Source organism: Actinorectispora metalli, from assembly GCF_056323685.1.
Window position 1 is genome coordinate 3,587,500 of record NZ_JBREYE010000001.1, and the last position, 112,712, is coordinate 3,700,211.

109 protein-coding genes (1 of these 109 running past the window's edge) are annotated in these 112,712 nt (G+C 69.3%); 59 read left to right on the top strand and 50 right to left on the bottom strand.

Annotated elements, in window-relative coordinates; translation table 11 throughout:
* Positions 1–39 precede the first annotated feature (39 nt).
* The gene (locus ACU6XJ_RS16810; protein ID WP_476312162.1) at positions 40–969 is read right to left on the bottom strand and encodes a MerR family DNA-binding transcriptional regulator; all 930 of its coding nucleotides are present in this window, start codon (positions 967–969) and stop codon (positions 40–42) included.
* A gap of 51 nt (positions 970–1,020) precedes the next feature.
* On the opposite strand from ACU6XJ_RS16810, the gene ACU6XJ_RS16815 reads away from it, so the two are divergent.
* The 4 genes from ACU6XJ_RS16815 to ACU6XJ_RS16830 all read left to right on the top strand — a co-directional run bounded on the left by ACU6XJ_RS16815 (position 1,021) and on the right by ACU6XJ_RS16830 (position 3,940).
* Positions 1,021–1,392: a DUF3817 domain-containing protein gene (locus ACU6XJ_RS16815; RefSeq protein ID WP_476312164.1), complete on the top strand. Its 372-nt coding sequence runs from the start codon at positions 1,021–1,023 to the stop codon at positions 1,390–1,392.
* Between the two features lie 180 nt (positions 1,393–1,572).
* The gene (locus ACU6XJ_RS16820) at positions 1,573–1,968 is read left to right on the top strand and encodes a helix-turn-helix domain-containing protein (protein ID WP_476312166.1); all 396 of its coding nucleotides are present in this window, start codon (positions 1,573–1,575) and stop codon (positions 1,966–1,968) included.
* A gap of 60 nt (positions 1,969–2,028) precedes the next feature.
* Positions 2,029–2,547, top strand: coding sequence for a hypothetical protein (locus tag ACU6XJ_RS16825; protein ID WP_476312168.1), 519 nt, complete (start codon positions 2,029–2,031; stop codon positions 2,545–2,547).
* Positions 2,548–2,647: 100 nt separating this feature from the next.
* Positions 2,648–3,940, top strand: a complete 1,293-nt coding sequence (locus tag ACU6XJ_RS16830; RefSeq protein ID WP_476312170.1) for a hypothetical protein — start codon at positions 2,648–2,650, stop codon at positions 3,938–3,940.
* Here the strand turns inward: ACU6XJ_RS16830 and ACU6XJ_RS16835 are convergent.
* From ACU6XJ_RS16835 to ACU6XJ_RS16845, 3 genes are read right to left on the bottom strand one after another with little or no spacing between them, the layout of a single operon-like run.
* On the bottom strand, positions 3,897–4,346 hold the full coding sequence (locus tag ACU6XJ_RS16835) for a hypothetical protein (protein WP_476312173.1): 450 nt from the start codon (positions 4,344–4,346) through the stop codon (positions 3,897–3,899). The genes ACU6XJ_RS16830 and ACU6XJ_RS16835 overlap by 44 nt on opposite strands.
* 19 nt (positions 4,347–4,365) lie before the next feature.
* Positions 4,366–4,872, bottom strand: coding sequence for a MarR family winged helix-turn-helix transcriptional regulator (locus ACU6XJ_RS16840; RefSeq protein WP_476312175.1), 507 nt, complete (start codon positions 4,870–4,872; stop codon positions 4,366–4,368).
* A 22-nt stretch (positions 4,873–4,894) separates the two neighbouring features.
* The gene (locus ACU6XJ_RS16845) at positions 4,895–6,217 is read right to left on the bottom strand and encodes an acyltransferase family protein (protein ID WP_476312177.1); all 1,323 of its coding nucleotides are present in this window, start codon (positions 6,215–6,217) and stop codon (positions 4,895–4,897) included.
* A gap of 65 nt (positions 6,218–6,282) precedes the next feature.
* Here ACU6XJ_RS16845 and ACU6XJ_RS16850 point away from each other — a divergent pair, with 65 nt between their 5' ends.
* The 3 genes from ACU6XJ_RS16850 (at position 6,283) to ACU6XJ_RS16860 (ending at position 9,836) form a co-directional block, all read left to right on the top strand.
* The gene (locus tag ACU6XJ_RS16850) at positions 6,283–6,594 is read left to right on the top strand and encodes an MTH1187 family thiamine-binding protein (protein ID WP_476312180.1); all 312 of its coding nucleotides are present in this window, start codon (positions 6,283–6,285) and stop codon (positions 6,592–6,594) included.
* Positions 6,595–6,713: 119 nt separating this feature from the next.
* Positions 6,714–8,444 carry an acyl-CoA mutase large subunit family protein gene (locus tag ACU6XJ_RS16855; protein WP_476312182.1) on the top strand — a complete coding sequence of 577 codons (1,731 nt, stop codon included), beginning with the start codon at positions 6,714–6,716 and terminating at the stop codon, positions 8,442–8,444.
* A 414-nt stretch (positions 8,445–8,858) separates the two neighbouring features.
* Positions 8,859–9,836, top strand: coding sequence for a tetratricopeptide repeat protein (locus tag ACU6XJ_RS16860; RefSeq protein ID WP_476312185.1), 978 nt, complete (start codon positions 8,859–8,861; stop codon positions 9,834–9,836).
* Between the two features lie 5 nt (positions 9,837–9,841).
* Here the strand turns inward: ACU6XJ_RS16860 and ACU6XJ_RS16865 are convergent, their stop codons facing one another.
* Positions 9,842–11,251 (bottom strand): neutral zinc metallopeptidase, encoded by a 1,410-nt coding sequence (locus ACU6XJ_RS16865; RefSeq protein WP_476312188.1) that lies wholly within the window; start codon positions 11,249–11,251, stop codon positions 9,842–9,844.
* Between the two features lie 137 nt (positions 11,252–11,388).
* Between ACU6XJ_RS16865 and ACU6XJ_RS16870 the strand changes: the two genes are divergently transcribed.
* The 3 genes from ACU6XJ_RS16870 to ACU6XJ_RS16880 are packed head-to-tail and all read left to right on the top strand — an operon-like array spanning position 11,389 to position 12,757.
* Entirely contained in the window at positions 11,389–11,958 is a 570-nt protein-coding gene (locus ACU6XJ_RS16870) for a DUF6230 family protein (RefSeq protein ID WP_476312191.1), read from the top strand.
* Positions 11,955–12,308 carry a DUF6114 domain-containing protein gene (locus tag ACU6XJ_RS16875; RefSeq protein ID WP_476312194.1) on the top strand — a complete coding sequence of 118 codons (354 nt, stop codon included), beginning with the start codon at positions 11,955–11,957 and terminating at the stop codon, positions 12,306–12,308. Before ACU6XJ_RS16870 ends, ACU6XJ_RS16875 begins: the two co-directional genes overlap by 4 nt.
* Positions 12,308–12,757 (top strand): hypothetical protein, encoded by a 450-nt coding sequence (locus tag ACU6XJ_RS16880; RefSeq protein ID WP_476312197.1) that lies wholly within the window; start codon positions 12,308–12,310, stop codon positions 12,755–12,757. Before ACU6XJ_RS16875 ends, ACU6XJ_RS16880 begins: the two co-directional genes overlap by 1 nt.
* A gap of 5 nt (positions 12,758–12,762) precedes the next feature.
* Here ACU6XJ_RS16880 and ACU6XJ_RS16885 read toward each other — a convergent pair whose 3' ends face one another.
* The 7 genes from ACU6XJ_RS16885 to ACU6XJ_RS16915 form a co-directional block, all read right to left on the bottom strand.
* Entirely contained in the window at positions 12,763–14,085 is a 1,323-nt protein-coding gene (locus ACU6XJ_RS16885) for a neutral zinc metallopeptidase (protein ID WP_476312200.1), read from the bottom strand.
* Positions 14,086–14,104: 19 nt separating this feature from the next.
* The gene (gene glgB, locus ACU6XJ_RS16890; RefSeq protein ID WP_476312203.1) at positions 14,105–16,300 is read right to left on the bottom strand and encodes a 1,4-alpha-glucan branching protein GlgB; all 2,196 of its coding nucleotides are present in this window, start codon (positions 16,298–16,300) and stop codon (positions 14,105–14,107) included.
* 3 nt (positions 16,301–16,303) lie between these two features.
* Positions 16,304–17,680: a maltokinase N-terminal cap-like domain-containing protein gene (locus tag ACU6XJ_RS16895; protein WP_476312204.1), complete on the bottom strand. Its 1,377-nt coding sequence runs from the start codon at positions 17,678–17,680 to the stop codon at positions 16,304–16,306.
* Positions 17,667–19,406 (bottom strand): maltose alpha-D-glucosyltransferase, encoded by a 1,740-nt coding sequence (gene treS / locus ACU6XJ_RS16900; protein ID WP_476312207.1) that lies wholly within the window; start codon positions 19,404–19,406, stop codon positions 17,667–17,669. The genes ACU6XJ_RS16895 and treS overlap by 14 nt, the downstream gene beginning before the upstream one ends.
* A 159-nt stretch (positions 19,407–19,565) precedes the next feature.
* Positions 19,566–21,536 (bottom strand): alpha-1,4-glucan--maltose-1-phosphate maltosyltransferase, encoded by a 1,971-nt coding sequence (locus ACU6XJ_RS16905; protein WP_476312210.1) that lies wholly within the window; start codon positions 21,534–21,536, stop codon positions 19,566–19,568.
* A gap of 260 nt (positions 21,537–21,796) precedes the next feature.
* Positions 21,797–22,969, bottom strand: coding sequence for an alpha/beta hydrolase (locus ACU6XJ_RS16910; protein WP_476312212.1), 1,173 nt, complete (start codon positions 22,967–22,969; stop codon positions 21,797–21,799).
* Between the two features lie 49 nt (positions 22,970–23,018).
* Positions 23,019–24,029, bottom strand: coding sequence for an LLM class flavin-dependent oxidoreductase (locus tag ACU6XJ_RS16915; protein ID WP_476312215.1), 1,011 nt, complete (start codon positions 24,027–24,029; stop codon positions 23,019–23,021).
* 121 nt (positions 24,030–24,150) lie between these two features.
* On the opposite strand from ACU6XJ_RS16915, the gene ACU6XJ_RS16920 reads away from it, so the two are divergent.
* Together ACU6XJ_RS16920 and ACU6XJ_RS16925 are read left to right on the top strand one after the other, a co-directional pair.
* The gene (locus ACU6XJ_RS16920) at positions 24,151–24,990 is read left to right on the top strand and encodes a hypothetical protein (protein ID WP_476312217.1); all 840 of its coding nucleotides are present in this window, start codon (positions 24,151–24,153) and stop codon (positions 24,988–24,990) included.
* 16 nt (positions 24,991–25,006) lie between these two features.
* Entirely contained in the window at positions 25,007–25,729 is a 723-nt protein-coding gene (locus tag ACU6XJ_RS16925; protein WP_476312220.1) for a hypothetical protein, read from the top strand.
* Here the strand turns inward: ACU6XJ_RS16925 and ACU6XJ_RS16930 are convergent.
* From ACU6XJ_RS16930 to ACU6XJ_RS16955, 6 genes are all read right to left on the bottom strand, one after another.
* Positions 25,726–26,316: a TetR/AcrR family transcriptional regulator gene (locus ACU6XJ_RS16930; RefSeq protein ID WP_476312223.1), complete on the bottom strand. Its 591-nt coding sequence runs from the start codon at positions 26,314–26,316 to the stop codon at positions 25,726–25,728. The genes ACU6XJ_RS16925 and ACU6XJ_RS16930 overlap by 4 nt on opposite strands.
* Positions 26,317–26,395: 79 nt before the next feature.
* On the bottom strand, positions 26,396–27,709 hold the full coding sequence (locus tag ACU6XJ_RS16935) for a helix-turn-helix domain-containing protein (RefSeq protein WP_476312225.1): 1,314 nt from the start codon (positions 27,707–27,709) through the stop codon (positions 26,396–26,398).
* Between the two features lie 96 nt (positions 27,710–27,805).
* On the bottom strand, positions 27,806–28,600 hold the full coding sequence (locus ACU6XJ_RS16940) for an ESX secretion-associated protein EspG (RefSeq protein ID WP_476312227.1): 795 nt from the start codon (positions 28,598–28,600) through the stop codon (positions 27,806–27,808).
* A 7-nt stretch (positions 28,601–28,607) separates the two neighbouring features.
* Complete coding sequence (locus ACU6XJ_RS16945) at positions 28,608–29,816, bottom strand: hypothetical protein (RefSeq protein WP_476312230.1); 1,209 nt, start codon at positions 29,814–29,816, stop codon at positions 28,608–28,610.
* 13 nt (positions 29,817–29,829) lie between these two features.
* Positions 29,830–30,429, bottom strand: coding sequence for a DUF3558 domain-containing protein (locus ACU6XJ_RS16950; RefSeq protein WP_476312232.1), 600 nt, complete (start codon positions 30,427–30,429; stop codon positions 29,830–29,832).
* Entirely contained in the window at positions 30,422–30,751 is a 330-nt protein-coding gene (locus tag ACU6XJ_RS16955; RefSeq protein WP_476312234.1) for a hypothetical protein, read from the bottom strand. Before ACU6XJ_RS16955 ends, ACU6XJ_RS16950 begins: the two co-directional genes overlap by 8 nt.
* Before the next feature lie 299 nt (positions 30,752–31,050).
* Here ACU6XJ_RS16955 and glgP point away from each other — a divergent pair, with 299 nt between their 5' ends.
* A complete protein-coding gene (glgP, locus tag ACU6XJ_RS16960) occupies positions 31,051–33,621 on the top strand; it encodes an alpha-glucan family phosphorylase (RefSeq protein WP_476312236.1) in 2,571 nt (856 codons plus the stop codon).
* 62 nt (positions 33,622–33,683) lie between these two features.
* Here glgP and ACU6XJ_RS16965 read toward each other — a convergent pair whose 3' ends face one another.
* Complete coding sequence (locus ACU6XJ_RS16965) at positions 33,684–34,196, bottom strand: TspO/MBR family protein (protein WP_476312239.1); 513 nt, start codon at positions 34,194–34,196, stop codon at positions 33,684–33,686.
* A gap of 165 nt (positions 34,197–34,361) precedes the next feature.
* Between ACU6XJ_RS16965 and ACU6XJ_RS16970 the strand changes: the two genes are divergently transcribed.
* Positions 34,362–35,261: a C40 family peptidase gene (locus ACU6XJ_RS16970; RefSeq protein ID WP_476312242.1), complete on the top strand. Its 900-nt coding sequence runs from the start codon at positions 34,362–34,364 to the stop codon at positions 35,259–35,261.
* A gap of 78 nt (positions 35,262–35,339) precedes the next feature.
* Here ACU6XJ_RS16970 and ACU6XJ_RS16975 read toward each other — a convergent pair whose 3' ends face one another.
* A complete protein-coding gene (locus ACU6XJ_RS16975) occupies positions 35,340–36,467 on the bottom strand; it encodes a hypothetical protein (RefSeq protein WP_476312245.1) in 1,128 nt (375 codons plus the stop codon).
* A gap of 368 nt (positions 36,468–36,835) precedes the next feature.
* On the opposite strand from ACU6XJ_RS16975, the gene ACU6XJ_RS16980 reads away from it, so the two are divergent.
* On the top strand, positions 36,836–38,380 hold the full coding sequence (locus ACU6XJ_RS16980) for a S8 family peptidase (protein ID WP_476312247.1): 1,545 nt from the start codon (positions 36,836–36,838) through the stop codon (positions 38,378–38,380).
* Positions 38,381–38,472: 92 nt separating this feature from the next.
* Here ACU6XJ_RS16980 and ACU6XJ_RS16985 read toward each other — a convergent pair whose 3' ends face one another.
* From ACU6XJ_RS16985 to glgX, 4 genes are all read right to left on the bottom strand, one after another.
* Positions 38,473–38,763, bottom strand: coding sequence for a hypothetical protein (locus ACU6XJ_RS16985; RefSeq protein ID WP_476312249.1), 291 nt, complete (start codon positions 38,761–38,763; stop codon positions 38,473–38,475).
* Between the two features lie 159 nt (positions 38,764–38,922).
* The gene (locus tag ACU6XJ_RS16990) at positions 38,923–39,318 is read right to left on the bottom strand and encodes a rhodanese-like domain-containing protein (RefSeq protein ID WP_476312252.1); all 396 of its coding nucleotides are present in this window, start codon (positions 39,316–39,318) and stop codon (positions 38,923–38,925) included.
* A complete protein-coding gene (locus tag ACU6XJ_RS16995; RefSeq protein ID WP_476314069.1) occupies positions 39,318–39,806 on the bottom strand; it encodes a cysteine dioxygenase in 489 nt (162 codons plus the stop codon). Before ACU6XJ_RS16995 ends, ACU6XJ_RS16990 begins: the two co-directional genes overlap by 1 nt.
* A gap of 362 nt (positions 39,807–40,168) precedes the next feature.
* Positions 40,169–42,217, bottom strand: coding sequence for a glycogen debranching protein GlgX (gene glgX, locus ACU6XJ_RS17000; protein WP_476312253.1), 2,049 nt, complete (start codon positions 42,215–42,217; stop codon positions 40,169–40,171).
* 153 nt (positions 42,218–42,370) lie between these two features.
* Here glgX and ACU6XJ_RS17005 point away from each other — a divergent pair, with 153 nt between their 5' ends.
* The 5 genes from ACU6XJ_RS17005 (at position 42,371) to ACU6XJ_RS17025 (ending at position 47,457) form a co-directional block, all read left to right on the top strand.
* Entirely contained in the window at positions 42,371–43,135 is a 765-nt protein-coding gene (locus tag ACU6XJ_RS17005) for an ABC transporter ATP-binding protein (RefSeq protein WP_476314070.1), read from the top strand.
* A gap of 90 nt (positions 43,136–43,225) precedes the next feature.
* Complete coding sequence (locus ACU6XJ_RS17010) at positions 43,226–44,005, top strand: enoyl-CoA hydratase/isomerase family protein (protein ID WP_476312256.1); 780 nt, start codon at positions 43,226–43,228, stop codon at positions 44,003–44,005.
* Entirely contained in the window at positions 44,002–44,958 is a 957-nt protein-coding gene (locus tag ACU6XJ_RS17015; RefSeq protein ID WP_476312258.1) for a class I SAM-dependent methyltransferase, read from the top strand. The genes ACU6XJ_RS17010 and ACU6XJ_RS17015 overlap by 4 nt, the downstream gene beginning before the upstream one ends.
* A 48-nt stretch (positions 44,959–45,006) precedes the next feature.
* Positions 45,007–46,173, top strand: a complete 1,167-nt coding sequence (locus tag ACU6XJ_RS17020) for a THUMP-like domain-containing protein (protein WP_476312260.1) — start codon at positions 45,007–45,009, stop codon at positions 46,171–46,173.
* Between the two features lie 111 nt (positions 46,174–46,284).
* Positions 46,285–47,457, top strand: coding sequence for a glycoside hydrolase family 5 protein (locus ACU6XJ_RS17025; RefSeq protein ID WP_476312263.1), 1,173 nt, complete (start codon positions 46,285–46,287; stop codon positions 47,455–47,457).
* On the opposite strand, the gene ACU6XJ_RS17030 is transcribed toward ACU6XJ_RS17025, so the two are convergent.
* Positions 47,450–48,406 carry a nucleoside hydrolase gene (locus ACU6XJ_RS17030; RefSeq protein WP_476312266.1) on the bottom strand — a complete coding sequence of 319 codons (957 nt, stop codon included), beginning with the start codon at positions 48,404–48,406 and terminating at the stop codon, positions 47,450–47,452. The genes ACU6XJ_RS17025 and ACU6XJ_RS17030 overlap by 8 nt on opposite strands.
* Before the next feature lie 129 nt (positions 48,407–48,535).
* On the opposite strand from ACU6XJ_RS17030, the gene ACU6XJ_RS17035 reads away from it, so the two are divergent.
* A complete protein-coding gene (locus tag ACU6XJ_RS17035; protein ID WP_476312268.1) occupies positions 48,536–49,231 on the top strand; it encodes an acyltransferase in 696 nt (231 codons plus the stop codon).
* Between the two features lie 118 nt (positions 49,232–49,349).
* Here the strand turns inward: ACU6XJ_RS17035 and ACU6XJ_RS17040 are convergent, their stop codons facing one another.
* The 8 genes from ACU6XJ_RS17040 to ACU6XJ_RS17075 all read right to left on the bottom strand — a co-directional run bounded on the left by ACU6XJ_RS17040 (position 49,350) and on the right by ACU6XJ_RS17075 (position 57,551).
* Complete coding sequence (locus tag ACU6XJ_RS17040; protein WP_476312271.1) at positions 49,350–50,606, bottom strand: glycosyltransferase family 4 protein; 1,257 nt, start codon at positions 50,604–50,606, stop codon at positions 49,350–49,352.
* A 60-nt stretch (positions 50,607–50,666) separates the two neighbouring features.
* A complete protein-coding gene (locus tag ACU6XJ_RS17045) occupies positions 50,667–51,287 on the bottom strand; it encodes a response regulator (protein ID WP_476312274.1) in 621 nt (206 codons plus the stop codon).
* On the bottom strand, positions 51,284–52,477 hold the full coding sequence (locus ACU6XJ_RS17050) for a sensor histidine kinase (RefSeq protein ID WP_476314072.1): 1,194 nt from the start codon (positions 52,475–52,477) through the stop codon (positions 51,284–51,286). The genes ACU6XJ_RS17045 and ACU6XJ_RS17050 overlap by 4 nt, the downstream gene beginning before the upstream one ends.
* 42 nt (positions 52,478–52,519) lie before the next feature.
* Positions 52,520–53,302, bottom strand: coding sequence for an ABC transporter permease (locus tag ACU6XJ_RS17055; RefSeq protein WP_476312276.1), 783 nt, complete (start codon positions 53,300–53,302; stop codon positions 52,520–52,522).
* On the bottom strand, positions 53,299–54,213 hold the full coding sequence (locus tag ACU6XJ_RS17060; RefSeq protein ID WP_476314074.1) for an ABC transporter ATP-binding protein: 915 nt from the start codon (positions 54,211–54,213) through the stop codon (positions 53,299–53,301). The genes ACU6XJ_RS17055 and ACU6XJ_RS17060 overlap by 4 nt, the downstream gene beginning before the upstream one ends.
* A 209-nt stretch (positions 54,214–54,422) precedes the next feature.
* Positions 54,423–55,952 (bottom strand): 1,4-alpha-glucan branching protein domain-containing protein, encoded by a 1,530-nt coding sequence (locus tag ACU6XJ_RS17065; RefSeq protein WP_476312278.1) that lies wholly within the window; start codon positions 55,950–55,952, stop codon positions 54,423–54,425.
* Positions 55,945–56,685 carry a class I SAM-dependent methyltransferase gene (locus tag ACU6XJ_RS17070; protein WP_476312280.1) on the bottom strand — a complete coding sequence of 247 codons (741 nt, stop codon included), beginning with the start codon at positions 56,683–56,685 and terminating at the stop codon, positions 55,945–55,947. The genes ACU6XJ_RS17065 and ACU6XJ_RS17070 overlap by 8 nt, the downstream gene beginning before the upstream one ends.
* Positions 56,686–56,708: 23 nt before the next feature.
* On the bottom strand, positions 56,709–57,551 hold the full coding sequence (locus ACU6XJ_RS17075; protein WP_476312283.1) for a DegV family protein: 843 nt from the start codon (positions 57,549–57,551) through the stop codon (positions 56,709–56,711).
* Positions 57,552–57,793: 242 nt separating this feature from the next.
* Between ACU6XJ_RS17075 and ACU6XJ_RS17080 the strand changes: the two genes are divergently transcribed.
* Together ACU6XJ_RS17080 and ACU6XJ_RS17085 are read left to right on the top strand one after the other, a co-directional pair.
* The gene (locus ACU6XJ_RS17080; RefSeq protein WP_476312286.1) at positions 57,794–58,576 is read left to right on the top strand and encodes an electron transfer flavoprotein subunit beta/FixA family protein; all 783 of its coding nucleotides are present in this window, start codon (positions 57,794–57,796) and stop codon (positions 58,574–58,576) included.
* Positions 58,577–58,603: 27 nt separating this feature from the next.
* Entirely contained in the window at positions 58,604–59,563 is a 960-nt protein-coding gene (locus ACU6XJ_RS17085) for an electron transfer flavoprotein subunit alpha/FixB family protein (RefSeq protein WP_476312289.1), read from the top strand.
* Positions 59,564–59,626: 63 nt separating this feature from the next.
* Here ACU6XJ_RS17085 and ACU6XJ_RS17090 read toward each other — a convergent pair whose 3' ends face one another.
* Entirely contained in the window at positions 59,627–59,764 is a 138-nt protein-coding gene (locus tag ACU6XJ_RS17090) for a DUF397 domain-containing protein (RefSeq protein ID WP_476312292.1), read from the bottom strand.
* A gap of 24 nt (positions 59,765–59,788) precedes the next feature.
* Here ACU6XJ_RS17090 and ACU6XJ_RS17095 point away from each other — a divergent pair, with 24 nt between their 5' ends.
* The 8 genes from ACU6XJ_RS17095 to ACU6XJ_RS17130 all read left to right on the top strand — a co-directional run bounded on the left by ACU6XJ_RS17095 (position 59,789) and on the right by ACU6XJ_RS17130 (position 67,437).
* On the top strand, positions 59,789–60,091 hold the full coding sequence (locus ACU6XJ_RS17095) for a hypothetical protein (RefSeq protein WP_476312294.1): 303 nt from the start codon (positions 59,789–59,791) through the stop codon (positions 60,089–60,091).
* A 40-nt stretch (positions 60,092–60,131) separates the two neighbouring features.
* Complete coding sequence (locus tag ACU6XJ_RS17100; RefSeq protein ID WP_476312297.1) at positions 60,132–60,905, top strand: ESX secretion-associated protein EspG; 774 nt, start codon at positions 60,132–60,134, stop codon at positions 60,903–60,905.
* A 311-nt stretch (positions 60,906–61,216) separates the two neighbouring features.
* Positions 61,217–61,999 carry a GNAT family N-acetyltransferase gene (locus ACU6XJ_RS17105; protein ID WP_476312300.1) on the top strand — a complete coding sequence of 261 codons (783 nt, stop codon included), beginning with the start codon at positions 61,217–61,219 and terminating at the stop codon, positions 61,997–61,999.
* Between the two features lie 35 nt (positions 62,000–62,034).
* A complete protein-coding gene (locus ACU6XJ_RS17110; RefSeq protein ID WP_476312302.1) occupies positions 62,035–62,886 on the top strand; it encodes a lysophospholipid acyltransferase family protein in 852 nt (283 codons plus the stop codon).
* Entirely contained in the window at positions 62,868–64,148 is a 1,281-nt protein-coding gene (locus ACU6XJ_RS17115; protein WP_476312305.1) for a cytochrome P450, read from the top strand. The genes ACU6XJ_RS17110 and ACU6XJ_RS17115 overlap by 19 nt, the downstream gene beginning before the upstream one ends.
* Before the next feature lie 80 nt (positions 64,149–64,228).
* On the top strand, positions 64,229–65,428 hold the full coding sequence (locus ACU6XJ_RS17120; protein WP_476312308.1) for a cysteine desulfurase family protein: 1,200 nt from the start codon (positions 64,229–64,231) through the stop codon (positions 65,426–65,428).
* Positions 65,429–65,432: 4 nt separating this feature from the next.
* Positions 65,433–66,515, top strand: coding sequence for a tRNA 2-thiouridine(34) synthase MnmA (gene mnmA / locus ACU6XJ_RS17125; protein ID WP_476312310.1), 1,083 nt, complete (start codon positions 65,433–65,435; stop codon positions 66,513–66,515).
* A 133-nt stretch (positions 66,516–66,648) separates the two neighbouring features.
* Positions 66,649–67,437, top strand: a complete 789-nt coding sequence (locus tag ACU6XJ_RS17130; protein WP_476312312.1) for a formyltransferase family protein — start codon at positions 66,649–66,651, stop codon at positions 67,435–67,437.
* Positions 67,438–67,444: 7 nt separating this feature from the next.
* Here ACU6XJ_RS17130 and ACU6XJ_RS17135 read toward each other — a convergent pair whose 3' ends face one another.
* From ACU6XJ_RS17135 to ACU6XJ_RS17145, 3 genes are all read right to left on the bottom strand, one after another.
* Entirely contained in the window at positions 67,445–68,362 is a 918-nt protein-coding gene (locus ACU6XJ_RS17135; RefSeq protein ID WP_476312314.1) for a serine/threonine dehydratase, read from the bottom strand.
* 61 nt (positions 68,363–68,423) lie between these two features.
* On the bottom strand, positions 68,424–68,648 hold the full coding sequence (locus ACU6XJ_RS17140) for a DUF3618 domain-containing protein (RefSeq protein ID WP_476312316.1): 225 nt from the start codon (positions 68,646–68,648) through the stop codon (positions 68,424–68,426).
* The gene (locus ACU6XJ_RS17145; RefSeq protein WP_476312319.1) at positions 68,645–69,070 is read right to left on the bottom strand and encodes a phage holin family protein; all 426 of its coding nucleotides are present in this window, start codon (positions 69,068–69,070) and stop codon (positions 68,645–68,647) included. The genes ACU6XJ_RS17140 and ACU6XJ_RS17145 overlap by 4 nt, the downstream gene beginning before the upstream one ends.
* Before the next feature lie 127 nt (positions 69,071–69,197).
* On the opposite strand from ACU6XJ_RS17145, the gene ACU6XJ_RS17150 reads away from it, so the two are divergent.
* Positions 69,198–69,602: a hypothetical protein gene (locus tag ACU6XJ_RS17150; protein ID WP_476312321.1), complete on the top strand. Its 405-nt coding sequence runs from the start codon at positions 69,198–69,200 to the stop codon at positions 69,600–69,602.
* A gap of 43 nt (positions 69,603–69,645) precedes the next feature.
* Here the strand turns inward: ACU6XJ_RS17150 and ACU6XJ_RS17155 are convergent, their stop codons facing one another.
* Entirely contained in the window at positions 69,646–70,977 is a 1,332-nt protein-coding gene (locus ACU6XJ_RS17155; protein ID WP_476312324.1) for a glycoside hydrolase family 18 protein, read from the bottom strand.
* A 132-nt stretch (positions 70,978–71,109) separates the two neighbouring features.
* Here ACU6XJ_RS17155 and ACU6XJ_RS17160 point away from each other — a divergent pair, with 132 nt between their 5' ends.
* The 5 genes from ACU6XJ_RS17160 to ACU6XJ_RS17180 all read left to right on the top strand — a co-directional run bounded on the left by ACU6XJ_RS17160 (position 71,110) and on the right by ACU6XJ_RS17180 (position 76,238).
* The gene (locus ACU6XJ_RS17160; RefSeq protein ID WP_476312327.1) at positions 71,110–72,129 is read left to right on the top strand and encodes a methionine synthase; all 1,020 of its coding nucleotides are present in this window, start codon (positions 71,110–71,112) and stop codon (positions 72,127–72,129) included.
* A gap of 97 nt (positions 72,130–72,226) precedes the next feature.
* A complete protein-coding gene (locus ACU6XJ_RS17165; RefSeq protein WP_476312329.1) occupies positions 72,227–72,931 on the top strand; it encodes a hypothetical protein in 705 nt (234 codons plus the stop codon).
* Positions 72,932–72,940: 9 nt separating this feature from the next.
* The gene (gene ligA, locus ACU6XJ_RS17170) at positions 72,941–75,019 is read left to right on the top strand and encodes an NAD-dependent DNA ligase LigA (RefSeq protein ID WP_476312331.1); all 2,079 of its coding nucleotides are present in this window, start codon (positions 72,941–72,943) and stop codon (positions 75,017–75,019) included.
* Positions 75,016–75,513, top strand: coding sequence for a GNAT family N-acetyltransferase (locus tag ACU6XJ_RS17175; protein ID WP_476312333.1), 498 nt, complete (start codon positions 75,016–75,018; stop codon positions 75,511–75,513). The genes ligA and ACU6XJ_RS17175 overlap by 4 nt, the downstream gene beginning before the upstream one ends.
* 2 nt (positions 75,514–75,515) lie before the next feature.
* Positions 75,516–76,238 carry a 3-keto-5-aminohexanoate cleavage protein gene (locus ACU6XJ_RS17180; RefSeq protein ID WP_476312336.1) on the top strand — a complete coding sequence of 241 codons (723 nt, stop codon included), beginning with the start codon at positions 75,516–75,518 and terminating at the stop codon, positions 76,236–76,238.
* Between the two features lie 46 nt (positions 76,239–76,284).
* Here ACU6XJ_RS17180 and ACU6XJ_RS17185 read toward each other — a convergent pair whose 3' ends face one another.
* Entirely contained in the window at positions 76,285–76,554 is a 270-nt protein-coding gene (locus tag ACU6XJ_RS17185; RefSeq protein WP_476312337.1) for a hypothetical protein, read from the bottom strand.
* A gap of 230 nt (positions 76,555–76,784) precedes the next feature.
* On the opposite strand from ACU6XJ_RS17185, the gene ACU6XJ_RS17190 reads away from it, so the two are divergent.
* Positions 76,785–77,240 (top strand): nuclear transport factor 2 family protein, encoded by a 456-nt coding sequence (locus ACU6XJ_RS17190; protein ID WP_476312339.1) that lies wholly within the window; start codon positions 76,785–76,787, stop codon positions 77,238–77,240.
* On the opposite strand, the gene ACU6XJ_RS17195 is transcribed toward ACU6XJ_RS17190, so the two are convergent.
* Complete coding sequence (locus ACU6XJ_RS17195; RefSeq protein WP_476312341.1) at positions 77,237–77,893, bottom strand: ACT domain-containing protein; 657 nt, start codon at positions 77,891–77,893, stop codon at positions 77,237–77,239. The genes ACU6XJ_RS17190 and ACU6XJ_RS17195 overlap by 4 nt on opposite strands.
* A gap of 184 nt (positions 77,894–78,077) precedes the next feature.
* On the opposite strand from ACU6XJ_RS17195, the gene gatC reads away from it, so the two are divergent.
* The 7 genes from gatC to ACU6XJ_RS17230 all read left to right on the top strand — a co-directional run bounded on the left by gatC (position 78,078) and on the right by ACU6XJ_RS17230 (position 84,152).
* Entirely contained in the window at positions 78,078–78,377 is a 300-nt protein-coding gene (gene gatC / locus ACU6XJ_RS17200) for an Asp-tRNA(Asn)/Glu-tRNA(Gln) amidotransferase subunit GatC (RefSeq protein ID WP_476312344.1), read from the top strand.
* A gap of 29 nt (positions 78,378–78,406) precedes the next feature.
* Entirely contained in the window at positions 78,407–79,912 is a 1,506-nt protein-coding gene (gatA, locus tag ACU6XJ_RS17205; RefSeq protein ID WP_476314076.1) for an Asp-tRNA(Asn)/Glu-tRNA(Gln) amidotransferase subunit GatA, read from the top strand.
* Positions 79,913–79,934: 22 nt separating this feature from the next.
* Positions 79,935–80,135, top strand: a complete 201-nt coding sequence (locus ACU6XJ_RS17210) for a hypothetical protein (protein ID WP_476312347.1) — start codon at positions 79,935–79,937, stop codon at positions 80,133–80,135.
* A complete protein-coding gene (gatB, locus tag ACU6XJ_RS17215) occupies positions 80,132–81,634 on the top strand; it encodes an Asp-tRNA(Asn)/Glu-tRNA(Gln) amidotransferase subunit GatB (RefSeq protein ID WP_476312349.1) in 1,503 nt (500 codons plus the stop codon). Before ACU6XJ_RS17210 ends, gatB begins: the two co-directional genes overlap by 4 nt.
* 481 nt (positions 81,635–82,115) lie before the next feature.
* Positions 82,116–82,841, top strand: coding sequence for a hypothetical protein (locus tag ACU6XJ_RS17220; protein ID WP_476312351.1), 726 nt, complete (start codon positions 82,116–82,118; stop codon positions 82,839–82,841).
* Positions 82,842–83,145: 304 nt separating this feature from the next.
* The gene (locus ACU6XJ_RS17225) at positions 83,146–83,430 is read left to right on the top strand and encodes a hypothetical protein (RefSeq protein WP_476312354.1); all 285 of its coding nucleotides are present in this window, start codon (positions 83,146–83,148) and stop codon (positions 83,428–83,430) included.
* Positions 83,431–83,837: 407 nt separating this feature from the next.
* Complete coding sequence (locus ACU6XJ_RS17230; protein WP_476312357.1) at positions 83,838–84,152, top strand: hypothetical protein; 315 nt, start codon at positions 83,838–83,840, stop codon at positions 84,150–84,152.
* An 821-nt stretch (positions 84,153–84,973) separates the two neighbouring features.
* On the opposite strand, the gene ACU6XJ_RS17235 is transcribed toward ACU6XJ_RS17230, so the two are convergent.
* A complete protein-coding gene (locus tag ACU6XJ_RS17235) occupies positions 84,974–86,344 on the bottom strand; it encodes a putative glycoside hydrolase (protein ID WP_476312360.1) in 1,371 nt (456 codons plus the stop codon).
* A gap of 360 nt (positions 86,345–86,704) precedes the next feature.
* Between ACU6XJ_RS17235 and ACU6XJ_RS17240 the strand changes: the two genes are divergently transcribed.
* Both ACU6XJ_RS17240 and ACU6XJ_RS17245 read left to right on the top strand, forming a co-directional pair.
* Positions 86,705–87,733 carry a polysaccharide deacetylase family protein gene (locus ACU6XJ_RS17240; protein WP_476312363.1) on the top strand — a complete coding sequence of 343 codons (1,029 nt, stop codon included), beginning with the start codon at positions 86,705–86,707 and terminating at the stop codon, positions 87,731–87,733.
* A gap of 37 nt (positions 87,734–87,770) precedes the next feature.
* Complete coding sequence (locus ACU6XJ_RS17245) at positions 87,771–88,262, top strand: hypothetical protein (protein ID WP_476312366.1); 492 nt, start codon at positions 87,771–87,773, stop codon at positions 88,260–88,262.
* A 3-nt stretch (positions 88,263–88,265) separates the two neighbouring features.
* Here the strand turns inward: ACU6XJ_RS17245 and ACU6XJ_RS17250 are convergent, their stop codons facing one another.
* Together ACU6XJ_RS17250 and ACU6XJ_RS17255 are read right to left on the bottom strand one after the other, a co-directional pair.
* The gene (locus tag ACU6XJ_RS17250) at positions 88,266–89,399 is read right to left on the bottom strand and encodes a PQQ-dependent sugar dehydrogenase (RefSeq protein WP_476312367.1); all 1,134 of its coding nucleotides are present in this window, start codon (positions 89,397–89,399) and stop codon (positions 88,266–88,268) included.
* Positions 89,400–89,409: 10 nt separating this feature from the next.
* Positions 89,410–90,345, bottom strand: a complete 936-nt coding sequence (locus ACU6XJ_RS17255) for an alpha/beta fold hydrolase (RefSeq protein WP_476312370.1) — start codon at positions 90,343–90,345, stop codon at positions 89,410–89,412.
* Between ACU6XJ_RS17255 and ACU6XJ_RS17260 the strand changes: the two genes are divergently transcribed.
* Both ACU6XJ_RS17260 and ACU6XJ_RS17265 read left to right on the top strand, forming a co-directional pair.
* The gene (locus ACU6XJ_RS17260; protein ID WP_476312373.1) at positions 90,344–91,312 is read left to right on the top strand and encodes an NAD(P)-dependent oxidoreductase; all 969 of its coding nucleotides are present in this window, start codon (positions 90,344–90,346) and stop codon (positions 91,310–91,312) included. The two genes, ACU6XJ_RS17255 and ACU6XJ_RS17260, sit on opposite strands and share 2 nt — an antisense overlap.
* A 57-nt stretch (positions 91,313–91,369) precedes the next feature.
* Positions 91,370–92,086, top strand: a complete 717-nt coding sequence (locus ACU6XJ_RS17265; protein ID WP_476312376.1) for a DoxX family protein — start codon at positions 91,370–91,372, stop codon at positions 92,084–92,086.
* 39 nt (positions 92,087–92,125) lie between these two features.
* On the opposite strand, the gene ilvD is transcribed toward ACU6XJ_RS17265, so the two are convergent.
* From ilvD to ACU6XJ_RS17280, 3 genes are all read right to left on the bottom strand, one after another.
* The gene (ilvD, locus tag ACU6XJ_RS17270; RefSeq protein WP_476312379.1) at positions 92,126–93,970 is read right to left on the bottom strand and encodes a dihydroxy-acid dehydratase; all 1,845 of its coding nucleotides are present in this window, start codon (positions 93,968–93,970) and stop codon (positions 92,126–92,128) included.
* Positions 93,971–94,072: 102 nt separating this feature from the next.
* Positions 94,073–94,486 carry a PH domain-containing protein gene (locus ACU6XJ_RS17275; protein WP_476312381.1) on the bottom strand — a complete coding sequence of 138 codons (414 nt, stop codon included), beginning with the start codon at positions 94,484–94,486 and terminating at the stop codon, positions 94,073–94,075.
* Positions 94,487–94,608: 122 nt separating this feature from the next.
* A complete protein-coding gene (locus ACU6XJ_RS17280) occupies positions 94,609–95,091 on the bottom strand; it encodes a MarR family winged helix-turn-helix transcriptional regulator (protein WP_476312384.1) in 483 nt (160 codons plus the stop codon).
* A gap of 541 nt (positions 95,092–95,632) precedes the next feature.
* Here ACU6XJ_RS17280 and ACU6XJ_RS17285 point away from each other — a divergent pair.
* The 4 genes from ACU6XJ_RS17285 to ACU6XJ_RS17300 all read left to right on the top strand — a co-directional run bounded on the left by ACU6XJ_RS17285 (position 95,633) and on the right by ACU6XJ_RS17300 (position 99,517).
* Positions 95,633–97,489, top strand: a complete 1,857-nt coding sequence (locus tag ACU6XJ_RS17285) for an acetolactate synthase large subunit (RefSeq protein ID WP_476312387.1) — start codon at positions 95,633–95,635, stop codon at positions 97,487–97,489.
* Complete coding sequence (gene ilvN, locus ACU6XJ_RS17290; RefSeq protein ID WP_476312390.1) at positions 97,486–97,992, top strand: acetolactate synthase small subunit; 507 nt, start codon at positions 97,486–97,488, stop codon at positions 97,990–97,992. Before ACU6XJ_RS17285 ends, ilvN begins: the two co-directional genes overlap by 4 nt.
* A gap of 22 nt (positions 97,993–98,014) precedes the next feature.
* Positions 98,015–99,028: a ketol-acid reductoisomerase gene (gene ilvC / locus ACU6XJ_RS17295; RefSeq protein ID WP_476312393.1), complete on the top strand. Its 1,014-nt coding sequence runs from the start codon at positions 98,015–98,017 to the stop codon at positions 99,026–99,028.
* 168 nt (positions 99,029–99,196) lie between these two features.
* A complete protein-coding gene (locus ACU6XJ_RS17300) occupies positions 99,197–99,517 on the top strand; it encodes a DUF397 domain-containing protein (protein ID WP_476312395.1) in 321 nt (106 codons plus the stop codon).
* Positions 99,518–99,562: 45 nt separating this feature from the next.
* Here the strand turns inward: ACU6XJ_RS17300 and ACU6XJ_RS17305 are convergent, their stop codons facing one another.
* Together ACU6XJ_RS17305 and ACU6XJ_RS17310 are read right to left on the bottom strand one after the other, a co-directional pair.
* Entirely contained in the window at positions 99,563–100,060 is a 498-nt protein-coding gene (locus ACU6XJ_RS17305) for a DUF6817 domain-containing protein (protein WP_476312398.1), read from the bottom strand.
* Positions 100,057–100,641, bottom strand: coding sequence for a hypothetical protein (locus ACU6XJ_RS17310; protein WP_476312401.1), 585 nt, complete (start codon positions 100,639–100,641; stop codon positions 100,057–100,059). Before ACU6XJ_RS17310 ends, ACU6XJ_RS17305 begins: the two co-directional genes overlap by 4 nt.
* A gap of 436 nt (positions 100,642–101,077) precedes the next feature.
* Between ACU6XJ_RS17310 and serA the strand changes: the two genes are divergently transcribed.
* From serA to ACU6XJ_RS17325, 3 genes are all read left to right on the top strand, one after another.
* Complete coding sequence (gene serA / locus ACU6XJ_RS17315; RefSeq protein WP_476312404.1) at positions 101,078–102,673, top strand: phosphoglycerate dehydrogenase; 1,596 nt, start codon at positions 101,078–101,080, stop codon at positions 102,671–102,673.
* Positions 102,674–102,952: 279 nt separating this feature from the next.
* The gene (locus tag ACU6XJ_RS17320) at positions 102,953–106,333 is read left to right on the top strand and encodes a S8 family serine peptidase (RefSeq protein ID WP_476312407.1); all 3,381 of its coding nucleotides are present in this window, start codon (positions 102,953–102,955) and stop codon (positions 106,331–106,333) included.
* 388 nt (positions 106,334–106,721) lie between these two features.
* On the top strand, positions 106,722–107,786 hold the full coding sequence (locus ACU6XJ_RS17325) for a 3-isopropylmalate dehydrogenase (RefSeq protein WP_476312409.1): 1,065 nt from the start codon (positions 106,722–106,724) through the stop codon (positions 107,784–107,786).
* A gap of 54 nt (positions 107,787–107,840) precedes the next feature.
* Here ACU6XJ_RS17325 and ACU6XJ_RS17330 read toward each other — a convergent pair whose 3' ends face one another.
* Positions 107,841–108,509 (bottom strand): hypothetical protein, encoded by a 669-nt coding sequence (locus ACU6XJ_RS17330; protein ID WP_476312412.1) that lies wholly within the window; start codon positions 108,507–108,509, stop codon positions 107,841–107,843.
* A 524-nt stretch (positions 108,510–109,033) separates the two neighbouring features.
* Here ACU6XJ_RS17330 and cimA point away from each other — a divergent pair.
* The 3 genes from cimA to ACU6XJ_RS17345 all read left to right on the top strand — a co-directional run bounded on the left by cimA (position 109,034) and on the right by ACU6XJ_RS17345 (position 112,360).
* Positions 109,034–110,635, top strand: a complete 1,602-nt coding sequence (gene cimA / locus ACU6XJ_RS17335) for a citramalate synthase (protein ID WP_476312415.1) — start codon at positions 109,034–109,036, stop codon at positions 110,633–110,635.
* Positions 110,636–110,703: 68 nt separating this feature from the next.
* Positions 110,704–111,336 carry a lipoprotein gene (locus tag ACU6XJ_RS17340; RefSeq protein WP_476312417.1) on the top strand — a complete coding sequence of 211 codons (633 nt, stop codon included), beginning with the start codon at positions 110,704–110,706 and terminating at the stop codon, positions 111,334–111,336.
* A 241-nt stretch (positions 111,337–111,577) separates the two neighbouring features.
* A complete protein-coding gene (locus ACU6XJ_RS17345; RefSeq protein WP_476312420.1) occupies positions 111,578–112,360 on the top strand; it encodes a fumarylacetoacetate hydrolase family protein in 783 nt (260 codons plus the stop codon).
* Here ACU6XJ_RS17345 and ACU6XJ_RS17350 read toward each other — a convergent pair.
* On the bottom strand, positions 112,357–112,712 hold the end of the coding sequence (locus tag ACU6XJ_RS17350; RefSeq protein WP_476314078.1) for an FAD-dependent oxidoreductase. The gene runs 895 nt beyond the window's last position; 356 of the gene's 1,251 nt are visible here — the last part of the coding sequence; its start codon lies beyond the right edge, outside the window; its stop codon occupies positions 112,357–112,359. The genes ACU6XJ_RS17345 and ACU6XJ_RS17350 overlap by 4 nt on opposite strands.

Below are 112,712 nucleotides of genomic sequence, written 5' to 3' on the forward strand. Positions count from 1 at the left end.
GGCGGCAACCGGATGCCGGTTGCCGCCCACAGCGGTTCATCAGCTGACGTGAGCCCTGACCGCGGCGATGTACCAGTACCACGCCCCCGACGGGTCGTGCGGCATCGGCGGCCAGTTGTTGATGATGGCCAGCAGCTCCCAGTACCGGGCGTTGCGCGGGTCGGCGCCCGCCTCGAACTGGGCCAGCAGCTCACGGCGCAGCTCCGGGCCGTCCTCGACGCCGCGGGCGGCGGCGAAGGCGGCGAACAGCTCGTCCACAATGGCCCCGGCCTCGGGCGAGGCAGGGTCCAGACCCGCCTTGTCGGCGGCGCCGGCCTTCTCTTGGACCAGCCCGAACAGGCGCTGCTGGGTGGCGTCGTCCACCGGCATCGGGCCGTCGGCGAAGGACTTCTTGCCCATCCGGCGCAGCGTGTCGCGGAAGTCCTCGTCGGCGACGAGTTCGGCCAACTCGACCCACGCCTCGACCTGCTCCGGCGTCGGGTCGTCCGGCAGGTCCGGTTTCGCCGAGCGGAACCTGGCCTCGAACTCCTTCGACACCGGGATGTCCCGGAAGATGGTGTCCAGGAACTCGTCGATGATGCGACGGCGTTCCTCGGTGGTGGCCCTGGCGATGTCCTGCATGCGAGTCAACTCCTCGGTTGTCGGATTCCGCTTGGCGACGGCCCGCAGGATCGAGCGGTGCAGCCGCAGGGTGCGGATCTGTGCGTCCAGCGCATCGGCCTGCGCCGCGGCCACCTCGGCCAGCGTCGCCTGGTGCTCCAGCACCTGACGCACGGTGGCGAGGTCCAGCCCCAGCTCACGCAGGGTGCGGACGAGGTCAAGGCGCAGCACCGAACCGGAGTCGTACTGCCGGTACCCCGAGGCCGTCCGCGCCGTCTCCGGCACCAGGCCGATGTCGGAGTAGTAGCGGACGGTTTTGACCGACAGGCCGGTCAGTTCGGCAAGCTCGCCGATGGTCAAGCTGGACATACGAGGAATCGTGGACCTTCCAGTAACGGGAGACTCAACCCCGATCCTGGCGTGAGCCGCCTCACGCTGCACACTCGAGGTCTGGACAACTACTGGGAGGTACGTGTGCTGTCCACACCTGCGAGCCGGTTCAGGGCCATCGCGATCGCCGAGGCGGTGTCCTGGGCGGGGCTGTTGCTGGGCATGTTCTTCAAGTACGTGGTCGTGCAGAACGAGATCGGGGTGAAGGTCTTCGGCCCCGTGCACGGCGTGCTGTTCCTGGCCTACCTCGGCATCACGCTGATGGTCCGCGACCCGCTGGGCTGGAACGCTCGGACGACGGTGCTGGGCCTGCTGGCCGGTATACCGCCGTTCGGGTCGGTGATTTTCGAGCGGTGGGTTTCACGGAAGAACCGTCGTGAGGTGCTCGAACCGGCGAGCTGAGGACGCGATCCGGCGAATTTACCGCACAGGATCGATAATTCGCCGAATCGGCTCTTGAACTGCTCTACCCTGTGAAATAGTTTCGTTATAAAGCTGGGTCTCGCGGGGGCGGGCGATAAGGGGTGTTGGATGCCTGGGGACAAGCCGGCGCTTCGCACGTTGGCGGACAAACTGAATCATTTGTTCGACAAGGTCCGCCCCGCGGGGCGCGGCGCCTACAGCAATGAGGACGTCGCCAACGCGCTGGCCGACGCGGGCGGCCCGTCGATCTCGGCGGGCTACATCTGGCTGCTTCGCAAGGGCCAGCGGGACAACCCCACCATGAAGCACCTCGAGGCGCTCGCCCGCTTCTTCGGGGTGCCGCCCGCGTACTTCTTCGACGACAAAGCCACCGAAGATGTGGCCGCGGAGCTTGCGTTGTTGAACGCGATGCGCAACGTTGGAGTCGAGAAGGTCGCGCTGCGAGCGGCAGGGCTCTCCGAGCGCAGTCTCGACTCGATCATCGACATGATCGAGCGGGTCCGTGAGCTGGAGGGCTTGGCCAGGGATCCCTCTCCCCGGGCAACCGGGCAGTGAGCCGATGGGTTCCCTATGATCGTGCAGACGTGGCGACAAGCAGGGCAGGGGCTTGAGAGCATGAGCCTGAGACAGGTACGGCGTCGCTGCGACGCGCGGGTGGCCGGGTTGACCATCCCGACCCCGTTCGACGTCCGTGAGCTGTGCCGTTCCCTCGAACCGGGTCGCGGCCGACCCATTCGGCTGATGCCGGTGCCGATGCCGTCCGGCAGCCCGGTGGGCATGTGGATCTCCACCGCGGGCGCGGACTATATCTTCTACGAGGAGCGCACCAGCCCGCTGCACCAGGAGCACATCATCCTGCACGAGATCGGGCACCTGCTCTGCGAGCACGAGGCCACCCCGGTCATCGGCGAGGAGACCACCCAGCTTCTGCTGCCCAACCTGAATCCGGCGATGGTGCAGCGGGTGCTCGGTCGCACCCACTACACCGCGGTGGAGGAGCAGGAGGCTGAGATGATCGCCTCGATGATCCTGGAGCGCGCCAGCCGCGACCCGCTGGAGGACAGCTGGGAGGCACCCGCGGAGGCCGCGGGTGTACTGGCCCGCATCGAGGGCTCACTGCGCACCTCGGGATAAACAGAATCGGCTCCATACTGTGGACAATTTCCGTGCGTCGACAAGTTTTTATCACCGAGGTCCGGAAAATGCCTGAATCGAACATTGTTATCTTCCTGACGTGACCGACGAGAAAACACCACTGTGGCCCGCCGGGTTGGCGTTGGGCGCCGCGGTGGTGATCAGCTGGGTGGCCGCCGCGGCCAGGGTCGCGATACCGCTCAGCGATGTCGTCCTCCCACTGGCCGTCCTCGCGCTGTTGGTCGCGGTCTGGTTCGGGGCGGGTCGTTCCCGGGTGCCGATGCCGGTTGTGGTCGGTGCCGCGATCGCCTCCGCCGCCTGGTTCCTGGTGTGGCCCATCGAGGCCAACGTGCTCGCCACCCGGTGGTCGACGGCGGCGCTGGTCGGCGGCGCGGTCGCGGCCTGCGCGGTGCTGCTGTTCCGATGGCCGCGCCTGGCGCTCCCGGCGGGCGTGCTGACGACCGTCGCGGCGGGCGGCCTGGTGATCCTCGCCGGGCAGCCGGTGATCGACGTGTGGATCATCCTGCGGGACAGCGCCTGGGGCCTGTCCGCGGGCGGCAACCCCTATGAACTGACGTTCCTGGACGTGCCGCCGGGCCAGACCTGGAACTGCTTCAACTACCTGCCGGTGACGTTTCTGGCCACCTCGCCCGCGCAATGGCTGCTCGGCGACGTGCGCTGGGCCGGTGTCGCCGGTCTCGCGGGCACCGCGGGCCTGCTCGCCTGGCACGCCGGGCAGCGGCGGACCGGGATGGCGCTCGCGTTGCTGGTGGCCGCCGTGCCGGGCGCGATGTTCCTCGTCCAGCAGGCCTGGACCGAGTTGCTGTTCCTGCCTGCGCTGGTCGGCGCCGCGGTGCTGATGGAACGCAACCGCTGGGCGTGGGCCGCGGTGCCGCTGGGGCTGGCGCTGGCCACCAAGCAACACGTGGTGCTCCTGCTGCCGCTGCTGTTGTTCTGGCCCAAGTTCGGCTGGCGCAAGGTGGTGGGCACCGGGCTGGTCGCGCTGGGGGTGTCGCTGCCGTGGCTGGCCGCCGACCCCGGCCGGTTCACCACCTGCACGGTGGACTTCTTCCTGGGCGCCGTGCCGCCGCCGCTGTCGCAATCGCTGTGGCTGGACCTGCCGCTGCCGCTGCGCGCCCCGGTGCTCGCGCTGGCCACCGTCGCCGCGTTCGCGCTGCTGGTCTACCGCTGCCCGCGCACCGGATCGGGCTTCCTGCTGGCGTCCGGCACCCTGCTGATGGTGTTCACGCTGTTCAACAAGCAGTCGTTCCCGAACCAGTGGTGGCTCAACGCCGCGTTGATCGTCGCCGCGTTCGCGTTGTCCGAGTCACGCAAACCCGCCGACGAGGTCAGCCCAGCACCCCGTCACCGGTCTGACGCCACGGTTTCGTGATGAACACCGACACCAGCGCCATCGCGGCGGTGCAGGCCAGGCAGATCTCCAGGGTCGCCGCGGTGGAGGTCGCGCTGCCGCGCAGCACCAGGTAGGTCGCGCCGAAGGTGATGCCCGCGTCCAGCACCTCCATGGCCAGCAGCGACTGCGTGTGCCGCCGCTGTAGGTACACGGTGAGCGCGGGCTTGGCGATCAGCGCGGGCGGAATCCGCAGCAGCACGATCATCGCGGCCCAGCCCGCCGCCGCGCCCCAGGAGTGCGCGGTGAACGCAGCGGGCAGCAGGGAGCCGAGCGCGCCGAGCACGGCGAACACGGTCAGGAACGTGAGCGTTTCGGCGGCCAGGGTAAGCACCAGCACCCAGCCGATGGCGATCAGCCTGCCGCCGCGATCGGTGGTCGAGTCCACACCCTGGGGTTTAACAGGATCAGGTGTCGAAGTCACCGCTGGCCCGGCGAACCTTGGCCAACAGCTCGGTGAGCTGTTGGGTCTCGGCGGTGTCCAGTCCACGCAGCCCGAAGTCGATGTCCACGATGGCCTCGGTGGCCACCTCGCGCAGCTCACGACCCGCTTCGGTGATCTCCACCAGCGTGGTGCGCCGGTCGGTGGGGTGCGGGATGCGCTTGACCAGGTGCTCGGCTTCCAGGCGGTCCACGATGTTGGTCACGCTGGTGGGGTGCAGCTGGAGCCGCTCGCCCATGACCCGCATCGGGAGGCTGCCGCGGCGAGAGAAGTACAACAGCACCAGCGCCTCGTAGCGGGCGAAGGTCAGCCCGTGCGGCTTCAGCGCGGCGTCCACAGCGGACTGCACGATCTGCTGGACGCGCATCACGCTCGTGACCGCCGCCATCCGGTCGGAGGGTCCGATGCGTTCCGACCACAGGCTCGCGGCGCGGTCGATCGGGTCGAACGGCAGCGGACGCGACGGGGTCATGGCCAGCGACGCTACCAGCGCGTCACCTGCTCGGGCGCACACCTACCCCGCCGAGGCGAACCTTCGGCGCGAGTCTCAGCACGAGGATGCCAACCGCCAGCAGCATCGCCGCGAAGATCCCGCTGATCTCGAAGCCCACCACCTTTTCTGTGGCGCCGGTGGTCAGTCCGTCGAAGCCGACCTGGGACACCGCGTACAGGCCCGCCGCGGCAAGCAACAGCCCCGCCACCGCGGCCACCGTGTTCGCCCACCCGGTGTTGCCCTCCGCGGCTGGGGATTTGACCTGCTCGAAGCGGCGGAACAGGACCACCAGCACCAGCGCGCACATGGTGCAGGCGAGCCACCACAGCGGCACGATCGCCCACCACCCCGCCGACGCGGGGGCGGGTGGGCGCAGACCGGTGAGCATGCGCAGACCCTCGGCGGCGAAGGCGGCGGTGAGGTGCCAGCAGAAGATCGTCATGATCACGCTGTTGCCCAGCACCACCAGCCGCCACACCGCGGGTCGCCGCAGCCACCGGTTGGCGGCGTCGCGCACCAGCAGCGCCAGCCCTGTCAGCCACACCCCGTGCACCAGCAGCGCGAACGTCGGCGGCGCCATGTTCGACGTCGGCGCCTCCGGCAGGCCCACCATCAGCACCGGGTAGGTGTCGGTGACGACCGTCAGCACGATCACCGTCGCCAGCCCGCCGACGGCCATCGCGGCGGACACCCCGCGGCGGGTCAGCGTGCCGTCGGCGTAGAGGTAGCCAAGTTGGTGGATGGCGGGCCAGACGATCACCAGGTTGAGCACGTCCACCCGCGGGTCGCCGAGGGCGTCCACCAGGATCGCGGCCAAACCCAGCCACACCACCACGATCGCGCCGAAGCGGCGGTGCGCGCGGTAGGCGAGCGGCGCCAGCAGCACCACGAGCAGGTACACGCCGAGGAACCACAGCGGAGTCGTCACCCGGTCCGCGGCCGTCGCCACCGGCCCGGTCTCCAGCCCGGTGAACTGGAGGACGGCGGCGATCACCGCCCAGATCAGCAGGAATCCCAGCGCGGGCGGCAGCAGCCGGTTGGTGCGCGCGTGCAGGAACGTGGCCAGGCTCTGGTGGTGCCGCAGCGCGCGGGCGTGGGAGAAGCCGCCGATCAGGAAGAACAGCGGCATCACCTGCCACAGCCAGGTGGACAGCTGAAACGGCAGCCGGGTCGTGATCCCGCCGGTTCCGTGCACGATGAGCAGCGTCATCAGCCAGTGGCCGTAGGCCACGGCGAGGATCGAGCCGAGCCGCAGCGCGTCGGCGAAGCGGTCCCGGTCCTGCGGCGTGCGGTCCTCGATCGCCGCCGCGTCAAACCCGCGCATGTGCGCAAGTCTGTCATTGGCGGTTTGCCCGATTGCGCACCACCACCGTGAGGCACCCTGGAGGCATGCTTGTTGCCTTCAGCATCGCCCCGTCCGGGGGCGAGTCCGACAGCGTCAGCGCCGCCGTCGCCGAAGCCGTCCGCATCGTCCGCGAGTCCGGCCTGCCGAACGAGACGAACGCGATGTTCACGAACATCGAGGGCGAGTGGGACGAGGTGATGGCCGTGGTCAAACAGGCCGTGGACGTCCTCGCCGCCCGCTTCCCGCGCGTCAGCCTGGTCCTCAAGGCCGACATCCGCCCCGGTCACACCGGTCAGCTTCAGGCGAAGGTCGACCGCGTCGAGCAGCACCTGGCGGAGGGTTCAACCGGTCTTTGAGCGGTACCCACACCTAGAGGCACTAGACAGAGGTGACCGGGGCCACGGTGGTCCGAATTAGTTGGACGTCCTACTATTGGAAATAGTTGTGCGACGAGGCCAACGTGGAGGCTTGCAGCATGTCCCAGGGTTATGACGAGCGCTTTGCCGACATCGAGGCCGGGCGTGAGCGCTGGCAGCAGCGGTACGCCGCGGCCGAAGCCAAGGGCCAGGTTCGTGACGCGGACTTCACCACGCTCTCGGGCGTCGAGGTCGACCCCGTGTACGGCCCACGTCCCGGTGAGACGGTGGAGGGCTTCGAACGCATCGGCTGGCCTGGTGAGTACCCCTACACCCGCGGCCTGTACCCGACCGGCTACCGCGGCAGGCAGTGGACGATCCGCCAGTTCGCGGGCTTCGGCAACGCCCAGCAGACCAACGAGCGGTACAAGATGATCCTGGCGCGCGGCGGCGGTGGCCTCTCGGTGGCCTTCGACATGCCGACGCTGATGGGCCGCGACTCCGACGAGCCCCGCTCCATCGGCGAGGTCGGCCACTGCGGCGTCGCCATCGACTCCGCGGCCGATATGGACATCCTGTTCAGCGACATCCCGCTGGAGCAGGTCACCACGTCCATGACGATCTCCGGTCCGGCCGTGCCCGCCTTCTGCATGTACCTGGTGGCCGCCGAGCGGCAGGGTGCGGACATCACCAAGCTCAACGGCACGCTGCAGACCGACATCTTCAAGGAGTACATCGCCCAGAAGGAGTGGCTGTTCGCTCCCGAGCCGCACCTGCGGCTGATCGGCGACCTGATGGAGTACTGCGCGCAGAACATCCCCGCGTACAAGCCGCTGTCGGTGTCCGGCTACCACATCCGCGAGGCCGGGGCGACCGCCGCGCAGGAGTTGGCGTTCACCCTCGCCGACGGCTTCGGCTACGTCGAGCTTGGCCTGTCCCGCGGCTTGGACATCAACACCTTCGCGCCGGGCTTGAGCTTCTTCTTCGACGCGCACATCGACTTCTTCGAGGAGATCGCCAAGTTCCGCGCCGCCCGCCGTATCTGGGCCCGCTGGCTGCGCGACGTTTACGGCGCCACCAGCGAGAAGGCCCAGTGGCTGCGCTTCCACACCCAGACCGCGGGCGTCTCCCTGACCGCGCAGCAGCCGGACAACAACATCGTCCGCACCGCCGTCGAGGCGATGGCCGCCGTGCTCGGCGGCACGAACTCCCTGCACACCAACGCCCTGGACGAGGTGCTCGCCCTGCCAAGCGAGCGGGCCGCCCAGATCGCGCTGCGCACCCAGCAGGTGATCATGGAGGAGACCGGCGTCACCAACGTCGCCGACCCGCTGGGCGGCTCCTGGTACGTGGAGGCCCTCACCGACAAGATCGAGGCCGAGGCCGAGCGCATCTTCGACCGCATCAAGGACATGGCCCGCGTCGCCCACCCCGACGGCAACCACCCCATCGGCGAGATGACCTCCGGCATCCTGCGCGGCATCGAGGACGGCTGGTTCACCGGCGAGTCCGCCGACTCCGCCTTCGCCTACCAAGTGGCCCTGGAGAAGGGCGACAAGAAGATGGTGGGTGTCAACTGCCACACCGACTCGCTGTCGGAGGACCTGGAGATCCTGCGCATCAGCCACGAGGTCGAGCGCGAGCAGAACCGGGTGCTGGCCCAGCGCCGCGCCGCCCGCGACCAGTCCGCCGTCGACAAGACCATCGCCGACATGGTGGAAGCCTCCCGCAACGGCGCCAACATGATCGAGCCGATGCTGGCCGCCTGCCGCGCCGAGGCGACCATGGGCGAGATCTGCAACGCCCTGCGCGACGAGTGGGGCGTCTACACCGAACCCGCCCGCTTCTGACAGCTCGGCGAGGAGCCGCACCCGGCCCCTCGCCGACGGGGACAGTCGGACTGAAGCCCGCGCTGGTCATCGGTCGGGCTGAATCCCTCGCGCACTGGGCGGCGGTCGGCCTCAAAGCCCTCGCCCGAGGGCACGGCGGCGCCTGAAGCCCGTCCGTGTCGAACCCGGGAACAGCCCACCCGGAAGCCTAGGCTGAACAGTGGGGGTGCCTCCGTCCGGAAACGCCCTGCGTCGACACCATGATCGCGCAGGTCATCATCATGACGACGCAGGGCGACATCATGCGCTTTCCGGGGATTCCCGCCCCGTACAGGCGGGGCGCGGTGGTGTGACGTTCGCGCCAATGCGGGGATGTGGCCGGGGTGTGGGCGAGCTTCTGTGCGAGCTGGGTGCCGCTCATGCCAGGATGGAACCGTGACGAGGCCAGATCCACGTAAGACCGCTGCTCTCTCCGCCGCGCTCGCCGGAGCTGTCGACCTGTCCGGGCTGAAGGCGCGGGCCGACGCGGCCGCTCGCCAGCCCGTCGCCGGTGCGGGTACCGCTGCCAACGGGGCGGGCGCCCCGACGTCGGGCGGCAAGTACGTCATCGACGTGACCGAGGAGACCTTCGAGACCGAGGTCGTCGCGAAGTCGCTGCAGGTGCCGGTCATCGTGGACCTGTGGGCCACCTGGTGCGGCCCGTGCAAGCAGCTTTCCCCGGTGCTGGAGCGGCTGGCCGAGGCCGCGAACGGCGCCTGGGTGCTGGCCAAGATCGACGTGGACGCCAATCCGCGCATCGCGCAGGTCTTCGGGGTGCAGTCGGTGCCGACCGTGGTGGCCATCGCGGGCGGACGGCCGGTGGACGCCTTCGCGGGCGCGCTGCCCGAGCCGCAGATCCGTGAGTGGATCAACGGCCTGCTGGACGCCCTCCGCGACAAGCTGCCCGGCATCGCCGCCGCCGAGGCCGGTGCGGGCGGGGTCGTCGCCGAGCCGGAAGAGGTCAACGACCCCCGGTTCACCGCCGCCGAGGACGCGTTCGAGCGGGGCGACTACGCCGCCGCCGAGACCGCCTACCAGCAGATCCTGGACGCCGAGCCGAACAACGAGGAAGCCAAGGCCGCGATCGCGCAGGTCCGCTTCGCCGCCCGCGCCGAGTCCACCGATCCCTCCGTGGTCGCCGCCGCGGACGCCAACCCGGACGACCTGGACGCCCAACTCGCCGCGGCCGACGCCCAGCTTGCCGAGCAGGACGTGGACGGCGCCTTCAACCGCCTCATCGCCACCGTGCGCCGCACCGCAGGTGACGAGCGCGACAAGGCCCGCGCCCACCTGATCAGCCTGTTCGACCTGTTCCCCGTTGACGACGAGCGCGTCGCCAAGGCCCGCCGCAACCTCGCCAGCGCGTTGTTCTGACCTGTTCAGTCCTTGAACTTCGTCAGGCAGGGCTGCTTGCCGTCGAGGAAACCGATCCGGAACGACTCGACTCGGGCGAAGCCGGACGGAACGGTGCGACCGTCCACGTCGGCGGCGATCAGGCTGCGTTTGGACAGCAACTCGGCGATGGCCTCGTCCAGGTCGCCCGCGGCCAGCCTCAGGTCGCCGATGGGGTTGCGCTTGCCCCACGGGTGCTCCAGCAGCAGGCCGCTCCAGGCGCCGACCAGGCACGCGGTGCGCAGCGCGGCGATCTCGCCGGTCAGCGACATGCCCGCCTGCTGCTGAACGGACAACACGTAGCGCGAGGCGATCTCGGCGAACGCGGCGAAGTCGCCGAGACCCGAGGACACCGCGCTGCCGCGGCGCAGCGGGGCGCCGATGCGGGCCAGCCGTTCCAGGTCCAGCGGCACCAGGTTCTCCTTGGGGCAGAACGCGGCGGGCGTGGTCCTGGCCTGGCACGCCCCGGCCAATGCCAGCCGCGGCGGGGTGAAGCCGCCGCCCTCGAAGGCGAGGTCGAGGTGGCGGCCGATGGTGGCAACGCTCTGTTGGTCGATGCGCAGTTCGCCGCCGCTGATTTGCTCCTGGGCGCTCTGGAAGCCAAAGGCGGTGATCCGGTTCCGCACCTCGGCCAGGTCGATCGCCCGGCACCGCGCCGGTCCCTCGGCGAAGCCGAGTTGAAAGCCGAGTACCCGGTCGAAGGCGTTGCCGTGCGCGCCCTGCCGGGTGAACGCCGACCCCGCCTGATCGCGGATGAAGAACACCGCCGACAGCACGGCGTTCAGGCCGTCCCCGGTGGACATCTGGAAATGCGGCGCCTTGCCCTCGGCGACGTGGCGGAAGAACGCGCCCGCGTAGCAGTCGGCCTGCTGCTCCAGCACGATCGTCGGCGTTGCCTGGCTGATGTCGCCCAGCTTGTGCTGGATCAGGTGCCCCGTCTCGTGCGCCAGCACGGTGACCACGGCCAGCGGCCCGAAGTTCTCCGCGAGCAGCGGCAGAAGCTGTCCGCGGTCCCAGGCGATGGTGTCTTCGCGCGGACAGTAGAACGCGTTGATCTGGCCTGCGGTGCTGGTGCGGCAGACCACCTGCGGCGCGCCCGCCGAGTCGTAGGAGACCATCCGCGACACCGGCTGGAACGGTTGGCGGAACTCCGCCTGGAACCGCTCATCCCAGAAGCCCTGCACATCCGCCATCGCATTGGTGGCCAGCCGGTCCATCTCGCCGCCGTCGGCGCCTACCGCGGTGACCGGGACGTCCGCCGCGCCGGGTTTGGGGCCGCTCGGGCCGTTGCTCACCGGAAGCCCGGCCACGGTGCCAACCTCGATGCCGCCCACCGGCCGCGCGGTGCCCGCGATGGGCTGCGAGCAGGCGGCCGGTAAGACCGCTGCGAGCACCATCACAAGGGCGCTTGCCCGTTTCCACCCACTGCGCACGGTTTCCCCTTGCCCCACTTCCGCACTGGCCATTGCACCCTACTGGTGGCGGGTGTGTAAGGTTCAGTAACTGTTACTTCGAGTAACACCCAGGAGTGGTAATGGCCAGGATTCGCTGGAGACGCTTCGCCGCCGTCATGGCGGCAGGCCTGGTCGGAACGGCGCTGATCGGAGCCGGGCTCGCCGAGGGCGCGCTGGCCGCGTCCTTCACGGTGGCGGGTACCAGTTTCCGCGGCTCCGCCGACGGATTGAGCGGCACCGGCTTCGTCCAGTACGGCACGGTGGTCCGCAGCGAGCACGATGCACACGGCGTCGTGCAGACCACCTTCCGCACCGCGACGATGGACAACCTGTGCATGTCCATGCACAGCCCGAACCTCCCCGGTTTCGGCCCGCTCACCATGAAGGTGGCCTCCGGCGGCGGCAAGCCGGTCACCTCCGACAACCTCGCCGTCGCGCTCACCTCGCTGACCGGCGACCTGGTCGCCAACAACGTGGAGATGGGCGTGGACGCGGGCCCGCTCGGCGGCACCCCGGGCGAGTTCGGGCTGAGCGCCCCCACCGTCTCCGTGCGTGACCTGCGCATGGAGGGCCGGTCGGTGACCGCGGGGACACTGCGCTTCAACGACCTGCACCTCACCGTGAGCCCAGGCGCCAAGGGCTGCTGGTGAACCGCGCCTGGCGGCAGCGGCGCCCGTTGCCCGCAGGCGTGTTCGTCGCGCTGGCGGGCTTGGCGATCCTCGTCCCGCCGTTCACCACCCTGCGCCTGGGGGACATGGTGATCTCGATCAGCGCCATCGGCGGCGCCTCCGCGCTGCTCATCGGCACCCTGCTGCTGGTGGCGGCAGGCTCGCTGGTGTTCCGTCCGGAGTTCCGGGTGGCCGCGGGCACGGCGGCGTTCCTGTTGTCGCTGCTATCGCTGGTCACCACCAACCTCGGCGGCTTCCTGCTCGGACTGGTCTTCGGCCTGGTCGGCGCCGCTCTGGCGCTCGCCTGGACCCCGCAAGAGACGGCCGCCTGATGCGCAGGCTCGTGGCGCTGGCCGCCGTCGCCGCCCTGGGCATGGCGCTGCCCGCGGCGGCCAAGCCCACGAGCGAGCCCTGGACGGTCACTGCCGAGGAGCTGGAACTGTCCGGCGTGGACTACCGCGGCATCACGAACTTGGGCACCGGCCGGGTGCTGGAGTTCCACGCCCGCCGCCTCACCGCCCGCGACCTGGCCATGAGCACCACCGGCAAAGTCCCCACCCGCATCACCAACAACGGACACACCGCCATCATCACCGGCTCACCGGTCCGTATGTACGTGAAACGCCTACGCGGCACCGTGATCGGCGTCCCGGTGGACTTCACCCCCGAACACCCACCACCGGTGGCCCCGCCATGGCTGCGCCTGCGCCACGCCCGCGTCGACGCCGTGGCAATCTTCGCCACCTCGCTGCAACTGCCGGGCGCAAAAGTATCCACTTAGCGAGCTCACCGCTCCAGGCAGGAAGAGACGCCGCCGTCCACGCCCGCGCGGAACTCGGCCACCCGGTCGAAGCCCGAACCCGAACTCCGCCCGTTCACATCGCGGCCCGCGTAGTCGCTGGCCAGCAGTAACTGCACGGCCTCGTCCAGATCACCAGGGGACAGGCCCCGCTGCGCCATGAGACCGCCGGTGAACGCCCCCGCCAGGCACACCGCGTCCCGCCCGGCCGCGCCGCCCTCGATCGGACGATCCAGCGCACTGACAGCGGCGAGCGCGTACCGCCCGGCCAGCAGCAGCACCGTGGCGAAGTCGCCCGCCTTGCCGCGCAACGAGTCCAGCTCCGCCCGCGAGGTCACCGCCACCGAGCCGTCCCGACACAGGCTGACCGGCCCCTGCGGCGCCCCGCAGTCGGCCTTCGCCGACACCGCGGGCGGCGTCCACGCCTTCCCCCGCGCCCGCACCGCCGCGCCGAAGAACGCCGCCGCCTGCCCGGCCACCGTCTCCACGGTGAGATCCCGCTGCGCCTGCCCGTCCGCATCGGGGAACTGACGCAACGCGAAGCTCCGGTTGTCCACGCTGAGCTTCGAGCACAGCACGGGTCCGTCGCGGAACCCGTCCTGGAGCGCCGAAACCCGGTCGAACGCGCTGCCATGCGCCGTCGCATCACCCTGCGCCGTGCCCACCGGATCGCGGAACACCACCAGCGCCCGCAACGCCGAGTCCAGCTGCGCCCCGTCTATCCGCAGATGCGGCGCCTTCCCGTCGGACACCCATCGCACGAACGCCCCCGCGTAGCAATCCGCCATCGACTCGATGAGGATCGTCGGATACCGCGCGGGCTCCTTGCGCCGCTCCTCCGCGCCGATCCCCGCCCGCTCGTGCACCGCATGCCCCATCTCATGCGCCAGCACCAGCATCACCGCCGCGTTGCCGTACCGGTCCTGCAACAGCGGCAGCAGCGCGCTGCGGTCCCAGGAGATCGCGTCCACCGTCGGGCAGTACAGCGCGTTGCCCTGCAACTCGCCCGCCCGGGACGTGCACGGCGGCGGCTTGCCCGCATCGCGGGAGGTGTCCACCGAGTAGTACCCGCCGTGCAGTTCGTCCCACCGCGCGCCGAATGTCGCCGGATACGTCCGCCCCCAGAAGGCGCGCAGGTCCGTCACGGTGGCCGCGGCCAGCTGGTCGATTTCCGCTCCGTCGGTGCCCTTGATGAACGAGGTGTCCACCCCGCCCTTGGTCACCGCGTCGCCAGGAACCGCCGTGCCAGGCACAGCGCTGGTGCAGCCAACGCAGAGCAGCGCCACGAGTCCAAGCACCAGACGCCACATGGGCGTCATTGTCGCCGTACTACTCCGGTGCCAGCCAGACGACCCCGGCGGGCGGGACCTGCAACACCGCCGAGGCGGGCCGCCCATGCCAGGACACCTCGTCCGCGGTGACCGCGCCCAGGTTGCCGACCCCGGAGCCGCCGTAGTGCTCGGCGTCGGTGTTCACGATCTCTCGCCACACACCCGCGTGCGGCAGGCCCAGGCGGTAGTCGTGGTGGGGGACACCGGCGAAGTTGGCCACGCACGCCAGCACCGAACCGTCCGCGCCGTAGCGCAGGAACGACAGCACGTTGTTGGCCGCGTCGTTGCCGTCGATCCAGGAGAAGCCCTGCCAGCTGGTGTCCTGCGAGTACAGTGCCGGAGTCTCCTTGTACACCGCGTTGAGGTCGGTGACGAGCTTGCTGATGCCCGAGTGCAGCGGGTAGTCCAGCAGGTGCCATTCCAGCGACCCGTCGGCGTTCCACTCCGCGGGCTGCCCCAGCTCGCCGCCCATGAACAGCAGCTGCTTGCCGGGGTGCGCCCACATGAACGCCAGCAGCGCCCGCACACCCGCCGCCTTGTTCCACTCGTCGCCGGGCATCCGCGACCACAGCGAACCCTTGCCGTGCACCACCTCGTCATGCGACAGCGGCAGGATGTAGTTCTCGCTCCACGCGTACACCAGCGAGAACGTCATCTCGTTGTGGTGGAACGTGCGGTGCACCGGGTCCTTCTTCAGGTAGCCCAGCGAATCGTGCATCCAGCCCATGTTCCACTTGAACCCGAAACCAAGCCCGCCCAGATGCGTCGGCCGGGTCACCCCCGGCCACGCGGTGGACTCCTCGGCGATCATCATGGTGCCGGGGTGTCGCTTGTAGACGGTCGCGTTGAGTTCCTGGAGGAACTGCACCGCCTCCAGGTTCTCCCGCCCGCCGTGGGCGTTGGGCGACCACTGGCCCTGCTCGCGGGAGTAGTCCAGGTACAGCATCGACGCCACCGCGTCCACCCGCAGACCGTCGATGTGGAACTCGTCGATCCAGTACAGGGCGTTGGCCACCAGGAAGTTGCGCACCTCGTTGCGGCCGAAGTCGAAGATCAGCGTGCCCCAGTCGGGGTGCTCGCCGCGGTGCGGGTCGGCGTGCTCGTACAGCGGCTTGCCCTCGAACCGCGCCAGCGCCCAGTCGTCGCGGGGGAAGTGCGCGGGCACCCAGTCCATGATCACGCCGATGCCGCGCTGGTGCAGCGCGTCCACGAAGTGCCGGAACTCATCCGGCGAGCCGAACCGCGAGGTCGGCGCGTAGTACGAGGTGACCTGGTACCCCCACGACCCGCCGAACGGGTGCTCCGCCACCGGCAGCAACTCGATGTGCGTGAAGCCCAGCGAGGACACGTACTCGCTCAGCTGCTCGGCGAGTTCGAGGTAGTTCAGGCCGGGCCGCCACGAGCCGAGGTGCACCTCGTACACGCTGACCGGTGCGCGGGAGATGTCGGTGGCCTCGCGCCGCGACACCCATTCCGCGTCGCCCCAGTCGTATCGGCTGCTCCCGCCGTGCACGATGGACGCCGTCGCGGGCGGCACCTCGGTGCGAAACGCCATCGGGTCGGACTTCTCCACCCAGCGCCCGTCGGCGCCGAGGATGCGGAACTTGTACCGGGCGCCGGGTTCCAGTCCGGGGATGAAGATCTCCCACACCCCGGAGCCGCCCAGCGAGCGCATGGGATTGCCCTGGCCGTTCCAGCCGTCGAAGTCGCCGCAGACGCGAACGCCGCGGGCCGAGGGCGCCCACACCGCGAAGGAGGTCCCCCGGACCGTCCCGTGCGGGGTGTCATACGAGCGGGGATGCGCGCCGAGCGCCTCCCAGAGCCGCTCGTGGCGGCCCTCGGCGATCAGGTGCAGATCGAGTTCGCCCACCGTGGGCAGCCAGCGGTACGGGTCGTCGCAGACCTGCCGCTGGTCCCCGTAGCGGACCTCCAGCCGGTAGTCGCCGGGCGGTGCCGCGACCACACCGGAGTAGAGCGGACCCTCCACGCGTTGCAACGGGAAACGCCGGTCCCCGATGAGCACGTCCACCCCGTCGGAATGGGGTTTGAGCGCCCGGACGACGCTGCCGTCGGGATGCGGATGCGAGCCGAGCACCCCATGCGGATCATGGTGGTCGCCGGACAACAGGGCGCCGACCACCTCCGCGGGCGGCGCGCACACCGCGTCGACGCTTGACAGTGGCCGGGCAGCCATTGATCACTCCCTCTGAGCAATTCGTGCAAGAGACGCCAGTGGTATGGGTAGCCAGTCGGGCCGGTTGTCATGCTCGTAGCCGACCTCGTACAGCGCCTTGTCGGCCTCCAGCGCCCGCAGCAGCGCCTTCTGCTCACCGGGGTCGCGCCCGCACTTCTTGGCGTACCCCTCGCAGAACGCGGTCCGGTTGCGCTGCGCCCACTCCAGCGCCCGCTGGTGCAGTTGGTAGTGGTCGTTGCCGACGAGCAGATGCTGTGCCGCGTAGTCGAACGACCGCAGCATCCCCGCCACATCCCGCAGCGGCGACCGCATCTTGTGCCGCTCCGACAGCGGCGTCGCGGGCTCGCCCTCGAAGTCGATCAGCACCCACCCATGCACCGTGCGCAGCACCTGACCGAGATGCAGATCACCGTGCACGCGCTGCACCCGCACCGGCTCGCCGGGATGGCGGGCCTCCTCGAAGATCTGCCGCAGCCGCGAGGAGTACTGCTCCAGTTCGGGCACCAGCGGCAGTAACGCGTCCAGCCGGGCGTGCATCTGGTCGGCGGTGTAGGAGGTCTGCTCGGCGTTCTCCTCGGCGTGGCCGAACGCCCGCTCCAGGTCGGCGTGCACCGCCGCGACCGCCTTGCCGAGTCGGTAGGCCTCGCCCGCGAAGTCGCCGCCGACCTCCTCGGCCCGCAGGTCCGCCTCGGCCAGCAGGTCGCGGACGCTGGCGGTGGCCATCGCCCAGCCCTCCGCGGCGTCGGCGAGGAACTGCTGCACCATCGCGAAGGTGTAGGGCACGCCGTCGGCCTCGCCGCCGATGGAGCCCAGCGGCGCGGCGATGTACTCACACCCCACGGTGTGCAGCGCGCGGGTCACCAGCAGATCCTGGTTCTCGCCGGGCACCAGCTTGCGGAACAGCTTGAGGATGAAGCGGTTGCCGAACACCAGCGAGGTGTTGGACTGCTCGACGCCGAGGATGCGGCCGCGCAGTTCGGCGTCCAGGTTGGCGCCGGGCTCGATCTCGAACCGCAGCGCGCCCACCTCGGCCTTGTGCCGGATGAGCTCCACCAGGTGCGTGGTCAGGCCCTGATCGTAGATCGCGTCGTAGAAGTAAAGGCCGTGGTGCTCGGTGATCTTGCCCCACTCCAGGTGCTCCGGCAGGTCGCGCCGGACCCCGAGCAGGAGTTGGTAGCGCTCCCGCAGGCCGCCCTGTTCGACCTCGATCACCGCGTGGACCAGCAGCGGGTCGCCGTCGTTCAGAGCGGTGGCGCTCACCGGGGAGACGGCGTCGATACACCGTCCCTTCCCGGCGAACCACCGCTGCGTCGGCAGCCACTGCGCCAGCGGGCCGGATAGCTCGCCGAGCGTCGCGGTGGGATTCTCAATCAGAGTCATCGAGTTTCGTCCTGACGATCTGGAACCAGTAGAACCCGTGGCCGGGCACGGTGAGCAGGTACGGCAGCTCGCCGATCTTGGGGAAGCTGACCTTGCCGGTCAGCTCCACCGGGGTCGCACCGGCGTGCTGGGAGAGGTCCAGTTCCACCGGCTGCGGGAACCTGGACAGGTTGTTCACGCACATCACCAGGTCTTCCGTGCCGTCATCGGCGATGAAGCGCCGAAGGTAGGCCAGCACGGTCGGGTTGGAGGCACCCAACTCGGTGTAGGTGCCCAGCCCGAAGGCGGCGTGTTCCTTGCGCACGGCAATCATCCGCCGCGTCCAGTGCAGCAGCGAGGAGCTGTTGTTCTGCTGCGCCTCCACATTCACCGCCTGGTACCCGTAGATCGGGTCGGCGATCTGCGGCAGGTACAGCCTGCCGGGATTCGAGGTGGAGAAGCCCGCGTTGCGGTCCGGGGTCCACTGCATCGGGGTGCGCACCGCATCGCGATCGCCGAGCCAGATGTTGTCGCCCATGCCGATCTCGTCGCCGTAGTAGAGCACCGGCGAGCCTGGCAGCGACAGCAGCAAAGCCGTAAAAAGTTCCTGCTGGTTGCGGTCGTTCTCCAGCAGCGGCGCCAGCCTGCGGCGGATGCCGATGTTGGCCTTCATCCGCGGGTCCTTGGCGTACTCCGCGTACATGTAGTCGCGTTCCTCGTCGGTGACCATCTCCAGCGTCAACTCGTCGTGGTTGCGCAGGAAGATGCCCCACTGGCAGCCCGCCGGGATCGGCGGGGTCTGCGCGAGGATCTCCGAGATGGGGAACCGCGATTCCCGTCGCACCGCCATGAAGATGCGCGGCATCAGCGGGAAGTGGAACGCCATCTGGCACTCGTCGCCGCCGACCTCGGGGTCGCCGAAGTAGTCCACCACGTCGGCGGGCCACTGGTTGGCCTCGGCCAGCAGCACCCGGCCCGGGTACTCGTCGTCCACGATCTTGCGGCACAGCTTGAGGAACTCGTGTGTGCGCGGCAGGTTCTCGCAGTTGGTGCCCTCCTCCTCGAAGAGGTAGGGCACTGCGTCGAGCCGGAAGCCGTCGATGCCGATGTCCAGCCAGAACCGCAGCACGTCCAGCATGGCCTGCTGCACTTCGGGGTTCTCGTAGTTGAGGTCAGGCTGGTGGCTGAAGAACCGGTGCCAGTAGAACTGCCCGCGCACCGGGTCGTAGGTCCAGTTCGACGTCTCGGTGTCCACGAAGATGATCCGCGCGTCCGGGTATCTGTCGTCGGTGTCGGACCAGACGTAGAAGTCGCCGTAGGGGCCCTGCGGGTCGCGCCGCGACTCCTGGAACCAGGGGTGGGCGTCCGAGGTGTGGTTGAGCACCAGGTCGGTGATCACGCGGATACCGCGGGAGTGGGACTCGTTCAGCAGGTGGACGAAGTCCTCGACCGTGCCGAACTCCGGCAGCACCGCACGGAAGTCCGCGATGTCGTAACCACCGTCACGCAGCGGCGAGGCGTAGAACGGCGGCAGCCACAGGCAGTCGATGCCCAGCCAGGCCAGGTAGTCCATCTTGGACGCCAGACCGCGGAGGTCGCCGGTGCCGTCGCCGTTGGAGTCGGTGAAGGCGCGGACGAGGACCTCGTAGAACACCGCGCGCTTGTACCAATCGGGCTCGCGCGGCGCCATTCTGGCCTGTCGGAAATCCTCGGACTGGGGTTCGACCAGGTGACCGTCGGGCGTCATGCCCTCACCGGTGTGCGGAATCCCCTCCAGATCCGAATCTTGCGTTCGTGGCTCGGTGAGCATGCTGTTCCCTCGTGACGTCGGTGCTGGTCCGGGTACTGCCCCCTTATTCATTTGTCCTGCTCAGAGCTCGTGACGTGATCGGTGCGTTCACGAGGCCTACCCACGGCGCAGCGTGAGGATGTGCGCCACCGCGACGTGGGGTTCAAGCCGGACGTAGTTGGCCTGACCCCAGTCGAAGTCCGCGCCGGTGATCTCGTCGTGCACGGTGAACCGGTCGCCCCAGTCCAGGCCGAGCGTCGGGAGGTCGAGCCAGACGGTGCCCTCCGCCATGTACTGCGGATCGAGGTTGACCACGGCGATCACCGTGTCCCCGGTGGCAGGGTCGGTCTTGGAGTAGGCCAGCAACGCATCGTTGTCGACGTGGTGGAAGTGCAGCGTGCGTAGCTGTTGCAGGGCAGGGTGTGCCCTGCGGATCTCGTTCAGCTTGGTCAGCAGCGGCTCGAGTGACGCGCCGCGGCGCAGTGCCCCGGCGAAGTCACGCGGACGCAGTTCGTACTTCTCGGAGTTCAGGTACTCCTCGCTGCCCTCGCGCACCGGCTGGTGCTCGAACAGCTCGTATCCGGAGTAGACGCCCCAGGACGGCGAGAACGTCGCGGCAAGCACGGCCCGCAGCGCGAACATCGCCGGACCGCCCTTTTGCAGGCTCTCGTGCAGGATGTCGGGCGTGTTCACGAACAGGTTCGGCCGGGCCTCGATGGATCGCGCCGCGATCTCGCCGCCGAAGTCGATCAGCTCCTGCTTGTGGGTGCGCCAGGTGAAGTACGTGTAGGACTGGGTGAAGCCCAGTCGGCCGAGGCCGTAGAGCCGCGCGGGCCGGGTGAAGGCCTCGGACAGGAACAGCACGTCCGGGTAGTCGTCCTTGATCTTCCAGATGAGCCAGTGCCAGAAGTCCGGCGGCTTGGTGTGCGGGTTGTCCACCCGGAAGATCCGCACCCCGTGCTCGACCCAGTGCTTGACCACCCGCAGGCACTCGGCGTAGAGGCCGCGCGGGTCGTTGTCGAAGTTCAGCGGGTAGATGTCCTGGTACTTCTTGGGCGGGTTCTCGGCGTAGGCGATGGTGCCGTCGGGCCGAGTGGTGAACCACTCCGGGTGCTCCTGCACCCACGGGTGGTCGGGCGCGCACTGGAGCGCGAAGTCCAGCGCGACCTCCATGCCCAGTTCGTTCGCGCGGTCCACGAAGGCCTTGAACTCGGTCATGCTGCCCAGCGCGGGGTGGATCGCGTCGTGCCCGCCGTCCTTTGAGCCGATGGCCCACGGCGACCCGACGTCATCGGGCGCGGCGACCAGCGAGTTGTTGCGCCCCTTGCGGTTGACCTCGCCGATCGGGTGGATCGGCGGCAGGTACACCACGTCGAAGCCCATGCCCGCGATGCGGCCAAGCTCCTTGGTCGCGGTCTCGAAGTCGCCGTGGACGGGGTTGCCCTCGGAGTCCCAGCCGCCGGTGGAGCGCGGGAAGATCTCATACCAACTGCTGTACAGGGCGCGCTGCCGGTCCACGAAAACCTTGTGCGTCTTGCCCTTGGTGAGCAGTTCGCGCACCGGGTACTCGTGCATGGTCTGCTGTACGGCCTCGGCCAGTGCGGGCGCGACCCGCTCCACGACCGAGCGCTGGGGATCACGCAGGGCCGCGGCGGCGTTCAGCAACGCCTCGCGATCCTTGCGGCGGTCCGGGCGGCGGCCGACGCGTTCCAGCAGGCGGGCGCCCAGTTCGAGGTCGTTGGCGAGGTCCTCCGCGCCCTGTCCGGCGGCGAGTTTGACCTCCACCGTGTGGCGCCAGGTGCTCCAGGGATCACTCCACGCGTCGATCCGGAACGACCAGCAGCCCTCACCGTCCGCAACGAAGGGGGCACTCCATCGATCGAGGCCCGCCCCGATGGGGTGCATTCGCACCTGTCGAGGCTTGCGGTCCCGCGGTCCGCGGTAAACCAGGGTGGCGGCGACGGCATCGTGACCCTCGCGCCAGACGGTGGCTTCGATCGGCACATGCTCGCCCACCACGGCTTTTGCCGGATAACGACCGTAGGAGATCACCGGGGATACGTCGTCGATGCCGAGCCGACCGCTCACGGCCCACGCCCTTCCGTTCCGAGGTGCTTCGGCTGTCAATAAGTCTGCCTGACTCGATTAAGCTCACCCGAACCGGGGACATGATCACACGCACGGTGATTGATCTGTCCCGATATCCGGACTACCCAGGGTCACGCTGCGCCAAACGATTTCGTGCCCGTCCCGCCGCCTCCGCGGAAGGCAACAGCGTAGGCAAAGACCTGCGGTATCGGTCCAGAGGTAAGGGCCTAGATTCAACGATAAGGACGAAGGTCAACCCGTCAGCCAGGTGCGGGAAACTGCTTGCCCGCGAACGTCAACAGATACGGCAGCGAGGCCCGAGCCGTGCGCCACGTGTGGTTGAGGTTCGGTTCGATACGGAGAGCAACCGGCTGGCCCTTGGCCCGGAACGCGCTCGCCATCCGCCGGGCGGTCCCCACATCGGTCGGCGCCCGCTCACCCGCGGTGATCATCACCGCCAGCCGTTGGGTGAAGGTCATGGTCGGCAGGTAGTCCCGAGGGGTGTTGGCGTGGACGCGTGCGGGGTCGTTGCCCAGCAGTCTGATCGCATCGCCCGCGGTGTCGTAGGGCAGCGTCAGCAGCAGCGTGCCGAACCTGTCGACGTGGTGCAGGCCGGCGTTCAACGCGCAGAACGCGCCGCCGGACATCCCGCCCAGCGCGCGGTGCCGCCGGTCGGCGAGCGTGCGGTAGCGGCCGTCGACGGCGGCGACCGCGGTGGTGGTCAGATAGCTCTCCAACTGCGGCCCGCCGGGCACGTCCAGGCACTCCCAGTCGGTCTTGTCGCCCGCGGTGAGGTCGGCCATCACCACGATCATCGGCGGCACCAGACTGTTCGCGAGCAGCTGTTTCATGGTGGCGATGGCGTCGCCGCCGATGAACCAGTCGTCGGAGCCGCCCGCCGGGTAGCCGTGCACCAGGTACACCACGGGGTACCGCCTGCTCGCGTTCTCCGGCGCGTCATAGCCGGGCGGCAGCAGCACATTGGTCTGCCCGCTGGGGATCTTCCGGCTCGGATCGGGCAGGTTGAACCGGTCGATGCGCAGGTCGCCCGTGGGCGCGGTGCGGGCCTGGCTGAGCTCGCGGCGTTCCTCGACGGTCTCGTCATCCGACGGGTCGCGCAGCGCCCGCCCCACCACGCCGAGCCAGCCGCCCTGGGCCTGCGCTTTCAACGCCAGGTCCTGCGGGGTGCGGATGTAGCCGACGTAGCTGTTGAGCCAGGTCACCCCGGACAGCGACAGCAGCAGCGCGACGATCATGACCCGGCTGGTGCGGGTGAGCCTGCCGCGCCGCGTCCGGAACAGCACGAACGCCGCCACGATCGCGGCGAGCAGCAGGGAACGGTGGATCCACGGCGACTCCAGCAGACCCTCGGTGACGGCGTGCCGCGCTACCGCGTCCGGGATGCTCGGACCCGGATCGAACTCCGTTCTCACATCGGGTTAGACGCCCTGAACAGCTTTCATGTTGCGGCGGGGACGAACCTCACAGCGAATTCTCAGCGGGCACCAAGCTCGCGAACAGCTCCGCCAGCATCTCGTAGGACCGCAGCCGCGCCTGGTAGTCGGCGATCAGGGTGGACACCATCAGCTCCTGGGCGCCGGTCGCGGCGAGGAACTCCGCGAGCTTCCCGCGGACGGTGTCCGGCGAGCCGATGAACTGCGAGTCCAGCCGGTGTTCGATCACCGACCGCTCCACCGGCGAGTACTCGTAGGCCGCGGCTTCCTCGGCGGAGGGGAACAGCCCTGGCTTGCCCTGCCGCAGCCGCAGGAACGCCAGCCCACCCGGCTGCGCCAGTCGCCGCGCCTCGGCGTCGGTGTCCGCGACGATCACCGACACGCACACCATGGCGTAGGGCTCGCTGAGCGTCCCGGGCTGGAACCGCTCCCGGTAGGCGTTGAGCGCAGGCATCAGGTTCTCCGCGCTGAAGTGGTGCGCGAAGGAGAACGGCAGCCCGAGCAGGCCCGCGACCTGGGCGCTGTAGTCGCTGGAGCCCAGCAGCCAGATCGGCGGCTTGTTGCCCGCCGCGGGCACCGCCGTGATGCCGGGTCGGCGGGACTCCCCGTCGAAGTAGCCGATCAACTCGGTGAGCTGCTGCGGGAACTCCCGCGCGTCGAGGGCGTTGGCGCTGCGCCGCAGGGCGGCGGCGGTCGCCGGGTCGGTGCCGGGGGCGCGGCCGATGCCGAGGTCGATGCGCCCGGGGTGCAGCGCCTCCAACATGCCGAACTGCTCGGCCACCACCAGCGGCGGGTGGTTGGGCAGCATCACCCCGCCCGACCCGACGCGCAGCCGCTCGGTGGCGCCTGCCAGGTGCCCGACGAGCACCGGCGGCGATGAGCTGCCGATGCCGGGCATGTTGTGGTGCTCGGCCACCCAGTAGCGGTGGTAGCCGAGACGGTCGGTGAGCTGGGCGAGTTCGACGCTGTATCGCAGCGCTTGGGTCGCGCTGGTGCCGCGCACGATCGGCGCGAGGTCGAGTACGGAGAGCGGGATCATCGCCTTGGGCAACGTGGGGCGGCGCGTGGTTGTTCCGCGCGGGAAATACGTATTCCGCCCCCGTCACGGCCTGCCATGCGGTATCTGTGTGGGGTAGTGGTCGGGATCACTGGGGGACTGGATGAGCGGGATTCGGCGCGTCGCCGAGCAACTCGTGCTGGCGCTGATGGCCGGTCTCGGCATCTTCGTGCTGGTCAGCGAGCCATTGGGGTTGCTGGAGTCGGGCACGTTCAAAGAGTTCATCCCTAAGATCACCCTGATCATCCTCAGCACGGTCACGGTGTTCCTGCTGCTGGAGGTCGGCCGGTTCCAAACCCTGGACACGATCGAGAAGCGGCTGGCCAAGATCGACGTCGACGAGCTTGCCCGCAAGGCCAAGAACAGTCACTACTCGGGGGTGACCCGGGTGCATGAGCGGTTTTCCGAAGCGGCGTTCACTGAGTACGTCTGCGGCGCCCGCCAGGAGATCGCGATCCTCAACACCTGGATTCCCAATCTGCACCGGTTCGAGGACGACCTGGGCGAGGCGATCCTGCGCCGCCGCACGACGGTGCGCATCCTGCTGTTGTTCCCGTTCTCGCCGGTCGCCAACGCGCGCAACGAGGCTCTGCGGACGGTGCGCGACCCCGAGTTGAGCGAGAACGTCCAGGAGGGTGTCGAGCGGTGCCTGAGCATCCTGCACTCCATTCACCGCCGGATAGGCGAGGAAAATGCGCAGTACCTTCGAGTGAGGCTCTACAACTCACTGCCGTCGATTTCGATCTTCCGAGCCGATGCGCACTATTTCGTCAGCATGTTCCTGCACGGACAGCTGGCGATCGACTCACCGCAGTTCGAGGTCGACGGCTCGGACACCACGATGGGCCGCCAAGCTCAGCGCGAGCTGGACACCCTGTGGGAGATCGGCAAGGACGTCGAGTTCCCGGACTGGCGGCTTTCCCTGAACAGCATCAAGTTCTGACGAGGATGATTGTGTCATGCACGAACTGGACGAATTCGAGGACAAGCTCATCGAGGAGTTCACCCGGCACCCGGTGCTGATGGGTGTCGAGGAGCTGCCCGAGGAGGCGTTCGCCGCGATCCTGTTGCAGCGCAGGTTCGTTTCGCTCGCCTTCACGCCCGCCTACGACCTGGCGATCGACCTGCTCCAGGACGATGCGGGGCTGCGGATCGCGCGGGTCATCCTGCGCGAGGAGTACCCGGGCAGCCACGGCAACACCAAGTCGCACCGCGAGGACATGTGCGACGACATGCGGGCCCTCGGCGTGCCCCATGAGCTGATCGTGGACACCGACCCGACCGAGGCGACGGTCGAGAGCATCCACCAGACCATGAAGCTGATCGCGAAGGCCGGTCGGGGACCGGGCGCCGACGCCCGGCTGCTCACGGTGCTGCGGTTCTGGGGCGAGGTGCTGGTGTCGGTGGAGTACGGCCAGCTGTGGCGCCGGATGTCCCGGCGGTTGGTCCGCGATGGGAAGAACGTGTCCAGGTTCTACTACCCGCACCACGTGCACGACGCGAAGGAGCGGTCGCTGGCGGAAACGTCGTCGTTGGCGTCGACGCACTCGGACCGTTTGGGATTGCGCCTGACGCAGTTGCTGGACGGAGAGCAGGGTAAGGCGGACTTCATGGCCGTCGAGAAGGAGATCCTGGCGCTGAAGATGAGGTTCTACGACCAGTTCACGGCGCTGGTGGCCTAGATCATCAGCCGGAGCAGGGTGAGCATCGCGGTTCGGGTGACCCCGGCGTCCAGGTGCGCTTCGTCAAGGGCGTGGTGTAGCTCGGAGGACAGCATGCCGAGGAGAAGGTGGGCGGAGGCCTCGGCGTGCAGGTCGGGTCGGGCCTCGGTGAGCAGGGCCGCGATGTGCCGGTGCCAGTGCCGGTAGGAGGGGAGCCGGTAACGGGCGCCCGTGGCGGCGGTTTCGGAGAGGCGCACCAGGTCCAGGTTGGTGGTGAGGAAGCGCAGGTAGGCGTCGAAGAACGCGATGAGACGGTCGGCCGCGTGCGCGCCGGGGCCGAGTGGTGGGGGACCGGTGGTGATGCGGTGCTGGAGTTGTTCCTCCTGGGCGGCGAGGAGCGCGGCGGCCAGCCCGGCTTTGCTGCCGAAGCGGCGGAAGAGGGTGCCCTTGCCGACGCCTGCGGAGGCGGCGATGGCCTCCAGGGTGACGCCGGCGGTGCCAAGCTCGGCGAAGAGCCGCTCGGCGGCGCTCAGGATCTTCACGCGGTTCCTGGCGGCGTCGACGCGTTCCGCGGGAGGATCGGGGGCATCCTCGGTGAAAGCGCTCATAACGGTGTAAAAGCATGGCAGCGAAACGGCCTCACGCGCTGCGGCCAGAGCGGTCATTGATCTGCGAGATCGTGTGACGTCAGACGAACCGCCGGGTCTGAATCACACGAGCGAGATCGGTCGCCTCACTGGCGTCGATACCGCTTGCCTGGGCGCCCAAAGGCTGGAGGCGGTCCCAGACGTGCGTCGAGTCAAGCTCGGCGGCTTTGGTCACCACCGCCTCTGCGAGGCGTAGGCCGTGGTCGGGGTTGCCTGCCTGAAGGTGGAGGGTGGCGAGTCCGCTCAGATTCAGGACATGGCCATGGTCCATCCCGGCTTGGCGGTCATTGACCGCGGCTCGCATCGAGTCCAGTGCGGGAGCGAGGTATTTCGGCTGCTGCTTGCCCAGGGCCGAAAGCACATTGCCCCGCAGCGAATCGGTGCCCCCCGCATGGAAATAGCGCAGCCAGCCCGGCCCCTGGTCCTCGCTGTGCGCGTCGTGGACCGTCTGCGCGCGGTCCACCGCGCTCATCGCCCGATCTGCGTTGCCCATCCGGCCGTAGGACGCCGCCTGATAGGCAGAGGTCATGTAATGCACCATCTTGAAGGGCGACTTCTGGGCCGGGATCTCGGCGAGTTGGAAGAGCTTGAGCGCATCCTCCGGTGCGTCGTGGAACAGGTAGGCGTGGCCCATGCTGCACAGCAGGTAGGTCGCGAGCGCCGGGCTCTCGGCCTCCCGGCTGTGATCCAGGCCCGCACCGAGATGGAAGCGCATCTGGTCCAGCAGCCCGGCATCAAAGGAGGACCAGCCCGCCAAGGCGTGGATGTCCGCCAGTGCCAAGTGCAGCGCGGTCTTGGTCGCGCTCTTTGCCGAGGCATCCAGCATCCGGGTCGCCCGCCGTGCATGTGCGGTCGCCAATTCCCGGCAGCTTCCGCCACCGTGGCGGTAATGGAGCTTGCGAAGCTCGGCCGTGATCGTGTTCAACCGATCGACATCCGGCATCCCGATGTGCCGGAACGCGGGAGTGAGCGCGTAGGGGTCGACTTCCCTTGCCGCCTCGCCGAAAACCGCCTCGCCGACCACCACCGCCGCTGCCTTCGCCAGAAAGCTGCGGCGCTTCACGGCTTCGTCCTCGTCGGTCGCCCCATGCGATCCACGGTACGTCGAGTCGTAGGCCAGTCCTAGGTATCCGCGAGGGATTTTCATGCCCTCCGCGATGCGCTCGAGCACGCAATAGGCCTGCACCGTGCGGCCCTGCATGATCGCCCATACCTCGGTCTGGCTCTGGCCCACTCGATCGGCGATCTGCCGTTGCGAGATGCCTTCCTCTTTGAGCAGCCGGTAGACCTGCGCGATGTCGTGCTCAGCCAGCGCCTTCCGCATGGGCGGCTTGTCCCAGGTGTCGAAATCCACGGCTCACAAGTCTGCTCCCATTGCCGGGTCCGATCACGCTGTGGCGACAAACGGTCATCCTGCGTAGCCGAGCGGTCGAAATCCGAACAGCTCATTTCAGCGGTCGTCGTCGACCTCGTTCAGCAGTTCCTGCACGCAGAAGGCGAGCCTGCGGTTATCCGCAGGCGTGATGGTGCTCCAGTTGCGGCCGTCCGTACTGGGCCGCACCAAGTGCAGGTACCGGCCACTGGGAGTGTCGTGGAAGGCCACGACCCGGCTCGCGCGCACCGGCCGGTTGCTGCCGGGCGTCGAGTACTCCGCCCCGAACTGGCCCCGCACCGTCATGCCCTTGCACATCGCCGCGAGCGTGTGCGCGTCCTCGCTGTTCACCCCATACCCGCTCAACGCGCGCCCGAGCAGATCCGCATCACCCTGACTCTGCCGATCCGCCGCGTGCAGATCCTCCTGCGTGACGCTGACCGACCGCCCAGGCCCCGCCACCGCATCCCCGGCAACCGACACCGCGAACTGGGGCAACGCGGTCCCGCGAATCGCACCGATCCACACGTTCCCGCTGTCGATCACCGCCAGCACCCCGGAATCACCCGAGCCCGCCGCCAACGCCCGGATCGGACGGTCCGCCCAGATCCGCACGTCGATCGTCCGGCGCGGAGCGGCGAGCAGGTTCAGCAGATCCAACACCTCAGGCTCGATCCGCGTCCCGTGAGCCAACCCACGCTCCCGCAACCCAAGCCAGGTCTGCGCCACCAGATGCGCCCGCTCCGAGTCGGTGATCCCCGGACTCGGCACATCCAGCACCACATGGCGCCTGCCGAACTGCTCGCTCTCCCACACCACGTCGAACTCAAGGGCCGACAGCGTCACACCCTCGGTCTCGATTGCCTGAGTCACGCGCTCACTACTCGCCCTGTTGCTGCTGCTGACCGATCACCGGACCGGCGACCTGCCTACCGTCGTCAAACGCCTCGGAGCCGTCGATCTCAACCTTGCGCTCGTGCTCCTTGTCCTCTTCGCGCTTGCCGCCGCGACCAGCCGCCCCGGCACCCGCACCGGCGCCCGCCGCACCACCGCGACCCTGCGCGTTGGGACCATCCGGATCGACCAGACCACCCGGCCCGACCACCCCGGCAGGCCCAGGTTTGCCCGCACCGGCACCCGCGGTCCCGAAAGCAGGCGACGGTACGCCCTTACCGCCCTTGAGCAGCGCCCCGCCAACCACACCAGCCACCGCCGCACCACCCAGCCCAAGCCCAAGGCCCAGCCCCAGGTTGTTCCCGCCATCAGCGGCGGGCAGCGCCAAGTCATCGTTGCCCTGACCGGGCAGCCCACCCGACTCACCGGGTCCACCAGGCTGACCGCCACCGGGCCCACCAGGGTGCCCACCGGTCCCAGGCGGCGTGACGTCATGCCCGCCACCACTGCCACCACCAGGCTGGTAGCCACCTCCGCCACCACCGGTACCCCCGGTGCTGCCACGGAAGTCACCGGCCCCGGTGTCCCGAACCCCCGAGATCCCCGAGGTACCGGTCCCCGAAGTCCCAGCAGGCACCACCGCAACCGGCGGCGGCTCAGGCAACGGAGTGAACTTATCCAGGTTGCTCTGGCTGTTGTCGCGGTACTTGTTCATCTCGTCGACGGTCTGCTGCCGAGCCGCCTGCTGCGCCTTGACCTGCTTGTCGCGGTCGCTCTCATAGCCGAAGAGCCCGCCTGCTTTCTCGAAGATGTTCTCCGAGGCAGTGACGTTGAGCGAGTTGGGATCAGGCAGCTTGTGCTTGGTGTGCGTGTGGTCCTGTCCCTGCTGGCCGACAGCCTGCGCGGAGGTGTCCAAATCGCCCTGCGCGGACGAAGCCCAGTCCGCCACGTCGTCCATCAGCGCACGGGCCATCCCGGCAGCTTGGCCTTCCCACGCCACGCCGAGCTTGCCGAGGTCGTCCCGGATGCCGTTGTCCATCTCGACAAGGGCCTTCGAGTAATTGATCAGACCTTCGGCGGCTTGGGCGAGCGCCTTCTCCCCAGGCCCGGTTCGAACGTCCTGGATGAGCTTCTTCAGATCCTCATCCGTTCGGCCCTCGAAGCGGTGATCACCGATATTCGGTCCGCTGGTCATATCGATTCTCCCCTTACTTGACCAGAGTCTGAAGCGTGCTCAGGGCCAGTTCGGACGCGGCTTTGGCGTCCTGGCACAAGGTGTCCATGGGCGGAGCCTGCTCGTTGAGCGAATCCGGGACGCTTGCACCTATGACCACGTGCTGACCATCGGCGACATCCAGCGCCACATTGCAGCCGATCGTGCCGATGCCCTTCGAGAAGTAGAAGACCACGGCGGGAAAACCCCCAACCGTTGTCTCCACAGCTTTCGCGTCGGGGTCGTTCAGGATCTTGCTCGCTCCCGAAGTGGTAATCACTCCGGCTGCGTATCCGTGGCCCGTGCTCTTCTTGGAAGAGAAGCCACACACCTCGGTATCGAGGAAGGAGTTGTGCGCTTTCCGCGGAGCGCTCGACCCCTGGAGCTGAGTCCGCTGCTGCTCGGTGAACAACGCGCAGGGATCGACTCCGTCGACCTTGATGGTCTTCGGCCTGGGCTGGTTGAACGATTTGCTGGAAGTGGTGGTTGCGGCAGGGTCGCTGTTCGGGGGCTTGTCGTCCCCTCCCGAGCAACCGGCGACGGCAACTGCGGCGAGCAACACCGCTGGAACGATCTTCAGCAAACGGTCAGCCATTGCCCCTCATCGTGCCCGTGTTGGTGTCCTCGGTGATGCCGTACTGCTTGGCCGTCTGCGTCAGCTTGTCGCTGAGCTCACGGAGGGCTTTCACATAGGCATGCATGCGCTCGAAGTGCGAGTCCGGGGCAAGAAACAGGCGGTGGTTCCAGGCGTTTGTGGCGTCCACGCTGACCGGGTCATTGGCGTACTGAGGGATTTTGGTCATCAATCCCATCAGACGGATCTTCTCGTCGAATTCTTCGATTCGGTTCTGCAATGAATTGCGAACCGCGAGGACGTTGTCCTTGTTGACCCGCAGGCTTAGTCCCGGTCCGGACATTGGCCACCTACCCCCTGCGCGCAGTGCTCGTGTCGTGTCAAGTCTGCTGGTACCACTCGGAGACTAGCAGCGACCATCACCCGTTCGGGCGGGAACGGGCGAACTTACCCGTTCGGGTTTGATCATGACCAAACCCTCCCCGCGAGCGGGTGTCACGCCTCCGGGGCAACAGCCTTGCTGAGCTGCGAAGTGCCCTGGTCCAGGGTGTCCGCTCGCTACCTTCCAGCCAGCGGATGATCCCTGGGCGTAACAGCCCTGCGGCTTCGGCTCACGGGGTGCGACGCCCTAGGCTGAGTTTCGTGAGAGCTGTCCGCCGCTTCACCGTCCGGGCTCACCTCCCTGAGCCGCTGTCCGCCCTGGCCATCCTGGCGACGAACCTGCGCTGGGCTTGGCATCCGCCGACGCTGGACCTGTTCGCCGCGGTAGACCCCGAGGTCTGGCAGCAGGTCAACGGGGACCCGATCCGGCTGCTGGCCGAGGTACCCGCGCACCGCCTCGACCAACTGGCCGTCGACGAGAACTTCCTCGCGCGCACCAGGGCCATCGCCGACGACCTGCGCCGCTATACGACCGCGCCGCGCTGGTACCAGCGCCGCCAAGACGAACTGGCCGATGCGGGCGACGCGGGCAGGCTGCCCCACTCCATCGGCTACTTCTCCATGGAGTTCGGCGTCAACGAGGCGCTGCCCAACTACTCCGGCGGCCTCGGCGTGTTGGCGGGCGACCACCTCAAGGCGGCCTCCGACCTCGGCGTCCCGCTGATCGGCGTCGGCCTGCTCTACCGCTCCGGCTACTTCCGCCAGTCCCTGTCCCTGGACGGCTGGCAGGTCGAGCACTACCCGATCCTGGACCCGCGCGCCCAGCCGTTGGAGCTGATCTCCGACCCGTCCGGCGCCCCGATCCTGGTGCACGTCGCCATGCCCGGCGGCAGGCTGCTCCGCGCCCGCATCTGGAAGGCACAGGTCGGCCGCGTTCCGCTGCTGCTGCTCGACTCCGACGTCGAGGAAAACGACGACGACCTGCGCAGCGTCACCGACCGCCTCTACGGCGGCGATCAAGACCACCGCATCAAGCAGGAAATCCTGGCCGGCGTCGGCGGCGTGCGCGCCGTGCGCACCTACTGCGACCAGACCGGCATCGCCCAACCCGAGGTCTTCCACACCAACGAGGGCCACGCGGGCTTCCTCGGCCTGGAACGCATCCGCGAACTGATCGCCGCCGACGGCCTCGACTTCGACCAGGCACTCACCGCCGTCCGCGCCGGGACCGTCTTCACCACCCACACCCCGGTCCCAGCGGGCATCGACCGCTTCCCGGCCGAACTGGTGCGCCACTACTTCGACGACGGCCACGGCGAAGGCCTGCTGCCCGGCGTCCCCGTCACCCGCGTCCTCGAACTCGGCGCCGAGGAGGCACCCGCCAAGTTCAACATGGCCCACATGGGCCTGCGGCTCGGTCAGCGCGCCAACGGAGTGTCCAAACTGCACGGTCGCGTCAGCCGCGACATGTTCCGGGGCCTCTGGCCCGGTTTCGACACCGACGAGGTGCCGATCGGCTCCGTCACCAACGGTGTGCACGGCCCAACCTGGGCCGCGCCCGAGATCAGCAAGCTCCTCGGCGAGTCCGAAATGGACAGTGGCGTCGGGCTGCGCGGCTTCGAGCCCGTCACCGACTCCCTGCTGTGGGAACTCCGCTGCTCGCTGCGTGAGCGGCTTGTCCAGGAGGTCCGCCGCCGGGTCCGCGTCGCCTGGCTCCAGCGCGGCGCGTCCGCCCTGGAACTCGGCTGGACCGGCCAGGTCTTCGACCCCGAGGTACTGACCGTCGGCTTCGCCCGCCGCGTCCCCACCTACAAGCGCCTCACCCTCATGCTGCGCGACCCCGAGCGGCTGCGTTCCCTGCTGCTCGACCCCGACCGCCCCGTCCAGTTGGTGGTGGCGGGCAAGTCGCACCCGGCCGACGAGGGCGGCAAGGCCCTGATCCAGCAGATCGTCCGCTTCGCCGACGACCCCCGCGTGCGTCACCGCGTGGTCTTCCTGCCCGACTACGACATGTCGATGGCCCGCTACCTCTACTGGGGCTGCGACGTCTGGCTGAACAACCCCCTCCGCCCGCTGGAAGCCTGCGGCACCTCCGGCATGAAGGCGGCGCTGAACGGCGGCCTCAACCTCTCCATCCGCGACGGCTGGTGGGACGAGTTCTACGACGGCTCCAACGGCTGGGCCATCCCCACCGCCGACGGCGTCAGCGACCACAACCGCCGCGACGACCTGGAAGCCGACGCCCTCTACGAACTGCTGGGCTCCCAGGTGGCGCCGCTGTACTACGACCGCGGCGAGGACGGCGTCCCCACCCGGTGGATGGCCATGGTCCGCCACACCCTGGCCTCACTCGGCCCGCAGGTGCAGGCCTCCCGCATGGTCCGCGAGTACGTCGACAACTACTACGCCCCCGCGGCCCGCTCGGCCGCGGCCGTCTGCGGCACCGACTTCCGCGGCGCCAAGGAACTGGCCGCCTACCGCGCCCGCATCGAAGCCGCCTGGCCCCAGGTCAAGGTCGTCGACAGCGAGATGACCGTCGAAGGCGAAACCGCCCCACCCCTGGGCGCCCCCGCCGAGATCACCGCCACCGTCGACCTGGGCGGCCTCGAGGCCTCCGACGTCGACATCCAGGCGGTCGTTGGCAAGGTCGACGACTCCGACGACCTCCACGACGTGATCACCGTGTCCATGCGAGAGGTCGAACCCGGCCGCTACCAGGTCCAACTGCCCCTCCCGCATCCCGGCTCGGTCGGCTACACCGTCCGAGTCCTACCCCGCCACTCACTCCTCGGCTCCGCCCCCGAACTCGGCCGCGTGGTCCTGGCAACCTGACACCCACGTTCAGCGACCTGAGCCCACGATCACGGGTTCAGGTCGCTGAATGCGAAATGGGTTCAGGCCAGCCAGGCGAAGGCGCCGGTCAGCGCGGTGGCGAAGAGGATCCAGGCGAGGTAGGGGATGAGCAGCAGGGCGGCGGGGCGGGAGACGCGCCAGAAGTAGAGCATCGTGGTCGCGACGAGGACGTCCAGCACGATGATGATCAACAGTGAGATCTGGAGCCACTGGAGCGCGAAGAACGCAGGCGTCCAGAGCAGGTTGACCATGAGTTGGATCCACCAGAGGGTCAGGCCGTCCTTGGCGGCCGCCGCGTTGCGCTGGCGGTTGCGCCACACCAGCCAGGCCGACACCGCCATCAGGCCGTAGAGGACGAGCCACACGGGGCTGAAAACCCAGTCCGGTGGGGTGAAGCTGGGACGCTCGGCGTCGCGGTACCAGCCTTGGACGCCGACCGAACTGGCGAGCCCGCCGATGAAGGCCACGCCGTAGGCGGCGATCGCGAAGCCGATGAGAGCACCGATGGCGGGAGTCGAGGGCGGGGTTGTCTGCGCGACTCGATACGTGGGCACGACTTCAAGGGCAGCGCAGGCACGCGTGCGCCGCAACTTGATCAGGCGCGTGACTGATCGGACACAGTCCACGAAGGACTGAATCCTGGCGTTCACCGGTTTGGTCTATTGCTCTCCGCGTGTACTCCGAATGCACAGCTGATCGGCATTCGGGGAGGGATGGGCATGCGCAGGTATTTCGCGTTTCTCGCACTGGTGATCGCGGCGCCTTTCTTGTCGCCCACACCGGTATATGCCGAGAACAACCCCGAACCAGTGGTGGAGGCACACGCCCCACCCGGTTCCAGCGGGGCCACCGTGCACACCGGTGGCGCCACCCCACTCGCCCTGCGTGAACAGCCCACCGCCGACAGCGCGAAGCTCGGCGGCATCGGCTCCGGCACGCGGATCACCATCGAATGCCAACTGGCCGGGCAGAGCGTCAGCGGCGCGGTCAGCCGCACCCACGTCTGGGACCGCGTCAGCCACGGCGGGCGCGCAGGCTACGTCTCCCACGCCTACGTGAAGGCCGACCGCGGCAATATCCTCGACTGCATCGGGCAGCACCCCGCCGCCGACGACTGCTCGGCGGGCCACGGCCGCATCAACGGGCCCGCGGGCAACAGCCACGGCTCCGACCAGGAGCGCATTTCCCGAGTTCTCGACGTCGCTCGCTATTACGTCGGGAAAGGCCTTTCTTACTCGTGGGGCGCGGGCGGCAAGGGCGGCGCCTCGTGCGGCATCCCGACGCCCAGCCCGGCCGGATACCCCGATCACAAACGCTTCGGCATGGACTGCTCCGGCTACACCCTGCACGCCTTCTGGCGCGGGGCGGGCATAGACATCGGCGCCAACTCCAACGAGCAGTACCGCAAGGGCCGCCCGGTGGCCTACCACGAACTGCGCGCCGGTGACCTGGTGTTCCTGCACGACGGCCGCGACACCAACCGCACGGTGCACGTCGCGATCTACGTCGGCGACGGCCGCATCCTGGAGGCCTCCGCACCGCGCGGCGGCACCAGCATCCACCTCGGCTGGCTCTGGGGCTCCAACAAGATGGCCCACGCCATCCGCTTCATCGGCTGAACCCCGGTTTAGCGCCCTGAACCCGGCGGGGGACGCCCCGAAACAGGGTTCAGGGCGCTAAACAAATTGAGAGGCCCCCTAATTCACGTTGAGACGCGCTCGGAGCCGGGTCACGCGGGGCCACCAGGTCGACAGGAGCTCGGCCTCGGCCAGGGTGTGGCGGGCGGCGTTGTTGTCGCCCGCCGCCATCTGAGCGGAGGCGAGGGTGGCGAGATCGTCGGCCCGGCTGAGCGGGTGGTCGCTTTCGGCCGCGGCCGACTTCGCCAGGCGGGCGGCCTCCGCCGTGTCGCCGCCCAGCAGGGCGAGCAGGGCCTTGGCGCCGTTGAGCTTGAACGCCGGGTATCCCAGCTCCTTCGCGTCGGCCGCGGCCCGCTCGGCCATCGGCAGTCCCAACTCGGCGTCGAGCTGGCCCGCCTCCACGGCTGACGCGGCCAGCCCGGCGAGGCCCGCCAAGGTGAGCGCGAGATCGCGGGGCTGGGCGCCGGGCAGTTGGAGCAACTCCATGGTCTGCTGCACGCCCTCGGCGTAGCGGCCGTGGGCCTCGAGCACCGCGATCCGGGTCGCGCGGCTGGCCCGCAGTTCCGGGTGAGCGGTCACCAACTCGGTGGATACCCGGTCGGCGGTGGCCAGATCGCCCGCGTTCACCGCGTCCAAGGCGGCGTCCACCAGCGGCGCCGCCTCCAGTTCCGCGATCCGCACCGCGGGCAGCCTGGGCAACGTGAACAGCAGCCAGCCGGTGGAGGTGTTGGCGGCGTCGTGGCGCGGCAGCACCGCATGCAGCAGGGTCGCCGCCGCCCCGACCGCCAGTCCGGTCAACAGCGGCGTGTCCGCGGCGAAACCGAGCAGCACCGCCACCACGATCGCCACCAGCGCCGAGGTCACGCCCGCACACCACATGCGCAGCCGTACGGGTTTGCGCCGCGGGCCGACGGAGATCGACAGCAGCAGGGGAACGGCGCGCAGGACGATCACCAGCCGTCCCGGGCGCCACTCGCGCAGCCGAGGGCCGATACCGATCACGAAGCGGTGCAGGCGAAGGCCCCACACCAGCGTGCCCGCCAGCAGCCCCAATTGCAGCGCCGCCATCATCACCGGCACGCCGAGCACCGCGCCGACAGCGCCTGCCAGCCCGCCCGGCACCGACGGCAGCAGCACGACGAGCACGACGGCCACGGCGATCGTTATCAGCAGGCTCGGCCTGCGCATCCACCCCACGAAGCTTGAGACGGTACTCAGGAGCCCCGGGTTCCACCGCGGCGGCCGTTGCCAATGAGGCCTCGGGTTGGTAACAATTGAAAGGAACGCGTCATCGTGAAAAGCATAACGCTGGCAATATGCCGCGATGCTATACGCCGATTATAGGCAATGCGATCGACCATTTAAAGACTGTTTTAACGCAGCACACGGGCTTATTTTTCTGACACTTCGTACGAAGTCCTCCGACTGCCCAGGGTCACACCCTGTTTCCCCTGGTAGTCGGAGAAACGGTGTCGGTCGCAGCCTCCGTGGCGGTCGGCGCCGACCCCTGCACAGGAGGAACAAAAGTGGCGCGTATTTCGCATGTCCGGAGAGCCATGGCAGCGGCTCTCGGGATCACCGCGTTCGCCGCGGTGGGAGCAATTTCCACCGGCGCGGCAGCCGCGAACGAGGGCAGCATTCTGGCCGTCAATGGCGGCGAACAGGTCGCAGGCCGCTACATCGTGGTGCTCAAGGACGGGGCATCGGCCCGCTCCGAGTCGCCCGCCGCGGCCCGTGACCTCTCCGCCCGCTACGGCGGCAAAGTCCGCAGCGCGTGGACCTCGGCACTCAACGGGTTCTCGCTGGAGATCAGCGAGGACAAGGCCCGCACCCTGGCCGCCGACTCCAGGGTCGCCTACGTGCAACCGGTGGTCCGCTTCAAGATGCTCGACACCCAGAACAACCCCACCTGGGGCCTGGACCGCATCGACCAGCGCGACCTGCCGCTGAGCAGCACCTACACCTACGACACCACGGCGAGCAACGTCACCGCCTACATCATGGACACCGGCATCAACTACTCGCACAGCGACTTCGGTGGCCGGGCGAGCGCCGGTTTCGACGCGTTTAACGACGGCCGCAACGGCAGCGACTGCCAGGGCCACGGCACGCACGTCGCGGGCACCGTTGCCGGTAGCGCCTACGGTGTCGCCAAGGCGGCGAAGCTGGTGTCGATCCGGGTGCTCGACTGCCAGGGCTTCGGCTCCAACGAAGGCATCATCGACGGCATCAACTGGGTCAGCCAGAACGCCCGCAAGCCCGCCGTCGCGAACATGAGCCTGGGCGGTGGCGCCGACACCGCCATCGACAACGCTGTGAAGAACTCGATCGCCGCGGGCATCACCTACGCACTCGCCGCGGGCAACGAGGGCCAGAACGCCTGCAACGTCTCGCCCGCCCGCACGCCCGAGGCGATCACGGTGGCCGCCACCAACCGCAGCGACGGCCGGGTCTCCAACTCGATCTGGACGTCCAACTACGGAAGCTGCGTCGACCTGTTCGCCCCCGGCGACGGCATCGTCTCCGCCAGCCACACCAGCAACACCGGCACCGCCACCAAGAGCGGTACCTCGATGGCCACCCCGCACGTCGCGGGTGCCGCCGCGCTCTACCTGGCGGCCAACCCGAACGCCACGCCGCAGCAGGTCCGCGACGCGATCGTGAACAACACGACGACGGGCAAGGTCACCAACCTGGGCACCGGTTCGCCCAACAAGCTGCTCTACTCCCGCTTCGGCGGCACCAACCCGACCACCACGCCGCCCACCAGCACCACCCTGCCGCCCGGCGGGGGCACCTGCGCCGAGGAGACCTTCACCGGCTCCCTGAACAGCGGCGGCACGGCCTACCAGCCCAACGGCCGCTACTACCAGAGCACCGCGTCCGGCACCCACCGCGGCTGCCTGACCGGCCCGTCCGGCACCGACTTCGACCTGTACCTGCAGAAGTGGAACGGCTCCGCCTGGACCACCGTCGCGCAGGGCACCACCGAAGCCGCCAACGAGACGGTCACCTACAACGGCACGGCTGGTTATTACCGCTGGCTGGTCCACGCCTACAGCGGCTCCGGCTCCTACACCCTGAAGACCGACAACCCGTAAGAGCCTCGACCGAGTGTCCAGAGTCGGACTTGGTGTCCTAAGTCCGCTCAGGAGCCCCCTGATTCCCGGACTTAGGACCCTAAGTCCGGGAATCAGCGGTCGGTGATCCAGTTCGCGAGGCCGAAGGTGCCACGGACCGGTTCGTAGACGCGGGGGATGACCTCGGTTTGGGCCTCCATGGGTGGGCGGGGGCCGGGAAGGAAGCGGCGGATCGGGGGTTCGGGGGCCTGCGGGCCGAAGATGCCCGGTGGGATGGACAGCACGCCGTCGGGGCCCTCGGCGCTCGTGGCAGTGCGCGGCGCCTCGGCGGTGGCCGAGCCACCGGCGCCCAGCGTCACGCTGGCCGCCAGCACCGCGGTGGGTATCACCCAGACATTGCGCATCCCGCTGTACTCCGTGATCTGGTGCCTGGTCAGGGGCGGTTCCGGACGGTAACCAACGAAATACCCGCTGACGAGACACCCGAATGGCTCTCACCCTTCCGATACGCATTGCCGCCCGACCAGGCGACCTTTGTGCCTTGACGCACAAGCACAAAACGGTCAGGGCACCGCCGGTGTGCCTCCCGGCACCGTCGGCAGGCCCGCGGACTTCCACGCGCGGTAACCGCCAATCAGGTCCGTCGCCTTGGGCAGGCCGAGGCGCTGGGCATCGCGGGCGGCCAGGCTGGAGGCGTAGCCCTCGTTGCACAGCACGACCACCGTGGTGTCCTCGGTGAGGCCGCGCAGCCGGTGCTCGCCGTGCGGGTCCAGCCGCCACTCCAGCACGATCCGCTCGACCGGCACCGCGTCCGGGATCTCGCCCTCGGCGGCCCGGTTGGCATGCGGGCGGATGTCCACCAGCAGTGCCTCCCCAGCTCGCAGCAGCCGCTCCACCTGCTCCGGTGTCAACCGCTCCAGCGTGGAGCGGGCCTGGTCGAGCAGTTCATTGGCACCCATCACAAGCTCCGTTCCAAAACCTGCCTGCGGCCGGGCGCCAGCCCATAGTCGGCGAGGCTCGCATACTCGCGGACCGGCGTCAGCGGCGGCGAATAGGCGTGCACGGTGGCCGCGTCCACCACACCGGTGTTGCGCACCTGGTGCGCGCGGCCTGCCCCGAAGGCGACGGAGTCGCCGACCTTGTGCCGGTTGGTCCGGATCGGGCCGCCGGGGTAGCGGTAGTCCTCGCGGACCCCGCCCAGCAGCACGGTGAACGAGCCGGACGCGCCACCGTGGTCGTGCGGCTCGGTGCCCTGGCCCGGTGTCCAGGTGAGCAGCCACAACTCGACACCGGCGGTCAGCGCCAGCCGCGTCCACCAGCGCTGGGCGTCGTCGAAGCGCACCAGCGCCAGCAGTTCGTCGGTGAGCTCGCTCGCCACGTCCCTGGTGAGGTCGCGCAGCTCGCGAGGAGTCCACAGGGGACGATTGGGGTGAATCAGGTCGTGCATCAGCCGCAGGTCCACCTGCGGTGCGAGGTCGGTGGTACCCAGCGGCAGCGGGGTCACGTCGGCGGGGTCCGGCAGGTCTCCGACTGGCTGAGTGCGCAGCGCGGTCGTCATGAATTGCTCCAGAAGGTCCAGTGGGATGGCATGGATGAACCGGCTGGACGACGCGACACGTGGATCAGCGGACGCCGAGAAACCGCCTGTGCAAAGAAAGGACGTCGAACGCTGTCAGATCACGCGTCGCGTCCGCGGACACGCACAGCTCGCGACGCGCAGGTAGTCGACTGCGCGATCGCTGGTGAGCAGCGTTCCGGACATGCCTTGCATGTTACAGACGGGTCACACGCGGGCGGATGTGATCCGGCTCATTCCCGCGCCCGCATCAACCGCAGGGTGCGCCCCGGCAACTCCATCTCCTCGCCCGCCGCGAACGCGGCGCCCCGCGGGTCGCCGACCGGCGAGTCGGTGTCCAGCACGACCTCGTACCGCCGCCCGTACTCGGCTGGCGGCAGCGTGATTGTGGTCGGCTCCGCACCCGCGTGCAGCACCAGCAACCAGGCGTGCCCGCACGACGAGGCGTCGATCCACATGCCGAGCGTCCGCCGGTCCTCGTCGAACCAGTCGATCTCCGACATCTCCTCGCCGTCGCCGCGGAACCAGATCAGGTCCGGTTCATCCGGATACGCGTCGTGGCCTTGGAAGAACTCCGGCTGCCGCAGCGCGGAACAGTCCGCGCGGACCCGCAGCAGCCTGCGGGTGAACTCCAACAGATCCGGCTGCTCGGTCCGCCAGTGCACCCAGGAGACCTCGTTGTCCTGGCAGTAGGCGTTGTTGTTGCCGCCCTGCGTGCGCCACAACTCGTCCCCGCCGAGCAGCATCGGCGTCCCGGTGGACAGCAGCAGCGTGGCCAGCAGGTTGCGCGCCTGCCTTACCCGAAGCGGCGTCAACTCCGGATCGTCGCCCTCCACACCGAGGTTGTAGGAGCGGTTGTCGTTGGTGCCGTCCCGGTTCTCCTCGCCGTTGGCCTCGTTGTGCTTGTCGTTGTAGGACACCAGGTCGCGCAGCGTGAAACCGTCGTGCGCGGTCACGAAGTTCACCGACTGCCACGGTCGGCGGCCGTCGTCGGCGTAGAGGTCCGAGGAGCCGGTGAGGCGGTAGGCAAGGTCGCGTACGCCGGTCGCGCCGCGCCAGATGTCCCGCACGGTGTCCCGGTACCGGCCGTTCCACTCCGCCCACTGCACCGCGAAATTGCCGACCTGATACCCCTCGCCGGTGGCGTCCCACGGTTCGGCGATCAGCTTGACCTGCGTCAGCAGCGGATCGCAGGTGATCGCGGTGAGCAGCTTGGCGTGCCGGTCGAAGTCCAACGCGCCGGGCCGTCCCAGCACGCTGGCGAGGTCGAAGCGGAAGCCGTCCACGCCCAACTCGCTCACCCAGTACCGCAACGAGTCCAGCACCAGCCGCACCACTGTGGGCGAACCGGCGTCCAGGGTGTTGCCGCAGCCGGTGACGTCCCGGCAGGCCCCGCCGGGGCCGTGCGCGTAGTAGGCGGGCGCGTCGAAACCGCGGAAGCACAGCGTGCTGCCGTCGAAGCCGCCTTCGCAGGTGTGGTTGAACACCACGTCCAGCACGACCTCGATGCCCGCGGCGTGCAGCGCCGAGACCATGGCGCGGAACTCGGCGATCTCCGCGCCGGGTTGGCTGGCGAAGCCCGGGTGCGGCGCGAAGAAGCCCAGCGACGAGTAGCCCCAGTAGTTGCGCCTGCCCGCCCGCATCAGCGGCGGCTCGGTGACGAACGCGTGCACCGGCAGCAGCTCCACCGTGGTCACGCCGAGACCGCGCAGGTGCTCGATCACCGCGGGATGGGCCAGTCCGAGGTAGGTGCCGCGCAGGTGCTCGGGCACCTCGGGGTGGAGTTTGGTGAACCCCCGCACGTGCACCTCGTAGACCACGGTGTCCGGCCACGGCACCATCGGCCTGCTCACCACGTCCACCGTGCCCGGCTGGGTCACCACCGACAACGGCACCGAGCCGAGCGAGTCCACCACCGAGGGCGGCCCGGTCATCGGATCACCCTCGAAGCCCTGTGCCGCAGCCAGATCCGTCAGATGCCCGGTGATCTGGCGGGCGTAGGGGTCGACCAGCAGCTTCTCCGGGTTGCACCGGGCGCCCCAGGACGGGTCGTAGGGGCCGTGCACGCGGAAGCCGTACCGCTGGCCGGGGCCGACGTCCGGCACGATGCCGTGCCACACGCCGTAGGTGCGTTCGGGCAGCTCAACCCGTCTTTCGGTGCCGTCCGCGCCGATCAGGCAGACCTCGACGGCATCGGCGATCGAGGACGCCACCGCGAAGCGCACACCCCCATCGGTGGGGTGGGCGCCGAGTGGGAACGGTTGGCCGGGTGGGACGGACACGCCTTCGATCTTCGCCGATGATCGGGGTCCAGCGCGAGAGGTGAGGTACTCCCGGCCGAATGCCGCCGTGGTGCTGTCGGCAACAATGGGGGTGTGACCGAGCGCGACACCCAGCAGGACGATCTTGTCGACGTCACGGACCTCGTGGTGCGGATGGACTCCGTCAGCGTGCGACGGGGCAAGACGCACCTGGTCAAGGGCATCAACTGGCAGGTGGAACTCGACGAACGCTGGGTGATCCTCGGCCCCAACGGCGCGGGCAAGACCACGCTGCTGCGGCTGGCCGCCGCGCAGCTTCACCCCACGACCGGCAAGGTGCACCTGCTCGGCGAGCGGCTCGGCCGCGTCGACATCCGCGAGCTTCAGCCCCGCATCGGCTTCTGCTCCGCGGCCTTCGGCACCCGCGTTCCCGCCGAGGAGAAGGTCCGCGACCTCGTGGTCAGCGCCGGTTACGCCGTGGTCGGCCGGTGGCGCGAGGAGTACGACCAGTTCGACCTCGACCGCGCGCAGGCACTGCTCAAGCGCCTGGGCATGGGCGAGTTGGCCGACCGCGAGTTCGGCACGCTGTCCGAGGGGGAGCGCAAGCGCACCCTCATCGCGCGGGCGCTGATGACCGACCCCGAGGTGCTGCTCATGGACGAGCCCGCCGCCGGGCTCGACCTGGGTGGCCGCGAGGACCTCGTCGCGCTGCTCACCGAACTCGCCGCCGACCCGGACGCGCCCGCCCAGGTGCTGGTCACCCACCACGTCGAGGAGATCCCGCCCGGCTTCACCCACGCCATGCTGCTGCGCCAAGGCGGGGTGGTCGCGCAGGGCCTGCTGGACGAGGTGATCACCGAGCCGAACCTGGCCGCCGCCTTCGACCAAGACCTGCGGCTGGACCGCACCGACGGGCGGTACTTCGCGCGCCGCCGGTGAAATGTGACCGGTTTTACGCGGGAGTGCCCTGGAGCGAACCGGGCGGTAACCTCCGCTTCAGTTGCTGTGAGGCTGCTAGGAGGCAGACGCGTGGGCGAGTTCGTCAGGCTTGAGGTTGACGGCGGCATCGGCACCATCCGGCTGGAGCGACCGCCGATGAACGCGCTGAACAAGCAGGTCCAGGAGGAAATCCGGGCCGCCGCCCACGAGGCAACCGACCGCGCCGACGTCCGCGCCGTGATCGTCTACGGCGGCGAGAAGGTCTTCGCCGCGGGCGCCGACATCAAGGAGATGGCCGACATGTCCTACGCGGACATGGCCGAGCGCGCGGGCAAGCTGTCCTCCGCCTTCACCGCCGTCGCGGACATCCCCAAGCCCACCGTCGCCGCCATCACCGGCTACGCCCTCGGCGGCGGCTTCGAACTCGCGCTGTGCTGCGACCGCCGCATCGCGGGCGACAACGCCAAGGTCGGCCAGCCCGAGATCCTGCTGGGCATCATCCCCGGCGCGGGCGGCACCCAGCGGCTGGCCCGCCTCGTCGGCCCCGCCAAAGCCAAGGACCTCGTCTACACCGGCCGCTTCGTGCCCGCCAACGAGGCACTGGACCTGGGCATGGTGGACGAGGTCGTGCCCGCCGACGAGGTCTACAACGCCGCCCGCACCTGGGCCGGGCAGTTCACCGGCGGTCCCGCCCGCGCACTGGCCGCCGCCAAGGCCGCCATCGACGGCGGCCTGGACACCGACCTCGGCAACGGCCTGAAGCTGGAGACGCACCTGTTCGCCGCGTTGTTCGCCACCGAGGACCAGAAGCAGGGCATGGCCTCCTTCGTGGAGAACGGCCCCGGCAAGGCGAAGTTCGTGGGCCGATGAGCCCCGACCCCACCCCGAACCCGCACGCCAGCGCCGCCGAGATCGAGGCGGCCTGGCGGGACCCCAAGCTCGCCAACGTGCTCTACCACGACTGGGAGGCGGGCACCTACGACGAGAAGTGGTCGATCTCCTACGACGAGCGCTGCATCGACTACGCCGTCGGCCGCTTCAAGGCCATCGCGGGTGAGCGCGACTGGCCCTACGGCCGCGCCCTGGAGATCGGCTGCGGCACCGGGTTCTTCCTGCTCAACCTCATGCAGGGCGGCGTGATCGGCAAAGGCTCGGTCACCGACCTCTCACCCGGCATGGTCGAGGTGGCGCTGCGCAACGCCAAGGGCCTCGGTCTCGACGTGGACGGTCGGGTCGCCGACGCCGAGCGCATCCCGTACGAGGACAACACCTTCGACCTCGTGATCGGGCACGCGGTGCTGCACCACATCCCGGACATCCCCGCCGCGATGCGCGAGGTGCTGCGCGTGCTCAAACCCGGCGGCCGCTTCGTCTTCGCGGGCGACCCGACGCGCGTCGGCGACTTCTACGCCCGCAGGCTGGGCCGGGTCACCTGGTGGTTGACCACCAACCTCACCCGCCTGCCCCCGTTGCAGGGCTGGCGCCGCCCGCAGACCGAACTGGACGAGTCGTCGCGGGCGGCGGCCCTGGAGGCCGTGGTCGACCTGCACACCTTCGACCCCGCCGAACTGGAGCGGACCGCCCGCGAGGCCGGTGCCCGCGAGGTGCACGCCGTGACCGAGGAGTTCTCGGCGGCCCTGTTCGGCTGGCCGGTGCGCACCTTCGAGGCCGCCGTGCCCAAGCAACGCCTCGGCATGGGCTGGGCGAACTTCGCCTACCGCACCTGGCAGCGGTTGACCTGGCTGGACGAGAACGTCTTCGCCAGGGTGCTGCCGCGCGAGGTGTTCTACAACGTGCTGGTGACCGGCCGGAAGGGACCGTGAGTGGATAATCGGGTGCCCACCCGACTCCACACCCGCGAGCCCTGACCTGTGGCCTTCACCTTCACCGCCGCCGACGTCGGCTACCTCCGCTCGCCCGAGGGCGAGGCAGCGCTGCGCGTCGCCGCCGACCTCCCGCTGACACCCGCCTCCCGGCTGCCCGACCTGGCCACCCTGCGGGCAGTCGCGGGCGAGTACGCCGCGGCGGTGCTGGAGACCGCGGTCTTGCGCCGCCGGGCGCTGTCCAAACTGGACGGTGCCGAACGGTGGCTGTTCACCGACGAGGCGTTGCAGCAGGCGACTGCGTCGCCGGTGGCCCGACACCGCGCCCGGCGGCTGCGCGGCCGGGCCGTGCACGACGTGACCTGCTCGATCGGCGCCGAACTCGCCGAACTGGCGGGTGTTGCGGACCGCTGCGTCGGGTCCGACCTGGACCCGGTGCGGCTGGCGATGGCCGAGCACAACCTGGCCGGGCGGGTACCGCTGCTGCGGGCTGACGCGCTGCGGCCGATCACCACCGGCGCCGTGGTGCTCGCCGACCCCGCGCGGCGGGACGACTCCGGCAGGCGCCGGTGGAACCCGGCCGACCTCAGCCCGCCGCTGGACACCCTCGCCGAGGTCTACCAGGGCCGCGACCTGGTCGTGAAGTGCGCGCCTGGCCTGGACTTCGAGGCGGTGCCGTGGGCGGCCGAGATCGAGATCGTGTCGCTCGCGGGCTCCGTGCGCGAGGCGGTGCTGTGGAGCGCTGGGCTCGCCGAACCCGGCGTCCGGCGCCGCGCCAGCGTGCTCGGACCGGACGGTCCGCTGTGGACGGTCACCGACGCCGAACCCGACGACTGCCCGGTGCGGGCGGTCGGCGAGTGGATAGTGGACCCCGACGGCGCCGTGGTGCGGTCCGGACTGGTGCGCCACTACGCGGCCCGCCACGGCCTTGGCCAGTTGGACCCGCGCATCGCCTACCTCACCGGCGACACCCCGCCGCAGGGCACGCGGGCCTTCCAAGTGTTCGACTCGGGCAGGTTCACCGAGAAGACGCTGCGCACGATGCTGCGCAAGCACGACATCGGCAGGCTGGAGATCCTGGTCCGCGGGCTGCCCGTCGACCCTGACGCGCTGCGGCGCAGGCTCAAGCTCACCGGAAGCGCCGAGGCCAGCGTGGTGCTGACCCGGATCGGGGACACCCCGACGGCGTTTTTGTGCCGTGCGGCACGCTGCTGAGCGGAGAATTTTCGTCAAACGGGCCTAACGAGACCGATTCGGTATTGCCATCCCGAAAAAAGATGAATAAGTTCCATGTTCGTCGGGGTGGTTGGCGCAGGGGAGCGAACGATGCGGGCAGCCGTGACAGTCATCGTGTTGATGCTGCTGACGAGCCTGACTCCGGCGGCCGCGGAACAGGGGCCGCATGCCGCCGGCGTTCTGCGCCAACTCACCACCGACGCAGGCCAACCGATCCGCCTGCGCGGCCTGAACAACGGCCACAGCGCCAAGGTCTCCGCCGACGCCATGCCGTGGACGCAGGCCCGGCACATCGACGCCGAGGCGGCCAAGCTGCGCTCCAACGGAGTACGCCTGCTGATCTTCTGGGCCAAGGTCGAACCCGCTCCCGGCCGCTACGACGAGTCCTATCTGGACGCCGTCGCCGAGCGAATCCGCTGGTACCACAACGCGGGCATGCAGGTCGTCCTGGACATGCACCAAGACCTGTGGGGCCCGGCCTTCGACCGCGCGGTCGGCGACCCGGTCGGCAACAACGGCGCCCCCGAATGGGCCACCCACTTCGACGGCCTCCCCGTCACCAAACGCGAGCCGTGGGCGCTGGCCTACCTCGAGCCCGGCGTGACCAGGGCGTTCGACCACTTCTGGGGCACCACCGGCCAACACCCCGAACTGCGCGAGCACTTCATCGCCGCCTGGCGGCACGTGGCGAAGCGGTTCGCGGCCACGCCCGGCGTGATCGGCTACGACCTGTTCAACGAGCCCTGGGGTGGCAGCGTGCCGTACCCGGTCTTCGAGCGGACCCTGCTCGCCCCGCTGTACCAGCGCACCATCGACGCCATCCGCGAGGTGGACTCCAACCGGTGGATTCTGTTGGAACCACAGGCTTTCGGCGTCAACTGGGGACTACCTTCCGCTCTGCCGCGGCTCGCCGATCCCCGACCCGGTGAGCCGCGGCTCGCTTACGCCCCGCACCTGTACCCGCCGCTGCTGGACACCGGCCAGAACTACACCGGCCTGACCAAGCTGCTGACCAAGGCCGAGGTCGAACTGTGGCGGGTCGCGTCGGTCGAGACCGCCCGCCGGATGAACGCCCCGCTGGTGATCGGCGAATTCGGCCTGGACGCCACGAAACCGGGCGCACTGGACTACGTCGACGACATCACCGCACTGGCCGAGCAGGTCGGCGCGAGTTGGCTGTACTGGTCCAACGACCCCGGAGGCTGGGGACCGTACCGCCCCGACGGCGGCTGGGCGCCGCTGGCCGACCATCTCGCTAGGTGACGGGTGCGAGCCCGGCGAGACGGCGGAGCAGGAACTGCTTGAGCGCCACCAGGTCGGCGTCCAACGCGATGTCGATCTCGCGGCCGCGGGAGAGCGTGTTCAACGGCCGCTGATCCACGATCGTGGTGCCGCGCGCCGGACCCATCCCGCAGGCCACCTCCACCGGGTAGCGCCTACAGGACAGGATGCCCGGCTGGATCGCCTCGGCGAGCGCGACCGCGTCGTGCAGCACCAGCATGTCGTGCCCCATCGCGCGGGAGTAGAAGGACCGGTAGACCTCGCTCAGCGCGATCAGCGCGTCGCCGACCGGACCCGACGACCCCAGTTCGCCAAGCCAGTCGGTGCCCACCGCACACCGGTAAGTCAGGTCCAGTGGGATTAGCGTGATCGGGATGTCCTCCTCGACCAGCACCCGGCGGGCGGCCTCCGGATCGGCCCAGATGTTGAATTCGGCCGTCGGGGTCACGTTGCCCATGCCCATGGAACCGCCCATCACCACCAGCCTGCCGATGCGGCCCGCCAGATCGGGGTGGGCGGCCAGCAGCGCCGCGACGTTGGTGAGCGGACCGATCGCGGCGAGCGTCACCGGCACCTCGGAGTTGCCGAGCACCTCGGCCATCAACTCGACCGCCCGCAGCTTGCTGACCGGCGCGGGCGCGGGCAGCCGTGGCGCCATCCCGCCGAGCCCGTCGGCACCATGCACATTGATCTCGCGGTCGGCCATCGGGTAGATCAGCGGGCGCTCGGCGCCGGGCGCGACAGGCACGTCCTGGCGACCGCACAGAGCCAGGATGCGCAGCGCGTTCTCGGTGGTCGTCCCCAGACTGACGTTGCCGAAGACCGTGGTCACTGCACGCAGGTCGACCTCGGGGCTGGCCGCGGCCAGCGCGAGGGCGTACGCGTCGTCCACACCGGGGTCGGTGTCGATGATCAGCGGTATCCGTGGCATGTTGTTCACCCTAAACGGTGTAGTTGACGGATGAATGGCTTTACGGATGGGTGGCCGAGTCGTTATCTGGTTGATGGTGATGTTGCCGCTTTCCGGTAATGCCGACCTGCCCGGTAAGGTGCATTGCTCGTGACGATTCCCAGCGCCCGATTTCTCACCTTCGCCTCGCTCCGGTGGGTGCTGCGGCATCGCGCCTACACCCCCTGGTACCTGGTCCGATACTGGCGCCTGCTGCGCCTGCGGCTGCTCTATCCGAACATTCGGATGCACGGCCTGGTTTTCCTCGGCAGGGGCGTCCGCATCTCCTGCCGCCGCGGCTATGCCCGAATGGAGATCGGCCGCTGGGTGCACATTGGAGACGGCACGGCCATTAGGTGCCACGAGGGCTCGGTGCGTATCGGCGACAAGGCTGTCTTCGGCAACAACGTCACCGTGAACTGCTATCTGGACGTGGAAATCGGCGCCTCCACGCTGCTCGCCGACGACGTCTACATCAACGACTTCGACCACCGCATGGACCGCCTCGACCTGCCCATCAAGGACCAGGGCATCGTCAAAACCCCGGTCCGCATCGGCCCCGACTGCTGGCTGGGCACCAAGGTCGCCGTGCTCCGCGGCTGCCGCATCGGCCGAGGCAGCGTGCTCGGCGCCCACGCCGTCGCCCGCGGCGAGATCCCGCCGTACTCGATCGCGGTCGGCATCCCGGCCCGTGTGGTCCGCAACCGCAAGGCCGACTTCGAGGCCTCCGTAGTCGAACGCCGCGCCCGCGAGGCCGCGATCGCCGACATGGCCCGCAAAGCCGACCGCGCCGTTCGGCACACCTGATACTCGGTGGCCCGCCGACGGCGCGCTGTGAGGATTGCAGGCATGCACCAGTCTCATTCCTGTCGCATTCAAAATGCTGCACAGAAGATGCAGTCGGGCTCGACGCCGGTCTGACGTCCTACGTCTGGGTGAAGGCGTTGCCCGAGGCGATCTTCGGGCGGGGGAGCGGAGAGTGGGCGCGGCGCTCGGTCACCGCGTAGCGGGCCGCGGTGTCGCGGGCGATATGCGTCCAGTTGAAATCCGTCGCCAGACGGGCCTTGGCGGCCTTGGCGCGGTGGGCGGCAGCCTTGGGGTCGTTGAGGACCCGGCGGACGGCGTCGGCGATCCTGGGGATGTCACCGGGCGGGAAGGACAGGCCGGTTTCGCCGTCGCGGACGATCTCGCCGAGGCCGCCCGCGGTGGAGGTGACCAAAGGGGTGCCCGCGGCCGCCGCCTCAAGGGCGACGATGCCGAAGGGCTCGTAGCGGCTGGGCAGCGTGATGGCGTCGGCGCAGGCCACCAGCGCCGTCAAGGTGCGGTCGGGGAGGTGGCCGACGAAGGTCACGGCGCGCTTGACGCGGTGTTTGCGGGCCTGGTCCTGCAACAGCTGAAGCTGGCGGCCGCGGCCCGCGACGACCAGGCGGGTGCGGGGATGGGTGCGGCGGATGCGGGGCAGCGCGGCCAGCAGGTCCTGCACGCCCTTCTCCCACTCCAGGCGCCCGAAGTAGAGCAGTAGCTGCTCGTCCTCGGCGGCGAACTCCGCGCGGACCTTGGCGACCTCGGCGGGCCGGACCCGCCAGCTTCGCGGCTCGATGCCGTTGTGCAGCACGGTGATCAACGAGGGGTCCACCTCGAACAGGTGCGTGACCTCCTCGCGCATGGCCGAGGAGCAGGTGATCACCGCGTCGGAGCGGTTGGCCAGCCACCACTCCACCGAGTGGACCTGCTGGTTCAGCGGGTGGGACAGCCAGCCGCTGTGGCGGCCCGCCTCGGTGGCGTGCACGGTCGACACCAGCGGCACGCCCGCGGCCTCGGCCAGCGCGATGGCCGGATGGGCCACCAGCCAGTCGTGGGCGTGCACCACCTCGGGGCGCCAGTCGGCGAGCAGGGTGTACCCGGCCCGGGTCATCGCGTGGCCCATCGCGAGCGTCCAGCCCACCAGGTCATGCTCGAAGCTCAGATGCGCGGGGTCCTCGGCCACCCGGATCAGCCGCACGCCCTCGGCGACGGTGTCAGTGGTGGGGTGGGTGCCCGCGTCGCTGCCGGTCGGCTGCCTGCACAGCACGACCACCTCATGGCCCTGCTTGGCCAGTTCCACCGCGAGGGCGTGCACGTGCCTGCCCAGTCCGCCCACCACGACGGGCGGGTATTCCCAGGAGAGCATCAGGACGCGCATACGACTCCATTCTCCTGGCGGACACCATATGTTACCCGCCGGTAGTAAGAGTGCTCAGAGCTAGCCAAGCAGACCCCGTTTGTACGCCTCGCTGACGGCGGCGGCCCGGTCCCGGACGCCCAGCTTCTCGTAGACGTGCAGGAGGTGGGTCTTGATGGTGGCCTCGCTGATGAACAGGGCGGCGGCGGCCTCGCGGTTCGTGCTGCCCGCGGCGACCAGCCGCAGGACTTCCAGCTCACGAGCGCTCAGCACCTCGGGCGCCGGGCGCCGCACCTGGCCCATCAGCTTCCCGGCCACCGACGGGGACAGCACTGCCTCGCCGCGGAACGCCGCGAGGATGGCGCGGATCAGGTCGTCGCGCGGGGCGTCCTTGAGCAGGTAGCCGGTCGCGCCCGCCTCGATCGCGGGCAGCACGTCGGCGTCGGTGTCATACGTGGTCAACACCAGCACCCGCGCGGGCAGGCCGAGCTCGGCCATCCGCCGGATCGCGCTGACCCCGTCCAACTCGGGCATCCGCAGGTCCATCAGCACCACGTCCGGCGCCAGCGACTGTGCCATCGCCACCGCCTGAGCGCCGTTGGCGGCCTCCCCGAGCACCTCGAACTGCGGGTCGCTGGAGAGCACTCCGCGCAGGCCGTCTCGCACGATCGGATGGTCGTCGGCGATGAGCAGGCGGATCACAGGGCCGCGCCGATCGCGGGCACGGTCGCGTTGACCGTGGTGCCCTCGCCGGGAGTGCTTTCGATCTCCAGCCTGCCCGCCACCCGCTCCAGCCGCTGCCGCATCGCCGACAGCCCGAAGCCCACGCCGCCCGGCACGAACCCGACGCCATCGTCGCGGACGTCGAGCAGCACCACGTCCTCCAGGTAGGACAGGGTGAGGCCGACCCTGCTCGCGCGGGCGTGTTTGGCCACGTTGGTCAGTGCCTCCTGCGCCACCCTGAACAGGGTGACGTCGATGTCGGTGGTCAGCCTGCGGACCTCGCCGTTGGTCTCCACCCGCACCGGGACGCCCGCGGTCGACGTCCAGCCGCGGGCGAGGTCGGCGATGGCCTCGGGCAGGTGGGCCTCCTGCAGCGACTGCGGGCTCAGCGCCGCCACCGAGCGCCGGGCCTCGGTGAGGTTGTCCCTGGCGAGGGTCTGCGCGGTGCTGACGTGCCGCTGCCAGTGCGCCGGGTCGAGCTCGGCGGCCTCCAGTTGCCGGACGATGCCGGTCAGGCCTTGCGCCAGCGTGTCGTGGATCTCCGCGGCCAGCCGCTGCCGCTCGTCCAGCACGCCCGCCTCCCGCGCCTGCACCACGAGCTGGTTGTGCAGGCCCGCGTTTTCCGCCAGCGTCGCCTCCAGCTTCGCGTTGGCCTGCGCGAGCTCGTCCACCATCCGGCGGCGCTGCTCGCTCTCCAGCTCCACCGCCCGTCCGATCAGTCCCATGATCGTGGCCGGGATGGCGTTCAGCGCGATGGTGCCCGCGAAGGCCGCCACGGGGCCGCTCCTGGCCTCGGGAAGGGTGCCGCCCCACTGCGACAGCGCCGACAACACCGCCACCGAGATCATGCCCGCGATGACCCAGCGACCGGGGAACAACGCGATGGCGTACAGGTAGCCGGACCAGGCGAACGCGCCGTACCACCCGCTGCGGGTGACCAGCAGCAGGGTGAGCGCCAGGAAACCGGCGAAGAACACGATCGAGCGGACCCGGCGCTGCTCCCACTCCACGCGCAGCGTCGCGGTGAGGAGCAGCCAACTGCCCGCCAGCACCGCAAGGCCGATCGTGGTCAGCCGTTGTGACCAGTCCGGGGTGCCGGTGTGCTCCTCGACGGCCAGTGCCAGCACCGTCGAGGCGACGAGCATGAACCCGGAGATGGCGCCAGGCACTCGCAACTGACGCCAGCCATCTTCTCCGAAGAGCGTCACCATCTAGTCCCAGCGGAACGACTTGGCGGCCACCGCTCCCGCCCCCAGTGTTATCGCAGCCATTATGACCAGCGGCAACGCCGCGGGGGTAGTGCCGGTCCACGCGTCTTGGATGGGTTGCACGCTGGGCGGGACGTAGTCGCCGATGCGCAACAGAAGCTCCGGCAGCAGGAACCGCGGCAGGTACACGCCGCCGAAGAACATCGAGACGAAGAAGATCGGCAGCGCGATCGCCGTGGCGGCTCTGGCGCTCGGGGCGATGGCCGCCGCCATCAGGCCGAGCGCGAACAACGCCGTGGTGCCGAGCAGGCAGGCCAGCAAAAACCCGCCCGGGTTGCGTGGCAACGCCACCCCGAAGGCGAGGTTGCCGACGAGCACCAGCAGCACCGCTCCCAGCACCGCGACCGCCAAGTGGATCACCAACTGCGCGACGAGCAGCTTCGCCGGGTTCACCGGGGTGGTGGACAGCCTGCGCAGGATGCCTTGCTCGCGGTAGGCGGCTAGTCGTTGGGGCAGCAGGTTCACGCTCATCAGCGCGATGCTGACCACGATCAGCGAGGGCATGAAGAACTCCACGAAGGACACCCCGCCGAACTTCTCGTCGGCCTTGCGCAACCCCGGGATGAGACCCATCACGACGAGGATCAGGGTGGGAAGGGCGAGGGAGAAGAACGCCATCGACCGCTCCCGCAGGAACAGCTTGGCCTCCAGCGCCGTGATGCCGACCAGGGTGCCTGCCGAACCGCCCTTCTTCGAGGAACGCTGCGTCACGGACGGAGTGCTCATTTCTCCCCCTCCAGGGTCCGCCCGGTGAGGGCTACGAATGCGTCGTCCAGGTTCGCCTGCTCCAGGCGCAGGTCGGTCGCCACGATCTGGTTGCGCGCCAGCAGCGTGACCACCGCGGGCAGCACATCCTGGTCGCCGGTCACGATGATCTGCGAGCCGCTGCGGCTCGCGTCGGCCACCGCGGGCAGGTCGGTGAGCAGCTTCAGGTCCAGCGGCGCCGACGGGCGGAACCGCAGCCGCTGTTCGGAGACCACCCGGTTGACCATCCCCACCGGGCTGTCCACCGCCACCACCCGGCCGTTGTCGATGATCGCCAGCCGATCGCAGAGCCGCTCGGCCTCCTCCATGAAGTGGCTGACCAGCAGGATGGTCACGCCGCGGTCGCGGATCTTCTCGATCAGCTCCCAGGTGTCCCGCCGCGCCTGCGGGTCCAGCCCGGTCGTGAGCTCGTCCAGCACCGCGATCTCCGGATTGCCGATCAAGGCCAAGGCGATCGACAGCCGCTGCTTCTGGCCGCCGGAGAGCTTCTTGAACGCGGTGTTCCGCTTCTCGATGAGCCCCAACTCGGCCAGCAGGCGGTCCGGGTCGGCGGGCTGGGCGTAGAACGAGGCGTACAACTCGACCGCCTCGCCCACCCGAATCAGGTCCGGCAGCCTGCTCTCCTGCAACTGCACACCCACCCGTTGCCGCAGCTCGTCCCGGTCCCGCCGCGGGTCCAGCCCCAGCACCGACACCGTCCCGCCATCGGGCCTGCGCAGCCCGGTCACGCACTCCACCGTGGTGGTCTTCCCAGCCCCGTTGGGCCCCAGGATCCCGAAGATCTCGCCCCGCCCCACGCTGAACGAGACGTCCGCGACCGCCACCTTCTCCCCGTAGCTCTTGCGCAGCTCGCGTACCTCTATCGCGGGCATCCGCATCCCCCATCCGTTGACGTGTGCCTGGTCAGCGCTCCTGGCTGTGCGGTCTCCTCCGAACGCGACCGCGCACTCACGACCCTGCCCAGGCCTGTTGAGGGAAGCCTGCCTCCAGCCACCTCAGCGCGGATCGACCTGACGGGTCGGGGTGCGGTGGATTCGGGATCCACCGATCAGTTGATGCTGGACGCAGGCCGCTGGGGGCCTCAGCTGATGGAGGGCGCCAACCGTCGGGCGTCGAGGTGGCCGAAGGGCCCGTCCGTCGCCCGCTGTTCGGCTGCCAGTGCTCTCGCGGCGGGACTGCCGCGTTCGAGCAGCGCGGCGAGTTCGAAGAAGCGGGCGGTGTGCGCGTGGGCCCGGTCGCGGGCGTAACCGGCCGCGGAGTCCTTGGTGACCATGAACGCCCAGTCGCTGGACAGCGCGAGCAGCGCCTCCCGCACCAGCTGGTCCCGCGCCGGATCGCGCAGGTCGCCGCGCTGCCAGGACGCGGCCAGCTTCAGCAGGTGCTGCTGCACCTCGGCGTTGGTGTCCACCAGGTCGGCGACCTGCTCGCCGTCCCACACCCGCCAGTCCTTGCCGGAGCCCCACGACGAGGCGGGCAGTTCCACGGGCGGTCCGACGTGACCGGCTTCCAGCGCGCCCCGCAGCGTGGTCACCCGCACCCCGGCCGCAGGCAGTTCGGTGAGCACTGTCTCCAGCCACGCGGGCCCCTCATGCCACCAGTGCCCGTACAGCTCGGTGTCGTAGGCGGCCACCACCAGCCCCGGCCTGCCGCCGCGGGCCGCCAACTCGTCCAACCGGTCGCTGACCACCTGCACGAAGTCCGTGGCGTGCCGCCGCACCGCCGCGGCGGCCAGGTCGGGGTCGTAGGGCTCCTTGCGCTCCGGGTCGACCTTCCGTCCGGTCACCCGCGCGGGCTTGAGGCCGCTGGGGTGGTCATAGGTGTGGAAGTCCCGGTACGCGGGGTCGCCCGGGTAGCCGACCTTGGGCGACCACACCCGGTAGGACACCTCGAGGTCGCGGCCGAAGCACATCACGTCGCTCGACCCGACCGGTCGCGCCGCGGCGGTGTCGCCACGCAGCGCGGGCCCGTCCACCAGGAACCGCCGCACGCCTGCCGCGGCGTAGCCCGCCTCCATGCCGGGTGCGTAGCCGCACTCGGGCGCCCAGATGCCTTCCGGTGCGCGGCCCAACCGAAGCCGGGTGTCGGCCAGGCCCGCGTCCAGCGCGAAGGCCCGCAGCCGCTCGTCCAGCAGCGGCTGGAACGGGTGGGTGGCGGGACCGCCGAGCAGCTCGATCACCTCACCGTCCACAAGGGAACGGAGCAGTGGTGAGAACCCGTGCCGCCAGCGGCTTTCGAATTGCGCCAGCGCCTGCTCGGCCTGGCGGTGGGTGGCGGCGGCCAGATCGCGCAGCGCGGGTGCGGCCTTCCACCGGCCGCCCCAGCGGCTCGCGGCGTAGTCCGCGCGCAGCCGCCAGTTGCCCAACCAGTGGTGGAAGCCGTCGAGCGAGTACGGGTCGTCCAGTTGCGCGGCCAGCACCGGGGTGATGCCGAGCGTCAGCACCTGCCGCATGCCCCGCTCGCCGAGGCGCCGCAGCAGGTCCACCACGGGCAGGTAGGAGTTGGCCCACGCCTGGTACAGCCACTCCTCGCCGACCGGCCAGCCGCCGTGGTGCGCCAGCCACGGCAGGTGGCTGTGCAGCACCAGGCAGAACGATCCCTTCGGCTCAGCCAACGCGGCCCACCGCGATCAGGTCCAGGCTCGCGTCCAGGTTCTCGGTGGAGACCTTGAAGTCCGCGATCCCCACCGAGGTCACATCGGAGCGCAGCTCGGCGGGCCACGGCGTGCCGTCGGCCAGGGCGAGTTGCGCGTCGATGATCGAGCCGCCGTGTTTGGCGTCCAACGAGCGCAGCCGCGGCCCGTGGTGCAGCCCGGCGAACAGCTCAACCCGGAAGCCGGTGTCACGCAACAGTTCATCCAGTTCGGACGGTGCGAATTCCTTGGTGTGGAAGGGGTTCACCGGTGTATCGCTGTCTGGGGTGAAGGTCAGCCGGTTGGGGGTGGTGATCAGCAACTGTCCGCCGGGGCGCAGCACCCGCGCGCATTCGCGCAGGAACCCCGGCTGGTCCCAGAGGTGTTCGATCACCTGCAAGTTGGCCACCACGTCGATGGAGCCGTCCCGCAGCGGCAGCACCGCCAGGTTGCCGCGCACCGCGCCCAGCCGGGGGTAGGCGCGGCCGACGTGGGCGATGGTGAGCTCGTCGTAGTCCAGGGCCACCACCTGCCGCGCCACGTCGCTGATCAGCTGGGCGCCGTAGCCCTCGCCGCAGCCCGCCTCCAGCACGACGGCGTCCGCGCACCGCGGCAGCAGCAGGTGGTAGGCGGCCTCATGCCGGGCGAACCAGTACGTCTCCTCGGCGATGCCGGGAACCGTCCGCTCGCCGGTCAGCGGCAGCGATGAACTCATGGCGGCACCCTACCGCCGGGTAACTAGCAGGGGGCGACCGCGACGCCGAGTGAACCCGGTCCGGTGTGCGCGCCGATCACGCAGCTTCCCTCGGTGGTGATGAACTCCCGGATGTTCGGCACGGCCTTGCGCAGCGCGTGCGACAGGGCGATCGCCCGCTCGGGGGCGTCGAAGTGCTCGACGGCGATGTCCACCCAGCGCCCCGCGGCCTTCTCCACCGCCGTCGACACCAGGTGCTTCATCGCCTTGCGCTCGCCGCGGGCCTTTGCCAGCGGCGCGATCTGGCCCTCGCTGATGTGCAGCAGCGGCTTGATGGACAGCGCGGTGCCGATCCAGGCCTGTGCGGCGCCGATCCGGCCGCCGCGCCGCAGGTACTCCAGGGTGTCGACGTACACCAGTTGGGTGCTGCCGTGCAGCCGCTGGCCCACCTCGCGCAGGACCTGGTCGGCGGTGGCGCCCTGCCAGGCCGCGCGGGCCGCGCTGATCACCGCGTAGCCCAGGCTCATGCCGCTGGTCTGCGAGTCCACCACGTGCACAGGTACGCCGACCTCGGCGGCGGCCTGCTGGGCCGCGACGCAGGTCTGCGATTGGCGGGCGGAGATGTGCATGGAGATCACCGCGGAGGCGCCGCGCGAGGCGGCCTCCTGGTAGGCCCAGAAGAAGGCGGCGGGTTCCGGCGGCGAGGTGGACACCGGGACCTCCGCGCGCATGGCCTTGGCCACCTCGGGAGAGGGAATTCTCCGCTCGTCGTTCCAGGAGTCGCCGACGCGAAGCTGCAACTGGACGACGTTGATCCCCAGTTCCTCGCTCACCGACAGGGGGAGCGAGGCGGTGGAATCGGTGACGATGGCTACTCTGCCAACCATGGGAGCCGAGGCTATCGGTTGTTCTCACCCATTCGTGAGGCCAATCGGACTATTGGCCTCAGACCGTGAGTACCCTCACGCTTTGTTGATCGCTGTGACAACTTGCGGTGAAGTTACTGACGAGTAGCATTGCAAAGCCCACACCTGCTGTTGTCTTACGGCAGGCTGATGGCAGGGTCTGACCCACCACGCAGGCCCACGTCCGGTTGTGCGGAAGGTTCTCTGGAGGTCGAAGAAGGCCCATGAATATCGTCGTTCTGATCAAGCAGGTGCCGGACACCTGGTCCGAGCGCAAGCTCACCGACGGTGACTTCACCCTGGATCGCGAAGCCGCCGATGCCGTGCTCGACGAAATCAACGAGCGCGCCGTCGAGGAGGCCCTGCGCATCAAAGAGGCGGGCGAGGCCGAGGTCACCGTGGTGAGCATGGGACCGGACCGGGCCACCGAAGCCATCCGCAAGGCGCTGTCGATGGGAGCCGACAAGGCGGTGCACCTCTCCGATGAGGCACTGCACGGCTCCTGCGCGGTGCAGACCGCCAAGGCACTGGCCAAGCTCATCGGCACGGTCGGCCAGGTCGACCTGGTGATCGCCGGTAACGAGGCCACCGACGGCCGCATCGGCGCGATCCCGGCCATGGTCGCCGAGGTCCTCGGCCTGCCCCAGCTCACCCACGCCCGCAAGGTCGAGATCGACGGCACCACGGTGCGCGTCGAGCGCGAGACCGACGAGGGCCTGACCAAGCTCGAGGCTCCGCTGCCCGCCGTGGTGAGCGTGACCGAGAAGATCAACGAGCCTCGGTACCCCTCCTTCAAGGGCATCATGGCGGCCAAGAAGAAGAAGGTCGACGTGCTCACCCTCGCCGACGCGGGCATCGACGCGAGCGAGGTCGGCCTCGCCAACGCCACCTCCAAGGTGACCTCGGCCTCGCCGAAGCCGCCGCGTGCCGGTGGCCAGAAGGTCGCCGACGAGGGCGACGGCGGTGCCAAGATCGCCGAGTACCTCGTCTCCCAGAAGCTGATCTGACCGTCGTAAGAAATTCGAGGAGAACAGATGTCTGAGGTTCTGGTCCTCGTCGACCACACCGACGGCGAGATCAAGAAGGTCAGCCTCGAACTGCTGACCGCCGCGAAGAAGCTGGGCTCGCCGTCGGCCGTCGTGGTCGGCGCCCCCGGCACCGCCGCCAAGCTGAAGGACTCGCTCACCGCCTACGGCGCCGACAAGATCTACGTCGCCGAATCGGATGAGGCCGTGTCCTACCTGGTCACCCCGGTCGTCGACGTCCTCGGCGCCCTGGTGGAGAAGGTCCAGCCCGCCGCCGTGATCACCTCCGCCACCGTCACAGGCAAGGAGGTCGCCGGTCGGCTGGCCGTGCGCACCGGCTTCGGCCTGCTCGGCGACGCGGTCGACCTGGCCGATGACGGCACCGCGACGCAGTCCATCTTCGGTGGCTCGTTCATCGTGCAGTCCCAGGCCACTACCGGCACCGCGATCATCACGGTCCGCCCCGGCGGCATCGAGGCCGCGGAGTCCGCAGGCGCGGGCACCGAGGAGACGGTGGACGTCCCCGCCGTGGACGCCTCCAAGTCGGCAAAGATCACCGGCCGCGAGATCATCGAAGGCGGCGAACGCCCCGAGCTGACCGAGGCGACGGTCGTCGTCTCCGGTGGCCGCGGCGTCGGTTCTGCCGAGAACTTCGCGGTAGTGGAGAAGCTCGCCGACACCCTCGGCGCAGCGGTCGGCGCGTCCCGAGCCGCGGTCGACTCCGGCTACTACCCCCACCAGTTCCAGGTCGGCCAGACTGGCAAGACGGTCTCGCCGCAGCTCTACATCGCCCTGGGCATTTCCGGCGCCATCCAGCACCGCGCCGGCATGCAGACGTCCAAGACGATCGTCGCGGTGAACAAGGACGACGAGGCGCCGATCTTCGAGATCGCCGACTACGGCATCGTCGGCGACCTCTTCAAGGTAGCCCCGCAGCTCACCGACGAGGTAGCCAAGCGCAAGGGCTAAGCCCGCGCTGCACAAACCAGGCGGTGGCCGCCCGAACAGGGTGGCCACCGTTTTGTTTGCGGTCTACCGCCTGTCCAACCGCCCAGGCTTGAGCCCGCCAAGGAACGCGGACCACTCCCGAGCAGGCACAGCAATCACGCCGCCCGCAGGATTCTTCGAGTCCCGCAACGCAGCCCCTGCATGGGCCAAGGAAACTTCCACATCGGGCGAGTGGGTCTGCCGCCTGTGGCGCCTCGCCGACGATGGCAAGCCCCTGGGCTGCCGAGCCGAGCGGGCTTCGGCCCCGGTGGCGGCGCCGGGATGCTGGACCCCGACGGCCCAGGCTCCAACCGCGGTGGCGCAGGCGTCCGTGGCCCCGCGGGTGCCGGTGGCGCGGGCGGTATGGGCGGTGCCGGTGCGGGCGGCGTGGGTCGCGGCGGTGATGACGACAAGGAACACCGCACCGCCAACTACCTCATCAGCGAGGACAACGGCAACGAGATCGTCGGCGAACTGCCGCGAGTCGTCCCACCGGTCCTCGGCGGCTGACAAGAGCCGGTGGATCACCGGCCGCTCTCAAGGGGGAACAGTGCTTCCAGGGGGGAAGGTCACCCTCTCCGCCGACGCCTTCTACACGGCGTGGATGGCGGAGGGCTACTCCACGCCGCACCAGGCCCTGCTGCCCAAATACGAGCAGCAGGAGGAGATCCTCCAGTTCGATGTGGACGGCTCCGTCGACTGCGGCTGGCGCGAGCTGCAGAGCGCAGGGCTGGCCGAAGGCAGACGGCTCGACCCGGAGTTCGCCGACGTGCTGATGCTGGTCGGCAGACCCGCCGTGGAGTACTACGCGTACTTCGGCGTGGCACCGGATGACGACCGCACGGCCTTCGTCGGCGTCGGCAGGGGCTTGGCGACCCGGGTCTGCCAGCAGGACAACCAGTACACGATCGATGAGGTACGCCCCGAGCAGGTGGTGGAATCGCTGGTCTCGCTGCTGCCGGGAGCCCCGGCTGGGCGCGGCAAGGTGCTGTCCTTCCCCGCGAGCATCATGGCCGCCGACGGCCGAAAGCAGGACTCCTACCTCGAGCAGGCAGGCTCGCCGCAGGGCGGCGCGCGGCTCGCCCAGCACATCCGGGAGCTGATGGCGCAAGCCCGATCGGGTGGAGGCCAGCTGCTCAAAGCCGGTCGCGACGCGCAGGGCCGCAAGAAGCGCACGCCCCATCCGTTGACGTTCGTGGACGTCCAGAGCAGCGGGCGGTACCTGATCGAGAAGCGGGTGGGCCAGGACGGCTCGGACTGGATCACGCTGGCGCCCGCCACATTCCAGTTGATCACGAACCGGCTACGCGACCTCCCGGTGTGACCGATGGGGCCGCGAGGGCGTCAGAACGCGCGGTCACCGCCGTTTCACCTGCCGTGATCATGGACGATTGCATAGCTCAGTCTGATCGTTACGAGCGTGATCAAACTCACAAACGTGATGATTCTCCGGCTGCGATGTGTTGGAGCTGGAGAAAGTTTGCATAAGACCGCCGCCCACCCGACACATCAGGGAAAACCCCTGGTGGAGTCGTCGGGTTGTCATCCGTGGAGCTATCAGGGATTCACCGATTTTCCACTGACGCGTCACCGCGATGACTTCCCTCGGGCCAATCGGAACGGTAAACCGATCGTATGACCCAGCCGCAACTGCTCGTCAGCTCCGCGCCCGCGGGCACGGATCTTCCCGAGGACGCGCCCCGTTACTCACTGCTGGTGGCACGGGACAGTGATGAAGTCCGCGCCGCCCAGAAGTTGCGGTACGAGGTCTTCGCCCAGGAGATGGGCGCCACGCTGAACTCCAAGGTGGAGGGTCTGGACGTCGACCACTTCGACGAGTTCTGCGACCACCTGGTGGTGCGGGACGACAAGACCGGCGACATCGTCGGCACCTACCGGATGCTGCCCCCGGAGCGCGCGGTGGCCGCCGGGCGGTTCTACTCCGAGACGGAGTTCGACCTCTCCGCACTGGGTGACCTGAAGGGCAGCCTGGTCGAGACCGGCCGCTCCTGCGTGCACCCCGACCACCGCAACGGGGCGATCATCAGCCTGGTGTGGGCGGGCATCGCCCGCTACATGCACCTGTCCGGCCACAATTGGCTGGCGGGCTGCGCCTCGGTCCCGCTGCACGACGGCGGCACGCTGGCCGCCGGTGTGTGGGACATCGTGCACAGCAAGTACTACGCGCCCGAGGAATACCGCGTTCACCCGCACAAGGCGTGGGACCCCACCACGGCGCAGCGGCCCGCCAAGGCCGACCTGCCGCCGCTGCTGAAGGGCTACCTGCGGCTGGGCGCCTGGGTCTGTGGCAAACCCGCGCACGATGAGGATTTCGGTGTCGCGGACCTGTTCGTTCTGCTTAGCATGGACAGGGTCGACAAGCGATATCTGCGCTTTTTCCTGGGGGATTCGGCGTGAACCAGCCATCGCGGGCAGCTCATTCGCATCCTTGGATGCCGCATTCGCCGTGCGGCGACGGTTGTCTACCGCCGCCGCGCACACTGCCGAGGGTCTCCTATCCCCGGCAGGCGTTCCGGCTGTTCATGGCTGCGGTGCTGCTGCTCTGCGGTGGCTTCATCGCGCTCGCGCTGCCGTTCCTGCGCCGCCGCCCGCGGCGCAGGCTCATCGGCGCCTGGTTCCGCTGGCTGGTCAACAGCTTCGGCGTCAAACTGCTGATCCGGGGTCGTCGCGAGTTCGACTCCGGTGCGCTGCTGGTGCTCAACCACAACTCCTGGCTCGACGTCGCGGCCTGCAACGGGGTGCGGCCCAGCCGGATGCTGGCCAAGCGCGAGGTGCGCTCCTGGCCGCTGGTCGGCCCGCTGGCCACCGCCGCGGGCACCTTCTACCTCGACCGTGAGCGGCTGCGCACCCTGCCCAAGACGGTCGCCGAGGTGACCGAGGCGCTGCGCGGCGGCTCGGTGGTGGGTGTGTTCGCCGAGGGCACCACCTGGTGCGGGCTGGCCTCCGGCCGGTTCCGGTCGGCGTTCTTCCAGTCCGCCATCGACGCGGGCGTCCCGGTGCAGCCCATCGCGCTGCGCTACCGCCTCTCCGACGGTCGACCCACCACGGGCGCGGCGTTCGTCGGCGAGGCCACCCTGGACCGCTCGCTGATCCGCGTCGCGGGCATCAAGGGCCTGGTCATCGAGGTCCACGTGCTGCCGCAGCTGTCCACCGCGGACACCGACCGCCGGACGTTGGCGGCCAAGGCCAACGCGGCGGTGCAGTCGGTGATCCAGCCGCCCGCCGAGATCCTCGCCGACTTCGAGGAGCAGCTGCGGGCGCACCTGTGCAAGCCCGCGAGCTGATCGACCCCGACACCTACACCACGGGCGTCCCGCACGACCTGCTCACCCGGCTGCGCGCCGAATCGCCCCTACGGTGGCTCCCCGACGCGGACTGCTGGCTGGTGCTCCGGCATGCCGAGGTCCGCCAGGTACTGCGGTCCCCGGCCTTGTTCTCCTCGCAGCTCGGCGGCACCCAGATCCGCGACCCGCAGTCGCCCGAGGACCTCGCCTACGTGCGTCGGATGATGCTCAACCAGGACCCACCCGAGCACTCCAGGCTGCGCAGGCTGCTGGCCAAGGCGTTCACACCCAAGGCGGTCGCGAAGCTGGCCGACGGCATTCGGGCGCGGGCGTTTCGGCTGGTGGAGGTGGTCGCCGCGCGTGGCGAGTGCGACTTCGCCAAGGAGGTCGCCGCCGAACTGCCGCTGCTGACGCTGGCCGACGTGTTCGGTGTGCCCGCGAATGACCGCTGGTTGCTCTACGACTGGAGCAACCGCGTCATCGGCTTCCAGGACCCCGAGTACGCCGTCAGCGCCGCCTTCGACCCCGAGGGCGCCACCGACCTGGCGCGCCGCGCGCTGCGGCTGCGCCCACGGCCGGGGCCCGACGGCGCGATGCCCGACCCGCGCAGCCGGTCGGGCATGCCCGACCTGTACGCCTACGCCCACGCACTCGGCGCCTACAGGCGCAGCCACCCCGGCGAGGACGTGATGAGCGTGCTGATGACCCAACTTGACGCCACCGACGGGCAGGTCAGCGTCGAGGAGTTCGAGAACCTGTTCTGGCTGTTCTCGGTGGCGGGCAACGAGACGCTGCGCAACGGAATCCCCGGCGGCCTCATCGCGCTGCTGTCCCATCCCGAGCAATACGCCAGGCTGCGAGCGGAACCGGAACTGCTGCCGAGCGCCGTGGAGGAGATGCTGCGCTGGTGGACACCGGTGATGCACTTCCGCCGCACCGCCACCACCGACACCGAACTCGGCGGCGAGCGCATCCGAGCGGGCGAGAAGGTCGTCGTCTGGTTTTCCTCCGCCAACCGCGACGAGCGCGTCTTCGAGCGGCCCGCGGCATTCGACATCGGCCGCGACGCAGGCGAGCACCTCGCCTTCGGGCACGGCCCGCACTTCTGCCTCGGCGCCCAGCTTGCCCGCGTTCAGCTACGGGCGATGTTCGAGGCCGTGCTCACCGTGCTGGGCACCGTCGAACTCGCGGGCCCGCCCGTCAGGCTCCGCTCCAACTTCCAGAACGGCATCAAACGCCTCCCCATCCGCTGGCAGACGTGATCACGGTCCGAAGCGAGCGCGACCGGTGGAGGCGCCACCGTGTAAGCGCCGCCACCGGGTCGGTCTACCCTGGATGGGCGATGACCTACCTCGATCACGCGGCGACCACCCCGATGCTGCCGCAGGCGGTGACCGCCATGAGCGAGGCGTTGGCCGGCCTGGGCAACGCCTCCTCGCTGCATTCCTCGGGACGCCGCGCCCGCCGCGCCGTCGAGGAGGCCCGCGAGGAGATCGCGGGCGCCCTCGGCGCCCGCCCCAGCGAGGTGATCTTCACCGGCGGCGGCACCGAAAGCGACAACCTCGCGGTCAAGGGCATCTACTGGGCGCGCAAGGCCACCGACCCGCGCCGCAACCGGGTGCTGGCCTCGGTGGCCGAGCACCACGCAGTGCTGGACGCCGTGCAGTGGCTGGAGCGGCACGAAGGCGCCGACGTCACCTGGCTGCCGGTGGACTCCCACGGCCAGGTGCACCCCGAGGCGTTCGCCGAGGCGCTGGCCGCCGACCCCGACTCGGTGGCGCTGGCCACCGTGATGTGGGCCAACAACGAGGTCGGCACCGTGAACCCGATCTCCACCCTGACCGGGCTGGCCGCCGAGCACGGGGTGCCGCTGCACACCGACGCCGTGCAGGCCGTCGGCGCGCTGCCGGTGGACTTCGCCGCCTCCGGTGCCTCCGCGCTGACCGTCACCGGCCACAAGGTCGGCGGGCCCTACGGCGTCGGCGTGCTGCTCCTGGGCCGCGATGTGCCCTGCGAGTCGCTGCTGCACGGCGGCGGCCAGGAGCGCGACGTGCGTTCCGGCACCCTGGACGCCCCGGGCATCGTGGCGCTGTCGGTCGCCGTCCGGGAGGCCGTCGCCGAGCAGCCAAGGCGGGCGGTCGAACTGGCGCGGCTGCGGGACGACCTCATCGCCGCGGTTCAGTCCGCGGTGCCGGATGCGATACTCAACGGCGCCCCCGTCGGGCCGGGCAGGCTGCCGGGCAACGCCCACCTGACCTTCCCCGGCTGCGACGGCGACAGCCTGCTGATGCTGCTGGACGCGCGGGGCATCGAATGCTCCACCGGCTCGGCGTGCACGGCCGGGGTCGCCCAGCCCAGCCATGTGCTGTTGGCGATGGGCGCCGACGCGGCCACGGCGCGCGGCTCCCTGCGGTTCTCGCTCGGGCATACCTCGGGCCCCGCGGACGTTGCGGCAGTGGCGGCGGCGATCGGTCCGGTGGTGAACCGGGCCCGCAGCGCCGGGCTGGCCGGGATGCGGCGCAAGACGAGTACGAGGGTGTAGCGAGATGCGGATACTGGCGGCGATGAGCGGCGGAGTCGACTCGGCGGTGGCGGCCGCCCGAGCCGTCGCGGCCGGACACGAGGTCGTCGGCGTGCACCTGGCGCTGTCGGCCAAGCCGGGCACACTGCGCACCGGGGCCCGCGGCTGCTGCACCGTCGAGGACGCCCGCGACGCCCGCCGAGCCGCCGACGTGCTGGGCATCCCGTTCTACGTGTGGGACTTCGCCGAGCGCTTCACCGAGGACGTGGTCGAGGACTTCGTCGCCGAGTACGCCGCGGGCCGCACCCCCAACCCGTGCCTGCGCTGCAACGAGAAGATCAAGTTCTCGGCGCTGCTGGACAAGGCGGTCGCACTCGGCTTCGACTCCGTCTGCACCGGCCACTACGCTCAGCTGTCCACTGTGGATGGACGTCCGGAGCTGCGGCGCAGTGTGGACGCCGACAAGGACCAGTCCTATGTGCTCGCCTCCCTGACGCCCGAGCAGTTGGCAGGCGCCATGTTCCCGCTGGGCGGCTCCACCAAGGACCAGGTGCGCGCCGAGGCCGCCGAACGCGGCCTCGCGGTGGCGGAGAAGCCCGACAGCCACGACATCTGCTTCATCCCCGACGGCAACACCCGCCGGTTCCTCACCGAGAAGCTGGGCGCGGCGCCCGGCAAGCTCGTGGACGACGAGACCGGAGCGGTGCTCGGCGAGCACACCGGCGTGCACGGCTTCACCGTCGGCCAGCGCAAGGGCCTCGGCATCGACGCGCCCGCGCCCGACGGCAGGCCCCGCTACGTGCTGGCGTTGGAGCCGGTGACCGGCACCGTCCGGGTGGGCAGCGCGGAACGCCTCGGCGTCACCCGCATCACCGCCGACCGCGTCGTCTGGCCCGCCCCGCTGGACGGCCCCACCGAATGCGTCGCCCAGGTCCGCGCCCACGGCGGAACGGCCCCCGCCGTCGTCGAAGCCTGCGGCGGCACGGTCCAGGTGGAACTGCGCGAGCCGCTGCGCGGCGTGGCGCCCGGCCAGGCCGTGGTCTGCTACCGCCCCGATCCCGCGGGCGACATCGTCCTCTGCAGCGCCACCATCACCGCCACCCACTGAGGGGGCGCACCTTTACCCCTCGATCGTGTCCTGTTAACGGTCGGTCCCAACGGCAGGATGGAAGGGACGGTGTCGCTCGCGGAGATCGAGGTCAGCGGTGCGCATTCTGGTCTGCGGGCAACGAGACCTTGTGGTGTGCGTTGCACTGAACCGACTGCTGGCCGACCTCGCCGAACACACTGTGGCTGTTGTGTTGACGACCTTGCCGCCGGCCGATCCCGAATCGGGCTGTCCTCTGCAGCGGCAGACGTGGCTGGACGCCGATGTCTCGATCCACCAGGTCTTTCCGGCTCTGGACGCGCGACCGGTTCCCTCCGGTGAGCTCCTCACCTTCACCCAACTGGCACGCGAGCATCAGGTCGCGATTCAGGAGATCACACACATCAACAGCGGTGACGGCTATCGAATAGCCCGCGCGTTTGGCCCCGATCTGATCCTGGCCATCCGTTTCGGCAGGCGTTTCCGAGAGCCGCTCCTGACACTGCCACACCTGGGGCTGCTCAACATCCATTCCGGAGCTCTACCGGAGTTCGCCGGGCTGGCCGGACCCGCCCGCTCATTGCTCGCGGGCAGGCAGCACCTCACCTGCACCCTGCACGTCGTCGACCCGATCATCGACCACGGACCTGTCGTCGCCACCGCCGACCTGCCCTTCGACAAGGCGCGCTCGTTGTTCTGGCACCTGCCCAGGCTGTACGTGGCCGCCATCGACCTGTTCCTCGCCGCCCTGCCCGACGTCGCCGCGGGCACGCTCAGCCCACTGCCCCAAGACCAGACCCGCCGCCGGTACCACCGCGCGCTGACCGGCCAGGAGATCGCCGAATTCCGGCGCAGAGGCTTTCACTTCGTCACCGACCACGACTACCACGAGGTCATCGGGCGCTTTGGCTGGTCATGCCGGGACACGACCGCGGACGTGTGACGGCGATTCACGCCGAGGGCACCCAGTCGGCGTTGGCGCCGCAGAGCACGATGCAGGGCAGTTCGCCCTCGATGCGGTCGGCCAGCCAAGCCGCGAAAGGCACCGCCGCCGCGGGTTCCACCGCCAACCGGAACTCCTCCCAGAGCCGGGACCGCGCGTCACGGATCTCGTCCTCGGAGACCACCAGCGACCGCACCGGGTACTGGCTCAGCACCTGGAACGGCAGCGTCCCGATCCGTGAGGCGCCCAAGGCCGAGGCGGCGATCGAGTCCACCGCGGTGTCCACCGGATAGCCCGCCTCCAGAGCGGCGTGCACGGAGCAGCAGCGTTCGGGTTCGACCACGACGGTCACGCGCCCGCGCCCGGCCGCGATGGCCGTGCCCGCGGCCAAGCCGCCACCCCCGCCCGCCGAGGCGATCACGTCGACCTCGGGTACCTCGTCGAGGATCTCGAACGCGACCGAACCCTGTCCGGCGACCACGTCGGGATCGTCGTAGGCGTGCAGATACCGGGTGCCCGATTCGCCTGCCGCGGCGAGCGCCGCTTCCGCAGCCTCGGCGTAGGTGGAGCCATGTCGGACGACGGCCGCGCCTGCCTTCGCGATGCGCCTCACCTTGTCCTCCGGCGCGCCCGTCGGCACGTACACCGTGGCCGGTACGCGGAGCAGAGCCGCGGCGGCGGCGACTCCGAGCCCGTGATTTCCACCCGATGCGGTGACAACCCGGACGGGGAGTTCGCCGCCTGCCAGCAGTGCGTTGAGGGCCCCTCGGATCTTGAACGACCCGGTGAGCTGGAGCTGCTCCAGCTTGAACATCACGGAGCGTCCATCGACGCTGCCGTGGAGCAACGGTGTGTAGCGGACGAAGGGCGCGAGCCGCTCGGCGGCGGCGCGGACAGCGGCGAGATCAACCTCAGGGCCCGGCACCCCTCTAGCATCGCCGCCCTGCCGCCATCCGGCTGAGCCGGGGTGCGCTAATTCTGAGAGATCACCGGCGGTGCCGGAAGAACCGGACGATCAGCCACACGCCGACCGCGCCCGCGATGGCGAGCAGGCCGAATCCGCCGCCGCGCGTGGTCTTTCTGCGCGTGTCGTCCAGTTTGTCGGTCAGCGCCGACACGGTCTCGCCGAGCTCCTGTCGAGTGAGCTCGGCATCCCGCCGCAGCATCTCCTCCGACGGCTTGCGCCCGTTGGTTCGGGTCGAGGGACTCATCGCTTGGCTCCCTGCCTGATCGCGGCCAGATCTTCCTTGACGCTCTCCACGGCCGTCTCGGGCATCGGGGGAGTGGCCTTCTTCATGGCCCCGCGCCCGATCAGCGCGGCGACCCCGGCGGCCAGCAGCAGTGCCGCGCCGACGACCAACGCGCTGACCCACCCGGGCCACGCCGTCGCCAGCCCCAGGATCAGCGCCGCGATCAACGCACCGCCCGCGTACAGCGCCAGAATGCCTGCCGCGCCGAACAATCCGGCGCCGGTCCCGGCCTGCTTGCCCTTGCGCTGCAGTTCGTGCACCGCGAGCTGCATCTCGTCCCGTACCAGCCGCTTGACCTGCTCGGCGGCGTCGGAGACCAGCTGAGCGGTGGAACGCTCGGCAGCAGGGAGATCGGCACGCTGCTGAACAATCCGTTCGGTCATGCGAAGCTCCTTCCATGCTGCGGCTGGAGTACCCGTTCGCGCTCCCGGGTGAACGTCGAGGGTTCAGCTTCGTGGCCTTCGTCATCGTCGCGTGAGTCGCGCCCCCGGCGCGGGCACAGTGGTGGGTATGGGTTGGACCCCGCGCGACGACGCAGAACTGGCCGCAGGCTGGCGGTTATGGCTGGAGCTGAGCACGCGGGCCTGGCCGGACTGCACCTGGGACGGCACCCCCGGGCACATCGCCAGTCAGCTTCGCGACCTGCTCACGGTCTGCGGCGAGATCGAAGGCGAGTACTTCCCCGCGGGCTCGCCGCCCGGCTCCGATGTGCTGCGGCTGCTGCATTCCGTGGTGCTCGCGTGCAGCGTGCCGGTCGGGCTCTGGGAGGGCGATACGGCACCGGTGGACGCCGAGCGGGCGTCGATGCTGCACGCGGACCTGGCCTGTTTCGTCGAGCATGTGACGGAGGTGCGCGGCATTCTCGCCGCGGGCGGCGGCTGGGCCCGCCTCGACACCGCCCTGCCCTTCGGCTGAAGGCGGGGAGCCCGCGGACGAGCCCCCCGCCTACCCCCAAGACCTAGCCGGTGAAGCCCGCGAAGATCTTGGTGAACTCGTACTGCGACTGGGAGATGCTGGAACAGGTCGGCGAGATGCCGCCGCCAGGGCAGCCGCCGTTGTCACGCCCCACCGACCAGAACGCGACCAGCCCGATGTGGTTGGACCTGGCCCACGAGATCAGCTGATTGGCGTGGGCCTGGGTGAAGATCTTGCCGTTGAAGTTGCGGCCGATCATCGGCGTGACCCCCAACCGGCGCTTGAGTTCGGCGTCGGACAGCGACGGCCAGATCTGCTTCATCTGCTTCAAGACCGCCTCCGCCGCGGAGATCACCGCGTCGCCCCAGGACGGCTTGCTGGAGCCGAACTCCATCGTCATCGGGTTCACCAGCACGTTCACGCCCGCCTTGGCCGCGCTCTGCAGAACCTGCACCGAGTAGGGGTCAAGGCCGTAGTCGTCGCCCTGCACCCGCAGCGTGTAGGAGATCGCGGTGCCGCGTTCCTTCTGCAGCGAGGCCAGCGCCTGGTTCACCATGTCCTGCGGAATCGTGGCCTCGACGTCCACATCCAGGTGGTTCGCGCCGGTCACGTCCAAGATCTTCTTGTAGGCCGCCAGCAACGCGGCCGACGAACCGCAGACGCTCTCCAGGTACGGGCCCGCCGCGCCGCCGGTCGCGATGATCACGTCACCGCCGAGCGCCTTGAGTTCCTTGATGCCGTTGATGATCCGCGGCTCGTCGATCGGGATCGTGCCGCCCCACTTGGGGTTGCAGCCCGAGCTGTCGCCCAGCGCGAACGCCAGGGTGAAGTGCTTGTGCCCGGTGGCCTTCGCGACCTCAGCGAGCGTCGGCTTCTCGAAGGTGATGTCGATGTAGGGCGCCGAGGTGATCGCCGCCGCGCCCGGCGGCGGACCGGGGTCGGGGGTGCTGGTCGTGCTCGTCGGCTGGCTGGTGCCGGTCGGCGCGACGGCACAGGGGGAGCCGTTGAGCTTGCAGTTCACCGGGGTCCCGGTGCCCGAGGCGTTGAACCCGAAGGTGACCGAACCACCGGCGGGCACCGAGCGGTTGTAGTCGCGGGGCGTCATCGTGTAGTGATCGCCGGACCGGGATTGCAGGGCGTCCCAGTACGCGCCCATGGTGGTGCCCGCGGGCAGGTCGAACTCCAAGGTCCAGCCGTCCAGCCGGTCGGTGCTCGCGATGCTGAACTGTCCGGTGTAGCCGCCTGCCCATTCCGAGCTCTTGGTGAACGTGGCGGTTGCGGTGGGCGCTCCGGTCGCCGAGGTGACCGAGAACGTGGTGGCGACCAGCACCGCCAGTGCCCCGGCCACCAGGCCGAACGCACGGATTTTCCTCATCAGGACAACTCCTTTGGACGCAGGGGGTGGCCGCAGGGGTGGCCGCCAAAGGTGAAACGACGGTAAGTGGTCTAGACCTCAAGTGCAATGGGTTGACACCCTCGAAGGGCGGGCGGCGTAACTTCTCGGGGTGTGAGCACACTTCCCGCGGGGGTCGCGACCGGAATCGGTTCGCTGCCCGGCACCGACCCCGTCGAAGCGGCCCGACTGGTCCTCGGCGAACTCCCCGACCTGCCCCACCTGCCCGAGCTACCGGCCAGGGGGCTGGGCGCGGACATCATCGGCCGCACCGCGGCCCTGCTCGTCGACCTGTCGGTGGAACTGGTGCCCTCCGGCTACCGGGTGACCGCCCGACCCGGTATGGACCACCGCCGCGCGGTGGACCTGCTGGCCAGGGATCTGGACGCCCTTGAGCAGGCGGTGGAGGAGGCAGGCGCCAAGCCCGCGCTGCTGAAGGTGCAGGCCGCGGGCCCGTGGACGCTGGCGGCGGGCGTCGAACTCGTCCGGGGCCACCGCGTGCTGACCGACCCCGGCGCGCTGCGTGAGTTCACCGCGTCCCTCACCGAAGGACTCGCAGGCCACGTCGCTGAGATCGCCAACCGCCTCGGTGCCTCCGTCGTCGTGCAACTGGACGAGCCGTCGCTGCCCGCGGTCCTTCAGGGCAGGCTGCGCACCCCGTCCGGCTACGGCACGGTCGCCGCCGTGCCCGAGCCGGACGCCGTCGACCTGCTGGCCAAGGTGATCCGCGGCGTCGGCGTGCCGGTGATCGCGCACTGCTGCGCCCCGCGCCCACCGATCGCGCTGCTGCGCAAGGCGGGCGCGCACGGGCTGGCCGTCGACCTCACGCTGCTCGACGCGGACGACGCCGCGCTGCTCGACGAGGTGGGCGAGGCGCTGCAGGAGAAGACCACCCTGCTGGCCGGGCTGGTGCCGGGCACCGCGCCCGCCGCGCCGCCCACGCTGAAGGCACTCGCCGACCCCGCCCTGCGGCTGGTGGACAAGCTCGGATTCGACCGGCGGGTGCTGGCCGAACAGGCGATTGCCACCCCGACCTGCGGGCTCGCCGGCGCCGACGCCGCTTGGACCCGCCGAGCCCTGGCGATGGTTCGCGACCTGGGAAAGGCGTTTACGGAACCGCCGGAAGGGTGGTAGTGGGGTCGAATCCGATCGCGCTGAGCTGAAAAGTTCACGCTGTTACCCGTTCCAAACGGCCGACGCTCGCGATCGGTCTGCAGCACAATGGATATTCATGTGGAGTTTCCTGCGACGGCTCACCGGCCGCGCCGACCGACCGGACACCCCGGAACCGGCCGCCGACCCGGATCAGTTGGCGGCGGAGTTCTGGCAGCGGTGGTTCGACCTCCTACCGCGGCTTTCGGCGGCGTTAGGCGACCGTGACACCAACCGCATCGAGCACGTGCTGTGCGAGACGGTGGCGGCGCTGCACCCCGACCTCCACTTCGCCGTCGAACGCGGCGAGCGGGCCATCTACGCGTTGGTGATCAGCTCGCACGGCGACCCGGACCTGCGGGTCTACACCGACGCCTGGATGGCCGTCGCCCCGGAGCCGGACGCCATCTGGGAGTACCACGACTCGGTGCCCGCCGTGCCGGACCCGACCGAGGTCACGGTCAACCTCGGCACGCAGCGGCTCGCGCTGGCCGATGTGCGCATCGTCGCCCAGCCCGACGAGCAGGCGGGCGTCATCGACGTCGCCGTGTACCACCCGGCCTTCGCCGAACTGGGTGACGCGGCGCGCTCGGCGATGACCTTCCTGCCGCTCGACGCCACCCTCGGTGAGCGGCTGGCCGCGGACCGGATCGGGCGGGTGGAGACCGCCGCGTTGGAGCCGGAGAACACCATCGACCTGCTCGCCTTCCGCACGCTGGCGAGGCAGTTCCATGAACGGCTCACCCAGCCTGTCAGCGATGAAACTGTCGGTGGTGCCGGTTAGTCTCGGGGCGTGACCAGCGATTTGCCCCCCGAGGTTCGGGAAAGCTACGGCAAGTTGGCCGAGGAGATCCGCGGCCACCAGTTCCGGTACTACGTGCTGGACCGGCCCACGATCTCCGACGGCGAGTTCGACGCGCTGCTGCGCGAGTTGCAGCGGATGGAAGAGCAGTACCCGGAACTGGTCACCCCGGACTCGCCGACCCAGACCGTCGGCGGCACCTTCGCCACCGAGTTCACCGCCCACGACCACCTGGAGCGGATGCTCAGCCTGGACAACGCCTTCGACCCCGACGAACTGCGGGCCTGGGCGGACCGGGTGGCGCGCGAGGTCGACGGCTGCCACTTCCTGTGCGAGCTGAAGGTCGACGGCCTCGCGATCAACCTCCTGTACCGCGACGGCCACCTGACCCGCGCTCTGACCAGGGGCGATGGCCGTACCGGCGAGGACGTCACGCTCAACATGCGCACCCTGCGGGACGTGCCGCTGGACCTCACCGGCAACGACGAGTACCCGGTGCCCAAGCTGGTCGAGGTGCGCGGCGAGGTGTTCTTCGCCGTCGACGAGTTCGCCGAGCTCAACGCGAAGCTGGTGGAGGCGGGCAAGCCGCCGTTCGCCAACCCCCGCAACGCCGCCGCGGGCAGCCTGCGGCAGAAGGACCCCAGGGCCACCGCCTCCCGGCCGCTGCGCCTGATCGTGCACGGCCTCGGCAAACGCGAAGGCTTCGAACCCACCCGACAGTCCGAGTCCTACGCCGCGCTGAAGGCCTGGGGTCTGCCGGTCTCCGAGCACACCGTCGTGCTGTCCACGGTGGACGAGGTGCTGGGTCACATCGACCAGTGGGGCGAGCGCCGCCACGACGCCCGGCACGAGATCGACGGCATCGTGGTGAAGGTCGACGAGGTGTCGCTGCAGCGCAGGCTGGGCACCACCTCGCGCGCACCGCGGTGGGCGATCGCCTACAAGTACCCGCCGGAAGAGGCCACCACCCAGCTGCTGGACATCAGGGTCAACGTGGGCCGCACCGGTCGCGTCACCCCGTACGCGGTGATGGAGCCGGTGAAGGTCGCCGGGTCGACGGTGGCCATGGCGACCCTGCACAACGCCGACGAGGTGCACCGCAAGGGCGTGCTCATCGGCGACCGGGTGGTGATCCGCAAGGCGGGCGACGTGATCCCCGAGGTCCTCGGCCCGGTGGTGGACGTGCGGGACGGCTCCGAACGCGAGTTCGTGATGCCCACCGAATGCCCGGAGTGCGGCACGACGCTGCGCAGGGAGAAGGAAAGCGACGTCGACATCCGCTGCCCCAACTCCCGAAGCTGCCCCGGCCAACTGCGCGAAAGGCTGTTCCACCTCGCGGGCCGCAAGGTCTTCGACATCGAGGCGCTCGGCTTCGAGTCGGCGAACGCGCTGCTGACGGCGGGCGTGGTCACCGACGAGGGCGACGTGTTCGACCTGGACGAGGACAAGCTGCTCAAGGTGCCGCTGTTCGTGACCAAGGCGGGCGAGCTGTCCGCCAACGGGCGCAAGCTGCTGGAGAACCTGGAAGCCGCCAAACAGCGTCCACTGTGGAAAGTCCTGGCCGGACTGTCCATCCGGCACGTCGGCCCCACCGCGGCGCAGGCCCTGGCCCGCGAATTCGGCTCCCTGGCAGGCATCGAGGAGGCCGACGAGGAGCAGTTGGCCTCCGCCGACGGCGTCGGCCCCACCATCGCCGCCGCGGTCATCGAGTGGTTCGCCGTCGACTGGCACCGCGAGATCGTCCGCAAGTGGCAAGAGGCAGGCGTCCGCATGGAGGACGAGCGCGACGACACGATCCCTCGCAACCTGGAGGGTCTGTCCATTGTGGTCACCGGCAGCCTCGACACCTTCTCGCGCGACGAGGCCAAGGAGGCCATCATGGTCCGCGGCGGCAAGGCCGCGGGCTCGGTGTCGAAGAAGACCGCGTTCGTCGTCGTGGGCGAGGCACCGGGCTCCAAATACGACAAGGCGGTCCAGCTCAAGGTGCCGGTGCTGGACGAGGAGGGCTTCCGCGTCCTGCTCGAATCCGGCCCTGACGCCGCCGCCGAGAAGGTGCTGGTCGCCGAATGAGCCCGCTGTCCGTCCGCAACGCCCTGCCGGGTGATTTCACCGCCGCGGGCGAGATCGCCTACCTGGGATTCAAGGCCGACGGCTACCTCGGCGCGGAGACCGGCGAATACGCCAACACGCTGCGTAACGCGGCCGACCGCGCCGAGCACGCCGAACTGCTGGTGGCGGTGGACGCCGAGGACACCGTGCTCGGCACCGTGACCATCGCGCTGCCCGGCACCCCGTACGCGGAAGTATGCGTTGCCGAGGAGATCGAGTTCCGCATGCTCGCCGTGCACCCCGAGGCCCGCGGCCGAGGGATCGGCAAACGCTTGGTGGAGGCGGTCGTGGCGCGCGGCCGCGAACTGGGCGTGCGCAGGGTGGTGATGTCCAGCCAACGCGGCATGGACGCCGCCCAGCGCATCTACACCTCGCTCGGCTTCCGCCGCCTGCCCGACCGGGACTGGCGGCCGGTGCCGGACCTGCCCCTGCTGGCCTACGGACTGGAGCTGTAGCCGTGTTGCAGTGCTGCCTCAACGGCGGTCGCTCGGGACGCGACCACGCGGAGGTCCCGGTCACCCCGCAGGAACTCGCCGACGACGCCGCCGAAGTGGTCGCGCTCGGCGTCGGCAGCCTGCACCTGCACCCACGGGACGCCGCGGGCCGCGAATCGCTGGCGCCCGCCGACATCGGCACCGCCGTCTCCGCGGTACGCGCCGCCGTCCCCGGCACCCAGCTCAGCGTGTCCACCGGCGCCTGGATCGAACCCGACCTCGACCTCCGCCTACGCCTGCTCGAGGGCTGGTCGGGACTGGCCGCGGGCCGACCCGACCTCGCGTCGGTCAACGTCTGCGAGACAGGCTGGCAACGCATCGCGGCGACCCTGCACCAAGCGGGCATCGGCATCGAACTGGGCGTCTGGAGCACCACCGACGCCGAAGCCGTCCGCGCCTCAGGCGGCCCGCCACCCGGCACCCACCGCGTACTGGTGGAAACCGTGGGCATCCCCGTCGGCAACGCGGTGGCGGAGGCGGCCGCGATGCTCGACCTGCTCGGCGAGGACCTCCCGGTGCTGCTGCACGGCGAAGACGAAAGCACCTGGCCGGTCCTGGCCGACGCCATCCGCCGCGGCATCGACACCCGCATCGGCATGGAGGACACCACCGCCGCCCCCGACGGCAGCCCTGCCCGCGGAAACGTCGACCTCGTCCGCCACGCCCAATCCCTCGGCGCCCGCTGACCCCTCCCACACCGCGCGCCTTCCCCCACATCCGCTGGTGCTGGGCTCAGCTGCGCCTGTCACCCCGGCCGCGCACGATCAGGGCCCAGCCCGCGCGGATGATGCGCGGCACGTTGTCGGCGAGCAGCCCTAGCCCCTCGGCGGGATGCTCGGCGATGTCCTCGACCAGCTCAAGCAGGGCACGGTAGCCACCACGCTGCCCGCCATCGGGGCGGGCGATCCGGTGACGGCGAGCAGCAGGGTGCCGCAGAGCACGCCGCCCATGAGAACTATCCACTGTGGACAACGCGGCGGACACGGTAGGCGCGGCGGACACAGAAGACGATGATGCGCGTGTTGAGGCACCGATCGCACTAGACTTCGATTCGGGGGCAGCTCGACCCGAAAACCTCCCAGGACGACACCATGCGCCCCTGGGGCGACATCATGACCCCGCAGGGCGACATGATGCGCTTTCCCGACGTCGCCCGCTGATCGCTATGCGGGGTCGCGCCGATCCGCATAACTCGGTCGCCACGCGGCACGCCGGTCGGGTATGCAGGAACCGTGACCGATCTTGTTCCCGACTGGGCGCACACCACGCCCGTCGAACCCGACCTCGCCGTGACCATCGCCCAGTTCTACGCGCACCAGATTCACCTGCTCGAGGACGGCGAAGCCGAGGCCTGGGCCGCCACCTTCACCCCTGACGGCGAGTTCCTCTCACCCACCTACCCCGACCCTGCGCAAGGCCCCGAGGCGCTGGCCGCCATCGTCCGCGGCTACCACGCCAACGCCGCCAAAGTCGGCGCGCGGGCCCGGCACATCACCAGCGACCTGGAAGTCCGCCAAGCCGACGCCGACACCCTCCGCGTCCGCGCCCACCAGCTGATCGTCTACACCCGCCCCGGCGTCTCCGTGACCATCGACCGCGTCATCACCCTGAACGACGTCGTGGTCCGCACCGCGGACGGCTGGCGCACCCGCATCAAGCGCATCCGCCGCGACGACCAGCCGAGTTAGCCGTCCAGAACCACGGCGACGATGCCCGCGAGGTGGGCAAGGCGGGCCACCTCGGCGGCACGGAACATGGGGCCGCCGGGACGGCCGACCAGCAGCACCCGGTCGGGCTTGCCGATGGGGGTGGCCGCGAGTTCGGTGCCCAGCTCCTGCCAGGTGCCGGGCACCCAGTCCTCGTCGCCGTCCAGCACGGTCGCCTTCTGCAACGGCAGCCAGGGCAGGTCCAGCTTCGCGGTCTGCGGCGCGGCGGCGGAGGCGGCCAACTGCTCCAGCGTCCCGTCGCCCCGGCCGCGCACGATCAGGGCCCAGCCCGCGCGGATGATGCGCGGCACGTTGTCGGCGAGCAGCCCGAGCCCCTCGGCGGGGTGCTCGGCGATGTCCTCGACCAGCTCAAGCTCACGGTGGGTGTCCAGGACACCGGCGTAGGGGCGGACCGCGTCCACCTCGACACCGTCCACGGACTCGGCGGCGGTGATGAGCACATCGGGCAGGCGGCCGTTGGGCAGCTCGACGACCAGGTCGTCTATGGCCAGCCCGGATCCGCGTTCGACCACATCCACGCTGAGGATGTCGGCTCCCACATCGCCGAGCGCGGTGGCCACCGAACCCAGCATTCCTGGCCGGTCCGGGAGCTGAACCCGGATCAGGAAGGACACGCCAGTACGCCTCCTGGCTCGTAGTTCGTCCGGCAGCCGATTGTCTCAGACACCGGTTACAGCTCGTCGCCGCGGGCTGTAACTCCTCGTGCACCATGCCTTCGGTCTTGGCAGGGAAACAGCACTCTAGACTCGACCGGTCCCTGCGCACATGCCCATTTGCTTCCACCAGGGGGTCTGAACAGTGCCCACGATCTCGCGCGACGAGGTCGCCCACCTCGCCCGGCTCGCCCGGCTGGCGGTCACCGAGCAGGAACTGGACGTCTTCGCCGGTCAGCTCGACGTGATCCTCCAGTCGGTGGCCAGGGTCGGCGAGGTCGCGGCCGATGACATCCCGCCCACCTCGCACGCCGTGCCGCTGACCAACGTCTTCCGCGAGGACGTCGTGCGCCCCGGCCTGAACCAGGAACAGGCGCTGTCGGGCGCACCGGCCGCCGAGGAGGGGCGCTTCCGGGTGCCCCGAATCCTCGGGGAGGAACAGTGACGGCCACGTTGGGACCGAAGGACAGCGACATGATCAGGCTTACCGCGGCCGAGCTCGCCGCGAAGATCCACGCCCGCGAGGTCTCCTCCGTGGAGGTGACCCAGGCCCACCTGGACCGCATCGCGGCGGTGGACCCGGCGGTGCACGCGTTCCTGCACGTCGACGCCGAGGGCGCGCTCGCCGCCGCCCGCCGGGTGGACGAGCAGGTCGCGGCGGGTGAGCCGGTGTCCCCGCTGGCGGGCGTCCCGCTGGCGCTGAAGGACGTGCTCACCACCTCCGACATGCCCACCACCTGCGGCTCGAAGATGCTCGAAGGCTGGCGGCCGCCGTATGACGCCACGGTCACCCGCAAGCTGCGGGAAGCCGGGGTGGTCATCCTCGGCAAGACCAACATGGACGAGTTCGCGATGGGTTCCTCCACCGAGAACTCCGCCTACGGCCCCACCCGCAACCCGTGGGACACCGACCGCATCCCCGGCGGCTCCGGCGGCGGCTCCTCCGCGGCGCTGGCCGCCTTCGAGGCGCCGCTGGCCATCGGCACCGACACCGGCGGCTCGATCCGCCAGCCCGGCGCGGTCACCGGCACGGTGGGCGTGAAGCCCACCTACGGCGGTGTCTCCCGCTACGGGCTGGTGGCCTTCTCATCTTCACTGGACCAGGCCGGTCCCTGCGCCCGCACGGTGCTGGACGCGGCGCTGCTGCACGAGGTGATCGCCGGCCACGACCCGCTGGACTCCACTTCCATCGACGCCCCCGTCCCGGCCGTCGTCGAGGCCGCCCGCCAGGGCGCGCGGGGCGACCTGCGCGGTGTGCGGGTCGGCGTGGTCAAGGAGTTCACCGGCGAGGGCTACCAGGCGGGCGTGCTGGCCGCCTTCACCGCCGCCGTCGACCAGCTGCGCGCACTCGGCGCGGAAGTCGTCGAGGTGTCCTGCCCCCACTTCACCTACGCGCTGCCCGCGTACTACCTGATCGCGCCAAGCGAGGCCTCCTCCAACCTGGCCCGCTTCGACGCCATGCGCTACGGGCTGCGGGTCGGCGACGGCGCCGAGCGCTCCGCCGAGGAAGTCATGTCGCTGACCCGCGAGGCGGGCTTCGGCGCCGAGGTCAAGCGCCGCATCATGATCGGCACCTACGCGTTGTCCTCGGGCTACTACGACGCCTACTACGGGCAGGCGCAGAAGGTCCGCACGCTGATCACCCGCGACTTCGAGGCCGCGTTCGGACAGGTCGACGTGCTGGTCTCGCCGACAACCCCGACGACGGCGTTCCGGATCGGGGAGCGCACCGACGACCCGATGGCCATGTACCTGGCCGACCTCTGCACGATCCCGTCCAACCTGGCGGGCAACACGGCGATGAGCGTGCCCTGCGGGCTGGCCGAGGAGGACGGGCTGCCGGTGGGACTGCAGATCATGGCGCCCGCGCTGGCCGAGGAGCGGATGTACCGGGTGGCCGCGGCATACGAGGTGGCGCGGGACGCCGCCCAGCATGGCGCGTTGATCAATCGGGTACCCGAGCTCCAGGTCGCAGGCTGATCGAATCGCGAAGGAGCAGAACATGATCACGATGAGGAAAGCCAAGGGCGCGTTCGCACTCGCCGGTGCGGTTGCCGGTATCACCAGCGCCATCTCCGGGCTGCGCGTCGCCCGCAATGACAAGGACAAGCTGGCGCTGGCCAACGCCATCACCAGCATCGCCTCCGCGGTCACCGCCTTGCTGCTGGCGTATCGCAACTTCAGGAAGGGCGCTGTTAAGTGACCATCACCGCCGACCTGATGGACTACGCCGAGGTCCTGGACCGGTTCGACCCGGTCATGGGCCTGGAGGTCCACGTCGAGCTGCACACCAACACCAAGATGTTCTGCGGCTGCCCGACCGCGTTCGGCGCCGAGCCCAACACCCAGGTCTGCCCGACCTGCCTCGGCATGCCCGGTTCGCTGCCGGTGGTCAACGGCAAGGCGGTGGAGTCGGCCATCCGGATCGGCCTCGCGCTGAACTGCGAGATCGCGCAGTGGTGCCGGTTCGCCAGGAAGAACTACTTCTACCCGGACATGCCCAAGAACTTCCAGACCTCCCAGTACGACGAGCCGATCGCCTTCAACGGCTACCTCGACCTGGAGCTGGAGAACGGCGAGATCTTCCAGGTCGGCATCGAGCGGGCCCATATGGAGGAGGACACCGGCAAGTCGCTGCACGTCGGTGGCGCCACCGGCCGCATCCACGGCGCGGAGTTCTCGCTGCTGGACTACAACCGCGCGGGCGTCCCGCTGATCGAGATCGTCACCAAGCCGATCACGGGGGCGGGCGAGCGGGCCCCGGAGATCGCCAAGGCCTACGTGTCGGCGCTGCGTGATCTGCTCAGGGCACTGGATGTCTCAGATGTGCGGATGGACCAGGGCTCGATGCGCTGCGACGCCAACCTCTCGCTGATGCCCAAGGGCACCGAGGTGTTCGGCACCCGCACCGAGACCAAGAACGTCAACTCGCTGCGCAGCGTGGAGCGCGCGGTCCGGCACGAGATGTGCCGTCAGGCGGCCATCCTGGTCGGCGGCGGCAGCATCCTGCAGGAGACCCGGCACTTCGACGAGTCCTCCGGCACCACCGCGGCGGGCCGCCGCAAGGAGACCTCCGAGGACTACCGGTACTTCCCCGAGCCGGATCTGGTGCCCATCGCGCCGGCGCGGGACTGGGTGGACAGCCTGCGCGGCACCCTGCCGGAGCTGCCATGGCAGCGGCGCAAGCGCATCCAGCAGGACTGGAACCTCTCCGACGCCGAGCTTCGCGATCTGATCAACACCGGGGCGCTGGAGCTGATCACCGCGACCGTGGACGCGGGCGCCTCCCCGGACGAGGCCCGCGGCTGGTGGGTGTCGTACCTGACCCAGCAGGCCAACACCCGGGGGGTCGAACTCGCCGAGCTTCCGATCACGCCCAAGCAGGTCGCGCGGGTGATCGGATTGGTGGGGTCCGGCGAGCTGACCAACAAGCTGGCCAGGCAGGTCGTGGACGGCGTGCTGGCGGGGGAGGGCGAGCCGGACGCCGTGGTGGAGGCCCGCGGCCTCAAGGTCGTCTCCGACGATTCGGCGCTGCTCACCGCGGTGGACGAGGCGCTGGCCGCGCAGCCGGACATCGCACAGAAGATCCGCGACGGCAAGGTCGCCGCGGCGGGCGCCGTGGTCGGTGCCGTCATGAAGGCCACCAAGGGCCAGGCCGACGCCAAGCGCGTCCGCGAGCTTGTCCTGGAGCGCTGCAAGTAGGACCCGCGCACGACCGCCGTGAGCGCGCTGTCGGTGTGATCACCCGATAGCGCGCTCACGGCGTCGTAGCGGCCGTGTCGCGTCGTACGCGGCGGTTGCGGGGCGGTACCGTGATCCGGCCGCTCCACTGTTGGCCAGTGCGCGATCACCGAATGTGTGGTTTGAATCCACCGCGCCATCCCAAAGGTAGTTCTCTTCGGCCCGCGTCGATCACGCTGTGCTGTGCTGATCATTCCATTACACGTCCAAAAAGCGCCGTGTACCGGGGCGGGCTGCCGTTATCCAGGTGTTATCGCCCCGTGGAACCACTTGTATACCCATAAGGTGGCCCCTCGCTGGATAACCTCTGAATCACGGTGGATGTTCAACGGGAGGGTCCACTGCGAAATAAGGGCATGAATGAGAGCTAAGAAGGGAAAATGCTGTGTCTTTCCTTAGACACGCCGCTCGTCTTGGAGTGGCTCTGAGTGCGGGCGTCCTTGTGCTTCCGTTCGCTCTGGGTACCGCTTTCGCAGACAGTGACGGCAACGAGAACGTGGTGATGAACGGCCATTCGGACGGCAACATCACCGTTATCCAGAACGACGACTCGCACATGAATTCCACCCATGTCGCGAACCACGATGCATATGACAACAACACTTTCGTGGAAAACTACGAGAGTGAAGAGAACGCAACGATGGTGGTGAACGACGACTCCCACGGCAATGATACGTGGGTGACGAGTGCCTACAGCGAGGAAAACGAGACAGAAGTCCTCAATGAGGACTCCTCGCACAACAACACGGCGGTGCACAGCTTCAACAGCGAAGAGAACGTCACCGGCGTGTACAACGAGGACTCCTACGCCAACGACACCGAAGTCACCAACGTGCACAGCGAAGAGAACGTCACCACGGTGATGAACGAGGACTCGGCCTACAACGACACCGAGGTGGCCAACTACGGCGGCGAGGACAACCTCACCATCGTGAACAACGAGGACACGCACGCCAACGACACTGGCGTCGCGAACGTCCACAGTGAGGACAACATCGTTGTCGTCAACAACGATGATGCCAGCCACAACGACACCGGAGTCCTCAATCACGGTGGCGGCGGCAACATCATCGTCGTGGACAACAACGACTCGCACTACAACGACAACGTCGTCGCGAATGATCACAGCGAGGGCAACATCACTGTTCTGCAGAACCGGGAACAGTAAAGATCCACGAGCGCGATGCCCCCGCGCTCGCCATGACCCTCGCCCCACCTCCTGAGCGGATGGGGCGAGGGTCTTTTATTGCTCGTGAATTCCCTTATGTATTCGGGTTACCTCGCAGTACTCGCCGGATCGTGCCGTTTCGGACGGAAAACATTCGAAATCCTGGCGACTCGGTACGGAAGGTAATCCTCGGAAGTGGGGCCACGTCATCCGATGGGAAAGCGTGTGGATATGCGCCTCGGGGAATTACCATGTCGCAACCGATTAATCGGTCAAGGGAGATGACATGTTTACCAACAAGCCTTTGCGCACGCTTGTAGTCGCGACCGCAGCCGCAGGTGCCTGCCTGCTGGCAGCGGCCACCGGCGCCACCGCGGACACCGAGTCGGTGGACACCGCCACGTACACGGGCAAGACGCTGGACCACGACGACTGCGAGATCGGCGACCACGACTTCCCGTTCTGCGATGACGACGACGATGACGACGATGACGATGATGACGACGACGATGACGACGACGATGACGATCACGACGACGATGACGACGGTGGCCTTGCTGAAGTGCTAGAGGAGCTCCTCGGAGGCTGATCGCTTCACAGGTCGGCGTGCACCTCGTTGACCGCTGATCTCCGGCTGCGCACCGCCCCCTGGGCCGGAAGGGGGCGGGCACAGCCGGAGATTTCTATCGGCCCGAGCCCGCAGCGATCCACAGAGGACGGACGCACAAGTGAGCGCCAGGGATCATGAGCAAGATCATTTCGCGATCCGCAATGATCCTTTCGAGTGGCAAGTTTTTGCGAGATCAACAACCCGGCGCGTTTCTCCCCCGTTCGTGCCGTTTGATTAAGCCTTGACTGGGCAATATCGCCGATTTCCTACGGAGCGTAGTCATCGAAAAGGGGACAAGCTCTCACGCCATAGAACCGGGTGGTCAGCCCCGAGCAGGAGTAAAAATCTTGGTGCAACCCCGATTAATCGGTCCTAAGGGAGATGGAATGTTTTCTGGCAAGATCGTCCGCAAGGTCATCCTGGCCGCCGCTGCCACCGCCGCTGGACTGCTCATCGCAGGTCCGATCGCGAACGCCTGCGGCGATGACGGCAACACGGACATGGGCCCCGAGGATCACACCACCCAGGTGGTCAACTCCGAGCACAACGGCCACGGCCACCACCCGCACGGCGCCAGCCTCCAGTACTACTTCGGCGGCGGAAACTGTGACGTGAGCCAGGAGAACGACCTCGTCGACGTCGAGGTGCTCCAGGCCGAGAACAACAACGTCTTCTGTGGTGGCCAGGGCGGCGCCGGCTGACAGCAGCCCCAATCCCATCTTGCTGAAGTGACTGATCTCCGGTTGTGCTCTGCCTGTTGGCCGGAACGGGCAGCCCACAACCGGAGATCACTTATTGGGGCCAATGGCGGCCTGAAGGGCCGACAGACAGGCGAATGGCCCTGGGGGATAACCGAGCACCATTTCTCTCGCCAAGGCTGTCACAGGCGAACTGGAGCCCATCCCGCGTCCGATGTGGACGCCGACGGCGCCTCGATTCCCCGGACCGCCTGCCGCCGAGACCGGCCGTGGCGGCAGCGCTGGGACCGCTGCTCGTCAACGAGTACGAGCCCGCTCTCCCATGAGGCCTGCTTAGGCTTGTGAGTGCGGAGTCGCCTTCTGCCGGACGGAACACTCACGAGCCGTACGGCCCCGCCGCTCAGTCGAGGAGTCCGCCTCCGGTTCGATCAGGTTGGACCCCGGTAGAGGCGGGTTGCGCCGTCGAGTTGACCACTCACCCGAGGGGTGCGCTTCCAGCGCAGCCTGCCTGTGGAGTCGCCGCCGAGCAATCGGCGTGCCTGCACCGCAATCGAGGCCCCACCCCCTAGGTTGAACGGTAGGGATTCCCAGGTCGGCGCAACAACGACCGATCTTTTCCACCGGACTTCAGCCGGTTTTGGCACGCGGGCCGCCCTAGTACCGCAGGAGCGCGGCTCGGCGGCACTGTCGCTCGACGTGACGCGGTTGCCGCGAGATGGCCGCCATCCGACTATGGGCGCGAAGACCGCCTGGAAACGAGTTCGGCCCCGCCCGGCGGATGCGGGCGGGGCCGAACAGCGTCCCAGGAATCGGCGGGAACCGCCTCAGAACGGATCAAGCGCCTCGCCGTGGTACTTGCAGCTCGCGTTCCACAGCAGGAACGAGCGGATACCGACGTCGTTGGCCGCCTTGATCTGGGCCCGCACCTCGTTGGGGCCGTAGTTGTGGCCGAGCGAGAAGTCCTGCAGCCAGGGGAACGTCTGACTGTCGGTGTCCTTCAGCGCCTTGTGGAAGTCCGCCAGCGAGTGGTGGGTGATCTCGTAGGGCTGCGCGTTCGGATTCGCCACGCCGTACTCGCCAGGCCCCCAGTGCGAGGGGTAGGTCATCGGCGCGATGTAGTCGGCGTGCTCGGCCATCCGCGGGATGTCCTGCGCGATCTCCTTGGGCCGGGTGATCGCTATCCCGAACACCGACGCACCCTGGTAGATGCCCAGCGGCCGCAGGATCTTGCGGCTGTCGGCCAGGAAGCTGACGATGGCGTCCTCCGGAGTGCCCTGCAGGCCCGGGATGCGCATCCGGTCCAGACTGCCGTCCGGCCGCCGGATGTAGTCGTAGAGCACATCGTCGAAGCCGAGTTCGGCGGCTTCCTTCGCGATGTCGATGTTGTACTTGCGCACCTCGGGATGGGCGAAGTTGGTGAACGCGAACTGCCCGTACCCGCCCGACCACGGCCGTCCGCCCGTGTCCTGCACAAGCTGGTCCTGCTTGCCCGCGCGCCAGGCCGCGCCGCCGAGGATGGGGTCGCGGAAGGCCACCAGCCGCCCCACCACCCGCACGTTGAGGTCGCGAAGCTGCTTGACCACGGCGCGGGCGTCGTAGCTCGGCTTGACCGCGCCGATCTCGCGGGCCAGCGGGACCTGCGAGTCGTAGGGGATGACCCCGCTCTCGTCCTTGAGGTCAAGCTCCACGGTGTCGATGCGCTTCTCGCGGATCAACTGCATCACCGGCTCGCGCAGCGCGCCGGAGGCCCAGGCGGAGCCGGACATGTGCACGCCCCGCATTCCGGGATGCCGCCACACCACGGGCACGTCCTTGCGGGTCGTGTTGCCCGCCTCGTCCTGGGCCACCAGGTCCGCCGAGACGGCTCCGCTGTCCAGCTGCTTCGAGAACTTGCCGTCCTTGACCGGGAGGTCCTTGCCGTTGAGCGTGAGCTTGGTGGCGTCGGTGACGGTGCCCTCGATGGTCGCCCGGTCCTTGGTCTTCGCGAGCACCAGCTTCTCCGGCACGTTCAGTTCGGGCGCCTTGGTGTCCACCTCGATCTTCCGGGTCACCTCGTTCATGCCGAGGAAGGAGAAGGTGCTGGGGAGCTTGATGGACAATTCGTGACTGCCGTCGGTGAGTTTGGTCAGCGGCACCACCACCGCGTCTCGCTCCCGGCGCGACTCCGCACGGTTGCCATTAATGCTTGTTTCCACCCGGTCGAGTGCGCCCGTATCACCCGGTTTGATTGTCAGTGCCGCATTCCGTAGTTGGTTTGCATTCAACGTCGCATTGTCGTCGATACCCGTGACGTGCAGATTCGGTTTCAACAACGAGGAGACGAGCGGGATCGCCAGGATCGCCGCGACCACGAGTCCGGCGAGCAGTATCGGAAGGAGTATCGATCGCCGCTTGTTTCGCTCTTCACTGGCAGCCGGTTCCATGTTTACCTGCCGTTTCGTTGGGAAGCGCTTGCAAGACTTATCGCCGGATCGGATGTTGTCTAACCGGCTTGCGGCGTGCTTACCTCCAATGGGCCGTTTTTCTCCTACCTTCCGGGAATGCCCGAAGCTGCTATGAGACCTCGCCGTGTCCTCGTCGTTTCACTCGCCCTGGTGCTCTCCGCCGTGATGTCCTGCGGCTCGGAGCCCGAACCGCCCGCGGGCGGTGGAGCCGCCGGGTCCGCATCCCCGACCCCACCGTCGACCTCGCCCGCCGCCGACCCCGCGAGCTATGGCGCCAATGAGCTGGGTGCCGTTCCGGTACTCATGTACCACCGAATAGTCGACCAAGTCGCCAGCGTCTACGACCGCACACCGGGTGACTTTCGTATCGAATTGGAACGGCTGGCCGCCGAGGGTTACGTTCCGGTAACGGCCAGGGACTTCGCCACCGGCCGGATGGACGTTCCCGCGGGCAAACACCCGGTCGTGCTGACCTTCGACGACTCGGCGAAGAGCCAGTTCAGCCTGGACCCGAATGGTCAGCCCGCCGCGCAGTCCGCGGTGGGCATCCTGCTCGACGTCGCCAAGAAGCACCCGGGCTTCCGCCCGACCGGCACGTTCTTCGTCAACGCCGACCCCTTCGAGGAGCCGGGCGGGACCAAGCACCTCCAGTGGCTGCTGAAGAACGGTTTCGAGGTCGGCAACCACACCTGGGGGCACGCCAACCTGCGCAACGCCGCTCCCGAGCAGGCGCAGCTTGAACTGGTCAAGATCCAACGCCTCATCCAGCAGGCCGCGCCCGGCACCGAGGTGACCACCCTGGCGCTGCCGTTCGGCATCGCGCCGCGGCAGGCCGACCTCGCCGTGCACGGTTCGGCCGAGGGCGTGGAGTACCGCCACCAGGGGGTGTTCCTGGTCGGGTCCAACCCGGCCCCCTCGTGCTTCGCCACGAACTTCGACCCCAGCCGCATCGCCCGCATCCGCTCCCAGGCCAACGCCGGTCAGGAAGCCCAGTTCGGCTCGGCGCACTGGCTCGACCAACTCGCCAACGGCGCCATCGACCGCTACACCTCCGACGGCGACCCCGAGAAGATCACCTTCCCGGCCAAGGCGGCGGGCAAGCTGGCGCCCGCGCACCAGGCCAAGGCCCGCCAATACTGAGTTCACCCGGTCGTACAGGGCTGAAAGACTTCGGCCCGTGGCGATCACTCGACAGCTTGCCCGCCTCCCACCGCCGATGCTGCACCGGTGTCGGCGGTGGGCGGGTGAGCTGGACAAGCTCTGTTCCTTCCGCCTCGTCCCGGTGTCGGACCACCTGGACCTGGACTGGGCGGAAAGCCCGCTCGTCACCGTCTGTGAGCAGACTCTGCCCGCGGTGAGCCGAGTGGTGCGGCGGGCGATCGAGGGCGACGCGGAGGTCAACTCGGCTTTCCGGGAGTGGCTCACGCTGTTCATCCAGCCGGTCACGGCGCTGGAGGCCCCGGCGGTCGCCGAGATCGCGACCGTCCTCGGTGAGACCGATTTCGAGGCGGCCGTCGCCGCGGGCGTCGGCAGGAACGCCGCCGCAGGCGGCTGCTTGCTCAAACTGGCCCAACCGCGCGGCTACGTGGTCCGGTACTTCACCCTGCTGCGGGACTTCTACGCAGAGGCCGCCGCCCGGGGACTGGCCGTGGCAATGTGGTTGGACTGACCGTCAGTCCTTGGACTGGCCGTTGTTCTGACGGCCGATGATCGCCACCCGGTCATCGCTGGAGACCGGCGTGCCGCCCGCCTTGTTCACCGTGCCGACGAACAGGGCGTTGTTGGCCATCCGCGCGGCCGCGCCGATGCGGCCCCAGGTCTTCTGCTCCGTCATCGACGGCACCCCGTTGACCGACTGGCCGTCCTGACCGAGCGGCACGTTGAGGATCGCCGAACCCTCGGCGGACGCGACCATCACCATGTCGAGGAAGGCCGCGCAGCCGCCGACACCGGGACGGTCCGGCCAGTTCCACACCGGGTTGCCCAGTGGTTTGCCCAGTTGGACGCGGTAGAGCAGGTCGCGGTCGGAGCCGGTGTCGGTGATCCAGATCCCGCCGTTCTCCGGGGTGATGCACACCCCGCCGGGGGAGTGCAGCCCGGCGGCGACCACCCGCGAGTCGGCGTTGGGGTTGTTCTTGGCGGGATTGCCGAAGGTGTCGATGCGCAGCAGCTTGCCCGCGGCGGAGTTCGGGTCGGCGGGCGCCGCGGCGTTGCCGCCGTTGCCGGTGGCGACCAGCAGCGCACCCGTGCTGTCCACCGCGAGCGAACCGCGGTTGCCGGTCGCGCCGCGCGGGATGCCGGTGAGCACCGGCTTGGGCGCGTCGCCCTGCGCGATGCGCACCACGCGGTTGTCGGTCGCGGTGGTGAGGTAGGCGTAGAGCAGGCCGTCCTCGGCGAAGCTGGGAGACAGCGCCAGACCGGTCAGCCCGCCGCCCGCCGCGTCCACCGGCACGGTCGCGACGACAACGGGCTCGCGTTTGGGCGCCACCCGCAAGATCCGGCCGGTGTACCGCTCGGCGGCCAGCGCGGTGCCCGGCTCGGGCAGCGGGGCGATGGCGGAGACCACCGCGAGACAGGTCGCGATCACCCGAGGGTCGAAGTCCTTGCAGCCCTGCGGCGGCGGGATCTTCTCCGGCGGCTGCGCGGGTTCGCCAGGACCGCCCGGGGGGCGCGGGCCTGGTCCGCCCTGCGGGGCCAGCTGAGGCCGCTCCTGCCAGGTGCCCGGATGGGTGTCCGGCAGCTCGGCACAGCCCGCGACCAGCGCGCACAGTGCCACCAGGCAGGCGGTCAGTCGCAGGGTTCCCACCTGACCAAGGCTAGGTCCGCGCCCGTGAACGCGAGGTGAGGGGCTCCGGCAGCGGGTCGGCGTCGGCCAACGCCTGCTCTACCGCCCGCACCCGTTGCAACAGCACCGCGAGCTCCCGCTCGGCCTCCTCCGGTGCCTCCAGCGGGATGAAGTGGCTGGTCGGCAGCATCCGCAGGCGCGCCTGCGGCAGCGCGCCCACCGCCTGCGCGGTGCCGGTGCGGCAGGAGAACAGGTCGTATTCGCCGACCAGCACCGTGATCGGGCAGGTCAGCGTGGACACGTCCTGCCGAGGGGTGGCGCCGAGCGCCAGTGCCAGGGTGAAGTACCAGCTCCAGTCCTGCCGCAGGAACCTTCGCAGCGCGTCGGTCAGCGCCCGCTGCGAGGCGCCGGGCAGCAGTAGGCCGCTGTGCCGCAGCGCCAGCGTGGTCAGGTCGGTGACCGGCAGGCGGTGCAGCACGGCATCCAGCAGCGGCCCGGCCAGCCGCAGCGTCGCGGTGCCGCCGAGTCCGACCAGCCGCCGCAGCGGCGTGGGCAGCGGCAGCGGGTTCGGCCCGCCGAACAGCACCTCGAACGGATCGCCCGGCACACCCGCGATCAGCAGCAGCCCCGATACCCGCTCCGGGTGCAGCCTGGCCAACTCGGTGGCCACCGACACACCCATCGACCAGCCGATCACCACGCACCTGCGCACGCCCGCCTCGTCCAGCACGGCCACCGCGTCGGCGACGTGGTCGGCGAGCCGGATCCGGGACGCATCCGCCGGGCGGTCACTGCCGAAGGTGCCCCTGCTGTACCAGCCGAGCACCCCGGCCTTGGCGGTCAGGGTGGGCCAGAGCTCGGGCACGGCGCCGATCCCGGCGCACAACAGCACGGGCGGGCCACCCGGATCTCCCTGCCACATCCGGACTTTCGTGCCGTCGGCGGAGACCACGTCATGCTCGTGCATGCAGCGGAGTCTGCCGCAACCACGGAACGCGGAGGTAACGTGCGGCCTTGTGAGTGATGTCGTGGTGTTGGTTCCTGATGAAACCGCGGCGGAAATGCTTTCCCCGCTACCGGCTGTGCGCGCCCTGGTGCACCGTCCGGGTCAGCCGCTCGCCCCGGCGGCCGAGGACGCCCAGGTGCTGGTCGCCGAGTTCAAGACCAAGCCCACCGATTACGGCCCCGTGTTGGAACTGCCCAAACTGGGCATGGTCGCGTTGCTGACCGCGGGTGCCGAGGATTGGATCGGCGGGCTGCCCGACGGCGTGCGGCTGGTCAACGCCCGCGGCGCGCACAGCGGCAGCACCGCGGAGTGGGTGCTCGGCGCGCTGCTCAGCGTCTACCGCGAACTGCCCGACTTCGCCGCCGCCCAGCAGCAGCGGCAGTGGGCGTTCCGGCAGACCGACACCCTCCAGGACAAGCGCGTGCTGGTGGTCGGCGCGGGCGATGTCGCCGAGCAGATCCGGCGCAGGCTCGCCGCCTGCGACGCGCACACCACGCTGGTGGCCCGCACCGCCCGGGACGGGGTGCACGGCATCGGCGAACTGCCCGCGCTGCTGCCCCGGCACGATGCGGTCGTGCTCGTGGTGCCTGCGACCTCGCAGACCCGGCACCTGGCCGACGCCGAGTTCCTCGCCGCGATGCCGGACGGTGCGGTGCTGGTCAACGCGGCCCGCGGCCAGGTTGTGCACGGCGACGCGTTGCTCGCCGAACTGCGTTCCGGACGGCTGCGGGCCGCGCTGGACGTCACCGAACCGGAGCCGCTGCCGTCGGACCATCCACTGTGGACCGCGCCGGGCCTGTTGCTGACCCCGCACATCGGCGGCGCCGTCAACGACGCGCGGGAGCGGGCCTACCGGGTCGCCGTCGCACAGATTGACGCATTTGTGAAAGGACGCGTTCCGCCCAACACCGTCAGCGGCGACTACTAGTCTCGATTCCGCCAGTCGAGTCGCTTCACAGCCCAGGATCACCTACCCTGCCACCCCGTGAGCACTCGCGATGACCGCCCGCGCGGCGGGGGTAGCTACTCCGACGATTCCTTCTTCGCCAGCGAGGGTCCCGCCGGGCGGGGTTCCGCGCGGGACGACTCGCCGTTCGACTCGACCGGCTTCAGCGAGTCCGAGCCGGTCGGCCGCACGATGCTCGTCGAACCCGACGACTACGAACTCGCCGAGGAGCGCAGGCGGACGAGTTGGACCGCCAGCGCCGACTTCGGTCTGCTGATCCTGCGGCTGGTGCTCGGCGGCATCTTCATCGCCCACGGCGCGCAGAAACTGTTCGGCATCTTCGGCGGCCCAGGCCCCGATGGCTTCGCGACCTTCCTGGCGAGCCAGGGCTACCGCGAGACCCGAATCCTCTCGCTGGTCACCGGCGCGACCGAACTCGGCGGCGGCGCGCTGCTGGTGCTCGGCCTGTTCACCCCGCTGGCCGCGGCGGGCCTGGTCGGCGTCATGGTCAACGCCCTGCTGCTGAAGTGGGGCCACGGCTTCTTCATCGGGACCGGCGCGGGCTTCGAGTACGACACCGTGCTCGCGGGCCTCGCGGGCGGCCTGCTGTTCACCGGCCCCGGCCGCGTTTCACTGGACAACGGCCGCGCCTGGTACCGCCACCCGTTCGCCACCGGCATCATCTGCCTGGTGATCGCCATCGGCGCCGCCGCGGTGACCTTGTTCGTCTTCCGCTCCACCCAGATCCCGGGCTGAACCGGGCGCCGTCCCGCTGCCGGGACGGCGCCCCGCCCGTCAGCGGTTGTAGTCGCGCACCGCGCCGGTCGAAGCCGAGGTCGCCAGGCGGGCGTAGGCCCGCAGGGCGGCGGTGACCGGGCGCTGCCTGTTCACCGGGTGCCATGGCCGCTCGCTGGCGTCCATCTTGGCGCGCCGCTCGGCGATCACCTCGGCGGGCACCAGCAGTTCCAGCTTGCGCTCCCGCACGTCGATGAGGATCTCGTCGCCGTCCTGCACCAGGCCGATGAGCCCGCCGGAGGCCGCCTCGGGCGAGATGTGCCCGATGGACAGTCCCGATGAGCCGCCGGAGAACCGCCCGTCGGTGATCAACGCGCACTTCTTGCCGAGGCCGGAGCCCTTGAGGAACGCCGTGGGGTGCAGCATCTCCTGCATGCCCGGCCCGCCCGCCGGACCCTCGTAGCGGACGACCAGCACCTCACCGGGTTGGATCTGCTTGGACAGGATGACCGAGACGGCCTCCTCCTGGCTCTCCACCACCCGCGCCGGACCCTGGAAGCGCCACAGGTCCTCGTCGACGCCCGCGGTCTTGATCACGGCGCCTTCCTCGGCGAGGTTGCCGTGCAGCACGGCCAGCCCGCCGTCGGCGGTGTAGGCGTGCTCGAGGTCGCGGATGCAGCCGCCCGCGGCGTCGGTGTCCAAAGAGGACCAGCGGTTGCTGGTGGAGAACGCCTCGGTGGTGCGCACCCCACCGGGTGCCGCGTGGAACAGCTCGATGGCCTCCGCGGTGGCCTTACCACTGCGGATGTCCCAGTCGAGGAGCCACTGCGACAGCGTGGAGCTGTGGATCGAGTGCACGTCGCGGTTGAGCAGCCCCGCCCGGTCGAGCTCACCGAGGATCGCGGGGATGCCACCGGCCCGGTGCACGTCCTCCATGTGGTAGTCGGAGTTCGGGCTGACCTTGGACAGGCAGGCCACCTTGCGGCTGATGGCGTCGATCTCGGCGAGCCCGAAGTCCACCTCGGCCTCGATCGCGGCGGCCAGGATGTGCAGCACGGTGTTGGTCGAGCCGCCCATCGCCACGTCCAGCGCCATCGCGTTCTCGAACGCCTTGTGGGTGGCGATGTTGCGCGGCAGCACCGAGTCGTCGTCCTCGCCGTACCAGCGCCTGCACAGCTCCACCACGATCGACCCGGCGCGCAGGAACAGGTCCTTGCGGGCGGCGTGGGTGGCCAGCGTCGAACCGTTGCCCGGCAGCGAAAGGCCGAGCGCCTCGGTGAGGCAGTTCATCGAGTTCGCGGTGAACATGCCGGAACAGGAGCCGCAGGTCGGGCAGGCCGACTGCTCGACGGCCAGCAGCCCGGCCTCGTCGACGTCCTGGCTGGCGGATGCGGAGATCGCGGTGATCAGGTCGGTGGGGGCCTGCGCGACGCCGTCCACGACGACCGCCTTGCCCGCCTCCATCGGCCCGCCGGAGACGAACACCGTCGGCAGGTTCAGCCGCAGCGCGGCCATCAGCATGCCCGGCGTGATCTTGTCGCAGTTGGAGATGCACACCAGCGCGTCGGCCTGGTGGGCGTTGACCATGTACTCCACCGAATCGGCGATCAGCTCGCGGGAGGGCAGCGAGTACAGCATGCCGCCGTGCCCCATCGCGATGCCGTCGTCCACGGCGATGGTGTGGAACTCGCGTGCGACGCCGCCCGCCTCGCTGACCTCACCGGCGACCAGCTGGCCGAGGTCGCGGAGGTGTACGTGGCCCGGCACGAACTGGGTGTAGGAGTTGGCGATGGCCACGATGGGCTTGCCGAAGTCCGAGTCGGTCATGCCGGTGGCCCGCCACAGGGCGCGGGCGCCTGCTGCGTTTCGGCCGTGGGTGGTGGTGCGGGACCTCAACTGGGGCATCGAGCCCCTCCTGGAGTGCGGGCCGGGCGCGCGATGGCCCGGGCGGTGGAGCTGGCGACACGCCTGGTGGGCGCGTTGATTTCCGTCGCGGTGCCCTTCAGGCTACTCCGCGTCCGTTGCGTCGCGTTGCTCCGTGGCCTCGGCGGTGGGGTCGCTGAGACGTCCGCCACTGCGGGCGGCGAGCAGCGGCAGGTGCCGCGGCCGCACCGCCGACAGCGTGATCTCGCTGTCGTCGACCAGCACCGCCCGCACCTCGCCCTTGGTCGGCAGCCGCAGCGATTTGATCTGCTCCCAGGGCAGCCGCCTGCTGCCCAGCAGCCCGCGCACGGTGATCGCCTCGGCGTCCACGCTGGTCCGAATCCGCAGCACCCACACAGCTAGCACCAGCGGAATCAGGTACACCAGCAGGAACCACGGCGAGGCCACCGCCATCGGCGTCGCACACACCGCGACGAAGAACACCGCCAACAGGCTGACCAAGGGAATCCGGAACACCACGGGACGCGCTTCACTCACACCCCCATCGTCTCCCGCCCGTACGCAGGCCCCGCACCCGGCTCCCCCTCTGGAATTAGTGTCCTAATGCCCGGAGGAACGCCGGCGTGGTTCGGGCATTAGGACACTAATTCCTCCGGGGGTCAGGCGGGGTCGACGTCGCGGAGGCGGCGGAGGACTTTGTCCATGACGGCGCGTTCGGCGTCGTCCAGGTGGTCGGTGAAGAGGCGGTGGACGCCGGGGATGTGCACGTCCAGGGCCTTGCGCAAGGCGTGGTAGCCGTCCTCGGTCATCCGGACGTTGACGATGCGGCGGTCGGCGGGGTTGGAGAAGCGCTCGACCAGCTTCGCGCGCACCATGCGGTCCACGAGCCGGGTGAAGCCGCCCGCGCTGAAGGAGACCTCCGCGGCCAGTTGCGTGGTGGGCAGCGACCAGCCGGGGGTGCGGCCCAGGCGCAGCAGGACCTCGAACCAGGGATGGGCGAGCCCGGCGTCGCGCTGGAGTTCCTCCTGCATGATCCCGTCCAGGTGCGCGTGCGCCTCGACGAACAGGCCCCACAGCGTGATCGTGTCCGGGACCGGGATGGGGTCGCCGCTGGGCACCGATGGAGTGAAATCGTGCGGCACCGCGGTCCAACCTCCCCAACGTGACTGCACCAGGTCAAAGTCGAGACTATGCCAGGTTTGCCCAGGCCGGACGGGATACACCCGGCTGCACGCACCCGATATGTGGATAACACCAGCCCGAGCCGTCGTTACCTCTCCGAAATAATGTCGGGGGAGCAACATCGGGGTCTGCCGAGTCCGGACTCGACTCGCCTCCGCCCGAATCGCGGGAGCCGAGCGCGGGTCGCATTAGCGGTTATCCGCAACTTCACACGGGTCGGCGGACGCCGAATCGTCACCCGGAACGCGTTCTGCCTGCGGTGACCCAGATCGCGGTCCATCATGTGAGACGCACGTCCCGCAGAGTTGACGCATCGGCCGCGAAAGCTCTACCTTCGCACCATGCTGCACATGAACGCTCTTCTTGTAGTAATTCCCTGGCGCGTCGACGCCTAGGAGTTTCTGCACGCGTCGACGCGCCAGCCCTCGTACGACCATCTTGGTCGACGGGGGTTTTTTGTTGCCTGGATCACACCAACATCGACCCCACGAGGCTAGGACGATGACCAGCGCTACCTCCCGCGAGGCACCGATACCCAAACCTCCGCCGGGTCGGGCGGCCGCCCGACCCAAGCCCGGCCCTCCCAAGCCTGCCCAGCAGACCGCTGCGCCGGTACGCGTGACCGGCGCCCAGTCGCTCGTCCGCTCTCTTGAGGCCGTGGGCTGCGAGGTCGTATTCGGCATTCCGGGCGGCGCGATCCTTCCCGCCTATGATCCGCTGCTCGACTCGGTGAAGGTGCGGCACGTCCTGGTCCGGCACGAGCAGGGCGCGGGCCATGCCGCACAGGGCTACGCGCAGGCCACCGGCAAGGTCGGCGTGTGCATGGCGACCTCCGGCCCCGGCGCCACGAACCTGGTCACCCCGATCGCGGACGCGCATATGGACTCGGTGCCGATGGTGGCGATCACCGGCCAGGTGCCGCGGCCCTCGATCGGCACCGACGCCTTCCAGGAAGCCGACATCTGCGGCATCACCATGCCGATCACCAAGCACAACTTCCTGGTCACCGACGCCGCCGAGATCCCGAGCACCATCGCCGAGGCATTCCACATCGCCTCCACCGGCCGCCCAGGACCGGTGCTCGTCGACCTGCCCAAGGACATCCTGCAGGCGATGACCACCTTCTCCTGGCCGCCGGAGACCCGGCTGCCCGGTTACCGGCCGACCACCCGCCCACACGGCAAGCAGGTCAGGGAGGCGGCCCGGCTGATCGCGGGCGCGTCCCGCCCGGTGCTCTACGTCGGCGGCGGCGTGATCAAGGCGCAGGCTTCCGCGCGGCTGCGTGAACTGGCCGAGCTCACCGGCATCCCGGTGGTCACCACGCTGATGGCGCGCGGCGCGTTCCCCGACTCGCACCCGCAGCACCTGGGCATGCCCGGCATGCACGGCACCGTCGCCGCGGTGGCCGCCATGCAGCGCTCCGACCTGCTGATCAACCTCGGCGCTCGCTTCGACGACCGGGTCACCGGCCAGCTCTCCTCGTTCGCTCCGGATGCCGCCGTGGTGCATGCCGACATCGACCCCGCGGAGATCTCCAAGAACCGCAGGGCCGACGTGCCGATCGTGGGCGACTGCAACGAGGTCATCGGCGAGCTCATCGACGTGCTGCGCACCGAGTACGCCGAGCACGGCAAGCCGGACCTGACCGCGTGGTGGGCGCAGTGCGAGGGCTGGCGGGAGACCTTCCCGCTGGGCTACGACTGGCCCGCGGACGGCTCGCTGTCCCCGCAGTACGTGATCGAGCGCATCGGCAAGCTGGTCGGCTCCGACGCCGTCTACACCGCGGGCGTCGGCCAGCACCAGATGTGGGCCGCGCAGTTCGTCGGCTACGAGAACCCGCGCACCTGGATCAACTCCGGTGGCCTGGGCACCATGGGTTTCGCGGTGCCCGCCGCGATGGGCGCCAAGCTCGGCACGCCCGACAAGCAGGTGTGGGCCATCGACGGCGACGGCTGCTTCCAGATGACCAACCAGGAACTCGCCACCTGCGCGATCGAGAACATCCCGATCAAGGTCGCGGTGATCAACAACGGCAACCTGGGCATGGTCCGGCAGTGGCAGACGCTGTTCTACGAGGAGCGCTACTCCAACACCGACCTCGGCACCCACAAGCACCGCATCCCCGACTTCGTGCTGCTCGGCGAGGCCATGGGCTGCGCGGGCCTGCGGGCGGAGACCAAGGACGAGGTGGACAAGGTGATCCAGCAGGCCCTGGAGATCAACGACCGCCCGGTCGTGATCGACTTCGTGGTCGGCAAGGACGCCCAGGTGTGGCCGATGGTCGCCGCGGGCACCGGCAACGACCAGATCATGGCGGCGCGTGGGATTCGGCCGCTGTTCGAAGAGGACGCCGAATGAGCAGACACACCCTCAGCGTGCTGGTCGAGAACAAGCCCGGCGTGCTCGCCCGTGTCGCGGGACTCTTCTCCCGGCGCGGCTTCAACATCGAGTCCCTCGCCGTCGGTCCGACCGAGCACCCGGAGATCTCCCGGATGACCATCGTGGTCTCCGTCGACGAGCTTCCGCTCGAGCAGGTCACCAAGCAGCTCAACAAGCTGATCAACGTCATCAAGATCGTCGAGCTTGAGCAGCCCGTCTCGGTGCAGCGGGAGCTTCTGCTGGTCAAGGTGCGTGCCGATGCCACCGTGCGCACGCAGGTGCTGGAAACTGTGCAGCTGTTCCGGGCCAAGGTCGTCGATGTCTCCCCGGAGGCGCTGACCATCGAGGCCACCGGCAACACGGACAAGCTAGAGGCGCTGCTGCGCATGCTGGAGCCCTATGGCATCAGGGAAATGGTTCAGTCGGGAATGGTCGCCATCGGACGGGGTGCCCGCTCCATCACGGCTGCCACGGTTCGCTAGTTACTAAGGAGAAGGGTCGACAGTGACCACCGAGATCTTCTACGAGGACGACGCCGACCTGGGCATCATCCAGGGACGCAAGGTCGCCGTGATCGGCTACGGCAGCCAGGGCCACGCACACGCGCTGAGCCTGCGCGACTCCGGCGTGGACGTCCGCGTCGGCCTGCCGGAAGGCTCCAAGTCCCGGCCCAAGGCCGAGGAGCAGGGCCTGCGCGTCGTCACGCCCGCCGAGGCGGCGGCCGAGGCGGACCTGATCATGATCCTGGCGCCGGACACCAAGCAGCGCGCGATCTACGCCAATGACATCGCGCCGAACCTCAAGCCCGGTGACGCGCTGTTCTTCGGTCACGGCTTCAACATCCGCTACGGCCTCATCAGCGCACCGTCCGATGTGGACGTCGCCATGGTCGCGCCCAAGGGCCCCGGCCACCTGGTGCGCCGCCAGTTCGTCGACGGCAAGGGCGTGCCCTGCCTGATCGCGGTCGAGCAGGACGCCTCCGGAAACGCCACCGCGCTCGCGCTGTCCTACGCCGCGGGCATCGGCGGCGCCCGCGCGGGCGTCATCAAGACCACGTTCAAGGAGGAGACCGAGACCGACCTGTTCGGTGAGCAGGCCGTGCTCTGCGGTGGTGCCTCCGCGCTGGTGCAGACCGGTTTCGAGGTGCTCACCGAGGCGGGCTACGCCCCCGAGGTCGCCTACTTCGAGTGCCTGCACGAGCTCAAGCTGATCGTCGACCTCATGTACGAGGGCGGCATCGCGCGCATGCGGTACTCCGTCTCCGACACCGCCGAGTACGGCGATGTCACCCGCGGCCCGCGCGTGATCACGCCCGCGGTCAAGGAGGAGATGCGCAAGATCCTGGCCGAGATCCAGGACGGCACTTTCGCCCGCGAGTGGGTCGCCGAGGACGAGGCGGGCCGCCCGAACTTCGGCAAGCTCCAGCGGGAGGGCGAGACCCACCCCATCGAGGAGACCGGTGCCAAGCTCCGCTCCCTGATGTCCTGGGTGGACCGCCCCCTCGACGAAACGGCCTGACGCCCGGCACGCCGGGCACGCGGTCCCGCCATGGCGCGACCGCGTGCCCGGCAACGCCTGGAGTGTCGTTGATGCACGTCGCAACTATTTGTGTACGCAGATAGCGAAACGCTGTCGGTGGCCGTCCGCCGCTACCCGATCAAGATCATTCAGTAGTAGCGTGAGCATATGAGCCAGGAAAGCGTGCCCGTTTACGACGACAAGGCGGGTATCAGGGAAACGCTGGACTTCTCCGACGCGAATTGGCTGCGCAGCAGCGATGCGGAGGACGACGATCCGGAAACCGAGCACGTAGAGATCGCCTTCGTGAAGAACGAGAAGGGCGACGAATACATCGGTATGCGCAACTCGGCTCAGCCCGACGGTCCCATTCTGGTCTTCACCCCTGCTGAATGGGACGCCTTCATCGAAGGCGCCAAGGACGGCGAGTTCGACGAACCCTGGGACGACGAGCCGGAACCACAGAACGGCGTACTCGACCAGACCTGATGCCCCAGCCGGAGTGCCTGGACCCGGCGGCGGACACGGTCGGGTTCAGGCCAGCTCCGACAGGGCGCGCCCCGCGCCCTCGCTCGCCAGCGGTCGCCAGCGCTCCAACAGCCGCCGCAGCGAATCCCCGTGCTCGGCCCGAAGCTCCGGGCTGTGCGCGAGCACGTCAAGCTCGTTGGCGAAGGTGAGCTCCACCAGATCCCGCCGCTGTGCGTCCTCGAGCTCGCTGACCTCGCCGGTGAACCGGTCCCTGAGCTGCGCGAAGTCGGTCGGATAGCTGAACGACCGGTCGCAGCTTCCGTACCGGTACACGATCGCCTCGGCCTCCGCGCCGATCAGCTCCACCAGCACCGGACGCTCGTCCAGCTCCAGCAGGCTCAGCCCGAAACCGTCGGTGCCGTAGGCGGCGTGGCACATCCCGGCCAGCGCGAGTTCGTCGCGGGCACCCCACTCCCGCAGCGCCCGCGCGGTGCGCTTGAGGTGCGTCAGCAGCGTGCCGCCGGGGTGCGGGACGTCCCGGGTCCGCTCGACCAGCCAGCTCACCCCGGCTGGTGTCCCTGCGCACGCGACTCCGCGTGCCTGGCCGCGATCCACTGCTTGGCGGCGGGCAGCGAGATCAGCACCAGGATCGCGATCATCGAGCCCAGCGTGAGCACCCAGGTGACGATCGTCGCCGAGTTTGGCCGGTCCCCGCCCAGCGTGCGCGCCAGCGCCAAACCGATGATCACCAGACCGGCGAGCACCGCGATCTGCATGGCCACCGGGCTGGGGAAGTGCTTGTGGTTGAGTTTGCGCACGCCCAGCGCCAGCAGCACCGAGTACCCGATGACCAGCACCGAGAGCACCACGCCCAGCGCGGTCCCGTTCGGACCGGCCTCGCTGATCAACGCGAAGAAGCCGATGGCCAGCATCGCCAGGCACAGCACCGCGCCGAGCACGCTCACCACGGTCAGCCCGACCGGCCGCGCCCGCGTCGCCGGGCCTGCCTGCTCGCCCATGGGGCGGAACGATCCGTAGTACTGGCCCTGCGCCGGGTAGGCGCCGCTCGGCTCACCTGCGACCGGGTACGGACCGCTGGGCACGTCATAGGGGCCGCTCGGCACGTTGTACGGCCCACTGGGCACGTTGTAAGGCCCGCTCGGAACCTGGTGCGGTCCGCTCGGAACGTTGTAGGGCCCACTGGGCACGTTGTAGGGACCGCTCGGAACCTGGTGCGGCCCACTGGGCACGTTGTACGGGCCGCTGGGCACGTGGTGGCCCCCGCTCGGCTCGTGTCCTAAGGGGTTCGGCTCGTGTCCACGATCAGCCGAGTCCCCCTGCTGCGGTGGTTGTGTCACAAGGCATCCCTGCACTCACGATCGATTCGACAACGATCACCGTACTGGGTGCTCCAACTAGCCCGAATGGCGCTCGGACGTGAAGGGCACTTCACAACGCAATCCGGACACTGTGAGCTGAAGCGCTACCGGAACCACCTGCGGCGGTGCTCGCTAGACTGCGGTTGGTCCGGGCCCAGAGTTGTGCCCACGCGTTCACACTCACTTAACCGGAGCATGCCCCGTGACCCAGACTTCTCGTCCCGTCGTCCTCATCGCCGAGAAGCTTGCCCCCTCCGTGCTCGACGTCCTCGGGAACTCCGTGGAGATCCGCAACGTCGACGGCACGGACCGGCCCGCACTCCTCGCCGCGGTCTCCGACGCGGACGCGCTGCTGGTCCGCTCCGCGACCAAGGTGGACGCCGAGGTGCTGGAGGCGGCCAAGCAGCTCAAGGTGGTCGCCCGCGCCGGGGTCGGTCTGGACAACGTCGAGGTCCCGCCCGCCACCGAGCGCGGCGTGCTCGTGGTGAACGCGCCGACCTCCAACATCGTCTCCGCCGCCGAGCACGCCGTCGCGCTGCTGCTCGCGGTGGCCCGCCGGGTGCCCGCCGCCAACGCCAGCCTCCAGAACGGCGAGTGGAAGCGCAGCTCCTACTCCGGCGTCGAGCTCAACGGCAAGACCGTCGGCGTGGTGGGGCTCGGCAAGATCGGCCAGTTGTTCGCCCAGCGCGTCGCGGCCTTCGGCACCAAGCTGCTGGCCTACGACCCCTACGTCTCGCCCGCCCGCGCCGGTCAGCTCGGTATCGAACTGGTCAGCTTGGAGGAGCTGCTGGAGCGCTCCGACGCGATCTCCATCCACCTGCCCAAGACCCCGGAGACCGCCGGTCTCATCGGCGCCGACCAGCTGGCCAAGGCCAAGCCGGGGCTGATCGTCATCAACGCCGCCCGCGGTGGGCTGGTGGACGAGCAGGCGCTGGCCGACGCCCTCCAGAGTGGACGGCTCGGCGGTGCCGGTGTGGACGTCTTCGCCAAGGAGCCGTGCACCGAGAGCCCGCTGTTCGGACTGCCCAACGTGGTCGTCACCCCGCACCTCGGGGCGTCCACAAAGGAGGCTCAGGACCGGGCGGGCACCGATGTGGCGCGTTCGGTGCTGCTCGCGCTGGCCGGTGACTTCGTGCCGGACGCGGTCAACGTCGAAGGCGGCGGTGTCGGCGAGGAGGTCCGCCCGTACCTGCCGCTGGCCCAGAAGCTGGGCACCGTGGTCTCCACGCTGGCGGGCAAGGCGCCGCAGAGCGTCAAGGTCACCGTCCGCGGCGAACTGTCCACCGAGGACACCTCGGCACTGCCGCTTGCCGCGCTGCGCGGGATTTTCGCGGGCGTGGTCAACGGCCAGGTCACCTTCGTCAACGTCCGCCGCATCGCCACCGAGCGCGGGGTGGACGTCGCGCTGGAGACCGAGCCGCAGAGCCCGCACTTCCGCAGCCTGGTCACGGTCAAGGCCGTGCTGCCCGACGGCACCGCGCTGTCGGTGTCCGGCTCGCTCACCGGTCCGAGCCAGGTGGAGAAGCTGGTGGAGATCAACGGCAGGCACTTCGACCTGCGCGCCGAGGGCAACATCCTGATCCTGGAGTACCCGGACCGTCCCGGCGTGATGGGCACCGTCGGCACGCTGCTTGGCGAGGCCGGGGTCAACGTGGAGGCCGCGCAGATCAGCCAGACCACCGACGGCACCGACGCGATCATGCTGCTGCGGGTCGGTCGCCAGGTCGAGGGCGGCGTGCTGGAGGCCATCGGCGCCTCCGTCGGCGCTCGACTGGTGAGCGCCGTCGACTTCAGCTGACCCCCGGAATTCGGTGAATATCGCGCACCTGCGCAAAAACGTAACAAGGTTGCTCCGAGCGCATGACGACCTGAACATCGTCACTCCAATGGAGTAATCGGACGTCCGTTTTCGCGGGTTAGATTCCGCTCTGCGAGATCGGACCAGGTGCCGCGAGGGCATGGCACCACGCCAGGGGACACACCACAGGCTGACCGCCGCGATCACGGTAATCACGACGTCGCGGCGGTTAAAAGGGCGCATGGCAGGGTCGGAGACGATCTCGGGTTAGGTCCGAAAGTGAGTCGATCCCGTGTGCAGGGCTCGACTGGGCGGTTCGCCGCCCGGTCGGCCACCGCGGTGCTCGCCGCGATCCTGGTGACCGGTCTGACCGGTCTCAGCCCGGCGGGTGCCCAGGGAGACAGACCGGCGCCATCGGTGCCGCCGTCGAAGTCCAAGCTGGACCCGGCGAACCTCCAGCCGAAGGTGGAGCCGCGCATCGCGGCCGCCGAAGGCAAGATCACCGCCTTCATCGAGCTTGCCGAGAAGCCCGCCGCCGACGCCTACGCCGAGGCCAAGAACGCGGGCAAGGGCAACGAGGCGGCCAAGCAGGCGGCCAACCGGGCCAAGCAGGAGGCCAGGCAGACCGCCGACGAGGTCGCGGGCGAGCTCAAGGCCAAGGACGGCAGCACCCAGGTGGTGTCCAGGACAGCCAACGCCGTCCCCGCGCTGACGGTCAATGCCGACGCCGCGAAGATCCGCGAATTGGCCTCGAACCCCGAGGTCAAGTCCATCCGGCCGGTGATCCCCAAGGAGCGCACCAACTCCAACGCCGACCAGCTCACCAGGGCGCTGGCGTCCTGGCAGCAGACCGGCAAGCTGGGCGACGGCATCCGGATGGGCATCATCGACGACGGTGTGGACTACACCCACGCCACCTTCGGCGGTCCCGGCACCGAGGACGCCTACAAGGCCATTGACCGCACCAAGGTCGACCCGAGCTACTTCCCGACCGAGAAGGTCGTCGGCGGCATCGACCTGGCAGGCGACGACTACGACGCCAGCGGCCGCTCCGGCGAGGCGGCGATGACGCCCAAGCCGGACCAGAACCCGATCTCCTGCGGCACCCACGGCTCGCACGTGGCGGGCACCGCCGCCGGTTTCGGCGTCAACGCCGACGGCAGCACCTTCACCGGCGACTACACCAAGCTCACCGGCGAGGCGCTCAACGCGATGCGCATCGGCCCCGGCACCGCGCCGAAGGCCGTGCTGTACTCGATCAAGGTGTTTGGCTGCAAGGGTTCCACCGACCTGACGCACCTCGCGCTGGACTGGGCACTGGACCCCGACGGCGACGGTGACTACTCCGACCGCCTCGACGTGGTGAACCTGTCGCTCGGCTCCGACTACGGCGCCCCGGACGACCCCGACTCGCTGTTCGTCCGCAAGCTCACCCAGCACGGTGTGCTGCCGGTGATCTCCGCGGGCAACGGCGGCGACCTCTACGACGTCGGCGGCTCCCCGGGCAACACGCCCGAGGCGCTGACGGTGGCCAGCTCACGCGACTCCTTCGTGCTGCGTGACGGCGCGGAGGTCACCGCCCCCGGCGACGTGGCAGGCACCAAGCCGGGCCAGTACAGCCAGGACTACACCGGCTTCGGCACGCTCAACCTGACCGGCCCGGTGGTGAAGTTGACCGACGCCGCCAACAAGGACGGCTGCGTGGCCTTCTCCGAGGCCGACAAGGCCGTGGTGAAGGGCAAGATCGCCTGGCTGGAGTGGGACGACAACGACGCCACCCGCCGCTGCGGCTCCGCGGGCAGGTCCAACAACGCCCAGGCCGCGGGCGCGGTCGGCGCGGTGTTCTCTTCGGCACTGGAGAACTTCAACGCCGGTATCGCGGGCAACGCGGGTCTACCGGTGTTCCAGTTCACCGGCAGCGCCAGCAAGGCACTGCGCCCCGCGCTGGACGCGGGCACCCTGCAGGTGCGGCTGGCGGGCCCGCTGCGTGCCTCGGTCAAGACCTACGTGCAGGAACTGACCGACACGCCGTCCACGTTCACCTCCCGCTCTTCGCGAGGCCCGGCCGCCAAGCCGGACATCGCCGCCCCCGGTGACACCATGGCCTCGGCCCTGTCCGGCAGCGGGAACAAGACGCTGGTGATCAGCGGCACCTCGATGGCTGCCCCGCACACCTCGGGCATCGCCGCGCTGGTCCGCCAGGCGCACCCGGACTGGTCGCCGGAGGAGGTCAAGGCCGCGGTCATGAACACCGCGGGCGCCGACATCCGCACCGGCCCCAACGGCACCGCCTACGGCCCGAACCGGGTCGGCGCGGGTCGCATCGACGCCAAGGCCGCGCTGGACAACCAGGTGCTGGCCATGGTCGAGGACAACCCCGGGGCCGTGAGCGCGAGCTTCGGCGTCGTCGAGGTCAGCGGCCCGACCACGCTCAGCAAGACGATCAAGGTGGTGAACAAGGGCACCAAGGCCGCCGAGTACAAGATCAGCGGCATCGAAGCCACCAAGATCCCGGGTGTGACCTGGGAGGCGAGCACCGACAAGGTCAAGCTCAGCCCGCGCGGCACCGCGAAGTTCAAGGTCACGCTGAAGATCATTGACCCGAAGGCGCTGCGCAAGACCCTCGACCCGACCATGCAGGCCGACCAGCTTGGCGTGGCCCGGCAGTTCCTCGCCGACTCCTCCGGCTGGATCGTGCTCACGCCCACCAAGGGCGCGACGATCCCGCTGCGTATACCCGGCTACGCCGCGCCCAAGCCGGTCGCGGACATCGCCGCTGCCGACCGGGCACGGTTCTTCGGCGGCGACCAGACGGTGCTGAACCTGTCCGGCCGCGGCGTCGACCAGGGCACCGGCCGGGAGGCCTACCGCTCGCTGGTCAGCGTCTTCCAGTTGCAGGGCAGCAGCCCGCAGCAGGAAGAGTGCCGGGACAACCGCAAGGACGACTGCTCGGTCAACGACACCGCCAAGGGCGGCGACCTGCGTTACGTCGGCGCGGCCTCCACGGCCCCGCTGGCCAAACAGCAGGGCAAGCCCGAGGAGTCGGTGGTCGCCTTCGGCATCTCCACCTGGGGCGACTGGTACAACCTTGGCAAGAACACGGTGCCGTTCGTGGACATCGACACCACGGGCGACGGCAAGCCGGACTTCGAGACCTACGCGACCAGGCTGACCGGCACCGACGTGCTGGTGGCCAACACCGTGGATCTCCGCCAGCCGCTGCCGACCGGAGGGTTCAAGTCGGTGGACCTCCAGCCGATCAACGGCCAGTTCGGCGAGGTGGACACCAACACCTTCGACACCAATGTGGCCGCCCTGCCGGTCTCGCTGGCCAAGCTGGGCATCGACGCGACCAAGGACAGCGCGAAGATCACCTACACCGCGGGCGTCGCGGGCTACTACGTTGCCCCCGGCGACAAGGACAAGCTCATCGACCACATCGGCACGCCGATGACCTTCGATGTGCTGGCCCCCGAGCTGTGGGTGCAGGGCGGCGGCGATCCCGCGCTGAGCTACCTGGCGCGGCCCGGCACGGCGCTGGTGGTCAACCGCACCGGCACCGCGGGCGCGGAGTTGCTGGTGTTCAACCACCACAACGTCCGCAATGACCGGGTGCAGGCCGTGAAGGTCTCGCACGGCGGACGGCAGCACCGGCCGTAAGTCACCCCCGCAACACCCGGTGCCCGGGCCGCCTCGAGGTGGTCCGGGCACCGGGGTGTCGGGCCCGACACCCCGTTCGGGTTAACGTCGATATTGGACCGAGCGGGTTGCATACCCGACATTCGCAGTGCGTGATGACACCCTGGTTTGGTACATATGGAGCGCGCCAACGCAAGGACGCCAATCGGGTGCCAACCACCCAGCGGAGCGGCAGCGGCCTGGCCGGCGCGACCCGATCGTGGAGCGCCGTCACCCGAACGAGTGTCCCGCAGAACGGGATAGATCAGCTTTCGCGCGTGTTTGGTATGCGGATCGGTGCCGGTTTGCCGGTAGCCTTCGCGCAGCGGATGGTCCCGAGAATTGGGACCAGTACCCGGGAGGTGTATAGATGCGGCTCGCGGTGATCCCAGGAGACGGGATCGGGCCCGAGGTCATAGCCGAGGCACTCAAAGTACTCGGTGAGGTGATGCCCGACGCGGAGATCACCCGGTACGACCTTGGTGCGGCGCGCTGGCACTCCACCGGGGAACTGTTGCCCGAGTCGGTGCTGGGCGAACTACGTCAACACGACGCGATCCTGCTCGGCGCGGTCGGCGACCCCTCGGTGCCCAGCGGCATCCTGGAGCGCGGTTTGCTGCTGCGCCTGCGGTTCGAACTGGACCACCACGTCAACCTGCGTCCGGCGAAGCTGTACCCCGGCGTGCGCAGCCCGATCGAGAACCCGCCGGAGATCGACCTGATCGTGGTCCGCGAGGGCACCGAGGGTCTCTACGCGGGCAACGGTGGCCTGCTCCGCAAGGACACGCCGCACGAGATCGCCACCGAGGTCAGCATCAACACGGCCTTCGGCATCGAGCGCGTGGTGCGGGACGCCTTCACCAGGGCGGCCAACCGCCCGCGCAAACACCTGACGCTGCTGCACAAGACCAACGTGCTCGTGCACGCCGGTTCGCTGTGGTCACGGGTGGTGGAGGAGGTCTCGCTCCAGCACCCGGACGTGACCGTGGCCTACCAGCACGTGGACGCGGCCACCATTCATATGGTGACCGACCCGGCCCGCTACGACGTGATCGTCACCGACAACCTGTTCGGCGACATCATCACCGACCTCGCGGCCGCGGTGACCGGCGGAATCGGACTGGCGGCGAGCGGCAACCTGGACGTCACCCGGCGCAACCCGAGCATGTTCGAGCCGGTGCACGGCAGCGCGCCCGACATCGCGGGCCAGGGCATCGCCGACCCGACGGCGGCGGTGCTGTCCATCGCGCTGATGCTGGACCACCTCGGCGAGCAGGAAGCCGCCCGCCGCATCGAGGCCAGCGTCGCGTTTGATCTGGCCACGAGGGACGCAGCCACTCCCGGCGCCACCTACGCCATCGGCGACCGCCTCGCGGCACTGGTGTCGTCCAACGTCCGCCCGGCAGCGGCCAGCCAGAGCAGCAACTACATGTGATCGCCCCGGTTTCGGCGGTACCCCCCGGTACCGCCGAAACCGGCGCCGACCAGGTCAGGATGTGACGATCTTGACCGCTGTCCTGCCCAGCTGCCGGTAGACGTCATCCCACAGATTGCCCCGAATCGCCTTGGCGGCGTTCATCACCTCGTTCGAGGCCTCCGCCGCATCCCGGGTGACCCGCTGTCCCTCGAAAGTCCGCGCTTGGTCGATGAGCGGCTTGCAGGCGAAGCCCTCGGCGACCAAGGCGTCGAGCGTGCTCCGGAACGAGGACGCCTGAGGCGGCGCTTGCAGCTGTTGTCGCAGCGTCTGTGAGGCCTGGACGCAAGCCTTCACACTGCCTGCGAAGCCTTGCGCCCGCGTCTGCATCCTGCTTTGCACATAGGAGGCGACCGACTTGCCGACGAGCGCTTTCAGCGTGACCGCTCCCGCGATGCTGACCCACACGTCGACGCTGGTCGAGAGGTTGAACGAGCGCACGGCGGCGACGGCTCCCGGCGCGAGGTAGAGGCCCCGATCGGGAGCGATCTCGCCCGTGACGATCTCCCGCACCGTCTGCCCCGGCAGATCGCGCGGGCTTTCCGGGATGCCCTTCAGGCTGAGAAAGACCTCGGGACCCGCGGGTCGCAGGTAAAGAACGCCTTCCGTGCTGTTGGCGACCTCGAGGTAGGTGTTGTTGCTGTTGCCGCAGGCGGTGTAGGTGTGCAGCCAACCGGCGGACACCGGGAGGTCCCGAGTGCAGGCCGCCGCGGGAGGCGTTCCGGTTGACCTCCCTGGTCCCGGGGTGTCGTGATCGCACCCGACCAGAGTGAGAAGCAGGCAGCTCAGCAGTCCCGCGGTGATTCGATGGTTCATGGCGCGCCTCCGGATGCCGGGCATCCTCGTTGTGGCTGCGCCCGGAAGGCGCATACCCGCCCATCGCCCCGAATGCGGCGCCGTTAGCCGGGTTTGCCCGCTCGCGACGGTGTCGTGTCCTTCAGGGCGAAACGCAACGTCCGCGAGACCCCGTCGTGGCTTTCCAGTATGTGGGAAACCCGGCTCGGGATTTGGATTCCGCGGGAGCCTATGGCACGATTCGGCGCATGACCGCTGTGAGCGTGATCATTATCGACAGGCGCGTCGGGTAGCGAAGCCACTTTCGCCCGACGCGCAGACCTCTCGCATCCGCGGGAGGTTTTTTGTTTGCCCGGACCAGCGCCGTCTCCAGGCACAACGCCCAGACAGCACCGCCCGCCCGAGGAGAACAAGTGACCAGCGCAGCCCCGCTAGGCGACGACTTCCACGTCTACGACACGACCCTGCGCGACGGCGCCCAGCGCGAGGGCATTTCCTACTCCGTCGCCGACAAGCTGCTGGTCGCGAGGCTGCTGGACTCCATTGGCGTCGGCTTCATCGAGGGCGGATGGCCGGGCGCGCTGCCCAAGGACACCGAGTTCTTCGCCCGTGCCGCGGCCGGTGAACTCGAACTCGCCAACGCCAAGCTCGTCGCCTTCGGCGCCACCCGCAAGGCCGATACCAAGGCGGGCGAGGACCCGCAGGTCCGCGCGCTGCTCGACTCGCAGGCGCCGGTGGTCACGCTGGTGGCCAAGTCCGACATCCGGCACATTGAGCGCGCCCTGCGGACCGACGCGGTGGAGAACGCCGCGATGATCGCCGACACCGTGCGGCTGCTGGTCGCCGAGGGCCGCCGGGTGTTCCTCGACGCCGAGCACTTCTTCGACGGCTACGCCGCAGACCCCGACTGCGCGCTGCGCGCCCTCACCGCCGCCGCCGAGGCGGGCGCCGACGTGTGCGTGCTGTGCGACACCAACGGCGGCCAACTCCCGCTGCAACTCGCCGAGACCGTCGCCGAGGTCATCGCCCGCACCGGCTTCCGGGTCGGCATCCACTGCCAGGACGACACCTCCTGCGCGGTGGCCAACACCCTCGCCGCCGTGCAGGCAGGCGCCACCCACGTGCAATGCACGGCCAACGGCTACGGCGAGCGCGCGGGCAACGCCGACCTGTTCGCCGTCGTCGGCAACCTCGTCACCAAGCTCGACATGCCGGTGCTGCCTCCGGGCGCGCTCGGCGAACTCACCCGCGTCTCGCACGCACTGGCGGAGATCGCGAACCTCGCCCCCGACACCCACCAGGCCTACGTCGGGGCCTCGGCCTTTGCCCACAAGGCGGGGCTGCACGCGAGCGCGATCAAGGTCGATCCGCTGCTCTACAACCACATCGACCCCACCGTCGTCGGCAACGACCAGCGGATCCTGGTCACCGAGATGGCGGGCCGAGCCAGCCTCGAACTCAAGGGCCGCGAGCTGGGAATCGACCTGACGGACCAGGGCGACGCGGTCGGCCGCGCCGTGCGCAGGGTCAAGGAACTGGAAGCCCGCGGCTGGTCTTTCGAGGCCGCCGACGCCTCCCTGGAACTCCTCCTGCGCGCGGAGGTGTCCGAAGTGGACGCACCACCGTTCTCTTTGGAGTCCTACCGCGTCACCCTGGACCACCACGCCGACGGCGTCGTAGTCTCCGAGGCCACCGTGAAGGTCCACGTCGGAGGCGAGCGAATCATCGCCACCGCGGAGGGCAACGGCCCGGTACACGCCCTGGACGCCGCACTCCGCAAGGCACTGCGCCCGCAACTGTCCTGGTTGGACGATGTCGAACTGGCTGACTACAAGGTGCGCATCCTGCCTGGTAAGGGCGGCACCGACGCGGTGACCAGGGTCCTGGTGGAATCCGGCGACGGCCACGGCTCGTGGACCACGGTAGGTGTGCACGGCAACATCGTCGAGGCCAGCTGGCTGGCCCTGTGCGACGCGCTGGTCTACAAGGCCTCCAAGCTCGGCGTGACGGTCTGACCCCGCTCGAAAAACGTGCAATCCCCCTCGGGTTTACTTCTTCTCCGCACGACTCAAGGGGGTAGGAAGTGCTCGACATCCGAAAGGTGGCCGCCGCGGTACTCGCGGCGGCCGTCCTGACAGCCTGCGGCCAGGACGCCCAGCAGCCCGCACCGCCCGGCACCACCACACCGTCCCAGTCCGCCGACCCGGCAGGCCCGCCCTGGCAGGGCGAGGTCCAACCCGCTGCCAAGGCAGCGTCGGTCGGCGCCAAGGGCACCACCTGCGAACTGCCGGTCACCTTCGACCTGGCCGCGTCCTGGGTACCCAAGCCCATCGATGCCGCAGGCGCCGAGATGTTCACCGAACGCGGCTTCAAGCCGATCTGCGAGATCGACGCCAAACCAGCGGGCCATCTGGGCTTCCTACGCGTCTTCCTCGGCGAAGGCTCGGACCCCCGCAAGGCGGTGGAGACCTGGGTCGCGGGCAACCCGAAGCTGTCCGAGCCCACCTTCCGCGACATCACCATCGGCGACACGAAAGCTGCCGAGGTCACCTACCTCAGCGACTCCCTCGGCGACAAGAAACGCGAACGCGCCCTGTTGCTGTCCACCCCGAGCGGCATGGTCATGCTGCGCCTGTCCGGCCTGGACACCGACGAGTTCAACGCCATGCTCCCCGCCTACCTGCTCGCCAAGCAGTCACTACGCCCTACGGCCTGACCCCGCGTCATCCTGCGATCCCCGCTCAGCCACTTGTGAACACCCCCCGCCCGCCCGGGGGCTCAGCCCTTTCCGAGCCTATCGGCGTCACAAACTCGGCGTCGGCTGAAAGGCGCGGGCTGTGGATGGATGGGGTGGTTGTGGATAACACGCCGATGAAAGCAGTCTTTAGTATCGCTAACGATCGGGCGCTGGGTAAGGTTGGCGGGCCGCTAAGTCGATTTCAAGGGGAACCCACGCAATGCGCCTTGCCCGCATCGCCCACCCGGAGGGCGTGGCCTTCGTCGCCGTCGTCACGGACAGCTCGAGCGAGCAGCAGTTCGCCGCCGAGATCGCCGAGCACCCCTTCGGCCAGCCCGAGTTCACCGGCCGCCGCTGGCCGCTGGCCGATGTGCGGCTGCTCGCCCCGATCCTGCCCACCAAGGTGATCTGCGTCGGCAAGAACTACGCCGACCACGCCAAGGAGATGGGCGGCGAGGCGCCTGCCAACCCGATGATCTTCATGAAACCCTCCACCGCGGTGATCGGCCCCAACGCCGCCATCAAGCTGCCGCCGAGCTCCGAGCGCGTCGACTACGAGGGCGAGTTGGCCGTGGTCATCGGCAGGCCGTGCAAGGACGTGCCCGCGGAGCAGGCCTCCTCGGTGATCCTCGGCTACACCATCGCCAACGACGTCACCGCCCGCGACCAGCAGAAGTCCGACGGACAGTGGACCAGGGCCAAGGGTTACGACACCTTCTGTCCGCTCGGGCCGTGGATCGAGACCCACCTCGACCCCGGCGACGTGGCCATCCGCACCGAACTCGACGGCGAGCTCAAGCAGGACGGCCACACCGCCACCCTGATCCACACCGTGCCGGAGCTCATCGAGTGGATCTCCGCCGTGATGACCCTGCTCCCCGGCGACGTCATTCTCACCGGCACCCCCGCGGGCGTCGGCCCCCTCAAGGACGGGCAGTCCGTGGCCGTCACCATCGAAGGCATCGGCACCCTCACCAACCCCGTCGCCACCAAGGAGAACTAGCGCTTCGCGGTGGTGGGGGAGCGGCGGGCGAAGTCGGGGGCGTGCTCGGGCAGCAGACCGATCGCGACCAGGTAGGCGGGCAGGCTCTGCAGCCGCGGATAGCGCTGCGCCAGCTGGATCGGCTTCGGCGGCCGGGCCCCGGTGTCGAGCGTGCCGCTGAGCGCCTCGCTGAGGAACCGCTTGTGGATCACCCGCTGCACGGTCTGCGTGACCACGGTCGGCAGCCAGCGACGCAGCTGCACCCGCGCCAGATCGCCGGTTCGCACCTGACCGCGCCGCAGCGGCCCGGCTATCGCGCGTGCCGTGGCCACGGCATCCTGCACCGCGAGGTTGATGCCGACGCCGCCAACGG

What these genes read in the sequence shown, in the direction of transcription:
- ACU6XJ_RS16810 (WP_476312162.1), bottom strand. Translation starts at nt 969, where the DNA reads ATGTCCAGCTTGACCATCGGCGAGCTTGCCGAACTGACCGGCCTGTCG.
- ACU6XJ_RS16825 (WP_476312168.1), top strand. Translation starts at nt 2,029, where the DNA reads ATGAGCCTGAGACAGGTACGGCGTCGCTGCGACGCGCGGGTGGCCGGG.
- ACU6XJ_RS16840 (WP_476312175.1), bottom strand. Translation starts at nt 4,872, where the DNA reads ATGACCCCGTCGCGTCCGCTGCCGTTCGACCCGATCGACCGCGCCGCG.
- ACU6XJ_RS16845 (WP_476312177.1), bottom strand. Translation starts at nt 6,217, where the DNA reads ATGCGCGGGTTTGACGCGGCGGCGATCGAGGACCGCACGCCGCAGGAC.
- ACU6XJ_RS16850 (WP_476312180.1), top strand. Translation starts at nt 6,283, where the DNA reads ATGCTTGTTGCCTTCAGCATCGCCCCGTCCGGGGGCGAGTCCGACAGC.
- ACU6XJ_RS16855 (WP_476312182.1), top strand. Translation starts at nt 6,714, where the DNA reads ATGTCCCAGGGTTATGACGAGCGCTTTGCCGACATCGAGGCCGGGCGT.
- ACU6XJ_RS16865 (WP_476312188.1), bottom strand. Translation starts at nt 11,251, where the DNA reads ATGGTGCTCGCAGCGGTCTTACCGGCCGCCTGCTCGCAGCCCATCGCG.
- ACU6XJ_RS16870 (WP_476312191.1), top strand. Translation starts at nt 11,389, where the DNA reads ATGGCCAGGATTCGCTGGAGACGCTTCGCCGCCGTCATGGCGGCAGGC.
- ACU6XJ_RS16880 (WP_476312197.1), top strand. Translation starts at nt 12,308, where the DNA reads ATGCGCAGGCTCGTGGCGCTGGCCGCCGTCGCCGCCCTGGGCATGGCG.
- ACU6XJ_RS16885 (WP_476312200.1), bottom strand. Translation starts at nt 14,085, where the DNA reads ATGTGGCGTCTGGTGCTTGGACTCGTGGCGCTGCTCTGCGTTGGCTGC.
- glgB (WP_476312203.1), bottom strand. Translation starts at nt 16,300, where the DNA reads ATGGCTGCCCGGCCACTGTCAAGCGTCGACGCGGTGTGCGCGCCGCCC.
- ACU6XJ_RS16895 (WP_476312204.1), bottom strand. Translation starts at nt 17,680, where the DNA reads ATGACTCTGATTGAGAATCCCACCGCGACGCTCGGCGAGCTATCCGGC.
- treS (WP_476312207.1), bottom strand. Translation starts at nt 19,406, where the DNA reads ATGACGCCCGACGGTCACCTGGTCGAACCCCAGTCCGAGGATTTCCGA.
- ACU6XJ_RS16915 (WP_476312215.1), bottom strand. Translation starts at nt 24,029, where the DNA reads ATGATCCCGCTCTCCGTACTCGACCTCGCGCCGATCGTGCGCGGCACC.
- ACU6XJ_RS16920 (WP_476312217.1), top strand. Translation starts at nt 24,151, where the DNA reads ATGAGCGGGATTCGGCGCGTCGCCGAGCAACTCGTGCTGGCGCTGATG.
- ACU6XJ_RS16925 (WP_476312220.1), top strand. Translation starts at nt 25,007, where the DNA reads ATGCACGAACTGGACGAATTCGAGGACAAGCTCATCGAGGAGTTCACC.
- ACU6XJ_RS16930 (WP_476312223.1), bottom strand. Translation starts at nt 26,316, where the DNA reads ATGAGCGCTTTCACCGAGGATGCCCCCGATCCTCCCGCGGAACGCGTC.
- ACU6XJ_RS16945 (WP_476312230.1), bottom strand. Translation starts at nt 29,816, where the DNA reads ATGACCAGCGGACCGAATATCGGTGATCACCGCTTCGAGGGCCGAACG.
- ACU6XJ_RS16950 (WP_476312232.1), bottom strand. Translation starts at nt 30,429, where the DNA reads ATGGCTGACCGTTTGCTGAAGATCGTTCCAGCGGTGTTGCTCGCCGCA.
- ACU6XJ_RS16955 (WP_476312234.1), bottom strand. Translation starts at nt 30,751, where the DNA reads ATGTCCGGACCGGGACTAAGCCTGCGGGTCAACAAGGACAACGTCCTC.
- ACU6XJ_RS16970 (WP_476312242.1), top strand. Translation starts at nt 34,362, where the DNA reads ATGCGCAGGTATTTCGCGTTTCTCGCACTGGTGATCGCGGCGCCTTTC.
- ACU6XJ_RS16975 (WP_476312245.1), bottom strand. Translation starts at nt 36,467, where the DNA reads ATGCGCAGGCCGAGCCTGCTGATAACGATCGCCGTGGCCGTCGTGCTC.
- ACU6XJ_RS16980 (WP_476312247.1), top strand. Translation starts at nt 36,836, where the DNA reads ATGGCAGCGGCTCTCGGGATCACCGCGTTCGCCGCGGTGGGAGCAATT.
- ACU6XJ_RS16985 (WP_476312249.1), bottom strand. Translation starts at nt 38,763, where the DNA reads ATGCGCAATGTCTGGGTGATACCCACCGCGGTGCTGGCGGCCAGCGTG.
- ACU6XJ_RS16990 (WP_476312252.1), bottom strand. Translation starts at nt 39,318, where the DNA reads ATGGGTGCCAATGAACTGCTCGACCAGGCCCGCTCCACGCTGGAGCGG.
- ACU6XJ_RS16995 (WP_476314069.1), bottom strand. Translation starts at nt 39,806, where the DNA reads ATGCACGACCTGATTCACCCCAATCGTCCCCTGTGGACTCCTCGCGAG.
- ACU6XJ_RS17005 (WP_476314070.1), top strand. Translation starts at nt 42,371, where the DNA reads ATGGACTCCGTCAGCGTGCGACGGGGCAAGACGCACCTGGTCAAGGGC.
- ACU6XJ_RS17015 (WP_476312258.1), top strand. Translation starts at nt 44,002, where the DNA reads ATGAGCCCCGACCCCACCCCGAACCCGCACGCCAGCGCCGCCGAGATC.
- ACU6XJ_RS17025 (WP_476312263.1), top strand. Translation starts at nt 46,285, where the DNA reads ATGCGGGCAGCCGTGACAGTCATCGTGTTGATGCTGCTGACGAGCCTG.
- ACU6XJ_RS17030 (WP_476312266.1), bottom strand. Translation starts at nt 48,406, where the DNA reads ATGCCACGGATACCGCTGATCATCGACACCGACCCCGGTGTGGACGAC.
- ACU6XJ_RS17040 (WP_476312271.1), bottom strand. Translation starts at nt 50,606, where the DNA reads ATGCGCGTCCTGATGCTCTCCTGGGAATACCCGCCCGTCGTGGTGGGC.
- ACU6XJ_RS17055 (WP_476312276.1), bottom strand. Translation starts at nt 53,302, where the DNA reads ATGAGCACTCCGTCCGTGACGCAGCGTTCCTCGAAGAAGGGCGGTTCG.
- ACU6XJ_RS17060 (WP_476314074.1), bottom strand. Translation starts at nt 54,213, where the DNA reads ATGCCCGCGATAGAGGTACGCGAGCTGCGCAAGAGCTACGGGGAGAAG.
- ACU6XJ_RS17070 (WP_476312280.1), bottom strand. Translation starts at nt 56,685, where the DNA reads ATGAGTTCATCGCTGCCGCTGACCGGCGAGCGGACGGTTCCCGGCATC.
- ACU6XJ_RS17075 (WP_476312283.1), bottom strand. Translation starts at nt 57,551, where the DNA reads ATGGTTGGCAGAGTAGCCATCGTCACCGATTCCACCGCCTCGCTCCCC.
- ACU6XJ_RS17080 (WP_476312286.1), top strand. Translation starts at nt 57,794, where the DNA reads ATGAATATCGTCGTTCTGATCAAGCAGGTGCCGGACACCTGGTCCGAG.
- ACU6XJ_RS17085 (WP_476312289.1), top strand. Translation starts at nt 58,604, where the DNA reads ATGTCTGAGGTTCTGGTCCTCGTCGACCACACCGACGGCGAGATCAAG.
- ACU6XJ_RS17105 (WP_476312300.1), top strand. Translation starts at nt 61,217, where the DNA reads ATGACCCAGCCGCAACTGCTCGTCAGCTCCGCGCCCGCGGGCACGGAT.
- ACU6XJ_RS17110 (WP_476312302.1), top strand. Translation starts at nt 62,035, where the DNA reads ATGCCGCATTCGCCGTGCGGCGACGGTTGTCTACCGCCGCCGCGCACA.
- ACU6XJ_RS17120 (WP_476312308.1), top strand. Translation starts at nt 64,229, where the DNA reads ATGACCTACCTCGATCACGCGGCGACCACCCCGATGCTGCCGCAGGCG.
- mnmA (WP_476312310.1), top strand. Translation starts at nt 65,433, where the DNA reads ATGCGGATACTGGCGGCGATGAGCGGCGGAGTCGACTCGGCGGTGGCG.
- ACU6XJ_RS17140 (WP_476312316.1), bottom strand. Translation starts at nt 68,648, where the DNA reads ATGAGTCCCTCGACCCGAACCAACGGGCGCAAGCCGTCGGAGGAGATG.
- ACU6XJ_RS17145 (WP_476312319.1), bottom strand. Translation starts at nt 69,070, where the DNA reads ATGACCGAACGGATTGTTCAGCAGCGTGCCGATCTCCCTGCTGCCGAG.
- ACU6XJ_RS17150 (WP_476312321.1), top strand. Translation starts at nt 69,198, where the DNA reads ATGGGTTGGACCCCGCGCGACGACGCAGAACTGGCCGCAGGCTGGCGG.
- ACU6XJ_RS17155 (WP_476312324.1), bottom strand. Translation starts at nt 70,977, where the DNA reads ATGAGGAAAATCCGTGCGTTCGGCCTGGTGGCCGGGGCACTGGCGGTG.
- ACU6XJ_RS17165 (WP_476312329.1), top strand. Translation starts at nt 72,227, where the DNA reads ATGTGGAGTTTCCTGCGACGGCTCACCGGCCGCGCCGACCGACCGGAC.
- ACU6XJ_RS17175 (WP_476312333.1), top strand. Translation starts at nt 75,016, where the DNA reads ATGAGCCCGCTGTCCGTCCGCAACGCCCTGCCGGGTGATTTCACCGCC.
- gatA (WP_476314076.1), top strand. Translation starts at nt 78,407, where the DNA reads ATGATCAGGCTTACCGCGGCCGAGCTCGCCGCGAAGATCCACGCCCGC.
- ACU6XJ_RS17210 (WP_476312347.1), top strand. Translation starts at nt 79,935, where the DNA reads ATGATCACGATGAGGAAAGCCAAGGGCGCGTTCGCACTCGCCGGTGCG.
- ACU6XJ_RS17230 (WP_476312357.1), top strand. Translation starts at nt 83,838, where the DNA reads ATGTTTTCTGGCAAGATCGTCCGCAAGGTCATCCTGGCCGCCGCTGCC.
- ACU6XJ_RS17240 (WP_476312363.1), top strand. Translation starts at nt 86,705, where the DNA reads ATGAGACCTCGCCGTGTCCTCGTCGTTTCACTCGCCCTGGTGCTCTCC.
- ACU6XJ_RS17260 (WP_476312373.1), top strand. Translation starts at nt 90,344, where the DNA reads ATGCAGCGGAGTCTGCCGCAACCACGGAACGCGGAGGTAACGTGCGGC.
- ACU6XJ_RS17255 (WP_476312370.1), bottom strand. Translation starts at nt 90,345, where the DNA reads ATGCACGAGCATGACGTGGTCTCCGCCGACGGCACGAAAGTCCGGATG.
- ilvD (WP_476312379.1), bottom strand. Translation starts at nt 93,970, where the DNA reads ATGCCCCAGTTGAGGTCCCGCACCACCACCCACGGCCGAAACGCAGCA.
- ACU6XJ_RS17285 (WP_476312387.1), top strand. Translation starts at nt 95,633, where the DNA reads ATGACCAGCGCTACCTCCCGCGAGGCACCGATACCCAAACCTCCGCCG.
- ilvN (WP_476312390.1), top strand. Translation starts at nt 97,486, where the DNA reads ATGAGCAGACACACCCTCAGCGTGCTGGTCGAGAACAAGCCCGGCGTG.
- ACU6XJ_RS17300 (WP_476312395.1), top strand. Translation starts at nt 99,197, where the DNA reads ATGAGCCAGGAAAGCGTGCCCGTTTACGACGACAAGGCGGGTATCAGG.
- ACU6XJ_RS17325 (WP_476312409.1), top strand. Translation starts at nt 106,722, where the DNA reads ATGCGGCTCGCGGTGATCCCAGGAGACGGGATCGGGCCCGAGGTCATA.
- ACU6XJ_RS17345 (WP_476312420.1), top strand. Translation starts at nt 111,578, where the DNA reads ATGCGCCTTGCCCGCATCGCCCACCCGGAGGGCGTGGCCTTCGTCGCC.